The sequence below is a fragment of the Pseudomonas sp. PA27(2017) genome (assembly GCF_001945445.1).
GTDB lineage: Bacteria > Pseudomonadota > Gammaproteobacteria > Pseudomonadales > Pseudomonadaceae > Aquipseudomonas.
In genome coordinates, this window is the sequence record NZ_MSXW01000008.1 from 1 (window position 1) to 113,461 (window position 113,461).

The following is a 113,461-nucleotide window of genomic DNA, read 5'->3' on the forward strand; positions in this document are numbered from 1 at the left end:
AAAGTGCTGAGGTCGGAGAAGTTGAAGAGATCGCCGAGGTCGAGCAGTTGCTGCTGAATGGGCATAAAAAATCCGATACCAGGAGGCTGGTATCGGATTTTCTAGAAACCCCGGCTTGGACTCAAATGCTTAAGTGAACAGCATTACGCCTCTCGGCGGGTTTTTTATGGGCGCTTTTCCGGCCTCAGTCGAGCCTGACCAGCACCCGCCCCGCCTGTTCGCCCTGCAGGATGCGCTCGATGGCTGCCGGCAACTCGTCAAGTCCGACCTCAGTGGCCAGGGCTTCCAGATTCGGCAGCTTCCACTGTAACGACAGTTTGTCCCACATCGAGGCCTTGACGACCAGGGGCAACTCGACCGAGTCGACCCCCAGCAGATTTACGCCACGCAGGATGAACGGCAGCACGCTGGCCTGGAATTCGACGCCGGCGGTCAACCCGCAACAGGCCACGCTGCCGCCATAGCGGGTAGCCTTGAGCACGTTGAACAGGATGTCGCCACCCACGGTGTCGACAGCCCCGCTCCATTGCTCGCGCAGTAGTGGCCGATCGGTTCCGCTTTGCAGCTCCAGCCGCGGCACCACCTGGGACGCACCCAGGCGCGTGAGCATGTCGGCCTGCTGGGCCTTGCCCGTGGCTGCGCTCACCTGATAGCCCAGCGTGCTGAGCAGCAGCACCGCGATGCTGCCGACCCCACCACTGGCACCGGTAACCAGTACCGGGCCGTTCTGCGGCTCGACGCCGGCCTGCTCCAGTTTGTCGACGCACAGCGCCGCAGTCAGGCCTGCGGTGCCGAGAATCATCGCCTCGCGCAGTGACAGCCCTTGCGGGCGTTTGATCGCCCAACTGGCAGGCACCCGGATGTACTGACCAAAGCCACCTGCCGTGTTCATGCCGAGGTCGTAGCCGGTAACGATCACCTCATCACCTTCGGCGAATTCGGCGGCGCTGGAATGCTCCACCACGCCAGCCGCATCGATACCCGGCGTATGCGGGTAATGCTTGCTGACCCCACGCTGCCCGGTAGCGGACAGCGCATCCTTGAAATTCAGCGAGGAATAGCGAACGCGGATCAACAGCTCACCAGCGGGCAAATCGGCCACGTCGCGCTCGACCACTTGCAGGCCGAAATGGCCATTGGTATCGGGCGCAGCTTGCAGGGCAGTGAAATTCGTCATCCAGACCTCCTTGATCCGCTCACGCGGAGAGTGCGGGTTACCAGAAGCGCTGCTGGGTCAGACGGCCCAACCAGGTCAGGGCAAAGCGATCCAGCGCTACGCTGGCAGCCAGGCCGACACGCTCCTGCAGGGATTTCTTCTGCACGTAGTGCAGCTGGTAAAGGTCGGCCTCACGCGCACGCTCGGCCAGGTACTCGTCGCTGGTTTTCAACTCATCGACCAGTTGCTTCTCCATGGCCGCCATGCCGAGCCAGACTTCACCGGTGGCGATCTCGTCGATCTCCAGCTGCGGACGGTAGCGGGCCACGAAGTTCTTGAACAGCTCGTGGGTGGTTTCCAGGTCTTCCTGGAATTTCTCGCGGCCCTTTTCGGTGTTCTCGCCGAACACCGTCAGGGTGCGCTTGTACTCACCGGCGGTCAGCACCTCGAAATCGATGTCGTGCTTTTTCAGCAGGCGGTTGACGTTGGGCAACTGGGCAACCACGCCGATGGAGCCGAGAATGGCGAACGGAGCGGAAATGATCTTCTCGCCGATGCAGGCCATCATGTAACCGCCACTGGCGGCGACCTTGTCGATGCACACCGTCAGCGGCACGCCAGACTGGCGAATCCGCGCCAGCTGCGACGAGGCCAGGCCGTAGCTGTGCACCATGCCGCCGCCGCTTTCCAGGCGCAGCACAACTTCATCCTGGGGCGTGGCGAGGCTCAGCAGTGCGGTGATCTCGTGGCGCAGGCCCTCGGTGGCCGAAGCCTTGATGTCGCCATCGAAATCGAGCACGTAGACCCGCGACCTGGTTTGCGGCTGTTTCTTGGCAGCCTTGGCGGCCTTCGCTTCCTCTTTGCCCAATGCCTTGAGCTGTTCCTTGTCGAGAATCGATTGTTCGAGGCGCTGGCGCAGCGCCTTGTAGAAATCGTTGAGTTTGGTGACCTGCAACTGGCCGCCGCTGCGACGCCCCCGGCTGCGCAGCACCGCAACCGCCACCAACACGACCAGAATGGCCACCACGAGTGTCACCGTTTTGGCCAGAAACCCTGCGTAATCAGCAAGAAACTCCACACACTTCCCCTTTATTCAATCGTCAGCCTCGCCTGGAGGCCCGCATCGTTCAGCATACCGGCGCTACCGCACAGCGAACAGCCAGCGCGCGGGGTTTCGAACCTGCAACGAGCAATTCAAACAAACGTATGAATTTTCGTTGACAGCTTCCGCCCATCCCTCCTACCCTCGCCTCACATTCAAGGTTCCCGGGTTGCAGCGCACGTGGGCAGCATCTACCTGATTCGACATGGCCAGGCCTCATTCGGTGCAGAGGATTACGATGTCCTCTCGTCGCTGGGCGAGCGCCAGTCGACTTTGCTCGGCAGCCACCTGGCCCGGACCGGCCTGCAACTCGATCGCGCAGTCAGCGGCAGCCTGACCCGCCAGGTCCATACCGGCCGTCTGGTGCTCGAACAGCTTGGCGAGTCGCCGGCGCTGGAAACCGATGCCGCCTTCAACGAATTCGACGCCGAAGGCGTGATCCGCGCCCTGCTCCCCGCGCTGTTGCCGCATGAGCCCCAGGCGCTGGACGTGATGCGCAACGCCGCGCACAACCGTGCCGAGTTCCAGCGCCTGTTCGTGAGCCTTATCGATACCTGGGTCGGTGGCGACTATGACGCGCCCGCGCTGCAGAGCTGGCAGGCCTTTCTGGATCAGGTCAACAGCGGCCTGCAACGCCTGCTCGAACAGGCCCACGGCCGCGAGCGCATCGCCGTGTTCACCTCCGGCGGCACCATCACCGCCCTGATCCACCTGCTGACCGGCATGCCGGTCGCCAGCGCGTTCGCCATGAACTGGCAAATCGTCAACACCTCGCTAAGCTGCCTGAAGTTCCAAAGCGAGCGGGTGACCCTAGCTTCCTTCAACAGCCACGCTCATTTGCAGCTGTTGAACACCCCATCGCTCATTACCTATCGCTGAGCGACGGTCAACGTGCCCGCGAGGGCGCAGAACAATCGAAAATCACAAGGAAACCACCATGAGCGTCGCAGACATCGTCCAAACCATGAAAGCCAAGTTCAACCCAAGCGCCGCCGAAGGCCTGGACCTGGTTTTCCAGTTCAACATCGAAGATGCCGACAACCACTACCTGATCGTCAAGGACGGCACCTGCGACGTGAAACAGGGCGACAGCCCGGACGCCAATGTCACCCTGATCATGGACAAGGAAACCTTCAAGGGCATCACCACCGGTGAAACCGACGGCATGCAGGCGTTCATGGCCGGCAAGCTGCGCGCTGAAGGCGACATGATGCTGGCGCTCAAGCTGAGCGAACTGTTCCCGGTCTGAGTACGGGCGAACGGCTCGAATCGCGAAACCGGAATCCCAGGATTCCGGTTTTTTTTGGCCTGCCGACCGGCGCATCAGCAGGTTTGATTCGCCACCAACAGCCGTATCGATAAGCCTGCGCCGCGCTTGTGACCCGATGCCGGGCTGATTAGATTGACCCCATCATCACCGCCAATGAAAACGAGAAGGGATAGGGATGACACTCACCGACCGGCCCAGCGCCATCCGTCAGGGCGAAGAACTCGACGCCCGCGCCATCGATGCTTACCTCAAGGCTCACATCAGCGACCTGCGCGGTGAGCCGCAGATCAGCCAGTTCCCGGGCGGCGCCTCCAACCTGACTTACCTGCTGCGCTATGACGATCGCGAACTGGTGCTGCGCCGCCCGCCTTTCGGCCGCAAGGCCAAGTCCGCCCACGACATGGGCCGCGAGTTTCGCATTCTCAACCAGCTCAGAGACGCCTTCCCGTACTGCCCGCAGGCTTTCGTGCACTGCACCGACGAATCGGTGATCGGCGCCGAGTTCTACGTCATGCAGCGTGTGGACGGCATCATCCTGCGTGCCGACCTGCCGGCAGAGCTGCAGCTCACGGCCGATCAAACCACTTCCCTGTGCAAGAGCTTCATCGACCGCCTGGTCGAGCTGCACCAGGTCGATTACCAACGCTGTGGCCTGGCCGACCTGGGCAAGCCCGATGGGTACGTGGCGCGGCAGATCAGCGGCTGGAGCGAGCGCTACGACAACGCGCGCACCCCCGATGCGCCCGGCTGGCAGGCGGTTCGCAGCTGGTTGCAGGAGAAGATGCCGGCCGACCACCCGCGGCCGGCCATCGTGCACAACGACTACCGCTTCGACAACGTGATCCTCGATGCCAACGACCCGCTGCGCATCATCGGCGTGCTCGACTGGGAGTTGACCACCCTGGGCGACCCGCTGATGGACCTGGGCAACACCCTGGCCTACTGGATCGAAGCGGACGACCCCGCGCCCGTACAACTGATGCGCCGCCAGCCGAGCAACGCGCCCGGCATGCTGACCCGCCAGGCCTTCGTGGATTACTACGCCGAGCGCGCTGGCGTCCGCATCGACGGCTTCGATTTCTATTACATCTACGGCCTGTTCCGCCTGGCCGGCATCGTCCAGCAGATCTACTACCGCTACTACCACGGGCAAACCGCCGACAAGCGCTTCGCCTCCTTCGTGCAGATGAACGCCTTGCTCGAACAGATGGCCCTCGGGGTCATCGCGCGCTCATCGCTCTGACGCCCTTCCTTATCGAGACTCACGCCATGTCCAAGACCCAGTTGTTCGACCTCGACGGCAAGATCGCCTTCGTTTCCGGTGCCAGCCGCGGCATCGGTGAAGCCATCGCCCACCTGCTGGCTCAGCAAGGCGCCGAGGTGATCGTCTCCAGCCGCAAGCTGGACGACTGCCAGACCGTGGCCGACGCCATCGTCGCCAAGGGCGGCAAGGCCGTGGCGATGGCCTGCCATATCGGCGAGATGGAACAGATCCAGACGGTGTTCGCCGAGATTCGCCAGCGCTTCGGCCGGCTCGACATCCTGGTCAACAACGCGGCGACCAACCCGCAGTTCTGCAACGTGCTCGATACCGACCTGGGCGCCTTCCAGAAGACCGTCGACGTGAACATCCGCGGCTACTACTTCATGTCCATCGAAGGCGGCAAGCTGATGAAGGAGAACGGCGGCGGTAGCATCATCAACGTGGCGTCGATCAACGGCGTGTCGCCAGGTGAATTCCAGGGCATCTACTCGGTGACCAAGGCGGCTGTAATCAGCATGACCAAGGTGTTCGCCAAGGAATGCGCACAGTTCGGCATCCGCTGCAATGCCCTGCTGCCGGGGCTGACCGACACACGCTTCGCGTCGGCGCTGACCAAGAACGAGGCGATCCTCAACTTCGCCCTGCAGCGCATTCCGCTCAAGCGCGTCGCCGAACCGAGCGAAATGGCCGGTGCGGTGCTGTACCTGGCCAGCGAGGCGTCGAGCTACACCACTGGCGTGGCGTTGAATGTCGATGGCGGGTTCCTGTCCTGAAAACTGGCTGCGAGCCTTGAGGCTGTGATCGTGTGGTTGTGTGGGCGGTAAAAACAGAAGCAACCACTCAAACCAACCTGTGGGAGCCCCGACCTCGGGGCGAAACGATTGCAGCCTGACTGCCTATTTCGGCGGTGCCTGAGCGAATCGCCGCGAGGTCGCGACTCCCACAGCGGATCGGCTAATGACCGCACCCACCGCACTCCGCTCATTGCAAATGGGCCACATCCGAACTGCAGCAACTCATTGCCAATCCTTGAGCGCTTGATGAGCCGCCTCGTTCATCGGCTCGGCCAGCAACCCGGTAGGCGTCAGGCTGACGTTGAACACCGCCTTGTCGGCCATCGGCAGGTAGGTCACGCGGCGCGCCTGGGCGTCGAACATTAACAGATCGTGCTGGCCCAGGCGCAGCCAGCGCCAAAGGTCCACACCATACAGGCTGTGGGTCAGCTCGGCCTGGGTGTAACGCGCCTGGCTCTGCTGTTCGATGGACAGGAATCGACTGTTGAGTTTCTCCAGCCGGTAGCCCGGCTCCAGGCCAATCAGCGCGGCCAGCCCCTTCCATTGCAGCAGACGCACGTCGAGCTGCCACAGATCGCCCTCCAGATTGGCGCTGCGCTGCACGCCATCTTCGAGAATGTCGACCTGGTAGACGCTGGCCGTACGATGAAAGCTCAGGGTCAGCAGCGGCTTGTTGGCGGGCAACGGCTCGTAGCGACTCAGGTCGTAGGCCACCAGCCCCACCAGCACCGCGGCGGCGAAAAATACCAGGCCGCTGCTGCCACGCAACCAGGCGAGAAACCAGCGCCCGCCGAACAGAATGCGCAGGGCGATGAACAACACCAGCAATGCCAGCAGAGCCGTTGCCCAGGCGAGCGCGTTGTACTGCATCGAATCGATTCCTTGTAAGTGAAAATGTCGGCATTATGCGCAGCGCATTCGCCTGCGAATAGCGCCGTTGCCGCACAATCGGATACAGGTCGCCTTTTATGTCCCTCCCGCTCGAAATGGCCGTCGATCCCACGACGCTGCTGTTGCTCGCCCTGGTCGCCTTCATCGCCGGGTTCATCGATGCCATCGCCGGCGGCGGCGGTCTGCTGACCATCCCCGCCCTGCTCACCACCGGCCTGCCGCCGCACCTGGTGCTGGGTACCAGCAAGCTGTGCGCGACCTTCGGCTCGGGCACCGCGAGCTACACCTTCTACCGGCGCAAGCTATTCAGCCCCGGCAAGTGGAAGAACGCGATGGCAGCCACTGCCATCGGCGCGATTGGTGGTGCGGTACTGGTGCACTGGATGCCGGCCGAGTGGATCAACAAGATGCTGCCGGTGGTGGTGTTCGCCTGCGGCATTTACCTGCTGTTCGGCAAGACGCCCGACGCGCCGCTGGACGCCGACCTGCCCATCGCCAAACGGCGGCAATGGCCACAAGGCATCGGCCTGGGGCTCTATGACGGCGTGGCGGGCCCGGGAACCGGCGCATTCTGGACGGTCAGCACCCTGCTCATGTACCCACTGGACCTGGTACGGGCCAGCGGCGTGGCGCGTTCGATGAATTTCATCAGCAACGCCTGCGCCCTGGCGGTGTTCATCGTTGCCGGTCAGGTAGCCTGGGTGCTGGGGCTGTGCATGGGTTTCTCGCTGATGGCAGGCGCCTTTCTCGGCGCGCGTACGGCGATTGGCGGTGGCTCGAAGTTCATCCGCCCGGTGTTCATTCTGGTGGTGCTGGGGCTGACGACGCGGCTAGTCTGGCAGCACTGGTTCAGCGGTGCCTAACAGGCCTTTGAAAAACGTAGGCGAGGAAGTCAGTGCAAGGCCTGGGCGGCCCCACAAAAACAGCCGAAACGTAGCGCAGCGGAGTAACAGCCGAAGGCTGGCCCGCAGGGCGAACGAAGTGAGTCAAAAAGCACTGGGCCCGCACTTGGGTTTACGTGCTGTAAATGAGCATTTTTAGGCTGTTTTTAACGCAGCAATGGCAACGTAGGTAGTTTTCAAGGGCCTGCCAGGCGGCTGGCCACGTAGGAATCGATCAGGTAACGGGCGATCGAGCGCGAAGCCGGCAGGGGCGGCAGCGCATGGATCGAGAACCAGCGGGCATCCTCGATCTCCTCTTCCTGCATGACGATCTCGCCACCGGCATAGTCGGCATGAAAGCCGAGCATCAGCGAGTGCGGAAACGGCCAGTTCTGGCTGCCCTGGTAGCGAATGTTGCAGACTTCGACGCCCACCTCTTCGCGCACCTCGCGGGCGACGCACTGCTCTACCGATTCGCCCGCTTCGACGAAACCGGCCAAGGTGCTGTACACCCCGCTGACGAAGCGCGGTGACCGCGCCAGCAGCACGTCGTCACCGCGGGTGACCAACACGATCATGCTCGGCGACAGGCGCGGATAGTGGCGCAAGCTACACGCCGGGCACTGCATAGCACGCTCGCCAGGTACCTGCAGCATCGCCGCGGCACAACTGCCGCAGAAGCGGTTGTCGCTGGCCCAGGTGCCGATCTGCGCGGCAAAACCGAGCATCTGGAACAGCTCGGCGTCGCCTTCGAGCATCGCCTGGCGCAATGATTGCCAATGGCAGCCCGGCAGCTCGGCCTTGCCCTGCAACTCGAGCAGGTAGACCGGCTCCCCGCGAAAATGCCCGAGGCCATGCTCGGCGATTACCGGCAGCTCCTGCTTCTTCAACCATTCGCGGGGAAACAACAGGCCATTGGCGTCACCCAGAAAATGCTGGCGATGGTGGGCCAGCGCCAGGCCACCAGGCTGCTCGCGGTCGAGCAGTTCGGGTTGCCAGTGCGCGACCATCAGGCGGCCACCTCTTGGCCCAAAGCGCGCACACTTTCTTCAGCCAGATCCAGCACGCTCGGCTGGGCGAGGCCAGCGTCGGCTTCCAGGTAGTATTCCAGGCTGCTCAGGGCATCGGCGAGCACTTCCAGGCGCGCTTCGGCGGGCATCTGGTCGGTGTCGAGCATCTGCGTCTGGATGTAGTCGGCGCAGGCGCCCACCAGCGTTGCCGCGCGCTCTTGCCCGAGAAACCACAGGCCACCGCGCACGGCCTGCAGGCTGAACGGCACGTTGGACAGGTGCATGCGGTCGCCGGACGACTCCAGGTACGCGGTAATCGCCCGCTTGGCCAGCGCCAGGCCAGCACGGGCTTCGTCGAGCACCACGATGCGCGCTTCGAACAGCTGGTGCTGGGCGAAAGTGCAGACCTCCGGCTCGACCCGCGGCGTGGTCACGCGCTCACCGCGCTCGAGAGTCGCCACCATGCCTTCGACATACAGCACGGCGTCGGCCAGGGCGATCAGTTGCTCGGACTCCACCGGTGCGCCTTCGCACCAGGCACTGACGACCGGCAACTGATTGGCCAGCGAATTGCCTGCAGAGCTCAGGCCGACCATGGCCAACGTCTTGCTCAGCTTGCCGAGCAGCGCATGCAGGCTGGTCAGGCCGTCGTCCTGAAGAGTGCCGCGCTCGCTCAGGTCGAGCAGGTCCTTGACGCTGGCCAGCTCCTCGCGAATCGCCGAGCTCAGCGAACGCATCACCGCCTTGCCGGGGCCGGAGAGTCGTTGGTATTCCTCTTCGAGCAGGTGATCGGTAAAGGGCAGCGCGGTGATACCGAACAGTTCGCGCACCTCGCCGGCCAGCGGGCCGCGGCCGGCGGACAGCGCGACCAGATACAACAACTCCTTGAGCAGGCTGCGCGGCGGCTCGTAGGAGCCGTTGACCAGCATCTGCCGCAGCTCGCGGTCGATGCGCGAGAACAGCTGCTTGCGAGACTTGCGCGGCAGCAGCTGGCCATCGTTCAGCGCCTCCACGGCCGCCGCGCCGAGCCAGCACAGGCGCCCGCGAGGCTCGTTGGCGAACAGGCCGTCGAGGCGGCTCATGGCCCGCCCCATCAGTTTCATGCTGGCCGCCGGGTTCTGCTCGCGGATGTAACCCAGCAGGCCGACCTGATACATCTGCCGCAAACGGCGGCCTTCGCTTTCCTTGGCGGCGGCGTCCAGTGCCGGCGGCACCATGCGCGGGCGGGCCTGGTCGAGGCGCACACTGAAGAAGAAGCTCTCGGGCAACGGCGGCTGCTTGCACGCCTGGCGCAGGTCGTTGATCGCCGGCAGCAGCAGTTCGGGCATTTCCTGGCGATGGGCATCCAGCCCTTCGAGGTAGCGGCGCAGCACGTGCAGCGCATTGCTGAGCGCCGCCAGCTGCGCATCGCGTTCGTTGCCGACGCCAGCAGGGATATCGGTGGCCTGGTCGAGCACTTCCTGGGCGAGCAATTCGGCGCCGGTCAGTTCGATCAGGTTGAGCGTGCCGCGCACCTGCTGCAGGTTATCGACGGCCTGCTGCAGCAGGCTGCCGTTATTGCGCTCGACGATGAACTGCTCCAGGCTCGCCTCGGCCTCTTCGATCGTGGCGAACAGTTCGTCGCGAACCAGCCCCAGTGACGATGCTCCAGAAACCATTCGCTAGTGTGCCTCCCGCACAGGTGATGAAACCGCGCTCAATCAGCGAACTCGGGATTCTGCTTGTTCATATGGGCCATCATCGCGACACGCAGGTCGGCCGACTGCAGCATGGCGGCGTTCCAGGTGGCGACGTATTCGAGGCCGTCGTCGACCCGATGATCGCGCATGTAGCGGATCATTTCCTTAGTGCCACGCACGGCAACCGGCGATTTTGCGGCGATCGCTCGCGCAATGTCCATCACACCGGCCAGCAATGTGTCGTAAGTCTCGAATACGCGGTTCACCAGGCCGATTTCTCTTGCTTCGGCCGCCTCCACGACGCGGCCCGTATAGGCCAGCTCGCGCAGCATGCCGTCGCCGATCAGGCGCGGCAGCCGCTGCAGGGTGCCAACGTCGGCGGCCATGCCAATGTCGATTTCCTTGATGGCGAACTGCACGTCTGCACTGCAGTAACGCATGTCGCAGGCGCTGATCAGGTCGATGGCGCCGCCCAGGCAGTAACCCTGGATAGCGGCCAGCACTGGCTTGCTGCAGTGATCCACGGCGTTGAACGAGGCCTGCAGCTCGAGAATCTTGCGGCGCAGCGTTTGCGCATTGCGGCCGACATCCTTGCCCAGCTGGGTGCTGACCTGAGCCAGCAGGTTGAGGTCGATACCGGAAGAAAAGTGCTTGCCGGCGCCCGAGAGCACCACGACGCGCACTTCATCGGTCTCGTCGGCCCAGCGGAAGATATCGATGATTTCCGTCCAGAAGGCGGCGTTCATCGCATTGATCTTGTCGGGCCGGTCAATCACCACATGGGCGATTTTTTCCTGCAGTTCAACGCGAAAAGCCTGATATTGCCCCATGAAAGTCATCCTTTTTGAGGGAGGCCGGACGGCCTTCGACACATGCCGAAAAATAACCGCGCCACTATAGCAAGCGGCGCTGGAAAGTCGATCATGGCCGGCGTGACGCGCCGCAGGTCACGCCGACGGTGGCTTATCTCTCGACGATGCAATCCACCGTGTAGTAGCTGCCCTGCTCGCCTTCATGGCGTTGCAGGCCGTGCACGTCGGCGTCGAAACCCGGGAAGCGCTGCTCGAAGGCCTGGGCGAAACGCAGGTAATCGATGATCGAGCGCGTCGCGGCGGTGAAACGCTCGCCCGGCATGATCAGCGGAATGCCCGGCGGATACGGCACCAGCATCACCGCGGCGATGCGCCCCTCGACCTCATCGACCAAAACCTCCTCCACTTCACCGCGCACCAACTGATCGTAGGCATCGGCTGGCTTCAGGGCGATTTCCGGCAGTACCGTGTACATGCGCTTGAGGGACTTGGCCGTGGCGTTCTCGCGGTAGCAGTCGTGCAGCGCATCGCACAGATCGCGCAGGCCCATGCCCTGGTAACGCAATGCGCCTTCACGGGCCACCGAGGGCAACACCGAACTGAGTGGCAAGTTGGCGTCGTAGCTGCGCTTGAATTCCAGAAGCTCGGTAAGCAGCGTGCTCCACTTGCCCTTGGTGATGCCCATGGAGAAAAGCACCAGGAACGAATACAGGCCGGTCTTCTCGACCACCAGGCCGCGCTCCCAGAGAAACTTGCTGACCACCGCAGCGGGAATGCCGCGCTCGTCGAGTCGGCCGCCGGCGGTCAGGCCGGGCATCACCAGGGTCACTTTGATCGGGTCGAGCAGCACGTAGTCTTCAGCGACGTCACCGAAACCGTGCCAGTCGGCCTCCGGCTGCAGCAGCCAGTCCGGCGTGGCCACGTCGTCGGCGCCCTCGGTCTGTGGCGGCTGCCAGATGCTGAACCACCAGTCCTCGCTGCTCAGGCTCTGCCCCAGGTTAGCCAGAGCGCGGCGGAAACTCAGCGCTTCGTCGAAGGTTTCCTGAATCAGCGAGCGCCCGGCCGGGCCCTCCATCATCGCCGAGGCCACGTCCAGCGAGGCGATGATGCCGTACTGCGGCGAGGTGGAGATGTGCATCATGAAGGCTTCGTTGAAGCGGTCGCGATCGAGCTGACGCCCGCCGTTGCCCCCATCCTGCACGTGGATCATCGAAGCCTGGCTGAAGGCGGCGAGCAGCTTGTGGGTCGAATGGGTGGTAAACACCATCGGGCCGCCGGCCTCGCGGCTGGTGCCCATGCCGTAGCGGCCGGCGTAGAACTCGTGGAACGCGGCGTAGGCGTACCAGGCTTCGTCGAAGTGCAGCACCTCGACCGAATCACCGAGGGTGCGTTTGATCAGCTCGGCGTTGTAGCACAGCCCGTCGTAGGTGGAGTTGGTCACCACCGCCAGCTTGACCTTGGGCTCGCGGCCACGGGCCAGCGGGCTGGCGTCGATCTTGGCCTGGATCGACTCGCGGGTGAATTCGCTCAGCGGAATCGGCCCGATGATGCCCAGCTCGTTGCGCTCCGGCGACAGGTACAGGGGAATCGCGCCGGTCATGATGATGGCGTGGAGGATCGACTTGTGGCAGTTGCGATCGACCAGCACCAGGTCGTCACGGGCGACCATCGAATGCCAGACGATCTTGTTGGCGGTCGAGGTGCCGTTGATCACGAAGTAGGTATGGTCGGCGCCGAAATTGCGCGCGGCGCGCTCCTCGGCAGCGGCCAGTGGGCCGGTGTGGTCGAGCAGCGAGCCGAGTTCCGGTACCGAGACCGACAGGTCGGAGCGCAGCGTGTTCTCACCGAAGAATTGGTGGAACGCCTGGCCCACGGGGCTTTTGCGGTAAGCCACGCCGCCGCCGTGGCCCGGTGTGTGCCAGGAGTAGTTGGATTGCGCGGTGTGCTGCACCAGCGCCTTGAAGAACGGCGGCAGCAGGCCATCGAGATAATTACGTGCAGCGCGGGCCACCTGGCGGGCCAGGAACGGCACGGTATCTTCGAACAGATAGAGAATGCCGCGCAGCTGATTGAGGTCGGCCATGGCCTCGGCTGGGGCATTCTCGATGGTGACCTGCTCGCCGAGGGCGAAGATCGGCAGCTGCGGCGCGCGGCGTCGGGCAATGCGGATCAGCTCGACCATGTCTTGCAGCAGGTGGCGGTTTTCACCGGCGCCCTCGGCAGCGACCAGGATGCAGGCCAGCCCGTGATGGGTCGAGGCGACGATATGGCCCTCCGCAGAACTCGCGGTGGACAGAATGGTGAAGCCATCCTGCTCCAGCTCGGCGGCGATGGCCCGCACCCGCTCGCCGGCCACGGTATCGGCCTTGATGTCACGATGAACGATGAGAACCGGGAACTTGAGGTCTTTGTACATCAGCTACACCTGAGGTCATGCGGGATGAACCCGCTATGCCCTCAGGGTAGAGACTCGCCGCAGAGGACGGAACCCCTCACGCAGAGCGCTATACGAAAAGGTCGCAATTGACCGATCAGGAGGCGGATGTGCCCTGCTCGGCCGCGTCCATCTGCACCCACAGGGCCGGCCCACCGGCGGCCTTTTCGATCACCGCCAGACGCGCGGCATGGGCGGCCAGCTCCTCGGCGCTGGCGGCGATCACCGCGCCACGCGGCCGCTCGCCGGGCAGGCGGCGAATCGGCGTAGCCTGCTGGCGACCGCTGCCATCGCCATCGGCGCCTTCACCGGCCAGCGACAGGTTGGTCTGCCCACCGGTCATCGCCAGGTAAACGTCGGCGAGGATCTCCGAGTCGAGCAAGGCGCCGTGCAGCTCACGGCCGGAGTTGTCGACACCGTAGCGTTTGCACAGGGCATCGAGGCTGTTGCGCTGGCCCGGGTGACGCTCGCGCGCCATCTGCAGGGTGTCGAGTACGTCGCAATAGGCCGCGATGTCCGCACGCTCGTGCTGGCCGATCAGGGCGAATTCGTTGTTCAGGAAGCCGATGTCGAACGGCGCGTTGTGGATGATCAGCTGCGCGCCCTTGACGAACTCGTAGAACTCGTCGGCGACGTCCTTGAAGCGCGGCTTGTCCTTGAGATCCTCGTTGGTGATGCCGTGCACCGCGATGGCGCCTTCATCGATCTCACGATCCGGCTGCAGGTAGATGTGGAAATGCCGCCCGGTCAGGCGCCGCCCCTCGACCTCTACGCAACCGATCTCGATGACCCGGTGGCCATCGTTTACCGGCATACCGGTCGTTTCAGTATCGAGTACGACTCTACGCACGCTTCATGCTCCTGATATCTTCGACGCCACGGTTGGCCAACTGGTCGGCCCGTTCGTTGCCGGGGTGGCCGATATGGCCGCGCACCCATTGCCAGGTCACGTTGTGGCGGTTGACCTGCTCGTCCAGCTGCTGCCAGAGGTCGGCATTCTTCACCGGCTCCTTCGCGGCGGTCTTCCAGCCGCGCTTCTTCCAGTTAGGCATCCATTCCTTGATGCCCTTCATGACGTATTGCGAATCGGTGACCAGACGCACGTTGCACGGACGCTTGAGCTCGGCCAGGCCGCGAATCGCGCCCATCAGCTCCATGCGGTTGTTGGTGGTCACGGCTTCGCCGCCCCACAATTCCTTCTCGACACCCTGGAACACCAGCAATGCACCCCAGCCACCGACGCCCGGATTGCCCTTGCAGGCACCGTCGGTGTAAAGCTCAACTTGATCGGACATGCAGCGCCTTTATCTATGGTCTGATTTCGATGTGCGGGGCCAGCTCAGGCGCCGCCGCGGTCGCGGCGACTGATCTTGGCAACCGGCATGGGCACCAACTTGCCCATCGGCTCGCGACGGGACTGGCGCAGCGGGCGCAGGCCGACCACCAGCTTGCGCGCCACCAATACGTAGAACCCGCCACCCGGCGACTGCCAGGCGCCGCCCCAGCGTTCCAGCGCAGCCAACCGAGCCTGCCAGGCCGCCGAAGCAAGCGGCGGACGATAACATCCGAAGCGCCGTTTCTCCAGCGCGAAGCCCAGCAGGTTGAGCCAATCACCGAGGCGCCCCGGGGCGATGCAACGAGCATCGTGCAACACGTCGTGGGCGAACAGGTGGCGCACGCCCCAGGCGCTCATCGGGTTGATACCGACGATCAACAGGTGCCCGCCCGGGCGCACGCTGCGCGCCGCCTCCCGCAGCAATCCGTGGGGCGACTGGCTGAAGTCCAGGCCATGCTGCAGCACCACCACGTCGGCCGCGTGCTCGACCAACGGCCAGGACTGCTCCTCGCAGACGATCTCTACGCCTGCGAACGGCGCGCCCAGGCGCACGCTGCGCTGGATCTGCTGGGTTTCGAGCGAGGTTTCGGCGCAAGGGCCGTAATGCACCAGGTAGCCGCCGAAGAACCGCGCCAATTCCTCATCGAGCAGGCGCTGCTCCTGCTCGAGCAACAGGCGGCCCAGGGGGCTGGTGAACCACTGGCGGGCTGCACCGATCAGTTGCAACCAGTCGGCATCGGCCTGGGCAAAGGGATTGTCGGTCATGGACGCGTGCTCATGGAAAGTACCTGCATAGCCATCTCTTACAATGACACCTGGGGTCCGTTGACGTTGCAAAGACGGGAACACGGCTCGCGCTACAGCGTCAACAGACCCTAAGATGCACTTTTGTCCCCAGCTTGGCGACCACCTGATGATCAAGATCGAAGCCCTCAGCGCATTCTCCGACAATTACATCTGGCTGCTGCAGGACGCGCAGCACAAACGCGTCGCGGTGGTCGACCCCGGCGACGCCGCGCCAGTGCAGGCCTGGCTGCAGGAGCATGGCGACTGGACGCTGAGCGACATTCTGATCACCCATCACCACAACGACCACGTCGGCGGCGTCGAGCAGCTGCGTCACGACACCGGCGCACGGGTTTATGGCCCGGCCAACGAAAAGATTCCAGGCCGTGACCAGGCGCTGGTCGATGGTGATCGTATAAACGTACTGGGCCTGGCCCTGCAGGTCTTCGAGGTGCCCGGCCATACCCTGGGGCATATCGCCTTCTATCAACCCGATCAACACTGGCTGTTCTGCGGCGACACCCTGTTCGCCGCTGGCTGCGGTCGCCTGTTCGAAGGCACTCCCCTGCAGATGCACCAGTCGCTGCAACGCCTGGCGGCCCTGCCGGACGACACGCTGATCTATTGCGCCCACGAATACACCCTGAGCAACCTGCGCTTCGCCAAGGCCGTCGAGCCGGGCAACGCGGACATCGCCAGACGTTTCGAGCAGGTCGAGACATGGCGGCAGAATGGGCAGATCAGCCTGCCATCCAACCTGAAACTCGAGCGGGCTACCAACCCGTTTCTGCGCGCCGCTGAAACATCGGTTAAAGAAATGATCGCCAACCGTGAGGGTCGCACCCTGGCCAGCGAGAGCGAGATTTTTGCCGCACTGCGCGCCTGGAAAGATCGCTTCTGAAGCGCCGACTGGCCCGCAAAATTCTGGTCAAAACTTGACCACCCCTGGATCGGTTTCTAGAATCGCCCGACTTTCGATCCAGGATACCCCCCATCACCAATGCCTTCCTCCCTACCTAACTCATTGAATTCAAAGGCATTGGCTCTGCGCTATCCAGCGCTTGCCCTGGCTGTTTGTGCCGTGCTCAGCGGCTGCCAGAGCCTCGATCAACAGCAGGTGGGGAACGGCCCGACGGTGGACTTGAGCGGCAGAACGCCGCATCAGCCGTTGTGGATCGAGAGCACGACCAAGGCCGAGCATCCCAAGGACATCTGGGAGCGCGTGCGCGCTGGCTACAAACTGCAGGACGCCATCGGCGTCAACCCGCGCATCGAGCAGCAGCGCCTGTGGTTCTCCAGCAACCCGTCGTTCGTCGAGAAGGCCGGGGAACGCAGCAACCCCTACATTCATTACATCGTCGAGCGTCTCGAAGAGCGCAACATGCCGATGGAGCTGGCGCTCCTGCCGATGATCGAGAGTGCCTACAATCCCTTCGCCTACTCGCCGGCCGATGCCGTAGGCCTGTGGCAGTTCATCCCGTCCACGGGGCGCAACTTCAACCTGCGCCAGACCCGCTGGTACGACGGCCGCCGCGATGTCACGGCATCCACTCAGGCGGCAATGGATTACCTGGCGCGCCTGCATGAGATGTTCAACGGCGACTGGCTGCTGGCCCTGGCGGCCTACAACGCCGGCGAAGGTCGGGTCAGCCGCGCCATCGAACGCAACCAGAAGCTCGGCCTGCCGACCGACTACTGGAACCTGTCGCTGCCCCAGGAAACCCAGAACTATGTGCCCAAGCTGCTGGCCTTGTCCCAGGTGGTCATGGCCCCGGACGCCTACGGCGTGAGCCTGGCACCGATCGCCAACGAGCCCTACTTCGAGGAAGTGGAGCTCAAGCAGCGCATGGATCTGGCCCGCGTTGCCGCCCTGGCCGAGGTCGACGAAGACGAGCTGTACCTGCTCAACCCCGCATTCAAGAAGCGCGTGACCATGGACGGCCCCCAGCATCTGCTGGTACCGACCCAGAAAGTGGAGCTGCTGACAGCCAACCTGTCGACGCTCAAGCCCGAAGATCGCGGCATGCAGGAATACGTGGTGCGTGCCGGTGACAACCTGCACGGCATCGCCAATCGCTACGAACTAAGCGTTGCCAGCATCAAGGAGCTCAACCAGCTCACCGGCAACACCCTGGCCGTGGGCCAGCACCTGAGCCTGCCGACCAGCCTGCAAGCGGTGCCCGACGAGACGCCGCAGCGCGCCGTCAACACCGCCGTAGCCTCGCGCAATTACACCATTCGCAATGGCGACAACCTCTGGCAGATCGCCAAGGCACACAATGTGTCGGTCAACGATATCCAGCGCTGGAACGCCCTGAAGGGCAACTCGTTGCGCGTTGGGCAGACCATCAAGCTGCAAGGCAGCAACGCCAGCGCGAAAGCCGTCGCCGACGTCACCTACTACAAGGTGCGCAAGGGTGATTCCCTGCACCTGATCGCCAAGCGGTTCAACGTGCAGATGAAGAACCTGCAGAGCTGGAACCCGCGTACCGGCAAGGCGCTGAAACCGGGCCAGGTACTGACACTGCGCCTGCCCAACTGACGCGCACTGCAACACTCTTGACGCGAGCCGCCGGGGCCGCTCTTTTTCCTGTACAGACAAGCTGTTACTGTACGGAAACCTTGCTGCCCCGGATCGGATATTGCTCTTGAGACGCCCCCTCCTCTCGCTGTTTTTTGGCCTGGCCACCAGCTCCCCGGCCTTGGCAACGCTCAGCGAAAGCCACGGCTATGCGCAGTTCGGCGCGCTCAAGTATCCCGCCAGCTTCACCCACTTCGACTGGGTCAACCCCGAAGCCCCCAAGGGCGGCACTCTGCGCATCATGGCCGCCGGCAGCTTCGACACGCTCAATCCCTATACCTTGAAGGGCACCAGCCCGGTGGCCACCGCCAACTTCATGCAATATGGCGTGACCGAGCTGAACGAGCCATTGATGGTCGGCACCGGCCAGTACGACCCCTCCGGCGACGAGCCGGCGTCCAGCTACGGGCTGATCGCCAGCTCCGTGGAATACAGCGAAGACCGCAGCTGGGTGGTGTTCAACCTGCGCCCCGAGGCGCGCTTCCACGATGGCAAGCCCATCACCGCCTACGACGTGGCGTTCTCCTACCGGCTGCTGCTCAAGGAAGGCCACCCGCAGTACCGCACCAGCCTGCAGGAAGTGAAACGGGTCGATATTCTCAACAGGCACCGCGTGCGTTTCGTCCTCAAGCGCGCCGACAACCCGTTGCTGATCCTGCGCCTGGGTGAGCTGCCGGTATTGCCGCAGCATTACTGGAAAGGTCGTGATTTCAAGGCCACCACCTTCGAGCCGCCGCTGGGCAGCGGCCCCTATCGCATCACCCAGGTCAACCCGGGGCGCAGCCTGAGCTTCGAGCGGGTCAAGGACTGGTGGGGCGCATCCCTGCCGGCCAACCGCGGCAAGTACAACTTCGACCGGGTCGAGGTGGACTTCTACCGCGACAGCCATGTCGCCTTCGAGGCTTTCAAGGCCGGCGAATTCGATTTCTATATCGAGCAGCAGGCCAAGAACTGGGCCAATAACTACCGCTTTCCGGCGGCTACACGCGGTGAGGTGGTGCGGGCGGAAATCCCTCATCAGATTCCCACCCAGACCCAGGCGCTGTTCATGAACACCCGCCGCGCCACCTTCGAAGATGCACGCGTGCGCGAAGCGCTGGGCCTGATGTTCGACTTCGAGTGGACCAACCGCACCCTGTTCAACAGCTCCTACACTCGCGCCGCCAGCTACTATCCGAACAGCGAGTTCTCTGCCAAGGGTAAACCCGAAGGCGCCGAGTGGCTGCTGCTGTCGCCGTTTCGTGGGCAATTGCCGGCAAAGCTGTTTACCGAACCGTTCAAGATGCCGGTGACCGACGGGCGCGGCATTCCGCGCGAAACCATGCGCCGTGCACTCGGTCTACTCGCCGAGGCCGGCTGGAAACCCTCGGGCCAGCGCCTTACCAACGGCAAAGGCCAGCCGCTGAGTTTCGAAATCCTGCTGGTCAACCCCAATCTGGAGCGCATTCTCCAGCCATTCACCGAGAACCTGGCCAGCATCGGCATCCAGGCCAACCTGAGAACCGTGGATCGCGCCCAATACAAGCAACGTCTGGATCGCTTCGAGTTCGATATGATCCTGCTGACCCTGCCGCAAACCCTCAGTCCGGGCCTGGAGCAATCGCTGTACTTTCACTCCAGCCAAGCCAGCGTGAAGGGCGGCAAGAATTACGCCGGCATCAACGACCCGGTCGTCGATGCCCTGCTCGAAAAGCTGCTCTCTGCCCGCACCCGTGATGAACAAGTGGCCGCGACCCGCGCCCTGGACCGCGTGATGCTCTGGCAGTACTACACCATTCCCAACTGGTACATCGACTATCACCGCCTGGCGTACCGCAACCGCTTTGCCTTCGTCGCCACGCCGCCCTACACGCTGGGGCTGCGCAGTTGGTGGCTGAAACCCACGGAGACCGCACGATGACGCACCCACTGCGTGCATTTCTCATGCACGGCAGCGCCTTGCTGCTGCTTGGCCTCGCCAGCCTCGCCCAGGCCGCGCCGCAACACGCCCTGACGCTGTACGGCGAAGCGCCCAAATACCCGGCCAACTTCAAGCACTTCGATTACGTGAACCCGGACGCGCCCAAGGGCGGCGTGCTGCGCCTGCCAGGGCTCAACGGTTTCGACAGCTTCAACCCGTTCATTCCCAAGGGCAACGCGGCCGACCGCATCGGGCTGATTTACGACACCCTCACCTATCATTCGCCGGATGAACCCTTCACCGAATACGGCTTGCTCGCCGAAAAGGTCGAGAAAGGCTCCGACGACAGTTACGTACGCTTTTACCTCAACCCCAAGGCGCGCTTTCACGACGGCGAACCGGTTACCGCCGAGGACGTGATCTTCACCTTCAATACCTTGCTCGAGCACGGCGACCCGCTGTACCGCCACTACTACGCCGACGTCGCCGAGGTGGTCGCCGAAAACGAGCGCACCGTGCGTTTCAACTTCAAGCATGCCGGCAACCGCGAACTGCCGTTGATTCTCGGCCAATTGCAGGTGCTGCCCAAGCACTGGTGGCAAGGCCGCGATTTCTCCCGCGGCAGCCTGGAGCCGCCTCTGGGTAGCGGCCCCTACCGGATCGCCGACTTCTCGCCGAACAGCTCGATCCGTTTCGAGCGCGTCAAGGACTGGTGGGCCAAGGACCTGCCGGTGGCACGCGGCATGTACAACTTCGACCAGATCCGCATCGAGTACTTTCGCGACATGGCCGTCGCCCTGGAGGCCTTCAAGGCCGGCCAGTTCGACGTCAACCTCGAGTACTCGGCCAAGGACTGGGCAACTGGTTATAACTCGCCGGCGCTGCGCGCTGGCCGATTCGTCCAGGAGGCGTTCCCCAACCGCAACCCGGCCGGCATGCAGGGCTTCGTGTTCAACACCCGCAAGCCGATGTTCCAGGACCCACGGGTACGTGAGGCGATCGCCCAGCTGTTCGATTTCGAGTGGGCCAACAAGCAGTTGTTCTACGGCGCCTACAAGCGCACCCACAGCTACTTCGAGAACTCGGAAATGGCCGCCAAGGGCCTGCCCAGCCCAGCCGAGCTGAAGCTGTTGGAGCCGCTGCGCGGGCAGATTCCCGACCGTGTGTTCATCGAAGCCTTCGCACCACCAGTCAGCGACGGCAGCGGTATCATCCGCGACCAGGCCCGCCGCGCTTACCAGTTGCTCACCGAGGCCGGCTACCGGATCGAGAACGACAAGATGGTCGACGCGAACGGCAATCAACTGGCCTTCGAATTCCTCAACACCCAGGCCAATCTGGAGCGGGTGATCCTGCCGTTCAAACGCAACCTGGCCGAGTTGGGCATCGACCTGCAGATCCGCCGTGTCGACGTTTCCCAGTACATCAACCGCGTGCGTTCGCGGGACTTCGACATGACGTCGTCGATCTGGCCGCAATCGAGTTCACCCGGCAACGAACAGCGCGAGTTCTGGCACTCCAGCAGCGCCGACAACCCGGGCAGCCGCAACCTCATCGGCCTGCGCGATCCGGCGATCGACAAGCTGGTCGAGGGGTTGATCCAGGCCGATTCCCGAGAATCGCTGATCACCCACACCCGCGCCCTGGATCGTGTGCTGTTGTGGGGCAACTACGTGGTGCCCAATTACTACGTGGATGCCTACCGCGTCGCTTACTGGAAGCGCTTCGGCCATCCCGAGAAGTCGCCGCTGTACGACTACGGCCTGATGACCTGGTGGCAGGAAAAGCCGGTTGGCGAAGTAGTCAGCAGCGAAGACGCCCAATCCGCCGATCAGGAAGAACGCTAGATGCTGGCCTATATCCTGCGGCGCTTGCTGCTGATCATTCCGACCGTATTCGGCATTCTGGTCATCAACTTCGCGATCATCCAGGCCGCGCCCGGCGGCCCGGTCGAACAGATGATCGCCAAGCTCGAAGGCTTCGACGCGGCGGCCGGTGGCGCCACCGGGCGCATCTCCGGTGGCGGCGGCGAAGTGTCCACTGCCGGCTCCAATTACCGCGGCGCCCAGGGCCTGGATCCGGAGCTGATCGCCGAGATCGAGAAGATGTACGGTTTCGACAAATCGGCCCCCGAACGCTTCTGGATCATGGTCAAGAACTACGCCCAGCTGGACTTCGGCGAAAGCTTCTTTCGCGATGCCAAGGTCATCGACCTGATCATGGAAAAGATGCCTGTGTCCATCTCCCTCGGGCTGTGGAGCACGCTGATCATGTACCTGGTGTCCATTCCGCTGGGGATCGCCAAGGCCACCCGGCACGGCAGCGCCTTCGACGTATGGACCAGCTCGGCGATCATCGTCGGCTACGCCATTCCCGCGTTCCTGTTCGCCATCCTGCTGATCGTGCTGTTCGCCGGTGGCAGCTATTGGGACTTCTTCCCACTACGCGGCCTGACGTCCAGCAACTTCGACGAGTTGAGCCTGGGCGGCAAGATTCTCGACTACTTCTGGCACCTGGCCCTGCCGGTTACCGCCCTGGTGATCGGCAACTTCGCCACCCTCACCTTGCTGACCAAGAACAGCTTTCTCGACGAGATCAACAAGCAGTACGTGACCACCGCCCGTGCCAAGGGCCTGAGCAACGCCCGCGTGCTCTACGGCCACGTGTTCCGCAACGCCATGCTGCTGATCATCGCCGGCTTCCCGGCGGCCTTCATCGGCATCTTCTTCACCGGTTCCTTGCTCATCGAAGTGATCTTCTCCCTCGACGGCCTGGGCCTGTTGAGTTTCGAGGCGGCGATCAACCGCGATTACCCGGTGGTCTTCGGCACCCTGTTCATCTTCACCTTGCTGGGGCTGGTCGTGAAACTGATCGGTGACATCACCTACACCCTGGTCGATCCGCGCATCGACTTCGAAAGCAGGGAGGCCTGAACCATGGCACTTTCCCCGCTCAATCAACGCCGTTTCGAACGCTTCAAGGCCCACAAGCGCGGCTGGTGGTCGCTGTGGATTTTTCTCGCTCTGTTCTTCGTGACCCTGGGCGCCGAGTTGATCGCCAACGACAAGCCGCTGGTGGTCAGCTATGACGGCGAGCTTTACTACCCCGTACTCAAGCGCTACCCGGAAACCACCTTTGGCGGTGAATTTCCCCTGCAAGCCAACTACAAGAGCCCGTATATCCGCGAGCTGATCGAACAGAAGGACGGCTGGATGGTCTGGCCGCCGATCCCGTTCAGCTATTCGAGCATCAACTACGACCTCAAGGTGCCCGCCCCCGCACCGCCCTCGGCGGCCAACTGGCTGGGCACCGACGATCAGGGCCGCGACGTACTGGCGCGGGTCATCTACGGCTTCCGGATTTCCGTACTGTTCGCCCTGGCGCTGACCCTGGCCAGCTCGGTGATCGGCGTTGCCGCCGGCGCGCTGCAGGGCTTCTACGGCGGCTGGGTGGATCTCGCCGGGCAGCGTTTCCTGGAGATCTGGTCGGGTTTGCCGGTGCTCTACCTGCTGATCATCCTGGCCAGTTTCGTGCAGCCCAATTTCTGGTGGTTGCTCGGCCTGATGCTGCTGTTTTCCTGGATGAGCCTGGTCGACGTGGTGCGCGCCGAGTTCCTGCGTGGCCGCAACCTCGAATACGTGCGTGCAGCCCGAGCCCTGGGAATGCGTAACGGCGCGATCATGTTTCGCCACATCCTGCCCAACGCCATGGTCTCGACCATGACCTTCCTGCCGTTCATCGTCACTGGCGCCATCGGCACTCTCACCGCCCTGGATTTCCTGGGTTTTGGCCTACCGGCAGGTTCACCGTCGCTCGGCGAGCTGGTAGCCCAGGGCAAGTCCAACCTGCAGGCGCCATGGCTGGGTATCAGCGCTTTTGCCGTACTGGCCATCATGCTGAGCCTGCTGGTGTTCATCGGCGAAGCGGCCCGCGATGCCTTCGACCCGAGGAAGTAAGATGAGCCATCCTGATAACCTCGTCGAAATCCGCGACCTCTCCGTCGCCTTCGTCAACGGCGACAGCAGCCGAAGTGTGGTCAACCACATCAGCTTTGACATTCGCCGTGGCGAGACCCTGGCCCTGGTCGGCGAAAGCGGCTCCGGCAAATCGGTCACCGCCCACTCGATCCTGCGCCTGTTGCCCTACCCGCTCGCCCAGCATCCCAGCGGCAGCATCAACTATGCAGGCGAAGACCTGCTCAAGCTGCCCGAACGCAAGTTGCGCGGCATCCGTGGCAACCGTATCGCCATGGTGTTCCAGGAGCCGATGACTTCGCTGAACCCGCTGCACAGCATCGAAAAACAGATCAACGAGGTGCTTGCCCTGCACAAGGGGCTGCGCGGCAAGGCCGCCACCCAGCGCACTCTGGAGCTGCTGGAACTGGTCGGCATTCCCGAGCCGCACAAGCGCCTCAAGGCCCTGCCCCACGAGCTGTCGGGTGGCCAACGCCAGCGCGTGATGATCGCCATGGCCCTGGCCAACGAGCCTGAGCTGCTGATCGCCGACGAGCCGACCACGGCCCTGGACGTAACTGTACAGCTGAAGATCCTCGAGCTGCTCAAGGACCTGCAGGCGCGCCTGGGCATGGCCATGCTGATCATCACCCACGACCTCAAGCTGGTGCGGCGCATCGCCCAGCGCGTATGCGTGATGCAGAACGGTGAGCTGGTCGAGCAGGCGGATTGCGAAACGCTGTTCACCACGCCGCAGCATCCCTACACCTGTGAATTGCTGGCGGCCGAGCCGGACGGCGACCCTGTCGCCAGCGAAGATGCCGACACCTTGCTGCAGGTGGAAGATCTGCGGGTCTGGTTCCCGATCAAGAAGGGCCTGCTGCGCCGCACGGTCGATCACGTCAAGGCCGTTGACGGCATCAACTTCAGCCTGCAGCGCGGCCAGACCCTGGGCATCGTCGGCGAGAGCGGCTCGGGCAAATCGACCCTGGGCCTGGCGATCCTGCGCCTGATCGGCAGCCAGGGCGGCATTCGTTTCGGCGAGCATCACCTGGGCGGTTTGTCGCAGCGCGAGGTACGGCCGCTGCGCCGGGAAATGCAGGTGGTGTTCCAGGACCCGTTCGGCAGCCTCAGCCCGCGTATGACGGTGGGTATGATCATCGGTGAAGGGCTGCGCATCCATCGCATCGGCACGCCAGCCGAACAGGAACAGGCAATCATCGATGCCCTGCTGGAGGTCGGCCTGGATCCCGAAAGCCGGCACCGCTACCCCCACGAGTTTTCCGGTGGGCAACGTCAGCGCATCGCCATCGCCCGCGCCCTGGTGCTCAAACCGGCATTGATTCTGCTCGACGAGCCGACATCGGCGTTGGATCGCACCGTGCAACGCCAGGTGATCGACCTGCTGCGCTCGCTGCAGGCCAAGTACAACCTGAGCTACCTGTTCATCAGCCATGACCTGGCGGTGGTACGCGCGATCAGCCATCAACTGATGGTGGTGAAACAGGGCCAGGTCGTCGAGCAAGGCGACGCCAGGCAAGTCTTCCAGGCGCCTCAGCATCCCTATACCCAGCAGCTCCTGGAAGCGGCGTTCCTGACCAAGGTCAAACCCGAGACAGCTTGAGCCTGTCCTGAATCTGCAGTGCCTGTCGCTGCAGACTCGCCATGACGCTGCCGCACCAAAGCCTGCAAAACCTGCAGATACACAAAGGCCCCGAAATCGGGGCCTTTGTCTTTGTGGCGGCAAGCCTTAGAAGCGCTCGATATCCGCCTTGCTTTCCAGCAGCTTGCGATACGCCGCGAAGTCTTCCTGGCCACTGCGCGAAGCGAGGAAGCGGCGGTACATGGCCTTCTCCTCGTCACTCAGCGCCTGCTCGGGCTCGCTGACGCCCTTCAGGCGGATCACCACGAAGTCGCCGTTGCCCAGGGCAATACCACTGAACTCGGACTTCTCACCGGCCGGCTTGGGCATACGGAACAGCGCCTGCAGCACGGCCGGATCGACGCCATCCTGATTGCGGGTGGCCGCCTCGACGACTTGCCACTCGGCACCTTCAGGCTTGACCTTGCCATCATGCAGGTCGGTAACCATCTGCTCACCAGCAGCCTTGGCCGCCTCACTGGCGCGGGTTTTGGTCAGCTGAGCACGAATGCCGTCGCTTACCTGATCGAGCTCCAGTTGCTGTGGCTTGCGGTGCTCCTTGACGCGGATGACCACCAGGGTATTCGGGTCGAGTTCAATGGCACTGCTGTTGCTGCCATCTTCCATCACTTCCTGGCTGAAAGCGGCCTGCAGAACCTGACGGTTCGCGGCGATGCCTTCACCGCCCTGGCGACCGAACGGCTCGCTGGTCTGCACCTTCAGGCCCAGTTCCTGGGCAGGCTGCGCCAGGTCCGAGGATTCGAAGGCCGCGTCTTCGAGCTGCTTGGTGGCCTCGACGAAACGCTGCTCGACACGCTGGGTCTTCAGGTCGGTCTCGAGCTTTTCCTTCAGGCTGGCGAACGTCGGCACTTCAGGTGCCTGGACACCCAGCAGCTTGATCAGATGCCAGCCGAACTCGGTGCGCACCGGAGCCGATACTTCATCCTGCTTCAGGGCGTAGAGCGCGTCCTCGAAGGCCGGGTCGTAAACGCCCTTGCCCGCATAGCCCAGGTCACCGCCCTCGCTGGCAGAACCTGGATCCTGGGAGAACTCCTTGGCCAGCGCGGCGAAGTCTTCGCCGGCCTGCAGACGCTTCTGAACCTCGTCGATCTTGGCCTTGGCCTGCTCGTCACTGACGTCGCCGCCTACTTCGATCAGGATGTGAGCAGCCTGACGCTGCTCGGCCAGATTGGCGATTTCCGACTCGTAGGCGACTTTCATTTCATCGTCGCTGACGGAAACCTGCGAGAAGAATGCGTCCTTCTTCAGCTCGACGTATTCGATGACCACCTGTTCGGGGCTCATGAACTGGGACTGCTGAGCGTCGTAATAGGCCTTCACGTCGTCATCGCTGACCTTAACCGCGGCGCTGTCAGCCTTGATGGTGCGGGTCGCGAAATCGCGGGTCTGCTTTTCGAGGCGCGCGAAGGCGGCCACTTCTTCATCGGTGACGAAACCGCTACCGGAGAGACCTGCGCGTAGCTGGCCGATCAGCATTTCCTGCTCGAGCATCTGACGGAACTGCATACGGGTGTAGCCGAGCTGACGAATCACCTGGTCGAAGCGGTCGGCATTGAAGCGACCTTCCACCTGGAACTCGGGCGTCTGCACGATCACTTGGTCGAGAGCGGCTTGAGAAAAGGCGAAATTGGAATCCTTGGCGCCCTGCAGCAGCAGCGAGCGCTCGATCAGCCCTTTGAGAGAGGCTTCGCGCAGCAGGCGCTCATCGAGCATGGAAGCGTCGAAATCCTTGCCCAGTTGCTGCAGCAACTGGCGGCGCTGCATCTCCACAGCCTGGTTGAGCTCGTTCTGGCTGATTTTCTCGCCATTCACGTCGGCAGCGTTCTGGCTGTTGCCCGTACCGGTAATGATCGCGTCAACGCCCGTCAGCGCCATGAGAACGACGATCAGGCCGATGATGGTTTTGGCAATCCAACCCTGTGAATTGTCCCTGATATTTTGCAGCATGCTTCCCCCAGAACGGCCACATACAAAGAATGGCCGCGCAGCGTGGGTAAAATCCGGATAGAAGAAAGGCGCATCCTGGGATGCGCCTTCTCGTAACGTGCGAAGCGGATCGGGATCAGAACTCTACAATCCCCGGCGTGACAGACCGCTTGGTCTTATTGCCGCCCCACAACCGAGCCGGGATTAGCCGACCCGGCGGGCAAAGGCCCGAAGACGCTTAGTTGACGGCGTCTTTCAGCGCTTTACCAGCTTTGAAACCTGGGATCTTGGCAGCAGCGATGCTGATCGGCTTGCCAGTCTGCGGGTTGCGGCCAGTGCGAGCAGCGCGCTCTTTGACAGCGAAAGTACCGAAACCAACCAGTACAACGGAATCACCAGCCTTCAGAGCGCCAGTAACGGATTCAATCACTGCGTCCAGCGCACGGCCAGCAACAGCTTTCGGGATATCAGCAGATGCGGCGATGGCATCGATCAGTTCCGACTTGTTCACTCTAAGTCCCCTTAATTTCGGTTTAGGTTGTTTCTTGATTTTAATGGAAGCGAATCGGGTGCTGGATGGCCTACCGACACGGTAAGAGCCGCTTTATATCAAGGGCTCCAAAAAAGTGTCAAGGAAGGCATCCGGCTAATGCGTGCTGATTCGCTCCTTGGAATCAGACTCGCGTTTTTCATCCTTTGCAACCAACTCCGGAGCCGCGTCTGGCAAGGGCTCCGGCGCGTATTGCAGCGCAATTTGCAGGACCTCGTCAATCCATTTAACCGGTTTAATCTGCAGGTCCTGCTTGATGTTCTCGGGAATTTCCTTGAGATCGCGAACATTCTCCTGGGGAATGATCACTGTTTTGATTCCACCACGATGCGCCGCCAGCAGTTTTTCCTTTAGACCGCCAATGGCCAGCACCTGACCACGCAGGGTGATTTCCCCGGTCATGGCAACATCGGCACGCACCGGAATCTGCGTCAGCGCCGACACCAGCGCGGTGCACATACCGACGCCAGCACTCGGGCCATCCTTGGGCGTAGCGCCCTCTGGCATATGGATGTGGATATCGCGTTTTTCATAGAAATCCGGGGCCACGCCAAGGCTCTGGGCACGGCTGCGGACCACGGTTTGCGCGGCGGTGATCGATTCGACCATGACATCGCCCAGCGAGCCGGTCTTGATCAGATTGCCCTTGCCAGGCACTACGGCCGCCTCGATGGTAAGCAATTCGCCGCCCACCTGGGTCCAGGCCAAACCGGTCACCTGACCGATCTGATCCTGCTGTTCGGCAAGGCCATAACGGTGCTTGCGTACGCCCAGGAAATCTTCGAGCGAATCGGCGGTGACAACGACATGGAAGCGTTTGTCCTTGGCGTGCTTCTTCACCGCGCGCCGGCAGACCTTGGCGATTTGCCGCTCGAGACTACGTACACCCGCCTCCCGCGTGTAGTAACGAATGATGTCACGGATCGCCGCTTCCTCGAATTCCAGCTCGGTTTTCTTCAAACCGTTGGCCTGAATCTGCTTCGGCGCGAGGTATTTGGTGGCGATATTGACCTTTTCGTCCTCGGTGTAGCCCGGCAGGCGAATCACCTCCATGCGATCCAGCAGCGCGGCCGGGATATTCATGGAGTTGGCGGTGCACAGGAACATCACGTCGGACAGGTCGTAGTCGACTTCCAGGTAGTGATCGTTGAAGTTGTGATTCTGCTCCGGGTCGAGCACCTCGAGCAGCGCCGAGGCGGGATCACCGCGCATGTCCTGGCCCATCTTGTCGATTTCATCGAGCAGGAACAGCGGGTTGCGCACGCCGACCTTGGTCATCTTCTGGATCAGGCGACCGGGCATGGAACCGATATAGGTACGACGGTGACCGCGGATCTCCGCTTCGTCACGCACGCCGCCGAGCGCCATGCGCACGAACTTGCGATTGGTCGCGCTGGCGATCGACTCTGCCAGCGAGGTCTTGCCCACGCCAGGCGGGCCGACCAGGCACAGTACCGGGCCCTTGAGCTTCTTCACGCGCTTCTGCACGGCAAGGTACTCGAGGATGCGCTCCTTGACCTCCTCGAGGCCGTAGTGATCGGCATCGAGGATGTTCTCGGCACGCGCCAGGTCCAGGCGCACCTTGCTCTGGGCCTTCCACGGCACGTTCACCAGCCAGTCGATATAGGAGCGCACCACGGTGGCCTCGGCGGACATCGGCGACATCTGCTTGAGCTTGTTCAGCTCGGCCTGGGCCTTGCCGTAGGCTTCCTTGGTCAGCCCGGCGTTCTCGATGCGACGCTTGAGCTCGTCGAGCTCGTTATGGCCCTCCTCGCTGTCGCCGAGTTCTTTCTGAATAGCCTTCATCTGCTCATTCAGGTAGTACTCACGCTGGCTGCGCTCCATCTGCTTCTTGACGCGGCCACGAATGCGTTTCTCGACCTGCAGCAGGTCGATCTCCGCGTCCAGCAGGGCAAGCACGTGCTCGACCCGGGTCGGCAGATCGACGATTTCAAGAATTTCCTGCTTCTGCTCGATCTTGAGCACCATGTGTGCGGCCATGGTATCGACCAGGCGGCTAGGCTCATCGATGCTGTTCAGCGAGGACAGCACCTCGGCCGGCACTTTCTTGCCCAACTGCACGTACTGCTCGAACTGGCTGAGCAGGCTGCGAGTGAACACTTCGCTCTCGCGCTCGGGCGCTTCGATTTCGTCGAGCAGCTGCACTTCAGCAGCGCTGTAGCCGTCGGCTTCGATGAACTGCTCGATCTCGCCGCGTTGCTCGCCCTCGACCAGCACCTTGACAGTGCCATCGGGCAACTTGAGCAGTTGCAGCACCGTGGCGACGGTGCCGACGCGGTAGAGCCCTTCTTCACTCGGTTCATCGTCCGCAGGGTCTTTCTGGGCGAGCAGCAGAATCTGCTTCTCACCATTCATCGCTGCTTCGAGCGCTTCGATGGATTTCTCCCGACCCACGAAAAGCGGGATGACCATGTGCGGATAGACCACGACATCGCGCAAAGGCAGGAGAGGCAATTCGATGGTTGTCTTCATGATTTTGAGCTCTACGGCGGCCTTGCGGCCGTAAACGGTGGGATTACCCTTGGCCCTAAGATGGGGGCAGCCCCACGAAAAAACAAGCTTTGCCGGCTGTAAAAGCAAAGGGGCCCGCAGGCCCCTTGCTTACAACAGATGACAACGCGTTACGCGTCTGGCGCCGCCTTGGCAGGCGGTTCGCTGTTTTCGTAGATCAGTAGCGGCTTGGAGCTGCCATCGATCACGCTTTCATCGATGACCACCTTGCTGACGTCCGATTGCGACGGTATGTCGTACATGGTGTCGAGCAGCACGCCCTCGAGAATCGAACGCAGGCCGCGTGCACCGGTTTTGCGCTCCAACGCCTTCTGGGCAACCGCCTTGAGCGCGTCGGGGCGGAACTCGAGGTCCACGCCTTCCATCTCGAACAGCTTGCCGTACTGCTTGGTCAGCGCGTTCTTCGGCTCGGTGAGGATCTGTACCAGCGCAGCCTCGTCGAGCTCCTCCAGGGTCGCGATGACCGGCAGGCGGCCCACGAACTCCGGAATCAGGCCGAATTTGACCAGATCATCCGGCTCAATTTCACGCAGCGACTCGCCGATCTTCTTCTCGACGTCCTTGGTGCGTACCTCGGCGCTGAAGCCGATGCCGCCCTTGGTAGAACGGCCCTGAATCACCTTCTCGATGCCCGCGAACGCGCCACCGCAGATGAACAGAATGTTGCGCGTATCGACCTGCAGAAATTCCTGCTGCGGGTGCTTGCGACCACCTTGAGGCGGAACGGAGGCAACGGTGCCTTCGATCAGTTTCAGCAGCGCCTGCTGAACACCCTCGCCCGACACGTCACGGGTGATCGACGGGTTGTCGGACTTGCGGGAGATCTTGTCGATCTCGTCGATGTAGACGATGCCCATCTGGGCTTTCTCGACATCGTAATCGCACTTCTGCAGCAGCTTCTGGATGATGTTCTCGACGTCTTCACCCACGTAGCCAGCCTCGGTAAGGGTGGTCGCATCGGCGATGGTGAACGGGACGTTGAGCAGGCGCGCCAGAGTTTCGGCCAAAAGCGTCTTACCCGAACCCGTCGGCCCGAGCAGCAGGATGTTGCTCTTGCCGAGCTCGACGTCATCCTTCTTCTCGCGCTGGTTAAGGCGCTTGTAGTGGTTATAGACCGCGACCGCCAGGATCTTCTTGGCGCGTTCCTGCCCGATCACGTACTGATCGAGGATCGCGCTGATCTCCCGGGGAGCCGGCAGCTTGTGCGCGCTGCTCTCGGCCTGGGCTTCCTGCACCTCCTCACGGATGATGTCGTTGCACAGGTCGACGCACTCGTCGCAGATAAATACCGAGGGGCCAGCAATCAATTTGCGTACTTCATGCTGGCTTTTGCCGCAGAAGGAGCAATAGAGCAGCTTGCCGTTGTCCTCGCCGTTGCGGGTGTCAGTCATTCGATCAATCCAATACCGTAGGCTTAAAACACAAGATGGAGCCAAACCGGGGCATTTTCAAGCCCGATGTGCCGCTGACCGACTATCGTCGGCCAGCGAGCGTGATGCTTCAGCCGATTTGCTCGCGACGGCTGTGTACCTTGTCGATCAGGCCGTAGTTGACCGCCTCTTCACCGCTCATGAAACGGTCACGGTCGGTATCACGGGCGATCACTTCGATCGGCTGGCCAGTGTGGTTGGCCAGAACCTGATTCAGACGCTCGCGAATGAACAGGATTTCCTTGGCATGGATCTCGATGTCCGAAGCCTGACCCTGGAAACCGCCCAGCGGCTGGTGGATCATCATGCGCGAATGCGGCAGGCAGTAACGCTTGCCCGCAGCGCCGCCAGCCAGCAGCAATGCACCCATGCTGCACGCCTGACCTATACAGGTGGTCGACACGTCCGGCTTGATGAACTGCATGGTGTCGTAGATCGACATGCCGGCAGTTACCGAACCACCTGGCGAGTTGATGTACAGGTGGATGTCCTTGTCCGGGTTCTCGGCCTCGAGGAACAGGAGCTGCGCGGCAACCAGATTGGCCATGTAGTCTTCGACCGGGCCGATCAGGAAGATCACGCGCTCTTTGAGCAGACGCGAATAGATATCGTAGGCGCGCTCGCCACGAGCGGACTGCTCGACGACCATGGGAACCAGACCGCCAGCGGCCTGGATATCGGACATTTGCTGCATGAAAGGATTGTGCGACATTTCCAGCATTCGCTCCCTAATAAAAGTCATGTCTCGAATACGCATAAGCCAGCACTGAGGCTGGCTTATGGTGTTCTCGAACGAGGCGAAGAAATCAGGCGGCTTGTGGAGCTTCTGCCGGCTTGACTGCTTCTTCGTAAGAGACCGATTTGTCAGTCACATTGGCCTTCTGCAAAACAGTATCTACAACTTGCTCTTCCAGTACAACCGAACGAACTTCGTTCAGCTGCTGGTCGTTCTTGTAGTACCACGCCACGACCTGCTCAGGCTCCTGGTAGGCCGAGGCCATTTCCTGGATCAGCTCGCGCACGCGGGCGTCTTCTGGCTTGAGCTCGAACTGCTTGACCACTTCGGCGACGATCAGGCCCAGGGACACACGGCGCTTGGCCTGCTCTTCGAACAGTTCGGCCGGCAGTTGATCCGGCTTGATGTTGCCGCCGAACTGCTGAACGGCCTGCACACGCAGGTTGTTCACTTCGCTGGCGATCAGGGCCTTGGGCACTTCGACCGGGTTGGCGGCCAGCAGACCTTCCATGACCTGGTTCTTGATCTTGGATTTGATGGCCTGACGCAGTTCGCGCTCCATGTTCTTGCGAACTTCGGCGCGGAAACCTTCCAGACCACCTTCCTTGATGCCGAACAGGGCGAAGAACTCGTCGTTCAGCTCAGGCAGCTGCGGAGCGGAAACACTGTTGACCTTGACGGTGAACTCGGCGGTTTTGCCAGCCAGGTCGAGGTTCTGGTAGTCCTCGGGGAAGGTCGGGTTGATCACGCGCTCTTCGCCGGCCTTGGCGCCGATCAGGGCATCTTCGAAGCCCGGGATCATGCGGCCGGAGCCCAGTACCAGTTGAGTGCCGGTGGCCGAACCGCCCGCGAAGGCTTCGCCGTCGATCTTGCCGACGAAGTCGATGTTCAGCTGGTCGTCTTTCTCGGCAGCACGCTCTACGGCTTCGAAACGGGTGTTCTGCTTGCGCAGGATGTCCAGCATGTTGTCGACGTCGGAGTCGGCCACTTCAGCCTGCTGACGCTCGATGGCGATGCCCTCGAGGCCGCTGACCTTGATTTCCGGGAACACTTCGAAGGTCGCGACGAACTCCAGGTCCTTGCCCTTCTCCAGTACTTTCGGCTCGACCGAAGGCTGACCGGCAGGGGCGAGTTTCTGTTCGGCCACCGCCTCATAGAAGGAAGACTGAATGACGTCGCCTACCGCTTCCTGGCGTGCGTCGGCTTCGAAACGCTGGCGAATCACGCTCATCGGCACCTTGCCGGGACGGAAACCAGGGATCTTGGCTTTCTGGGCAGTCTGCTGCAGACGCTTGTTGACCTGGGTCTCGATGCGCTCGGCCGGCACAGTGATGCTCATGCGGCGCTCGAGAGCGGAAGTGCTTTCAACAGAAACTTGCATGGATATTCCTCGTTGCACAGACGTATGCCGGCCGCTTACCGGCCCCATTCAAGGGCATGCATTCTAGAGGGAGGTGTTGCAGAAGTCACCCTAGATGCAGGTGGCAAACGGGAGGGGCGTAAAGATGGTGCGGACGGAGAGACTCGAACTCTCACGCCTTGCGGCGCTGGAACCTAAATCCAGTGTGTCTACCAATTCCACCACGTCCGCGTGGTAATACTTTTTACAAACAAAAACGCCAGGCTTTTAAGGGCCTGGCGCTTTCAGAATATGGGGTGGACGAAGGGGATCGAACCCTCGACACCAGGAGCCACAATCCTGTGCTCTACCAACTGAGCTACGCCCACCATATTGCTTTGCTGCTATTCACTTGTGCCGACACACCTAGTGGCGCACCCGGCAGGACTCGAACCTGCGACCATCCGCTTAGAAGGCGGATGCTCTATCCAGCTGAGCTACGGGCACTTATCCATCCACCAGAGCAGACTTCAAGCTTCGGCTAGAGCGGCTACTTTCGTTGCTGCCGTTGCCGCTTTACCCTGTCACTTGCTGTGCTCGCCAAGTGGTGCGCATCTTATAGAGGCGCCCTTGGGGCGTCAACACCCAAATCGAAAAAAATTCAGTTAGATAAAGGAGTTACACCAAATCTGCGTTCTGCCGCCTTTGCCCTTCCTTAATGCCATGCGAGAATGCGCGTCCTTTTTTCTCCCTTTCGATGGTTAACCAAGCGCAATGACCGCACAACTGATAGATGGCAAAGCGATTGCCGCCAATATCCGCCAGCAGATCGCCCAGCGCGTCGCCGAACGACGCGAGCAGGGGCTGCGCGCCCCCGGCCTGGCAGTGATCCTGGTCGGCAGCGACCCCGCCTCTCAGGTTTACGTCGCGCACAAGCGCAAGGACTGCGAAGAAGTCGGTTTCATTTCCCGTGCTTATGACCTGGGCGCCGAAACCAGTCAGGACGAGCTGCGCGACCTGATCGACACGCTCAACGAAGACGCCGGCATCGATGGCATCTTGCTGCAACTGCCACTGCCAGCTCACCTGGACGCGTCGCTGCTGCTCGAGCGCATTCGCCCGGACAAGGACGTGGACGGCTTCCACCCTTACAACATCGGTCGCCTGGCGCAGCGCATGCCACTGCTGCGCCCCTGCACGCCAAAGGGCATCATGACCCTGTTGGCCAGCACCGGCCAGGATCTGTACGGCATGCACGCCGTGGTGGTCGGCGCCTCGAACATCGTCGGCCGGCCGATGGCACTGGAACTGCTGCTCGGCGGCTGTACCGTGACCATCACCCACCGTTTCACCAAGGATCTGGCTGGCCATGTGGCGCAAGCCGATATCGTCGTGGTCGCCGCCGGCAAGCCGGGCCTGGTCAAGGGCGAGTGGGTCAAGGAAGGCGCGATCGTCATCGACGTCGGCATCAACCGTCAGGCCGATGGCAAGCTGATCGGCGACGTGGTCTATGAAACCGCCCTGCCCCGCGCCGGCTGGATCACCCCGGTGCCCGGCGGCGTTGGCCCGATGACCCGCGCCTGCCTGCTGGAGAACACCCTGCACGCCGCAGAGCACCTGCACGCCTGATGCTCTGCCAGCGGCAGGAACGGCGCCGGGTCAGGCCGTGTGAAAACTACTGCGCTCGGTCATGCGGCGTTAAAAACCGGCTCAAAACGCTCATTTACAGCTCGTAAACTGCGCTTTTTCGCCGGTTTTTGCCTTGCCTGACCTTCGCTCGCTACGTTTTCACACGGCCTGAGGTGGCGCCGTTTTTCGTTTCAGCCCAGCGAACGCGTGGCACCCTGGGGTTTGCGCACGAACCACAGCACCCGACTGACGCCTCGGGTGACGGCCACATAGCCCAGGCGCAGGCTTTCGTCCGCCATCGCCTGGTCGTAGCTGTTGGCGAAGAAGCCACAGTAGGCGTACAGCGCATTACGCAGTGGATGAGGCGTAGGCGGCAGGCAGTCGTCGACGATGATCGCCACCTCGGCCTGCAACCCCTTGGCGCGGTGAATGGTATAGGCCTTTACCGGCAACGTGCGGTCCAGCCCGGCCTGAACGTCCTTCAGGGTGTCGTTGCGGCGCCCCAGCAGCAGCACCGCGGTGCGCTCCCTGGAACCGATGTCACGCGCATAGTCGCACTGCGCTGCGATGGCCTGCTGCAGCTCACCCATGTCACGGGCCAGGTCGAACGGCGTCATCAACTTCACGCCATGGCCGCCCGCCGGCGTGGGGCGAATCGGCGTGGTCATCTTGTCCTGCTTGAAGGCCACGGCGTCGAGTATGGACTCGGCGTCGCGAATCACCGGCTCGATGGAGCGATAGTTGGCTTGCAGCATCAGCACCGCGCTCTTGCCCTTGCCTTTGCTCGGAAAGTGCCGATCGAAGGCCATGAACAGCTCCGGAGAACTGCCCCGCCAACCATAGATCGACTGCCAGTCATCGCCGATGGCCATCAGGCTGACAGCCGTGGCCGTGCCGGCCAGGCGCCGGTGCAGTGCCTGCAGCCATTGCACGATCTGCGGCGAGATGTCCTGGAACTCATCGATCAGCAGATGGGAAAAACCCTGCAGCGCATCCGCACTCAAACGCCCATCAGCCTTATCGAGCATGTGCGTCAGTTGCTGGAAGGCGCCATTGAAGGTCATCAGGCCTTGCTGGCTCAGTTGCTCGGCAAAGACCTTCCAGAATGCCTGCAAGGCCAGAAGGAAGGTTCGCTCGGCTGGCGAGCAGGCCAATGCCGCCACCGTCATCCGCTCGATGGGAATGCCGATGCTCTCGATGAAACCGGCCTGGGCGTAGAACACCTCGAACAGCGGCGCGGCATGCAGCTCACCCCCCAGCCGGAACGGCTGCATGGGCGCCTTCGGCAACGCCTTTTGCGGATCGGGAAGCGGGGAGCCGAGCAGCTCGTGAACCCAGCCGCGGAAAGCTGGGTCATCGGCATAACAGGCCTGATAAGCATCCTTGAGCAGGCGTGTTTGTGCAGACCCCAGACGCCCTCCCCCCAATGGGTTGTCCGGCTCGCTCGCCGACGCGCGTTTATCACCCAACTGCTCGAACCAGGCTGGATTGCCCAGAACCTGGCGCGCCAGCACGCCCATCGCGGAATGAAAGGTACGCACGCACGGACCAACATCCGCCGAGAACTGCCAGAAGCCGAGCACGCTCGCCAGTCGTTCACGCAGCTCGGCGCAGGAAGCATTGGTAAAGGAAATCACCGTCAATCGTTCAGGCTCGACGTTCAGGTGACAGAGCATGAACACCACGCGCAGCACCAGGGTGGTCGACTTGCCTGAGCCCGCTCCAGCGAAGATGCGGGCCAACGGTTGGCGACAGAGAATCATCGCCCACTGCTCGTCGGAAGGCGCGCCGATGACGCCAGCCGCGACGGCCCGCGCCACGGTTTCGCGCATCGCCTGCTCCTGGGCTGCGGTTACCTTGGTTGCCGCTGACGAGTAGATGCCGGCGCTAGCGCGCCTTACCGGCTTTTTTGTGGCCGGCTCTCCTTTGCCTTTGCCGGCATTCGGGCCCTTGGCAGCGCGCTTTGTGGCGGCGGTCTTGTTCTGCGCCAGCGGTTTCTTCGCCGCGACCTTTGCGCGCTCGGCAGCAGCCTGCTTCTCGGCTTCGAGGTAGGCGGCGGTACGCGGGAAGTAGCGAGTCAGGGCATTGGAGAGCAGCAGCTTGTAGCGGGTCAGCATGGGGTTTCCGTAGCGAGTGTCTAGAAATGAAAAGGCCGCGTTAGCGGCCTTTTGGGTACATCGGGCGATTACTCGGCGAGGCGCCAGGTGGTGCCGCCCTTGCCATCTTCGAGCACTACGCCAAGCGCAGTGATCTGGTCACGGATGCGATCACTCTCCGCCCAGTTCTTGTCGGCACGGGCCTGCAGGCGCGCGGCGATCAGCGCCTCGACCTCGGCGGCGTCGACCTTGCCTTCGGCGCCGGCCTTGAGGAAAGCATCCGGCTCCAGTTGCAACACACCGAGCAGACCAGCCAGCGCCTTGAGCTGCGCCGCCAAGCCAGCAGCGGCCTGCACATCCGATTCGCGTAGGCGATTGACCTCGCGAATCATCTCGAACAGCACGGCGCAGGCTTCGGGCGAGTTGAAATCATCGTCCATTGCCGCGACAAAGCGCTCGACGAAGGCCTCGCCACCGGCAGGCTGAGCCTGCGGCAGACCCTTGAGGCCATTGTAGAAACGCTCCAGGGCGCCCTTGGCTTCGCGCAGGCTCTCTTCCGAATAGTTGATCGGGCTGCGGTAGTGGCTGGATACCAGCAGGTAGCGCACCACTTCGGGGTGGTACTTCTCCAGCACCTCGCGGATGGTGAAGAAGTTGCCCAGACTCTTGGACATCTTCTCGCCGTCCACGCGCACCGCACCGGCGTGCATCCAGGCATTGGCGTATTGCTTGCCGGTGGCCGCCTCGCTCTGGGCGATTTCGTTCTCATGGTGCGGGAACACCAGGTCAGGGCCGCCGCCGTGAATGTCGAAGGTGTCACCCAGGCAGCAGGTGGACATCACCGAGCACTCGATGTGCCAACCCGGCCGGCCCTTGCCCCACGGCGACTCCCAACTCGGCTCGCCCGGTTTGGCGGCTTTCCACAGCACGAAGTCCAGCGGGTCTTCCTTGACTTCGTCGACCTCGATGCGCGCACCGATCTTCAGTTCGTCGATCTTGCGACGCGACAGTTTGCCGTAGGTTTCGAACTTGGTGACGCGGTAATACACGTCGCCATTGCCCGGCGCGTAGGCGTAGCCCTTGTCGATCAGGGTCTGGATCATCTGGTGCATGCCGGCGATATGCCCGGTGGCGCGCGGCTCGATGTCCGGGCGCAGCACGTTCAGACGACCTTCGTCCTCGTGCATCGCCGCGATCATGCGTTCAACCAGCGCCTCGAACGGTTCACCGTTCTCATTGGCGCGTTTGATGATCTTGTCGTCGATGTCGGTGATGTTGCGCACGTAGGTCACGTCATAGCCGCGATGGCGCAGCCAGCGAGTGACCACGTCAAAGGCGACCATCACCCGGGCGTGGCCGATGTGGCAGAAGTCGTACACGGTCATGCCGCACACGTACATGCGCACGCTGTTGCCGATCAGCGGTTTGAAGGGCTCTTTGACCTTGCTCAGGGTGTTGTAAATGCTCAGTGCCATTTACTGCCCCCAGGAATCGCGCAGGGTAACGGTGCGGTTGAAGACCAGTGCATCAGGCCTGGAGTCCCTGGCGTCCAGGCAGAAATAGCCCTCACGCTCGAACTGGAAACGGTCGTCAGCGGCGGCCTTGGCCAGCGACGGCTCGGCGCGGCAGCCGCTGAGCACCACCAGCGAATCCGGGTTGATGTTGTCGAGGAAGCTACCGCCCTCTTCGGCCTTCTCAGGGTTGGCCGAGCGGAACAGACGATCGTAAAGGCGCACTTCGCACTCGACGCTCTCGGCAGCCGGCACCCAGTGGATCACACCCTTGACCTTGCGGCCTTCCGGGTTCTTGCCCAGGGTGTTCTCGTCATAGGAGCAACGCAGCTCGATGATATTGCCGGCTGCGTCCTTGATGGCTTCGTCGGCGCGAATCACGTAGCTGCCGCGCAGGCGCACTTCCCCACCGGGAATCAGGCGCTTGTAGCCATCCGGCGGAGTTTCTTCGAAGTCGCTGGCGTCGATGTAGATCTCGCGGGAGAACGGCAGCACGCGGGTGCCCATGTCCTGCTTGGGATGACGCGGCAGCTCCAGGTTCTCGACCTGGCCCTGCGGATAGTTGGTGATCACCACCTTGAGCGGCTTGAGCACGCACATGGCGCGCGAGGCGTTGGCATCCAGGTCTTCGCGTATGGCGAACTCCAGCATGCCGATGTCCACCAGGCCGCCGGCGCGGTTGACGCCGATCATGTCGCAGAAGGTGCGGATCGATGCCGGCGTATAGCCGCGGCGGCGGTAGCCCGAGAGCGTCGACATGCGCGGGTCGTCCCAGCCGTTGACGTGCTTCTCGTCGACCAGCTGCTTGAGCTTGCGCTTGCTGGTGATGGTGTAGTTCAGGTTCAGCCGGGCGAATTCGTACTGACGCGGCTGCGCCGGCACCGGCAGGTTGGCCAGGAACCATTCGTACAGCGGGCGGTGATCCTCGAATTCCAGGGTGCAGATCGAGTGGGTCACGCCTTCGATGGCATCGGACTGGCCATGGGTGAAGTCGTAGCTCGGGTATATGCACCACTTGTCACCGGTCTGGTGATGATGGGCATGGCGAATGCGATAGAGGATCGGGTCGCGCAGATTCATGTTGCGCGAGGCCATGTCGATCTTGGCGCGCAGCGAACGGGCGCCGTCTGGGAACTCGCCGGCCTTCATACGGGCGAACAGCTCGAGGTTCTCTTCCACACTGCGATCGCGGTACGGGCTGTCCTTGCCGGGGGTGTTCAGGGTGCCGCGGTACTCGCGCGCCTCGTCCGGGGTCAGGTCGTCGACATAGGCCTTGCCGGCCTTGATCAGCTCGACGGCCCAGTCGTGCAACTGGTCGAAGTAGTTGGAAGCGTAGCGCTCCTCTCCGGCCCACTCGAAGCCCAGCCAGCGGACGTCGTCCTTGATGGCGTCGATGTATTCCTGGTCTTCCTTGGCCGGGTTGGTGTCGTCGAAGCGCAGGTTGCACGCGCCACCGAATTCCTGGGCCAGGCCGAAGTTCAGACAGATCGACTTGGCGTGGCCGATGTGCAGGTAGCCGTTGGGCTCCGGCGGGAAACGGGTGATGATCTTGGCGTGCTTGCCGGCGTCCAGGTCGGCCTGAACGATGGGCAGCAGGAAGTTGGCGGCTTTTTCGACGGTGGGCTTGCTCATGGTGTCCTTAGCGCGTGGATTGCGGCACAGGGTAGGCCGACTAAAACAAAGCGCTTATCATAGCCCAAGCTGTCAACCCCCTGACAGGCCTTGGTGCCTGCTCACTGACCTTCGGGCAGCTTTAAAGCCCCGGTCAGCCTGAAGCGGCCCGCGTTTTTCTCGACAGAGCGATTAAGCACATGATCAAGCTGCACACCAACCACGGCGTCATCACCCTCAAACTGTTCGAAGACAAGGCGCCGGAAACCGTCGCCAACTTCAAGGAATACGTGAAGAGCGGCCACTACGACGGCACCGTGTTCCATCGCGTGATCGGCAACTTCATGATCCAGGGCGGCGGTTTCGAGCCAGGCATGAAGCAGAAGCCGACTCGCTCGCCGATCAAGAACGAAGCCAACAACGGCCTCTCCAACAAGACCGGCACCGTGGCCATGGCCCGCACCATGGAACCGCACTCGGCCAGCGCGCAGTTCTTCATCAACGTTGCCGACAACACCTTCCTCGACCACAGCGCACCGACCGTACAGGGCTGGGGCTATGCCGTATTCGGTGAAGTGGTCGAAGGCCTGGACGTGGTCGAAGCCATCAAGGGCGTGTCCACCACCATGAAGTCCGGCCACCAGGACGTTCCGGCAGACGACGTGATCATCGAGAAGGCCGAGATCGTCGAGTGATCCTGCTGATCTCCGACCTGCATCTTGAAGAGGAGCGCCCGGACATCAGCCGGGCGTTCTTGCATTTTCTCGACACCCGGGCGCGCCAGGCCGAGGCGCTGTACATCCTCGGTGATTTTTTCGAAGTGTGGATCGGCGACGACGCCATGACGCCGTTCCAGCGAAGCATCGCCGAAGCCCTGAGGCGCCTGAGCGACAGCGGCACGCGCATCTACCTGATGCACGGCAATCGCGACTTTCTGCTCGGCAAGGGATTCTGCCGCGAAGCGGGCTGCACCTTGCTCGGCGATCCCCATGTGGTGAACCTGAATGGCGAAAAGGCCCTGCTGATGCATGGCGACAGCCTGTGCACCCTGGATGTGGGCTACCAGAAGATGCGCCGCCTGCTGCGCAACCCGCTGAGCTTGTTCATCCTGCGCAACCTGCCGCTCAACACCCGCCACAAGCTGGCGCGCAAACTGCGTTCGGAAAGCCGCTCGCAGACACGCATGAAAGCCAGCGACATCGTCGACGTCACGCCCGAGGAAGTACAGCGGGTGATGGCGCAATACGGCGTGAAGACGCTGATCCACGGTCATACCCACCGCCCTGCCGTGCATGACCTACAGGTCGATGGTCAGCCGGCCAGGCGCATCGTGCTCGGCGACTGGGACAAACAGGGCTGGGCGCTGCAGATCGACGAGAACGGTTTCGACCAGCGCCCTTTCGCCCTGGACTGAACACCGGAGCAGTGCGGCGCATGGAAAGCCCCGCGCCGAACCTCGCCTACGCCTGCGGCACGCCGCTGTGGAAGCGAAACTCGCTGTCGGGCGACTCGATCAGTTCCTGCTCCACCGCCCTCACCCGCTCGATCACCTGTTCAACGTCGGCGGCATCGCCATACTGGTACGCCAGCTTCAGGTAGCCCTGAAAATGCCGGGCCTCGCTTTTAAGCAGGCCGTAGTAGAACTTGCCCAGTTCTTCGTCCAGATGCGGCACGATCGCCTCGAAGCGCTCGCAGCTACGCGCCTCGATGAAGGCGCCGACCACCAAGGTGTCGACCAGCTTCTGCGGCTCATGATTACGCGTCACCTTGCGCAGCCCCGAAGCGTAGCGTGCCGCGGATACCGGACGCAGGCCGATCTTGCGGCGCTTCATGATGCGCAGCACCTGCTCGTGATGTACCAGTTCCTCACGGGCCAGGCGCGACATCATGTTGATCAGATCGACATGGCAGCTGTACTTGGCCATCAGGCTCAGCGCCGTACTAGCCGCCTTGAATTCACTATAGTCGGCAATATGACTATATAAAGAACACGACCGATGTTTAACGAGCTGCTCCGCGATGGTACATTAACCTCATGAAAGAACTAGCTCATCAGATTTTCATCATTCTGCAGTGAACTCAGGGCAGTGAAGTTATTTGGCTCAATGTTTAACGAGCCGATTTCTCGTGATAGCCTTTAAAGAATTAACGCTCACCACCTCCACTAACACAAACAATAGGACAATTAATGCCCTACGCGGTTGGCTATACTCGTTTCTCGAGTATTAAACAAAGAAAAGGCTCCAGCCTAGATAGGCAGCAAGAGCTGATTGCAGAATGGTTCAAAGAAAACCCTGACTATATTCCGTACCCTAGAAGCTTCAACGACTTAGGCAAGTCAGGCTTTACAGGCGCGCACCTAAAAGAACACGGCGCACTCGGCCAGCTTATTGCCGCAATCAACGGAGGCTTAATTAACAAAGGTGATGTAATTCTGGTCGAATCCGTTGACAGGCTTGGTAGGCTGTCAGAACTCGTCATGCTGAACCTAATTACGGAAATTCTTAAGTGCGGGATCAAGATAATTATCCTAGACGACCAAAAAGAGTACGTGTATGAGACCACCGGCTCAGAAATTCAAATTTTGATCGGCCAGATCACGCAAGCACACAAATATAGCACCCAACTCTCTTCTCGAATTGCCAAATCTTATAAAAATCGAGAGAGCCAAGCCCGCCTGGGAGTTCCAATCAAGCGGAGAACACCTATCTGGCTAAATAGCGATGGCACGCTGATCGAGAATATTGCCAAAGCGATGAAAAGTGCCTTCGAGGACTCCGCCGCAGGCATGGGTGAAAGGCGGATATTACGTCGACTTTTTCAACGCGAACCAATATTTAAGAAATACAATCCATCAACTGTAACCAGATGGCTCACTAACGAAACAGCCATTGGATATTGGCGCGGAACAAAAATTTATCCACCAATTGTATCAGAAGAGTTGTTTTATCAAGTTCAAAAATCAATAAAGGCGCGCCATCGCCCAGGAAACGCACCTACAAAGCATTCTATTTCCGGCCTAGTAAAGTGCGGGCATTGCGGTGCCAACTACCAAGTAAAAATCAACAAAAACAGCCCAAACCAAATGGTTTGCAGTGGCTACCAAAAGGCTAAGCCAGACGGTGGATGCACCAACGGAAAACACCTGCCACTACATGTACTGCAGCACATCATAAACGACACGTGCACTTCTGCAGTTCAACAAGGCATCAGAAAGAACCAGCTTTCACAAGCGGAAAAAGAAAAAATAAAGATAGAAATTGAAATAGAGAAAGCAACTCGCGAGATAGTATCAATCACCGGCATATCCGAATTCGCTACCATCCCAGAATGCAGGGAAAAATTATCAGAGCTGGCAAACACAAGAGCCAAACTTAAAAACAAGTTAAACCTTATAGAACTACAAAACCCTATTGATCCGTCTCAAAGCCCATACGAAGATGCTTGGGACGAGCAGTACTTAATGCTCGAAAAAGATCCAATGCTTTTAAATAGCAAGCTCCAGGAAATCAATTATTACATCTCATGCTTCAATGATGGAAGGATACAATCGACTACAACCGGAAATGAACTTTCCAGCTGTAGGTATGTAAAATATCAAAGAAGCACAGAGACGTACCTATTAGAAACCTCATATGGCGACCTTCGAATTGCACACCCCAAAAACCAGCTAAACGCTACGAAAACACTAGCCGCAAAACTGGACCGTATCAGGGCAGATGGTTGCGAAGTGCAAACACAGCAGAAAGAAAACCATGCACCGAATCAATTTTCAAAAAATACCGAAAATTTAGCACCTTACATCAACATTGGCACACCGATGAAAGCTAGCGACACCCCCTGCGGGCATACTCTCCAGCATCGTTCGGAAGGCTGAAACACTGGTGGACTGTTATGTCTCTTTAGGAACCTTACCAATACTGATTCAATAGTCGACACAGGCAATTGAATCGTTTATCAGAACCACTAATCAAAGCCAAAGGAGGTGATATGTACAAACAGCCAAATAGGAAAAAATAGATTGAAAAAGAATGACATCACTACGTCCAAAACCTTTATGGGTTTGGCCATCAACTGTAACCACAACTTGCCATGCTACATCAGCATCTTATCTGATCTGCATAATCTTGCCTTTACCGCCCCTCAGGTTTACATCAAACCAATTGGACTTCACGTGAGGGTTAGGTTCAACTCAAAGAAGATGAGCCCAGCAAACTTCTCGTCGAGATTGAATAATAGGCTTAAAAAACGAGGCGGCCACTCAAAGGTATCCGTCAAGGAGCTTGATGAGTCAGGCGCCCACTATCACTATGCATTGGTAATTGAAGGCAAGCACTGCACACGTGCAACCATTCACCACCTTCTTGCTACACTGCAGAAATCTGGCTATGTCCGTGACTATCACGTTGCCTCGCATGCATTTGATTACCATGGCATTGATTTACGATACCCTCGCGCATGCGCTGTATACTTTCACTGGATTTCATATCTCGCCAAAGTTAGAACAAAGCCTGAGAGCGGCCAAAAGCGAAGCTCTAGTAGACCGCGAAAATTGAAAAGAAAACCTACCTGCGCTCTGAAGCCAGAGTCGCTAGACAGCCTGAAGCGACCTCGTACAGCAACAATTCAATATAAAAGCAAACCCCTTGTTCTCATCAGCCCCAGCAGTGCACACAATACCGTCGGACAGAATCCAGTTATCTCTGCCGTCGATCTAACTGAGTTCATGACATAAGCTGAGTGGGTCACCGCCCATTTGAACTGGCGCTCAAAACAGCCTGTAAGCACCCTAGAAAGCACGAAATAAGCCCCACCAACACCACCCCAAAGGGTCAAGCCGAAAGCCTCGCCAGACGCGCACTAAGACGCATAAAAAACCCCATTGCCGTGGGGTTTCTACTTTTGCATTGAGATACTTTATTTCCTCGACCATCTGTAGACTTTTGGTGCAAACGCTAAACAATCATTCAAGTAGAACCGGCCACTCAATGGCAGCGCGTTCTTACATTGAAAATAAAATTTTCCCCAGAATTCAAATCAGACGCGAACTCCATTGCAGTCCCTACATCAGAAGCAACCCAACCTTCCTGGGTTTGCTCATATGAAATTATTTGATAGGGATACAAAACAACTACAATCTCAGCTTTCTCCCCTGAGTCAACAATCAAGTCCGCATCCCCAGAGCTAGTGACCTCCACACTCTTCACGATACCTGAGTACACCGCAGGCTTTCCGAATTTCAGCACAGCTCTGGCTTGGTTTTGCCTCACCAGCGCGCCAATACTCTTCACATCGATTGGGTTTTCCAATACTGCCTTGTCAAGCTCTAACAACTTTGAAACTCGCGCACTGTATGCCTCCTGCACAAATTCGCTAGCGCCATTGGAAGCGGCTGTATAGGCTAGACAGGCAAGACCGACTATCGTCGCTCGGTTCACTGAGCCACCTCCTCACCGCAGAAACGGCATTTTTTTGCTTCAGCCCTGATCAGTTCAGCGCATGAACGACATTGCATAGAATCCGAATCACGTGCCCTCCTCCTGTCTCTGCTATTAAGCAGCAACATATCGATAGCCATCAGTACATTGACGGCGACCCAGACGACCAAAGTGTTTTGGGCGATATTGCTAGCGGCAATAGCAATGACCAAGCCCCCCCCCAGAAAACCGACAATCCACTTCCCGTAATAGATGTAACCCAATCCCGGTAGAAGCATGTTCAGGCCAACTGCCAAAGCCAAGTTTTTGCGTTTTTCGGCTGCCATGGCTTCCCCCTTAGATAGGTGAGCTGGAGAGGGACTTCAGGCGTTTCTTAGTCGAAGGAATCGACCAAAGAAGCAGTAGAAATGCGAGGATCAATGTCGCCGACACAACCACAGCAGCGCTTCCAAGCAAGGTCGGGAGGTTCGGGTTGTAGCCAGATTTGAGCGTTGCGAATGCAGCTAGGAAGCCAAGCGGTAGGCTGGATGCAGCAAGGAAAATGGACAGGTACAGCTTCATTTGAGATCTCCTTTCAAGGTTAGGTCGACGGAAATGCCTGTTCAGGCATTTTGACCAGTATATTGTGAAGACCAAGACCAATCCATCCCAGACAGTTGCCCGTCACGCAATCAACGGGAAGCTGGGTTTTGGATATCAGTCAGACCTTTGGAAAAATCCTGCGCCTCCGCCGCAAAGAGGCTGGACTGAGCCAGGAACAGCTCGCCCTTGAGGCTGGCATTCAGAGAAATTACGTCAGCCTGATCGAGCGTGGAATTAATCAGCCCACGATTGGAATGCTTTACAAGCTTGCCAATGCTCTTCAGCTATCACCTATGGAGCTGGTAGCCGATATCGAAGCTCAGCTGGTCAGCGAAGCTGACTTTCGTGAAAGGATTCACCGCGCAGAGCTCAGCGGAATTCGCTCATATGAATCGCCGCTGAAGCGGACCTAACGGAATCATTTCGCCCATAGTGATGCTTTGCCTCACGCACCATTTGACTGGGTAAGCCCTATTCCTACCTTCTACGTCATCATCTAGCCAAGCTCAAAGGCTCAGCAGCCTCCTTTGACTGGTCAGCGAATTTGTGATCGTGCCTGCCACTAATTTCTAAATCTACCGAAGTTAAAAACGGTCGTATCTGACACCATCCTGAAGAATCCAAGTAACCGGTATCAGAAATTAGGGTTTACAAATTATGAGACCAGAGACATAATGATCCCACGTTTTTGACACCAGAGCATCCAGCCATGAGCCGCACCTTCGCCTACTGCCGCGTTAGCACCACTGGCCAGACCACAGAGAATCAGATTCAGGAGATCAAGGCTGCTGGCTTCGATATCCAGACTCAGCGTGCAATCGCCGAAACCATCAGCGGTTCGACCAGTGCGAGCGAGCGCCCTGGCTTTAACAAGCTGCTTGAGCGCATGGAGAGTGGTGATGTGTTGGTGGTCACCAAGCTAGACCGTCTTGGCCGTAATGCCATTGATGTGCAAACGACCGTCCAGTTACTGGAGTCTCAGGGCATCCGTGTGCACTGCTTGGCCCTTGGTGGCGTCGACCTAACATCTGCAGCTGGGAAGATGACGATGGGTGTTCTCGCTGCTGTAGCTCAGTTTGAACGTGATCTTCTGATCGAACGTACACAGGCAGGATTGATTAGGGCTAAATTGCAAGGAAAATTGCTTGGGCGCCCTGCCGTCACCTCGCCAGAACAGGTACGCGACCTCAAGCTAGCTGGATTCTCGCAGTCTGCTGTCGCAACTCGACTCAACTGCAGCCTGAGCACTGTCAAACGTCTTTGGAATGCTGCCTGATAGCTCACGCGAGGCGTTTACGTCGACTATGCGAGCTGTGCTAACGCACGTCACAACGCCTGATAGAGGCCATCCTGGCTACCCTCTGGATATTTCTGGATTCCTGGCGTTCAGCATGCCCCTAGGCGAGCTGAGTTAAACACCTTGGGAAGAGAGATATTTCTGGTGCAGGGGGCCAGAGAACGGGGTAAGCAGCACCCCGTTTTGACGGGGGAACACGTCATCTTTTATCTGTGATCGCGTTTATGGCCTTGATCTGAAAGCGGTCGGGGTACAGAGGCGATTCGTAGTAACGCCCCACCTTTACTGCTGATTCTATCAGTGCGTCCATAGCCTCCTCCAAACCATGATCCAAGTACGCTGTGGAGTGCTCGTTAGAGCTGAACGGCAGATCAGGATTAGAGGTCACACATGGCACAGACGGATGGCCGATATTCGTCAGATACTTGTAGAACGCCTCCTTAGCGATCACAAGCCCATAGCGGCGCCAAGCATATTTCTTGCCCCAGTAGTACCCACCATCCGTAGCGCGATGACTAACACGCTCGTCGTTTTTTGCCCGATTCTCCGCGTAGATATCCGCTGATAGCTGCTTGGACACTTGATAGCTCAGTACCTTGTCTGCTGTATCCACCTTGCCCAGTGCAGAGGTGTCCACCAGACAGCGACCGTCAGGCGTAGGGGTAAACCCAACGTTGTACCGCTCGCCGTTCACCAGCACCCTCGTGCTATTTGCCTCAAACTCATACACCCGATCAGAGCTCTGAGGATTGAACTGGTGCAGGAACTTGCCTGAGGGCAACTGGGTAACCCGATAATTGGTCACGATTAGATCGTGGATTGTGTGCAGCTTTCTGGACTTCATTCCCTGACTCCCTGGATTGGTTGGCAAACCAATCATATGGCCAGTGGCCATGTTTTCAAGGTAGGCCAAGAATTTTCCAGAGGTGGCCACCAGACCACGCAGCAGTCTGGCGACCCCAGGGACAGCGGTTAAAAATCCCAGCGCATCTGCTCTCGCAGCGTGTCGCGGTTACTCTCTCCCGTGCCACGCCCCGGAATCGGAGGTGCGACAGGGATCAGGTGGGTTTCAGGGTTTTGCGTTGGTGTGTCATGGTACATTGGCAATCTCCTGCCCACCGCCCAGCACCAGCCCTCTTCAAACGCAATAATCGTCAGTCGATCCAAAAAATATCAATTATCTCTTGGTAACTGATTTAGCATTTGCTACCTTCTCGGTACGAGGCATTGCCTAACAGCGAGCGTCGATGTCTTTCAGGTCTCTTTGGTCGGATGCCCTGATTGACGATGGTTTATAAAATTGCTCCACCAGCTATGCTGGCGGGGCTTTTTTGTGCCTGTAATTTCTAAGCACATCGCCATGATAGCTCGCCACTTTCGAAAGACAAGCCCCTGAGCCTGTGGATAACTCTGCGGGTTACGGAAGATGTGTGGCACAAACTCCCGTGGTATCTGGGCTGACACTGGCCAGAGCATTTATCCCGCAGGCATATTTTTAGCGCCCCACCTAGTGACTGCATAAATCACCAGCGCCCCAAACACTGGTAGCATTCGGCCATCGTACATTACTGACAGGGTTTGGCTCGATGGAATGGCTACAGAAGCACTGGATGGGAGCAGCCATTGGGCTAGCTGGTGTCGTCGGCACTACCATCGCCGGGAAGATCGCCGACCACTACCTGGATGCGAGCATCTTTACTGCTCTGGGTGGTCTGCTGCATTCCAGCTGGATGCTGATGAATACCTCCTTGCCCGTGCCAGCGTGGCTAGCAATTGTGGCCCTACTAGGAACTGCTTTACTGGGCTTCAAGCTCCGCGATCTGAAGAAAGGCAAAGGTCTAAACGAGCATCAGCGCTCTGTCTTACAGTGCGTCGCTTGGTATTACCAACAATTTAGGAGCGAGCCGGCCTTTCACAACCTTCAGAACGGCACAAATCTTTCACCTCTGGAACTACAAGTGGCGATAGATGAACTGTGCAAAAGAGAACTGATCACCTGGGAAATCGATATGGCCTTGTCCATCGAGCATCAGGAAACCATTACGGTGGCCTCTCTCACTCCCAAAGGACGAGCTTACGCAATGGAAGCTCAAAGGCAGGCCGCATAAACGCTTGCACAATCCAGCAATGTCAAAAGAAATTAGCGAAAGGTCTGGACTGACCAACAGAACATCCCCAGGACGCTCCAGCAGCCGGAACGCTTCAGAGCGCTCCTTTCTCTCAATTGACGCACAGATTCACCTGTAGATTTCTCCAGACCAGCACACAGAAGCCAGCTGAGAGAGGTTTCACGGCTCGAAAATAGGTTGTGTGCTACTAGCCAGTAACGCTATCTTCAGAGAGTTCCAATCTAGCGAGAATCCTTATGGATGATCACCCACCAATAGCAAGACAAGACATTCCGGCTGACCGCACCGAGCACGTTCTCGACAGTGTTACAGCTGAGCTGAAGGCTGAGTTTGCCAAGCTTGAGCGCGAAAGACGCACTCAGCTTGAGGCAGAGCCGACTGCGTTCAGAATAATCCGCGACAAGTTGTGTGAACCCCTCAATGCTGTTTCGCAAAATGATAGCCAAGCTCTCAGGGTGCACAAACGGAACGGCGTCATTCGAGCCATCCTTGGCTGCATAGATACCTTAGAAAGCATCTATGGCCACACTCCTTACTTAGAACGCCAAAGACAATTTTGGACTGCTGCTTTCAAATTCATTAAAGCTGAGTTAGCTAAACTTCATTCCCTCTTTGCTTCTTCTGTACACGCGGTCTTGCGTACGCCTCTCCTCCTAGATGGCCCAGAGCTAAGCGGCTACAAACACCGTCTCCGCTAAATCCCTTTCGAAAAATTTTTCTTTTCCTTTTCGATTGGGAGCATTGATCATGCCCGCAAAAAAACCTCATACTCGTTCAAGCCGCCGTACGCGGCGTGGATTCAGCAAAACTAAAGAAAAACATGTAAATGCTGAATCAGAGCCGCAGAGTAACCATGTCAACGTCAAAAGTTGGATGGATCGATTCCTCGATGTGCTAAAAATCGGAGTTGGGTTAGCCAACTTGGTAGTCAGCTTTATAAAGCATTGATATAGCCGATGCTGGAGCAAAGGGGGCCAATAGGTTCCCTGCCCTTCATCGTATTTATACCCAATAAAAGGATGATTTAGATGTTCTGGACGAAGGATAAGACCATCCGCGTTGAACTGGTTAGTCCACCAATTGTATTACCTGCCTCTGCAGAACCTTCCAAACATCATGAATCTGTCAAGCCCGCTGGCGGGTTCATGATCAGCCTCGACCAATTTCTAAAGATCGCAGCTGTGATGGTTGCGGTAGTGAATGCGGCCTTGGTTGTATTGGGCTATATGCGCTACGTCGGCATGCTGCAGCAATTTGGCATCAGCAGAACAGAAGTCAGTTTTTCGCTATCCGATTTACTCTCATTTGGCTACATCGGATTTTTAAACATGACGTTTTCGGGCCAAGTAGCTGTTGCTGCAGTGTGCTCAGTCATCACGCTACCCGTCATGGCGTTAGTGATCCGCCTTAAACGTGATATGAATTCTTTTCTTCAATATATACTTGTTTGGGCTATTTCCATGGGCCTATTCATTCTTATGACTGGCCCTTTCTGGTTTGCCTACAACCCTGGAAAACAGGCTGCCTTAAAATTGGCTGCGGAATCGTTAAGTATCGAAGAGAATCAAATAATTGGGTTAGACAATCAACAAGAAGTTAGTACAGAGAACGGTTTTTTAAGTGGAAGCATCGTCTTAGCTTCTCCTGATTTCACCTTCCTCCTCAAAGAAGCTGTGCTCTATAAAATCCGTGCTTCCGATGGCAAGATACTGCGTAAGACTCAATTCACAGCCAAGAAACGACCTATTGACCGCACCAAGTAAGAGCAGGCGATAAAAGTCATTTGGCAATAATGAAGACTTGAAATAAGCACGCCTTTTAAACATTAATAGCACCTAACAAATCAAAGCATTTTTACAATCCTCTCAACAATTACTTTGCTTGCATGGTATCGTCCAGCCGACGTGAGCAGTGTGAGTATTTGGAGACCTTCATTGAAGTTAAATCCAACATCCAATGACGTATGGGCTGCGATAGTCTGCTAAACATAGATTTCTTGCTTAGGCTTTGACAGTACTTTTGCGGCTAAAGCCTCCTGAATCGCGATTTTGACCTAATTAATTTAACTCAAAAAAGGCTCCCTTGCGGAGGATCAACGTAAAGTAAATGCTCTGGCACTCCTTCCACTCCACCAATTAAAAATGGGCTCATTGGATCATGCTGCTTACGCTGAGCCAATGTCTTGTCATGATCGAAAGTTGCATAACAATATGAACACCCATGCAGACAGGTATTGTACATTCCAATATCGATACTTTTGACGCACCCGCATGCTAACCGCTGACCAGGATCCTTAATTTGCCTAGATGCGATGTTAAAGAGCTTCCGCAATCGCTGATCATCTATACACTTTCCATGAGGTATGCCTAACGCTGACATATCAATTTCTTCCGCACAGCTTTCTATTTTCATTCCATTATCGCTAGCAGTCCGAACCATAAAGTCTACAAGATCGAGAAGCTCATTTTGCTGAGCCAAGACATCTGAAAAAATCAACCCCGGAACCTTTGCAAGATTCTTATTAGTCTTCTCATAAAAATCGGCAAAGCTAACCACCACTAAGTCTGTGTAACCAGCTAACATCCCAGCAATTTTGGAAAACAAACGTTTATGTTCATGAATAGAAACTAAATTCGATAGTAAAATGGGATCGTAACGCCAAATTACCCTTCCCGCACCCAGCCGCACACTCAGTTCGATAAATGTTCTTATGGCTTCCCTGGGCTGAGGTACTGAGCGCTCAATTAATCGAGGATAGCCGGTAACCGTATACTGGAAATAGTATTGCATTCCTTTAGAATCCAATACGTTTAAACTAGGCATAATTCTTCTAGCATTTCTTGTCCAAAATACAATGGCATCCACATCGCTAGGTTTCAGAGATACACGCGAAATCTGATTGTAGTTGAATGGATTTCGGGTCAATAAAAAACCTTGCTCGACACGATTCATAAACCAATCTGAATAGAAAGCAGGAATGTCTGTACGTCGACTTGCGCTAATAATCATTCTCGGACGTACTCCAAGATTTGATATTCCATAAATCTATTAGTCATTACAGGGCGTTTAACTACTCCACAATGGCCACATAATGTCTTGGTCCCTTGATTATCGCATGTTATTAAAAACTTCTCTGGATAACAAAAATTATATTCAATGCTTCTCAATCCAGCGCCAAACTTTCCTTTATACTGCGCCGTACTCACCTTATCGCTTGTAATAAAACCTTCAGATTCTAGTGCGTTATGTACAACGTTGAAATATCCAGCGTTACTCGACATATTCTCAGAGCCATTTGAAACATACGAATTCAAGAAAAATATTTTTTCTTTTTTCGTAGATGCGATCACATTGGCAAGATGTTCAAGACCATCGCCAGCTGCAATATCTCCAATAGACTTAGGAAATACAAACACATCCACATCGTCCAAGTCACCTAACTCAAAACTATCTGTAGTAAAAAATTCAAAAGAGAAATTATTGGAACTTATTTCAGGTAAATATTTTTGAGATGACCATTCACAACGATCATATCCAACATACTGGAACTTAACGCCCGCCAAATTATCCTTCAAGGCATAATAATCAGGGCAAATACCACAACCAAAAGATGCAACATTTAGGTTATTATATTTACCGCTTACTCGTTGACGCAGCGCGTCTGCAAGCACGCAATACTCCAGATAATAAGCCGGAAAATATCTTAATGTATAAAGCAACTGATAAAGCTTTTTCTTATAATTACTGCCTTCCGGCTCTATACTTGCAATATCACACCAACGGCGCTTCTTCGCCATAAATGAATTATGAAAATTTTCTAAAACTTCATTTACAAACTGGGCGTTATAAATCATAGATATCGCGCTCCTTGCGTTATAGAGAGGATCAAAGAGCTTACGGTACCAAAAGGCACAACGCCATCACAAGTTTTCAGGCTACCAACGCTATCTACAGCCGACAGTCCAAAGCTGATCTAACCGAGTCGTGTAGCTCTGACTCAGCATCTCTCTCAGCATGCGCCATTCAGGCTGAAGCTCTACTCGACCAGGGCGTAGTGTTCCCCTACCCCATTTGGCGTTGATTTCATCGAGGACGGCCATCACCTTTGTAGACTCAACTGATTGCTGTGGAGCGAACAAGTCGCCTGAAATCTCATTACGCTGACAAAGGTCTAGCAGCATCACTTCCGCTTTGCTGTACGAATACCCCACCCGGTAAGCCTGCTGCAGAGCCGTCAACGCATATTGAGTGATCATCCGTGTATCGTCAGTTGCCCAAGGCAGCTGCATGGTTATGCCCTTGGCGTATTTCGCTTCATCCGGGTTGTGCATCCCCGTTCGTACACCAACGCGAATCTGGCGGCATACCGAGTGCTGTGATCGCAGCTTTTCACATGCTGTCGCTGTGTAGGTGGCCACGGCCTCGCGTATAGGTCCGATGTCCTGCAGGCGTTTGCCGAACATCCGGCTAGAGCAGATTTCCTGCTTAGGTGGTGCCGCCTCTTCCAGACTCAGGCAAGCCACGCCACGAAGCTCCCTTGCAGTCTTCTCGATCACAACGCTGAACTGCTTACGCAACGTCCAAGCATCGGCCTGTGCGAGCTGCCACGCTGTCTGGATGCCTTGGGCGTTCAAATGTGCCGTCATGCGACGGCCAACGCCCCATACAGCGCTAACAGGTAACGCCTTGAGCACTTTATCCCGCCGCTCAGGATCACGTAGGTCTACAACCCCACCTGTTTGCTTCTGCCACTTCTTGGCCGAGTGATTAGCAAGCTTGGCGAGCGTTTTAGTGGTGGCAATTCCTACCCCGGTCGGGATGCCCGTGTACTTCAGCACACGAGCACGGATCAGGCGCCCCAGATGCTCCAGATCACCCTGGACGCCGGTCAGGTCGGCGAATGCCTCATCGATGCTGTACACCTCAACAGCTGGCACCATGGATTCAATTACGGTCATCACCCGTTCGCTCATGTCTCCGTACAACGCGTAGTTACTGCTGAACGGAACAATACCGTGCCGCTTCAGCAAGCCTCTCACCTGATGAAACGGCGCCCCCATCTCTACGAATGGCTTTGCATCCGCAGATCGTGCAATCACACACCCGTCGTTATTACTCAGCACCACCAAGGGCACCTGCTGCAGCTCAGGACGGAACACACGTTCGCAGCTGCAGTAGAAGCTGTTGCAGTCGATCAGAGCGATTGCCGTATTAGCCATAGCAGCGATGCTTCCGAATGCTACTGATCACAACGCCCCAAATCATCAGCTCATCACCCTCCAGAACGTAACGCGGTGGATATTTCGGATTCGCTGATCGGAGCACCAACTGATCGCCTTCACGAGCAAAAGTCTTTACCAACGGCTCCCCGTTGATGGCGGCAATCACCACCTCCCCAGGAGCTGGATCAAGTGCTCGATTCACGACCAATAGGTCTCCGTCGAATATGCCAACTCCCGTCATGCTCTCTCCATCAGCACGCACGAGATAGGTTTGCGGGGCATCAATGTCCAGTAGTTCATCAAGCGAGATTCGACTTTCTAGGTGATCGTTGGCAGGGCTTTCGAAGCCCGCAGGCACACGGAAAGAAAAAAAAGGCAGCTCAACGCCGGAGCTGCCCACTGGGCCGAGGAAGGTTGCATTGCCCATGAGAGAGACCTGAGAATAATACTGTATGGATATACAGATACCAAATCAGTCGAGATGCGGTCAAAGGATGATGATGGCCACCTGACGACCGGAGAGTTCCATGTGTGGACGATTCACGCAGTACCGAACCGTTGATGAGTACGCAAAGGCTCTACAGCTGGGCCTGCTTGATGGAGATTGGGCAAACCAACCCTTGGAGCGCTACAACGTGGCTCCACAAAGCCGGGTGACGCTGCTTCATCAAGACGAATTGGGTATCTATGCCCTGCCCGTTCGCTGGGGCTACGCGCCACATTGGGCAGACGGTAAGCGTCCACCGGCTATCAACGCACGAATCGAGACGGCCAGCACAAGCAGATTTTGGGGTGCGATCTGGAAGAAAGGCCGGGTGCTGGTTCCGTCGGATGGCTGGTATGAATGGAAGAAACACCCAACCGACAAGAAATTGAAGCAGCCCTACATTATCCGGCTGAAAAGCCGCGAACCTATGTTCTTCGCAGCCATAGCAGAACTGCCGTCGCCAGAGCATGAGGGTGGTGGATTTGCCCTGATCACAGCAGCGAGTGAGGAAGGAATGGTGGACATTCACGACCGCCGCCCGGTTGTCCTTCGACCCGATGTTGCTAGGGAATGGTTGCAGCCTGGACTACTGCCAGAGCATGCCGAGGATTTGCTGAGACATCACGACACGCCGGCAGATGAATTTGAGTGGTTCCCGGTATCGAGAGCAGTGGGGAACGTTAAAAACCAAGGCTCTGAGCTGGTCAAGGCGGTCAGCGACCCAATGTTATAGCTCGTCCCGCCCTTACGATAACTTCAGAGGAAAGCGAGTTGCGTTGCACAAAAAAGCCCGCTCTCTAAGAGACGCCAATATGCGTCATACTAGGCCGGTACCCCACTGTGGAATCTAAATTCACTATCTGGGCTGGTGATCAACTCGGATTCGACCACCTGCACCCTCTCGATCGCTTTGACCACATCTGCCGCCTCTCCGTACTGGTATGCGAACTTGAGATACCCCTGGAAATGCCTGGCTTCGGACTTCAGCAACCCAAAATAGAATTTTCCCAGTTCCTCGTCGAGGCGCGGCACCAAAGCCTCAAAACGTTCGCAAGAGCGAGCCTCGATGAATGCCCCTACGACCAGGGTATCTACCAGCTTGTGCGGCTCATGCGTGCGCACAGTGGCTCTCAGGCTAGACGCATACCGGCTGGCAGAGATTGGGCGTAGAGAGATTTTCCTCTTTTTCATAATCCGCAAGACCTGTTCGTGATGAACAAGCTCCTCACGGGCCAAACGCGACATGAAGTTGATTAGCTCGACATGCTGACTGTACTTGGCTATCAGACTGAGGGCCGTGGCAGCAGCCTTGAATTCGCAGTTCCGATGATCCAGCAGCATCACATCCTGCTGGTGCAAGGCCTCATGCACCCATGCGTCAGGGGTACGACACCCTAGAAAATCGTGGATTTCAGGCAGATTCACTGGTTCACCCCAACTCGTTGTTGCAATGCCGACAAAAGATCGCAGTTCTTGTGGTCGATCAGCATGATGTCCTGATTGGCCAGCGCTGCTTCGACCCAGGCCTGGGGCGTGCGGCAGCCGAGGAATTCATGGATTTCCGGCAAGCTCGGCGTGGCGCTGCGGCGGCTGGTAGCGGGTGACTGATCTGAAACTGTGACGGGAGATGACACGTGCATGGCCCATGAGCAACGAAAAGAGAAAAGCCCGAAATGCCTGCCCACCAGAAGGCGGTACAGGCAGCGCCAGGCATCAAGCCGGCCATTATAAGGCTGCCGACGGCAACCACCAGCCGCCGGGTTTGATACCGATCAAGAACTTGCTGTGAAAGCACCTTCTATATTGATAACCACCGCCGCACGCAGAGGAACACGCCATGCAAGCCATCCGCAGCATTCTCGTGGTCATCGAGCCGGAACACGCCGACACCCTGGCGCTCAAACGCGCCAAACTGATCGCCGGGGTTACGCAATCCCACTTGCACCTGTTGATCTGCGACGAGTCGGTGGATCACAGCGGCCATCTTCGTCAGCTATGCAGCGCGCTGCAGCAGGATGGCTATAGCGTGAGCGCCCAGCAGGCCTGGCACGGCAGCCTGCACGACACCATCGCCCATGCCCAGCAGGCCGAAGGTTGCGGCCTGGTGATCAAGCAGCATCGCCCTGACAATCCCCTCAAGAAAGCGCTGCTGACGCCCGATGACTGGAAGCTGCTGCGCTATTGCCCCTGCCCGGTGCTACTGGTGAAAACCCTAACGCCCTGGAGCGGCGGCACTGTGCTGGCGGCGGTCGACGTGGGCAACATCGACGGCGAGCACCGCGCGCTGCACACCCTGATCATCGAGCATGGCTACGACATCGCCAAGCTGGCCAAGGCCGAGCTGCACGTGCTCAGCGCCCATCCATCGCCCATGCTGACCGCCGCGGATCCGACCTTCCAGTTGCGCGATACCGTGGAGGAGCGCTATCGCCAGGAATGCCAGGCGTTTCAGAACACCTACGATATCGATGACGAGCACCTGCATATCGCCGAAGGCCCGGCCGATGTGCTGATCCCCAAACTCGCCCACGAGCTGCACGCAGCGGTGACGGTGATCGGCACGGTGGCGCGCACCGGTTTCAGCGGCGCGCTGATCGGCAATACCGCCGAGGTGATTCTCGACACACTGGAGAGCGACGTGCTGGTGCTAAAGCCCGACAGCATCGTCGAGCATCTCGAGCAGCGCCTCGTCGAAGGCTGATCAGCCGCGCGGTGGCTGGCGCGGTTTGCTGCGCAGGGGGTCGAGCAGTGCCGACAAGCCGTTGTGGTCGATCTCCTGCATCAAGGCCAACAACTGGCCGATCTCGCCTTTCGGAAAGCCTTCCCGGGCGAACCAGTTGAGGTAGTGGCCCGGCAGGTCGGCAATCAGCCGCCCCTTGTACTTGCCGAAGGGCATCTCGCGGCTTACCAACAATTTCAGGTCTTCGGGTTTCATCGCATCGGCCGTGAGGATCAACTGGGCGCAACATTATGCCGCAAGCGCTAGGGTCTGTTACCGCTTCACGCACGGCCGCGCTGAAACGGCAACAGGCCCTTGCCGGTTGGGCCGATGGCTCAACTCGGGTAAGCTGCGCGCCGTTCACTTCTGCAGGTACTCATCATGATTATCAAGGCACTGCGCCTGGGCCTCGGCCAACTGATCGTCCTCGGCGACATCGCCACCCGCCCGGCCAAGATGAAGCGCGCGCCCGAGGCGCAGGCTGCGGTCGAACAGGCCGCCGGCAACCTGGCGCTGTATCAGTTCAAGGCCTGCCCATTCTGCGTGAAGATTCGCCGCAAGCTGCATGCCCTCAACGTGCCCGTAGCGCTGCGCGATGCCAAGAACGATGCCGCAGCCCGCAGCGATCTGGAGAGCCAGGGTGGCAAGATCCAGGTGCCTTGCTTGCGCATCGAAGAAAACGGCCAGAGCACCTGGCTGTACGAATCCAAGGCCATTGCAGCCTATCTGGAACAGCGCTTCGCGGCGTAACGCCGGTAGCCCGGCGTAGAGCGAAGCGAAAGCCGGGGAAGCCCCGCAAGCGTCGCGGCAACCTTGATCGGAAAGACGAAGGCGCAGCCGGAAACCACTCCAGCCGCGCCTTGCTCTTACTGCATTACCGCAACCTTGCCGACCATGCCGGCCTGGTAATGCCCGGCGATCAGGCAAGCGAAGTCGAAGGTGCCCGCCCGGTCGAACGTCCAGGTCACCTCGCCCTCCTCACCTGGCTGCACGTGCAGCATGTCCATGCCGGTATGCGCCATGTTCGGCTGCCGCAACATCATGGCAGCGTGCTCGTCCAGTTGCGCCTTGTCGCCCAGCACGAACTCGTGCAGCAGTTGCCCGTCGTTGTGCAGCACCAGCCGCACCGTCTCCCCGGCCTTGACCTCCAGCCGATCTGGTACGAAACGCATGTGATCGTTCATGCGGATATGCACGGTGCGCGTCGCTTCGGCGGCATCACCAGGAATGCCCCAGGGTTTCTGTTCGATACTTTGCGTGGCGTGTCCGGCGCCATGGCCGGCGCCATGTTCATGCTCGGCGGCATCGAGTATTGACGCTTGGAGCAGCGCGGCAAGCGCCAGGGTGCTGACTAGGGTTGTGTTGATTCGCATGTTGTTTGCCTCGTTGACTCATCATCGGCGTGCACGAAAGCACGCGGGTCACCTGGCGGGCCTTTACTGCCGCCAGGTGTCGTTTCGCGGACATGATTCAGCCGATGAAAGCGCGAGGGGGCCGATCCGGGGTGTCGGCAATGTGCTCGAGGAAATGTTGATGCCAGAAAGCCTGCGGTCGATCCAGCGGCAACTGCGTGGCCGAGAGCAATCCAGGGCTCAAGGCGACCACGCCTACGCAGAACACGCAGAGGCTGCAGGCCGCATGCCCGGGCGCCTTCTGCTTGGCGGGGTATTGATGATGAGCACAGTCCGCCTCGCACGAATGCGTAACACCCGAGAGATGCATGGCATGACCGTGACCGCCGATCGAAAGCGCCATGCCCGCCTGCATGCCGACCGCGGCGATGCCCTGGGCGGGCAAGGCCAGCGCCAGCAGGCAGAGCAACAGGACGCGAAGCGGACGGCAAGACATCGGATACCGGGCAGGCAATGACAGACAGAGCCCGATTATGCCCAACTTGCAGCCGCGCGACTAACAGGTCGTTGAAAAACGTAGGCGAGGCAAGTTTTCCAACAGCCTGCTAGTGCCGATGAGCCCGGCCGACATGGGACACATCCTTCTCGGCGTGCAGCGTGTCACTGGTACTGAGTTGCCGGATGATCTCGCAAGGCGACGATTGCTGGTCCGCCAGGCAGCTGTTGCGCAGCTCGACCAGTTGCTCCTGCAGCGACTGCAAGCTGGCGATCCGCGCGTTGACGTGCTCGATATGCTCGTCGATCAGGCTGTTGATGGCCTCGCAGTTTTCCGCTGGCCGGCCGCGCAGGCTGAGCAGCTCACGAATTTCGTCGAGCGTCATGTCCAGGGTGCGGCAATTGCGGATGAAGGTCAGCCGCTCGACGTGCTCCGGCAGGTAAAGACGGTAGTTGCCTTCGCTACGCTGGGGCGCGGGCAGCAATCCTTCACGCTCGTAATAGCGGATGGTTTCCACCTGACAACCGGTAACCGTCGCCAATTCGCCAATTTTCATGATCACTTTCCTCCGATGCTTGACCCTATAGTGGCTACAGGGTGTTCACTCTGCAACAGGATAGTTGGGAGAGCCCCCATGTCGAATTGCTGTGATCATGACCATGCTCCAAAACCCGTACACCCTCAGGCAGGCTGCTGCGCGAGCGATACGAAGCCTGCGTGCTGCACGCCGGGCAGCCAATTGGTCGCGGGAATCAGTGAGCCTGCAGGCAGCCAGGCAGATCTCGCCACGGAGAGCAGTGCACTGCGCATCGAACAGATGTGCTGCCCGACCGAGGAGAGCCTGATCCGCGGCAAGCTGCAGCCCATGCCCGAGGTGCACGACCTGCAGTTCAACCTGCTCAACCGCAGCCTTGTCGTCGAGCATCAGGCCGGCGCCGCGCCGCAGGTGATCGCGGCGATCGCCAGCCTGGGCATGCAGGCGCTACCCCTGGCCACCGAGACCCGCGTGCGTATCGAGCAGATGGACTGCCCGACCGAGGAACGCCTGATCAGCGACAAGCTGGCCCGTCAGCCCGGCATCGAGGCGCTGCAGTTCAATCTGATGCAGCGGGTGCTGACCATTCGCCACCGCCCGGACGCCCTGGAGCCCGCCCTGCTGGCGATCCGCGGGCTCGGCTTCACCCCGCAACTCGAAAGCGAAGCCCAGGCCGCGCCCGCCGAGCCTGTGGCCAGCGGCTTGCCGTGGCGGCTGATCGGTGCCGGCGTGGCCGCCTTCATCGCCGAACTGGTGCACTTCACCGACAGCGCGCCGGAGTGGGTGGTCGCACTGATCGCCCTGGGCGCCATCCTCACGGCTGGGCTCGACGTCTACAAGAAGGGCTGGATCGCCCTGAAAAACTTCAACCTGAACATCAATGCGCTGATGAGCATCGCCGTGACCGGCGCCGTGCTGATCGGGCAGTGGCCCGAGGCGGCCATGGTCATGGTGCTGTTCGCCATCGCCGAGCGGATCGAGGCGAAATCCCTGGATCGCGCCCGCAACGCTATTCGCGGCCTGATGGCCCTGACCCCGGAACAGGCGACGGTACGCCAGGCCGACGGCAGCTGGCAGGCGCTCGACGTCGCCCAGGTGGCCATCGGCAGCGTGGTGAGGGTGCGACCGGGTGAGCGCATCGGCCTCGACGGCCAGGTGCTCGACGGGCACTCGACGGTGGACCAGTCGCCAATCACCGGGGAAAGCCTGCCCATCGAGAAAACCGTGGGCGATACCCTGTTCGCCGGCACCATCAACCAGGGCGGCGCACTGGAATACCAGGTCAGCGCCGCAGCCAGCAACAGCGCGTTGTCACGCATCATCAAGGCCGTCGAGGAGGCTCAAGGCGCACGCGCACCGACGCAGCGCTTCGTCGACCGTTTCGCGCGCATCTACACGCCGCTGGTGTTCCTGCTCTCCCTGGCGGTGGCCGTGGTGCCGCCATTGTTGCTGGGTGGCAGCTGGTTCGACTGGGTGTATCGCGCCCTGGTCCTGCTGGTGGTCGCCTGCCCTTGTGCGCTGGTGATTTCCACGCCGGTAAGCATCGTCAGCGGCCTCGCCGCAGCGGCGCGCAAGGGCATTCTGGTCAAAGGCGGCGTGTACCTGGAAAACGGCCGACACATCACTCACCTGGCGCTGGACAAGACCGGCACCCTCACCCACGGCAAGCCGGTGCAGACCGACTACCAGGCGCTGGGCGAGGATGCCGCCCGTTACCACATACTCGCCGCCAGCCTGGCTGCCCGTTCCGACCACCCGGTTTCCCTGGCGGTGGCCAGTGCAGCCCGGCAACAGGGTATCGAGCTGGCCGAGGTACAGGCATTCGAAGCCCTGGCCGGGCGCGGCGTGCGCGGCGTGATCGATGGCCAGCGCTACCAATTGGGCAACCATCGCCTGCTCGAGGAGCTGGGCCTGTGTTCGGCGGCGCTCGAAACCCGACTCGATGAACTCGAGCGCCAGGGCAAGACGGTGATCGTGCTCAGCGACGAAACCCGCCCCCTGGCCCTGTTCGCCGTCGCCGACACCTTGAAGGACAGCAGCCGCGAGGCCATCGCCAGCCTCCACGCCATGGGCATCAAGACCATCATGCTGACCGGCGACAACCAGCACACCGCCCAGGCCATCGCCGCCCAGGTTGGCATCGACGAGGCCCGCGGCGACCTGCTGCCCACCGACAAACTGGCAACCGTCGAAACCCTGCTCGCACAGAAAGGCGTGGTGGCCATGGTCGGTGACGGCATCAACGACGCCCCAGCCCTAGCACGCGCCGATGTCGGTTTCGCCATGGCTGCGATCGGCACCGACACGGCCATCGAAACCGCCGACGTGGCGATCATGGACGACGACCTGCGCAAGATCCCGGCGTTCATCCGCCTGTCTCAGCAGACCGCGGCGATCCTCAAGCAGAACATCGTGCTGGCCCTGGGCATCAAGGCAGTCTTCCTGGCCATGACCGTCACCGGCCACGCCACCATGTGGATGGCGGTGTTCGCCGATGTCGGCGTGAGCCTGCTGGTGGTGTTCAATGGGTTGAGGTTGTTGCGAAAGTAGTCATTTGCGTCTGTAGCCCGTCACTGAGCGAAGCGATGTGCGGGAGCGGTTTCGCTATCGGCATGTGTAAGCAGCGAAAACCGATCCCTGGGTTTCGCTGCGCTCTACGCCAGGCTACAAGAGCGGACGCTGCTATCAGCCCAGCATGGTCACGTGTTTCGGGTGGCTGGCGATGCGATCCAGCCAGGCATTGATGGCCGGGTAAGCGCTGAGGTCGAAGCCGCCCTCGTGAGCCACATGGGTGTAGGCGTACAGGGCGATGTCGGCGATGGTGTAGCGATCGCCAACCAGATACGGCGTCTGCTGCAGTTGCCGCTCCATCACCCGCAGCGCCTTGTGGCCGCGAACCTGGCAGACCTTGTATTCCTCCTGACGGTCAGCCGGCATGCCCTGGTACAGCTGAATGAACCGCGCCACCGCCACATAGGGCTCATGGCTGTACTGCTCGAAGAACTGCCACTGCAACACCTGGGTACGCAGGCGTGGCTCGGTCTCGAGGAATTCGCTGCCATCGGCCAGGAAGTTGAGGATGGCGTTGGACTCCCACAGACAGGTGCCGTCTTCCAGTTCGAGCACCGGAATCTTGCCGTTGGGGTTCTTGGCCAGGAACTCGGGCCGCTGGGTATCGCCATTGAGAATATCGATAGGCACCCACTCGAACGGTTTGCCCAACAGGCTGAGCATCAGCTTGACCTTGTAGCAGTTGCCCGAGCGGTAATCGCCATACACCTTGTACATGTTCATCCCCCCTTTGCCGATAATCACGCCGCGTCCGCGGCCAATCCCTGACGTACCACGCCAGCCAACCGGCGTAGCCCTTCACCCAGGCGTTCCGGTGCCACGTGGCTGAAGTTCAACCGCAGGTAACCGGGCTCACGATCCGGGTCGATGAAGAACGGCTCACCCGGCATGAACGCCACGTTCTGCGCCAGCGCCGCATCGAGCAGCAGGCGCGTGTCCTGGGGCTGCTTGAGCTTCAACCAGAAGAACAGCCCACCCTGGGGAACCTGCCACTCGGCCAGCTCACTGAAGTGTTCGACGAGCGCCGCCTGCATCGCATCACGGCGCAGGCGATAAAAATCTCGCAGCTCGGCCAGGTGCTCGCGGTATTGCTCGGTACCCAGCCATTGCAGCGCCTGCCATTGACCGACACGGTTGGTGTGCAGATCCGCCGACTGCTTGAGGCGCAGCAGATGGGGAAACAGATCCGGCGTCGCGATCAGGTAACCGACACGTAGCCCGGGCAGTAGCGTCTTGGAAACGGTACCGGTATAGATCCAGCTGGCCTTGCGCAGGCGGCTGACGATGGGCGTGGCACTGCCGGCGTCGAACACCAGCTCGCGGTATGGCTCATCCTCGATCAGCGTGACCTGATAACGATCCAGCAGGGCCGCCACGGCGTCGCGCTTGGCTTCGCTGTAGCGCACCGCACTGGGATTCTGGAAGGTTGGAATCAGGTAAGCGAACGCCGGGCGCTGGCGCTCCAGCTGCGCTTCGAGCGCTTGCAGCTGCGGGCCGTCGGCCTCCTGGGGCACGGCCACGCAATCGGCACCGAACAGCTGAAACGCCTGCAAGGCCGCCAGGTAGGTTGGCGCTTCGAGCAGCACCTTGGTGCCTGGATCGATGAACAGCTTGCTGGCCAGGTCCAGGGTCTGCTGCGAGCCACTGACGATCAGCACCTGGCTGGCCTCGCAGGGCACGCCCAGCAGGCGGGCCTCTGCGGCGATGGCTTCACGCAATGCCGGCTCGCCCTCGCTCATGCCGTATTGCCCCATGCCGGTGGGCATCTGCGACCAATCGAGCACCGGCAGCATCTCCTCGGCCGGCAGGCCACCGGCGAACGACATCACTTCCGGGCGCTGGGCGGCAGCGAGGATTTCGCGAATCAGGGAGCTTTTAAGGCGGGAGATGCGTTCGGAGAAGGCCATGAGGTCACCAGGTGATAAGTCATGAAACGAGGGTCTGTTGACGTTTCACGCACGGCCGCGCCGGAGCCCGTTTTGCCGCGAGGCAAGGCACGAGCCGCGAAGTTTAGCGGGCTAAATGAGCCGGCGAGAAACGCAGCATCGCGGCAAAACGTGCCCGGCCCTACGGGTTGCGCGAGAAATCTCGCCATGCGTCGTTGGAGGACTTGAAAAGGGAACGCCATTCCCTGCGTCCTCCGCCTCGCCTGGCGAGATTTCTCGCGGCAACGCGGCTCGCGTTGAAATGTCAACAGACCCTAGGTCAAACTGCTTGACCGAAAGTACGACGCCCGGGACATATACGTCAACATGATTGACCTTAAAAATTCAACCGATCAGCAAACCGCGATGGAAGCCTTTTTCTTCGGCTATCAGGCGTTCACCGCCAAGGCGGACGAGATGCTCGCGCGCCGCGGCCTGTCGCGGGTGCATCAGCGCATCCTGTTTTTCGTCGCCAAGTACCCTGGCCTGAGCGTGAAGGAACTGCTCGGTTACCTGAAGGTGAGCAAGCAGGCGTTGAACACGCCGCTGCGACAATTGCAGGAGATGCAGCTGGTGCAGAGCGAGACGGCCACGGATGACAGGCGCAAACGCTTGCTGGTGTTCACCACAGAAGGTGCCAAGCTGGAAGCTGGCCTGCGCCGTGAGCAGGCCAAGCTGCTGCGTAAAGCATTCGCCGAGGCGGGAGAAGCTGCAGTGACTGGCTGGCTGACCGTCAACCAGACACTGGGCAAGGGGCTGGAGGAGCGCGCCTGAGCACTCTCGCAGAATCAGGCAGAAGCCTTTAGCTCCCTGGCAGCCTTGAAGAATACGAAGGCCATGGCCACAGCGGTTCCCAGCAAGGGAACGATGGCCAGCACGATCAGGATTACCGTGGCTACCATCAGGCCGCCGACGATGTTCATCCAGGCCAGCATGGTGAAGGCTGGGTAGGCGTTCTGTACCTTGCGCATGCGTATGCCCATCCAGACCAGCAACCCGCCGTAGACCCACATCAAGCCAAAATAGATGAACATCGGCGTACCGGGCTCACTGGTGGCCTCTCCCAGTACCAGCTCCATGCAGCTGAGCAGCATCCCAAGCACCACCACCGCCGTTACTGGGCTGGTGAGATTTTCGGCCTGGAACCGCTGCTCCGCGAATCGCTTCAGACGCAACAGCAGGTAGACGCCCAGCAGTTCGAGCGCTGGGCTGAGCCACTGGCTAACCTGCGCCAGCCAAAGGTCAGCGAAATACCCGCTGGCACCAGCGACGCCAATGGATACCAGTGCGCCTACTGCCGACAGCAGGCTCAACCAGCCGAGCAGGCGCAACTGGGTGACGCTCCAACCATCCTGTGGTCGAACGGGCGCCTCTTCGACGAGCGTGACTTGAGGGGCAGCGTAGGGATTGATTTCGCTGGGCATCGCAAATTCCTTATGCGCGGATTGATCAAGGCGCCGAAACTACTCGTTGGCGCCGGGTTCGCCAATCGACTGTATCGTGTTTTACGCAAGTCTCTGTACGGCGACGTGTTGCGGCCCACGACATAGTCTTGCTGGCACTTCTGCCGATATCGCTCCCGAGTGCCTGATAATGACCCTGGAACTGCTACTCGCCTTCGTCGCCTTCGCTTTCGTCACCTCGATCACGCCAGGCCCCAACAACATGATGCTGCTCGCCTCCGGGGTAAACTTCGGGTTGCGCCGCAGTCTGCCGCACATGCTGGGCATCAGCCTTGGTTTCATGGTGCTGATCATCTGCGTGGGACTGGGCCTGGGTCAGCTGTTCGAGCAGCTTCCGGCGCTGTACACCTTGCTGCGTTACCTGGGCGCCGCTTACCTGCTCTACCTGGCCTGGAAAATTGCCCGCTCCGGCGCGCCGGACAGCACCGGTGGCGAGCGTGGCAAGCCTTTCACGTTTCTGCAGGCAGCGGCGTTCCAGTGGGTCAATCCCAAGGCCTGGGTCATGGCCATCGGCGCCATCGCCACCTACACCCCGCAGGAAAACTTCCTGGTCAACGTGCTGCTGATCGCCGCCCTGTTCGCTGTGGTCGGCGGGCCCTGCGTGGGCCTGTGGACGGTGGCCGGCAGCCTGCTGCGCAACTGGCTGCGCAATGCCACGGTGCTGCGCGTTTTCAATGTCGGCATGGCCGTGCTACTGGTGATCTCGCTGTATCCGATCCTCGCCGACATCAAAGGAGTGCTGTAATGCTCGAGAGCAGCCAACCACGCCTGCGCCCGCTAGCCGACACCTCCACCGCTGCCGTGGTGGCCGGCTTCATCGGTATGCTGACCGGCTATACCAGTTCCCTGGTGCTGATGTTCCAGGCGGGCCAGGCAGCCGGGCTGAGCAGCGGGCAGATTTCCTCGTGGATCTGGGCGCTGTCGATCGGCATGGCGGTGACCTGCATCGGCCTGTCGCTGCGCTACCGCGCCCCGGTGATGGTCGCCTGGTCGACGCCTGGAGCGGCACTGCTGATCACCAGCCTGCCCGGCGTGCCGTACAGCGAGGCAATCGGCGCCTACATCGTTTGCTCGGCGCTGATTCTGGTCTGCGGTCTGACCGGCAGTTTCGACCGCATCATGCGCCGTATCCCCGGTTCCATCGCTGCGGCGCTGCTGGCCGGCGTGCTGTTCAAGATCGCCCTGGAAATCTGCGTGGCCGCCGAGCAACAACCGCTGCTGGTGATCGCCATGCTGTTCACCTATCTGCTGGGCAAGCGCCTGCAGCCGCGTTACGCCGTGCTGGGTGCGCTGGTGGTCGGCTGCGTGCTGGCCGGCGCGCTGGGGCTGCTGAACTTCTCCCAGTTCGAGCTGCAACTGGCGACCCCGGAGTGGACCACGCCGAGCTTCTCCATCGCCGCGGCGATCAGCATCGGCATTCCGCTGTTCATCGTCGCCATGGCCTCGCAGAACCTGCCGGGCATGGCCGTACTGCGCGCCAACGGCTACGACGTACCGGCCTCGCCGCTGCTCAACACCACCAGCCTGGTATCGATCCTGATGGCGCCTTTCGGCTCCCACGGCATCCACATGGCGGCCATCAGTGCAGCGATCTGCGCCGGCCCGGAAGCTCACGAAGATCCGCGCAAGCGTTATACCGCCGCGGTCTGGTGCGGGATTTTCTACGGAATCGCCGGGCTGTTCGGCGCCACCCTCGCCGCCCTGTTCGCCGCCCTGCCCAAGGCGCTGATCCTCTCGGTAGCGGCGCTGGCGCTGTTCGCCTCGATCATCGGCGGGCTGACTCAGGCCATGGGCGAGCCAAAAGAACGCGAAGCAGCGCTGATCACCTTTCTGGTCACCGCTTCGGGCATGACGCTGTTCGGCGTCGGCTCGGCGTTCTGGGGCATCGTCGCCGGGTTGCTGACGCTGGTGCTGCTCAATGCAGGGAAGCGTACCTGAATTGCGCTTTCACAAAATGCATGCCAACGGAGACGACTTCGTATTGGTCGACTCAAGAGACAAGCACAACCCCGTGACGAGCGATCTGGTTCGATACCTCGCTGACCGAAACCGTGGAATTGGCTTCAATCAGTTGGCAGTGCTGCTCGGATGCGATGACGCCGATGCGCACCTGCTGTTCTGGAACGCAGATGGCAGCGTACTCAATGCCTGCGGCAGCGCGACGCGTGGGGCGGCTGACCTGCTTATGAACGAATCGAATGCCACTCGGGTTACGGTTCGCACCGCGCGCGGCTTGCTGACCTGCAACCGGACCAGCAGCGCTGCCATTACCGTGGATATGGGCGAACCACTGCTTGGATGGGCGGACGTACCCCTGGCACAGGCTCAAGACACGCTCGCTCTGTCACTTGCGGGTAACCCCGTGGCTTGCAGCATGGGCAATCCGCATTGCACCTATTTCGTCGATGATCTGGCCCACCTCGATGTTGCAGCCCGAGGACCGGTGATCGAGACTCACCCGTTGTTTCCCCGCAAGACCAACGTCCACTTTGTCCAGATCATCAACCGGCGGCATATTCGGTTGCGCATCTGGGAGCGCGGTGGCGGCGTCCCTCTCGGCTCAGGCTCCTGCTCATGCGCAGCGGCAGTCAATGGAATCAGGCGCGGCCTGCTGGACAGCACCGTCGAGGTCGAATGCGATGGGGGAATCGTGACGGTTCAATGGGACGGCATCGGCCCAGTCTTTCTCACCGGGCCGGTAACGCGCAGCTTTTCAGGCATCCTTACAGGCGGCAACTGAAACGCCGCAGGCGATTTCAACAACGCTGCGAAATCAGGCGGGAGGCTGGGCCTCGGCCTTCAGCTGCTTGCCATGCGCCGCATTCACCCACCAGCCGAAGGCCGCGGCGGTGAAGAACATGATGATGCTGTACAGCGCCGCCGGAATCGCCATGGTGCTGTTGTTGAGCAGCACCGGGCTGAGCGCCAGGGCGATGGCCAGGGTGCCGTTGTGGATGCCGATTTCCATGCCGATGGCGATGGCCTGGCGCAGGCTCAGCTTGAGCAGGCGCGGCACGAAGTAGCCGACCGCCAGGCTCAGCAGGTTGAAGGCCAGGGCCGCTGCGCCGACTACCGGCGCGTAGTCGAGTACCGTCTGCCAGTCCTTGACCAGCGCCAGCACGATGATCAGCAGCAGAAACAGCGCCGAGATGATCTTCACCGGGTTTTCCATGCGCATCGCGAAACCGGGGAAGCGGCTGCGCAGGAACATGCCGATGGCCACCGGCCCCAGCACGATGGCGAACACCTGCACCACCTTGGCGAACTGCAACGGAATGGCCTGGTCGCCTTCCATGAAGTAGGCCAGCGACAGGTTGACGATAAAAGGCATGGTCAGCACCGCGACCACTGAATTCACCGCCGTGAGGGTGATGTTCAGCGCTACGTCACCATGGGCCAGGTGGCTATACAAGTTGGCGGAAGTGCCCCCAGGCGAGGCGGCAAGCAGCATCATGCCGACGGCCAGTGCAGGCGCCAGGCCAAACGCCTGAACCATGAAGAAGCAGGCCACCGGCAACAGCAGCAGCTGGCAGAACAGCCCGACCAGCACCGGCTTCGGGTACTTCACCACGCGGGTGAAATCCGCCACGGTCAACGACAGGCCAAGGCCGAGCATGATGATGCCCAGCGCCAGGGGGAGAAACACACTCAGCAAGGGACTTGCAGTCATCGCTACCTCGGCGTGGTATGACTTCCGTGATCGTGATCCACACTGTAGCGGGCAATCGTCAGCGTGCGCGCGGGCGACGGCCCCATCAGCTCGATGGATCGGCATACATTCGGCCACTGCGACATGCTTGTCCAATCATGGTCCGAGGATTATCACCACAGCTTATTTCAACGGAGGCTCTCCATGTCCACTCAACTCAACCGTCAGTTTCTGCTCGCCAAACGCCCCAGCGGCATGGTCAGCCGCGATACGTTCGATTACGTGGAAAAACCGGTCGGCGAACCGAGCAATGGGCAGATTCTGGTCAAGAACCTCTACCTGTCGCTGGATCCGGCCATGCGCGGCTGGATGAACGAAGGCAAGTCCTATATCGCGCCAGTGGGCCTGGGCGATGTGATGCGCGCCCTGGGCGTTGGTGAAGTGGTGGCGTCCAATCACCCGGACTACGCCGTAGGCGATTACGTCAATGGCGCCCTTGGCGTACAGGACTATTTCCTCGGTGAGCCACGCGGTTTCTACAAGGTCGACCCCAAGCGCGCGCCACTGCCGGTGTATCTGTCGGCCCTCGGCATGACCGGCATGACCGCCTATTTCGCGCTGCTCGACGTCGGCGCGCCGAAGAGCGGCGATACCGTTGTGCTGTCCGGCGCGGCGGGCGCCGTGGGCAGCATTGCCGGGCAGATCGCCAAGCTCAAGGGCTGCCGGGTCATCGGCATCGCCGGTGGCAAGGAGAAATGCACCTACCTGACCGATGAACTGGGCTTCGATGGGGCCATCGACTACAAGAGCGAAGACCTGCACGAAGCGCTCAAGCGTGAATGCCCGAAGGGCGTCGACGTGTACTTCGACAACGTAGGCGGCGAAACCCTCGATGCCGTGCTGGGCCGCTTGGCGCCCAAGGCACGCATCGTCATCTGCGGCGCGATCAGCCAGTACAACAACAAGGACGCGGTAAAAGGCCCGGCCAACTACCTGTCGCTGCTGGTCAATCGTGCGCGCATGGAAGGCTTCGTGGTCATGGATCACGCGGCCAATTTCGCCAGCGCGGCGGCAGAAATCGGTGGCTGGCTGGCCGAAGGCAAGATCAAGTCCAAGGAGCATATCGTCGAGGGGCTGGAAACCTTCCCGGAAACCCTGCTGAAGCTGTTCAAGGGCGAGAATTTCGGCAAGCTGGTACTCAAGGTCTGATGCCCGGCCGGGCGACCGGCAGGTCGCCCGGCCTCCAATCATCGCCCCTCCCCCTCTCCGTTCAATTCTTGCAACGCAAAGATGGCCACTAGCCATTAAATTGCTTGAGCCGGCATGACCGTTCGGTTAGTTTCGCCGCCACGCAGCCCACCGGGCTGACCGTTGCCACGCGCCGGAGCCAGGATGGAACTGTTTTTCACTGCCACAACCCTCGTGCTGGTCGTCGCGGCCTACTTTCTGGTGCAACGCGTGCGTAGCCCGGCAGCGCACTGCCGAAAGCAGATGAGTGACTGGCTGTCGCGCTTCGACGCGGCCACACCGGTCGAGCAGCACGAGATGGCCGAAGTGCTGCTGCAGCAATCGGCCGAACTGGCGGCGCAGATGGGCGTCGAGGTCTATCTCGACGAACTGCTGCCAGAAGGTGCCGATCCCATCGAGCTGATCCGCACCTGGCAAGCGCAGCTTCCCATCGCCATTCCCGCCCACGCCCTGCCCAATACGCCCGCACGCACGGTGGGCGCCCTGTTGCTGATTCGCGACGTGGAGCCGGAAAGCTTCCGCGCATTACTGGGGCAAGCCGTTGCCGGTTGAGGGGCTAGGGTCTGTTGACGTTTCAGCGCAACCCAGGGGCCGGGCCAGTTTTAGCGCGATGCTGCGTTTCTCGGTGGCTCATTTGGCCGGCCAAACTTCGTACCTCGTGCCTTGCCTCGCGCTAAAACTGGCTCCGGCGCGGTCGTGCTGAAACGTCAACAGACCCTATAGGCTGCGCATCAGGATGATCGGCAAGGCCGTGAACAACAATGTAACCAGGAAAAGAATCAGCAGCAGATCAAGGCTATAGAAGGTCACGTCACTCTCCAGGCGGACAGGCGTAGTGCCCGCATCAGGGTTACCCACGCCGCATCGGTTGCGGCGACAGAGGCCTGTGATCACTGCCCGGCGGTGCGTTACAACATCTGAGCACAAGCCTTCAGATCACCCATCCACCATAGCTCAGCTATTGGCAACTGACATGCCGGCATGCGACAGCCTGCCGCATGCAAACGACTCCCTCGCCCTACCCCCGACGGGCCATTGACCTGAACTTCTTCGTCCTGAGGCCTACAGAAAACTGTATTGGCTTTTTCGGGAGATTTACCTATGGAACAGTGGAACATCTGGCTCGACCGCGACCTGTGGATCGGCGTGGCCATCGTGCTGGTCGCAACGGCGGTGATCTATACCATCCTGCGCGCCGTGGTCGGCATCCTGCACAAGCGCCTCACCGCCTGGTCCAAGGGCCAGGACGGCAACTGGCCGCATTTTCTCGCCGTGGTCATCGGCCGTACCAGCCGCTTGCTGCTGCTGGCCTTTTCCCTGCTGCTGGCGCTGCGCCTGCCGGATTTGCCCGGAAGCTGGCAGGCCGCGCTCAGCCATACCTGGTTCGTGGCGCTGGCTCTGCAGATCGCCCTCTGGGTGGATACCGGCGTGCGCCTGTGGTCGCGCAGCCTGGTGGTCGGCAAGCACGGCGGCAGCGGCTACAACCCGGTGATGACCACCATCATCAGCATCATGGTGCTGATCGTCGTCTGGTCGGTGATGCTGCTGTCGATCCTCGCCAACCTGGGCGTGGACATCACCGCACTGGTGGCCAGCCTCGGGGTCGGCGGTATCGCCGTGGCACTGGCGGTGCAAACGGTGCTGGGCGATGTGTTCGCCTCGCTGTCGATCGGCGTCGACAAGCCCTTCGAAATCGGCGATTTCGTGGTGTTCGGCGAGGTGGCCGGCAGCATCGAGCATATCGGCCTGAAGACCACGCGAATCCGCAGCCTCAGTGGCGAACAGGTGGTCTGCGCCAACGCCGACTTGCTGCGCCAGATCGTGCACAACTACAAGCGCATGGACACCCGGCGCATCGTGTTCAAGTTCGGCATCAGTTACGACACGCCGAGCGACAAGGTGCGCCAGGTTTCGGAGCGGGTCGGCGAGATCATTCGCGCCACGCCGAAAACCAAGTTCGACCGCGCCCATTTCCTGGGTTTCGACGAGAGCCAGCTGACCTTCGAAGTGGTGTATATCGTGCAGAGCTCGGACTACAACCAGTACATGGACATCCAGCAGGAGATCAACCTGCAACTGCTCGATGCACTACGCGAGCTGGATGTGCGCTTCGCCCTGCCGCGCCGCGACTTGCGCCTGGTCGGCGAGCGCATGCCGACGCTGAAGGTTGCGGGTTTGCCTCAGCAGGCCGAGCCTGAAGCGGACGATCATGGGCAGCGCCTGCCGCGCTTCAGCTGACCGTGCTCACGCGACGAGTCAGCGGCAACCGCTCAAGCGATTGCAGTTGACTCGGTCGCGCTCCCCCTTGGAGCTGGACAGCCGGCTCACCACGTTCCAGCCGATTCGCCGACTGGAACCGAACCACACCTGCCCGTCCGCACTCACACCGGTGAACAGTTGCAACCGACCATAGGTGGTGCTGGTCTGCGACCAGCTCAGGCCGCTGATCACGTCATAGCCGCGCATCAAGGTGTCATTGCCCTGCTGAACGATGCCGTAGTGGTTGCCGAAACGGTCCGTACAGTTGAGCAGCGTCGCGCTGCGGGTGCAGCGCATGGCGTCACCCGGCAACGTGAACGCCGCTTGAGCCGGCAAAGCCAGCGCTACGAACAGCAAGCTGATCGCTGAGGCAATGCCAGGCGTGGCGCGAAGCCGTCGTAGCGAAATCATGTACGCACCTCGGGTTCGCTCAAACGAGCCATATGCCGGGTGAGCCCGATTCCGGCGCCCACACCGATGGCACACAACGCCCACCACAAGAGTTGCGGCGGTGCCTGATCGGCCGGCAGGAAGCGGCCGATCAGCACGTTACTGACCAGCGCGACCAAACCGCCTACCCCGGCGAAGAAGCCGTAATAGGCGGCCAGCTGACCACGCCTGGCGTAATGGGGCACGTGGGCCGACAGCAGCGGCAGCACCAGCAGGCTGCCAAGGCTGAACACCACGGCCATCACCTGCACCGCCAACTGGGCGCCGAGCAGGCTGACCAGCGGCTCGGCCAACAGGCCGTAGCTGGCTGCCATCAGCGCCAAACCCATGCCCATGCTCTGCCCTTCGCTCATCCAGCGCTGGCGCAGGGTACTGACCGGCATTTGCAGCAGCACGCCGACCAGTGCGGTGATCACGAACACCTGGGTGATCCATTCCTGGCCACCGCCATAGGCGTGGCTATAGGCCGGCACCGCCAGGTACAACGGGTGAAACAGCAAGGGATAGGCGGCCGCCAGCAAGGCGAAGCGCAGGAACGGCCATTGCTGGAGCATGTCCAGGCACTGGCGCAGCATGGTCACCGGCTCCTCGCCCGATACCAGATCCTTGAGCGGCAGGAAGCGCCATTGCACCAGCGTCATCACCAGGAACAGTGCCGCCGATACGCTACCGGTCACCGAGAAGTCGACGCTGATGAACAGCAGGCCGGCCAACGGGCCAAGCAGCATGCCGGCGGTGCTCGCCATGTTGTGCAGGGCGAACGCCTGCTTGCGCAGCTGGGCGTCCTGGCATTCGTCCGCCAGGTAGGCCTGGGCGCAGGGCGTGAACAGTGCGCCGGCGAAGCCGCTCAGGCAGGCGGCCAGCAGCAGCACCGTGAGGCTCTCGGAAAACCCGAATACAGCAAAGCCAACGCAGCGCACCCCGCAGCCGATCAGAATGGCACGGCGGTAGCCGATGCGATCTCCCAGCAGGCCGCCGAGCAGGAACAAACCCTGCTGGCTGAACACACGGATGCCGAGCACCAGGCCCACGACCCAGCCGGCCAGGCCGAGATTCTCGCTCAGATGCCCGGCCAGGTACGGCATCAACATGTAGAAGCCGAAGTTGAAGCTCAGCCCATTGAGGATCAGCACACGCGCCGCAGGCGAAAGTGACGTCAGGGTGGTGAGGACACGGCGCATCAGGGCACGACACTCATCGCAGGAAATGGCCCTCAGTATGCCTAATTCGCCCGCTCGACGATCTGCTCGAAACGCTGTTTGGCACGCGCAGGCAGGGATGCGGGAATCTGCACGTCGCTGAGCGGGGTTTCGCCGACCTGAATCAGCATCACCATGCCCATGGCCAGGTGCGGAATGCACTGGATGCCATAGAAGCCCGGCACGTCGAATTTCACTTCGACTTCTTCGTTGATCCTGCCCTTGAACGGTTCGGCGCCATCGGGCAGGAAACCTGGCAGGCTCGCGGCATTGTGGCTCGGTTGGGTGGCGATGAACTTCACCGTGTCACCTGGCGCGATGGCCAGGTAATCCGGCTCGTAGACCATTGGCCCGCTAGCGCCACGGTTGAGCATTTTCACTTCGTGCACCTCGGCCAGGGCCGCGGTGCAGAACAGGGTCGCCAGCAAGGCGATTGCGTAACGAATGGGCATGGGAACCGTCCGTGTCAGGCAGGATGAAAGCGCAGGACCCGGGCGCCGTCTTCCGGGTCGGTCAGGTAGCGAGCGCGCACGCCGAAGGTGTCGCGCAGGCGTTCGGTGGTCAGCACCTCATCGGGCTCGCCCAGTGCCACCAGCCGGCCACGTTCCATGACCCCGAGGCGGTCGCATTCCAGCGCCTGGTTGAGGTCATGCAGGGCGATCAGCGTGGTGACCGGCAGCGCCCGCACCAGGTTGAGAATCGACAGTTGGTGCTGGATGTCCAGATGGTTGGTCGGCTCGTCGAGCAGCAGGATTTGCGGCTGCTGGGCCAGCGCCCGGGCGATGTGTACGCGCTGGCGCTCGCCCCCGGACAGAGTGCTCCAGGCATGCTCGCGCATGTGGGCCATGTCCACGTCGGCCAGGGCCTGCATGACGATGCGCTCGTCACTGACGGACCAGGGCTGCAGCGCCGACAACCACGGCGTACGTCCCAGTTCGACGGCATCGCGCACCGTCACCGCGTCACTGGTATCGGCCTGCTGCTCGACGAAAGCCAGTTGCCGGGCCACGTCGCGGCGGCTCAGGCTCGTCAATGGCTTGCCATGCAACTGCACCTGGCCACTGCCTGGCGCACGAATGCCGGAAAGCAGCTTGAGCAGGGTCGATTTGCCCGAACCGTTGGGCCCGATCAGCCCCAGGGTTTCGCCCTGGCGAATCTGCAGATCGACGCCGGCCACGATCGCCCGGCCCTTCACCGACCAGCCAAGGTCGCTGCATTGCAACACGGTGCTCATCGTACCCGCCTCCCGCGCACCAGAATCACCGCGAATGCCGGTGCACCGACCAGCGCGGTGACCACCCCAATGGGCAGCACCTGGCCCTTGATCGCCGTGCGCGACAGCACATCGGCGGCGATCAGGAACACCGCGCCGATCAGCGCCGAAACCGGCACCAGCCGGCCATGCCGCGCGCCCACCAGCAACCGCGCAGCGTGGGGAATCACCAGGCCGACGAAGCCGATGGAGCCGACGATCGACACCATCACCGCGGTAACCAGTGCGGTACAGGCGATCAAGGTGGCCTGCACACGACGCACCGGCACGCCCAGCGAAGCCGCCGACTCGGCACCAAAGGTGAAGGCATCCAACGCTCGCGTGTGCCAGGCGACCAGCAAGACCCCGGCCAGGGCCATCGGGACAGCCAGCAGCACATCTTGCCAGTCGACTCCGCTCAGGTTGCCGAGCAGCCAGAACATGATGCCGCGAGCCTGCTCGGCGCTGGCCGACTTGGTGATCAGAAACGAGGTCAGTGCGTTGAATAACTGGGAGCCGGCAATACCGGCAAGAATGATCTGCGCACTGCCGCTGATCGCACCACCGCCCGCCGCCCGGGCCAGCAGCGCGACCAGGGCGAACGCGGCGACCGCGCCGAGAAAGGCGCCCATGGACAACGACAGCATGCCGGCGCCCAAGCCGAGCAAAGCCACGGAGACCGCGCCGGTGGAAGCGCCCGCAGAGATTCCCAATAGATAGGGGTCGGCCAGCGGGTTGCGCAGCAGCGCTTGCAGCACCACTCCGGACACCGCCAACCCGGCCCCGCAGCTGGCAGCGACCAGGGCGCGGGTCAGGCGGTAATTCCAGACGATGCCTTCATCGATCGGGTCGAGCACGAAGCCCGCCGCGAACAGTTTGTTGGCCAGCACCTGAAACACCACCGAGGGCGCAATGCGGGTTTCGCCCAGGGCGACTCCGGCGATCACCGCCACACCCAGGAGCAGCAGGCAGGCGATGGTCAGCAGGAACAGGCGAGAACTGCGTGCAATCATTGGAATTCGTCAACGGCCTTGGCGAGAGTTTCGATGCCTGTGATCATACGCAGCGAGGCCTGCATGCCATCGGCGTCGATGATCACGATACGCCCGTTCTTGACGGCATCCATGTGCTTGGCGACCGGGTCGTTACGCAGGAATTCGAGCTTCTTTTCCACGTCGTCGGCGGGAAAGCGACGACGGTCCATGCGCGCCAACACCAGCACCGAGGGGTTGGCCTTGGCCAGGGTTTCCCAGCCGACGCTCGGCCACTCCTCGCTGGACTCGACCACGTTGCGCAGCCCCAAGGACTTCATCATGTAGTCGGCCACGCCCTTCTGGCCGGCCACGTACGGGTCCAGATCCATGTCCGGGCTGGAGAACCAGAACAGCGCGGAAATATCCTTGGCCTGGCGCTGCTCGGCACCGGCCACCGCCGCGGCCAGGCGCTTCTGCAGGTCGGCGACCAGAGCGTCGCCCTTGTCCTGCACGTCGAAGATCTGCGCCAACTGGTTGATGCTCTTGTACAGGCTGTCGATCTGGAACGGCTGCAGACGGGTACCGTCGGCGCCGACCAGGTTGTCCTTGCCTTCGCAGTCGGTCGGCATGATGTAGGTGGGGATGTTCAGGTCGTGAAACTGCTTGCGCGTACCCACCACGCCCTGCTCGCCCACCATCCACTCGAACTGCACCGCAACCAGGCCCGGGCGCTTGTTGATCACCGATTCGAAGCTTGGGTCGTTGTCGGCCAGGCGCGGCACCTTGGCATTCTGCGCCTCGAACTCGGGCAGCACGTGGCTGAACCACAGCGAGGTACCGGCCAGGCGTTCGCCCAGGCCCAGGGAATAAAGGATTTCGGTACCCGCCTGGCCGATGGTCACGGCGTTGCCGGGGCTTTTCGCGAACGTCAGCGACTGGCCGCAGTTTTCCAGGGTGAGTGGGTACTGGGTCGGGTCGGCGGCATGGGCCATGGAGGACAGCGCCAGGGTGGCGCTGATGACGGCAAGGCGTGATACGAACATGCGGGTGATCTCCTAATCAACAAATACGCATAACGGCAGTGCGTAGGCTGGAGAACACATCACGCTGCGCGGCCATGGCCGCACCTGTCCCTTGCGGGAAGTGATCACGGATGCCCCCTCCCGGACACCCCGCCGGCGGTTCGATTACTGGCGCCTGCCCGCCAGAAGCGGATCAGACCCATGCCGGCAGGTCTCCTGACTGGTACGTCGATGCAACGCGGCGGCCTTCCCGGAAGCGATTCCAGTGACACGAATGCAGCGCTGCTCGGTACCTACAGTTGCGGGGGCAGTTCCGTTTGGCCACCAGAAGCGGCGACGGATTCCCTATTAATTCCTCGCGGAAACCGGCGGCGGCATCTTAAACGATTAAGTGATGCGCCTGCAGTGCTTTGCCACAGTTTGTTCAGGCCATGGCGGGCACGCTCGGGCCTGAACTTGCTGGCGCACTCAAATATCTTGCCAATACAATTGTTACGTTATAACAATTCACAAGGCACGTCCATCATATTAGGATCCTCTCACAATGCGGTTCACCGACATATCCCGCCGCCCCACGCACTATGTTTTCACCGGTTTCATCGCCCTGCTGGCTCCCATGGCCGACGCACAGGCACGCCGCACGGAACCGTTGGAGCTGGAACGGACCGAAATCCTCGGCACACGGGAACAAGCTTATCGATCGACCATCGCGCCCACGGCTAACAAGAGCGACACGTCAGTCAAGGAAACACCTTTTTCGATCCAGACGGTAACCCGCGAGCTGATCGAGGATCGTGGCGTCACTACCTTCGGCGAAGCCATCCGTACTGTGCCCGGCGTTACCAATCAGGTGGGCTGGGGTGGCATGAATGATCGTTTTCGACTGCGCGGCTTCGCCACTGAAAGCAACTTGAAGAACGGCATCCGTCGCAGTAGCTTCGCCGCCCTCGACGAGCTGGCCAATATCGAGCAGATAGAAGTACTCAAAGGTCCAGCCTCCGCGCTGTATGGCCGCTTCGAACCCGGCGGCGTCGTCAATCTGGTCACCCGCAAGCCCCAGGCCGAGCAGCGCACTCGAATCGATGTGAGTGCCGGGCGGTATGACTTCTATCGCAGCACCCTGGACAGCACCGGCGCGCTCACTGACGACCTCGACTATCGCCTGACCAGCGCCTGGCAGGACAACGGCAGCTTCCGCGATTTTGTCGACAACTCGAGCCAGTTCATTTCACCTGTGCTCGGTTGGAAACTGGCGCCGCTGACCACCCTGACCATCGAGTTCGAGTACGCCCGCAAGGTTGCCGACATGGATCGTGGCTTCGGCAACAACCCGCTCTACCTGCAGGCGCCGCGCTCACGCAATTTTGCAGAACCCGATACGCGGGTCAGTGCCACCAGCAAACTCGCCTCGGTCACCCTGGATCATGCGCTGGATGACGACTGGGACCTGCACGCCGCCTTGCAGGCATCTGATGCCCGGCAGTCGAGCCACTGGTATGCCTATGGTTTTCTCAACGGTGGTATCGGTGGTACGCCGAGCGCCCCTACCGTCAGCCGTCGACCGCAGTGGAACCAGGACCGACAGATCGACGCAACCGCCCTGGCCGAGATCAGTCGCCGCCTGACGACCGGCTCAATAGGCCATCGCGTCCTGCTGGGCGCCGAGTACAGCCGAGACTGGTGGGACTACGATGCAGCTGCAGGTGCCAGCTCCTCCATCGACTTCAATGCCCCGATCTACGGTAGCCCGCCTGGGCCACTAAGCCCGGCAGGTTCGGGCCGCTTCATCAATGACTCCTGGGCCCTCTATGCCCAGGATGAACTGAGCTTCGGCGCCGAAGAGCGCTGGCGCCTGCTACTGGGTGGGCGTTTCGACCAAATGAGAGCCTCCACCTTCGATCAATGGTACGGCTTAGACGAGGCATCGCAGAAAAGCTTCAACGCGTTCTCGCCGCGCGTGGGCCTGACCTGGACGCCGGTCGATGCAGTTTCCCTCTATGCCAGCTGGTCGCGGTCGATGCGTACCGAGCTGAACAACGGCATCCTGCGCGATGGCCAGGTACCCAAACCGGTGTCGGGCGAACAGGTCGAGATCGGCAGCAAACTCAGCCTGCTGGAGGGTCGCTTCGCGCCGACGCTGGCCATTTTTGACATCCGCCGCCGTGATGGCCTCGTCTCGGACCCCAATGACCCGACCTTCACCTACAGCATTCAGGTTGGCGAGCAACGCAGCAAGGGTTGGGAAATCGACCTGCCCTTCATGATCACTCCGCGCTGGCGCCTGCTGGCGAGCTACACACGCCTCGACACGACCATCAGCAAGGACACCGACAACGGCATGCAAGGTAATCGTCTGGCCAATGCACCGTGTAGCAATGCCAGCCTGTGGAGCACCTATGACCTGGCGACCCTTCCCGGCCTGAGCATCGGCATAGGCGCCAACCGGGTGGGTGAACGCGAGGCCAACAACGCCAACAGTTTCAGCCTGCCCGCTTACACGCGATGGGACGCCAACCTCACGTACCGTTTCGGCCAGGCCCAGCGCTACCGCACCCAACTCAACGTTCAGAACCTGTTCGACAAGCGCTATTACGACTCCGGCGGCAGCTTCGTACCCACGTACCCCGGCGCACCGCGCATGGCGATAGTGAGTATGGGCGTGACGTTCTGAGCATCGACTGACTCCGGTAGGCGCACCGCTCCTACCGAACAGATCTCACTGATTATGCAGCGTTACAGACGGCTCAAGAATTTCAAAGACAGGCTTGTAATGAGAATCAAAATCGATAAAATCAATTTAGATACATTATAACCTACCAATACGGAGTTCCCATGAAACCTGGTATCCACCCTGACTACCGCCTCGTGCTGTTCCACGACGTGGCCGCTGACGCCTACTGGCTGATCGGCTCGACGGTCGACACCGACAAGACCCGCCAGCACAGCGATGGCAACACCTATCCCTATGTAACCCTGGACGTATCCAGCGCTTCGCATCCCATCTATACCGGTCAGCAGCGCCAGGTCACCAGCGAAGGCCGTGTGGCCGGCTTCAACAAGCGCTTCGCCGGATTTGCAGGAGCCAAGGCATGAAAGTCGTCGCCTCGCTGAAACAGGCCAAGTTGCGTCATCGCGACTGCCAGATCGTCAAACGTCGCGGCCGCATCTACGTGATCTGCAAGACCGAACCGCGCTTCAAGTGCGTGCAGGGCCGGCCCAAGCCACAACGCAAGAACAAGGGATAAGTGGCTGCATCGACATCGCGGCGCGATTGCAGCCATCTTTCCAAGGCCGCGTCGCAACAACCACTCGCCGCAGGGCGCGGCTACAGTATCGAGGCGTGTGCAAAATCGACGGTTCGACACCATGCTGGTAGGAGCGTCGCCCTCGGCGCGAATGCGATGGTGGCCGTTCTCAACATCTGCGGCGCGACAACCATTCGCCCGCAAGCAGGCTCCTACAGTATCGAGGAGCCTGCAATATCGACGGTTCGACGCCATGTCGGTAGGAGCATCGCCCTCGGCGCGAAGCGATTTTCGGTCATCCCGCAGATGGCACCGCGACGACCAGGCCATGCGACAAGCATGGCCAACTCAACCTGCCACCTCCCCCAGCTCACGCAAATAACGCCAGGGATAGATACCGCGGTCGTGACCATCGTCGAACATCAGTTGCACACCATAGCCCTGGGCATGGATCGCCGTGATGCGTATGCCATCCGGCACCACATCGATACGCTGCGCCAACCGCGCCGCCCGGCATTTCGAGCATGGGCACGCAGCACGCAGGCGGCCATGGCCGAGCACCTGAACCTGCCCTGCTCCCCAATCGACGCTTAGCGTCCCCTGCGCGGCGCTGTTGCGTACTGCGACGGGCGCCTGGTTCATGGGGTGAGCGAACGCAACTGGCCGATGGCGATCCGCACGGCCTTGCGCACTTCCGGGTCGGCATCGTTCTCGGCGGCTTGCAGGGCTGGCAGCGCGGCGCCATCGCCCAGCTCGCCCAGTGCCAGCGCCGATTCCTTGCGCAGGTTGCTGATGGCGTGCCCGAGCAATTCCACAAGCCCGTCATGCGCCGCTGCGAAGCGCAAGCGACCGAGCGAGCGCACCGCGCGCAGGCGCACCTGCCAGTAGCTGTCGCTCAGCGCCTCCAGCAGCGCGGGGCCGGCCGTCGCCTGGCCGACCTTACCCAGCGTGGTGGCTGCTTCTTCGCGCACCTGCCATTCACGATCCTTGAGCGCCGCCTTTAGGGCCGGCAGCACGCTGTCGTCGCTGGCCAGGCCCAAAGCGCCGGTTGCCGCACGGCGTACTTCGGTATCGCTATCGTCACTGGCCAGGCGCGCCAACAAGGGCAAGGCATCGCTTTGCTTGAGCCAGCCAAGAATGCCCACCGCCTCGCGACGCACGAAGGCATCGCTATCCTGCAGCGCCGCAACAGCGGTGGGTACGCTGTCGATCAGGCGCAACTCACGCAAGGCACGCAACGCGCTGGCGCGTACGAAGGCGTCGGCATGAACGGCCCAGGGCAATACCACACGGCCCGCCTCGGCGCTCTTCAGTTCGCTGAGGCTCTGCGCCGCCGCGCCGCGTACCCGGGCGTCGGCATCGGTCAGCGCCGCACAGAGCGCGTCGACCACCTCGGGCTCCTCCCAGGCTTCCAGCAGCCGCGCCGCTTCGGCCCGCACATCGGCAGAGCTGTCCCGGGTCAGCGCCTGGGTCAACCAGGGCAACGCCTCTGGTTCTTCCAGGTCGGCCAGTTCGATCAGGGCGATGCGCCGCACCCCGGCGTCGCCATCCTGCAGGCGCGGCAGCAGGTCGAGAATGTCGGGGTTGTCGGTGCTTATATCGTTGTTCGGGTTGGTCATAGCGCTACTCGCAATGGCGGGTGTTCGGTAGGCAGGCCGAGCGGCGTCAGGCGCGGCAGCTCGCGGCCTTCTTCATGGCGCAGCAGTTCCAGGCAGTGGCGCTTGAGCTGCACGAAGTCGGGACTGGTCAACAGGCCGGCGTGGCGTGGGCGACGGAAGTCCAGGCACAAGTCTTCGATAAAGCGGCCCGGTCGCGGGCTCATCACCAGAATGCGATCGGCCAGGAACAGGGCTTCGTCGATGTCATGGGTGACGAACACCACCGTGGTGCGAACCCGGCCCCAGATATCCAACAACAACTCCTGCATCTTGCTGCGCGTCTGGGCGTCCAGGGCACCGAAAGGCTCGTCCATCAACAGCAGGCGTGGCCGGTTGATCAGCACCCGGGCGATCTCGGCGCGCTGCTGCATGCCGCCGGAGAGCTGATTGGGCCAGCGCGAGGCGAAATCCTGCAGGCCAACCAGGCCAAGGAATTCCCGCGCCCGCTGGCGCCGTTCCACTTTGCCGATGCCCTGCATCTTCAGGCCGAAGGCAACGTTGTCGAGCACGCTGCGCCAGGGCAACAGGGTGTGGTGCTGGAACACCATGCCGCGCTGCGGCGACGGGCCACCCACCGCCTGGCCATCGACCCGCAAGGCGCCAGCGCTAGGCGTCAGGTGCCCGGCCAGGGCGCCAAGCAAGGTTGATTTGCCACAACCGGACGGGCCGAGAATGCACACGAACTCGCCCGCCGCGATGGAGAAGTCCAGCGCCTGCACGGCTTCGAATGCCTGGGCGCCTTCGCCGAGGCGGATGGTCAGTTTTTCGATGTCGATCCGTCCGGCCGACAGCGCCGTTTCATGGATGCTCATCAGTGACGCCCTCCCGCGCAGTACCAGGGCGTCAGCAGACTGCCGAGGCGCTTGACCAACAGGCTGCTGCCCATGCCGAGCACACCGATCAGCAGCATGCCGACGATGATGTCCGGGTAGTTCTGGATGGTGTAGGACTCCCAGGTGTAATAGCCGATGCCGAACTGCCCGGAGATCATTTCCGCAGTGACCAGGCAGAACCACGAAGTACCCATGCCGATCGCCAGGCCGGTGACGATGCTCGGCGCAGCGCCCGGCAGGATCACCTCACGGAGGACCGCCAGGCGCCCTGCCCCGAGGCTGCGCGCCGAGGCGACCAGGCGGGCGTCGACGCCTTCCACGCCATGGATGGTGTTGAGCAGCACCGGGAACAGCGCGCCGGTGAAGGTGATGAAGATCATCGACAATTCAGAGGAAGGAAACATCAGGATCGCCAGAGGAATCCAGGCCACGGCAGGAATCGGCCGCAGCACTTCAAGCGGCGGTAGCAGGCTGTCTTCGGCCCAGCGAGAACGGCCAATAGCGATGCCCAGAGCGACGCCCAGCACGGCGGCGATCAGGTAACCGGAAAACACCCGGCCGAGGCTACTGCCGACGTGATCCCAGAGCCTGCTGGATTCGACCAGCGCCACGGCAGCGTTCACCACCGAGGCTGGCGTGGGCACGTAGGTAAAGGTCAGCAAACCGAAATCCAGGCGCGATTGCGTCGCCACCTGCCAGAAAACCAGACACAGGGCGAGCGAAGCCAGACGCAAGGGCCAGCGGTGTAGAGAAGTCATCATCAGGCTCCAGTGAAATGCTGCACCACATGGGGCATGGCGCAGCAGGCCGATCAGCGGGCGGCTATCTGGCGCTGGTTGGCGCTGCCGAAGTCCAGCGCTTCACCGCCGTGAGCCTTGGCATAGGCCTGGGCCTGATCCTTGAGCAGGAAGGCGCTGAGTTCACCTTTGCCGTTACGCACGAACCAGGCCTGGTTGGCCAGCAGCTTGATGCCGCTGTCGGTGGCCTGGGCGTAGATGGCGCGGATGTCCTTGCCCTCTTCCTCAAGTTGCGCCAGGGCTTTGAAGGCAGCCTCCGGCGAGGCGTAGTGGCGCACTTTGCTCTCGCCACGCACCCAGATCTGCGCCACACGCTTGAAGTCGGTGATCGGCTGGCCGGTCACTGCATCGTTGGCCTCTAACGGCAGTTGCGCGTAGTTGGCCAGCGCCTGGTCATAATCTCGCCCCTCGGCCTCGAAGGCGGCCTTGATGTACTGGTCATCGATGAATTGCTCGACGTTCAGGCCGCGGTCGGTCTTCTTCAGCAACTTGAGGGTGTCGATGGAGGTGGCCACCGCCTGACGGTATTCAGGCTTCCAGGTGAAATCGCGGGTCTGCAAACCCAGCGGACCGTGAAACAGGTAGTTCACCTCTGCCTCGATGCCGGTGACCTTTTCGATCAGCTCACTGTACTTCTCCGGCTCGGCAGCGAACAGGCGGTCGGCTTCCAAGCCAGCGCGCAGATAGGCCGTGACGATCTCCGGGTACTTCTTGGCATAGTCGGCGTCTACTAGCGCGCCGTGCAGGGTCGGCGCGTCGGCCTGGGAGCCGTCGTAGATCTTGCGAGCGAAGCCTCGGTTGGGGAACAGTTCGGCGAACGGCACGAAGTCCGCATGGGCCTCGATACGGTTGCTGCGCAGCGCCGAGCCGGCGATTTCCGGGGCCTGGGCGATGATGCGCACGTCCTTCTGCGGGTCCCAGCCCTGGGCAGCGACGGCGCGCAGCAGCATGCCGTGGGCAGTAGACGCGAACGGCACGGAAATGGTCTTGCCCTTCAGCTCGGCCAGCGATTGCACGCTGGAGGATGCCGGCACCACGATGCCGTTGCCACTGCCCTTGGTGCTGCCCGACAACACGGTGATGAACAGGCTCTGCTTGCCGGCGTCACGATGAGCCACACCGTTGAACGAACCGGGGAAATCGGCCATGGCGCCGAAGTCCAGTTTGCCGGCGACCATTTCATTGGTCAGCGGCGCGCCGCTGGTGAAGTTCTTCCACTCTACTTCGTACTTGGCGTCCTTGTACTTGCCGTCGCGCGGCAGGTATTTGTCGAGCAGGCCGAGCTCGCGGATCAGCAAACCGCCGGTGGCGCAGTTGATGGTGGTGTCCTGGGTGCCGATGGCGATACGGATGGTCTCGGCCTGAGCAGTGATGCTGCCGATGGCCAGCGCAAGGCCGACCAGAGTGGTACGCAAGTGCATGGGTGTCTCCCCTCGAATCAATGGTATTCGTCTCCGCCAGCCGGTCGGTGGTGGGAAACGAGGGGTGTGTCGATCAGGCGTCCGGTGGTTGGCCGGATGGCGTGTTGCTTTTTCTTATGTTTGGTTGTGCATCCGTAGCCTGGGTTGAACGCAGCGATACCCAGGTGAATGGCAACTCAGCGCAGCAGATAGGGAATCTCGACGCGCACCGCGTCGGTCGGACAATCCTTCTCGCACGGCATGCAGTACCAACACTCGTCGAACGCCATGTAGGCCTTCTGGGTCGCCGGATTGATCGCCAGCAGGTCCATTGGGCAGACGTCGACGCACACGGTGCAGCCCTTGTGGGCGATGCACTTGTCTTCGTCGATGGTCACGGGGGCATTGCTGCGGAACAGGATGTCCTGAGGCTGGAAGCTCATATCACGGTGTCCTCGGAGCCTGCGGCTCTCGTATTTTTCTGCGTCTGATCAGCGACTCATCACGCCGCTTCGATCTTCACCCGCAGGCGGTTGTAGGCCTGCTGTTCGTCATCATCCAGCGGAATCAGGTAAGGCTCGACCGGCTTCTTGAAGCTGATCATCTGACCGTGCTCGTCCTTTTTCAGGTGGCAATGCACGAACCACTCGGCGTCGTTGCGCTGCGGGTGATCGACCCGGTGGTGGTACAAACCCCAGCGGCTTTCCTTGCGAAACAGCGAAGCACGGGCGGCCATCTCGGCGCAGTCGCGGATCACGCTGACTTCCATGGCGCGCATCAGCTCGTGGGCGTTGTTGGCCTTCAGCTCGCTCAGATCCGCTTCGATGGCAGCGAAGCGCTGCAGGCCGATCTCCATCTTTCTGGTCACCTTGGGCGGCTGCAGGTAGTCATTCACGAAACGGCGCAGCTTGTACTCCACCTGGGCCGGCGGCAGGCCGTACTCGCGGTTCAGCGGCGCGTAGACCCGCGCCCGCTCGGCGTCGATCTGCGCCTGATCCAGTGCGCTGTAGTCGCGCTCGGCGACGAAGTCGGCAGCGTTGTTGCCGGCGAACCAGCCGTAGGTGAAGGCGCCGAGCATGTAGTTGTGCGGCACCGCCGCCATGTCTCCGGCAGAATAGAGGCCCTTGACCGAGGTTTCCGCCCGCTCGTTGACCCATACGCCGGAAGCGCTGTGGCCACTGCAAAAGCCGATCTCGGAGATGTGCATCTCGACCATGCTGGAGCGGTAGTCGGTGCCCCGCCCGGCATGGAACTGGCCGCGGCTGGGGCGCTCGTTGCTGTGTAGAATTTCCTCGATGTTCTGGATGGTTTCCTCGGCCAGGTGATCGAGTTTGAGGAACACCGGACCGTTACCACCTTCGAGTTCCTGATGGAACTCCCACATCATCTGGCCGCTCCAGTAATCGCACTCGATGAAGCGCTCGCCCTTGTTGTTGGCGGTATAGCCACCCAGCGGGCCGGTCACGTAGGCGCAGGCCGGGCCGTTGTAATCCTTGATCAGCGGGTTGATCTGGAAGCACTCCAGATTGGCCAGCTCGGCACCGGCGTGATACGCCATGGCGTAGCCGTCGCCGGCGTTGGTCGGGTTCTCGTAGGTGCCCATCAGGTACCCAGAAGACGGCAGCCCGAGACGTCCGGCCGCGCCGCAGCAGAGAATCACCGCCTTGGCCTTGATCACGTGAAAATCGGCGGTGCGGCAGTCGAAACCCATCAGGCCGTTGACCGAGCCGTCGGCAGCGGTCAGCAGGCGTGTGGCCACCAGGCGATTGGTGATGTCCACCCGGGCGCGCTTGAGCTGGCGATACAGCACCTTCTTGATGTCGTGCCCTTCAGGCATCGGCAGCACGTAGGCGCCCATGTGGTGAACCTTCTTCACCGCATAGTCGCCGGTTTCATCTTTCTCGAACTTCACGCCCCAGCGGTCGAGCTGCTCGATGGTTTCGAAACTGTGGGTGGCATAGGCGTACACGGCTGCCTGGTTGACGATGCCGTCGTTGGCTACGGTGATTTCCTTGGTGTACTGCTCCGGCGTGGCGTGGCCGGGGATCACCGCGTTATTGAGGCCGTCCATGCCCATACTGATGGCACCGCTGCGCTTGACGTTGGCCTTGTCGACCAGCAGCACGCGCAGGTTCTTGTTGCGCTCTTTGGCTTTGATCGCCGCCATCGGGCCAGCCGTGCCGCCGCCGATGACGACGATGTCGTATTCCTGCTCCCGGGTCTCGATGCTCATGATTGGGCGCTCTTCTGTCGGTCGATGCGCAGGCGATACTGGAAGGCATCGCCGCGGTAATAGAGGTGTTCGAAATCCAGCGGTGTGCCGTCAGCAGTGTGAGTCAGGCGCTCGATACGCATGATCGGCGAGCCTTCTTCCACGTTCAGCGCCTGGGTCAGGTCGCTGTCGGAGAGCACGGCGTCGATGGCCAGGTCGGCATGGCCGAGGGCGATGCCGCAATCGTTTTCCAGGATGAGGAAAATGTCGCGGGTCACCAGATCGGTCTTTTCCAGCTTCTCGCCAATGGCATGGGGTAACCAGGTGATCTCCAAGGAGATAGGTTCGCGGTTGATCAACCGCACCCGGCGGATTTCCGTGACAGTGCTGCCCTCTGCCACCTGCAGGCGCTCGGCAACCAATGCCGGCGCCGGAACGTGGCGCAGGCTGCGCAGCTTGTTGAGCACTTCGTAACCCATCTGCTTCATCGACTCGCCCAGCCCCTGCAGGGTGCTGACGTTCTGGAACGCCTTGGGCTTGGCCACGAAGGTGCCCTTGCCGTGGATCTTGAAGATCAACCCTTCCTTCTGCAGGTCGCCCAATGCCTGGCGTACGGTGATGCGGCTGACGCCGTAGGTCTGGCCCAGTTCGTTCTCCGAGGGCATGCGGCTGTGCGGCGCATAGGTGCCATCGAGAATGCGCGAGCGCAGCAGCTCCTTGAGCTGGCTGTACAGGGGAACGGGCGATAAGGGAATGAGCTGAGACATCTGCATCCTTTTCGATCAACTTGTCATAACAAGTAGTGACGAGAAAATAACGAAGAAGATCAGACACGGGAAATATTGATATCGAATAAGCATATGGCGACCACGATGGCCGTCAGAGGTGAATACAGGCACGCCCTGTACTTCGGAGCGCGTCTGCAAATCAGGCCGTCGAGCGACGCCTGGAAAAGAAAAAGCCCCCGCAGCATGGTCTCTGCAGGGGCTTGCGGACTCAGTCCGGCAATGCGTAAGCGATGACGTAATCGCCACGATCTGGAGAGTTACGGGCTCCACCAGCCGAGATCACGATGTACTGCTTGCCAGTGGCCGGATCCTTGTAGCTGATCGGCGTACCCTGGCTGCCGACCGGCAAGCGGCCCTTCCAGACTTCCTGCCCGGTGCTGCTGTCGTAAGCGCGCAGGTAGTAATCCTGTGTAGCGGCAATGAACAGCAGGCCGCTCTGGGTGGACAACGTGCCACCGATGGTCGGCATGCCGACCGGAATCGGCAGATGCATCTTGATACCCATCGGGCCGGTGTCCTGCACAGTGCCGACCGGCACTTGCCAGGCGATCTGCCGGGTGTTCAGGTCGACGGCGGTCAGGGTGCCGAACGGCGGCTTCTGGCATGGGATATCCAGCGGCGAGGTGAAGCGCAGCTTGGCGTTGATCGCGTACGGCGTGCCTTCCAGCGGCACCGCGGCGTTGGCGATATTGGCTGCCTCGCCGCCGTCGTTCTTCGGCGCACTGCCCTCGGCAGGCTGGGGAATCAGCTGTACTTCCAGGCCGACGCGCATGTCGTTGACGAACAGGTAGTTGCGCGTCGGGTCGACCGACAGGCCACCCCAGTTCATGCCGCCCAGCGAGCCTGGCAGGTTCAGCGACGGGTCGGTGCCGGGCGCGGTGAACAGGCCGTCATAACGCACCGATTTGAACTTGATGCGGCACATCAGCTGGTCGAATGGCGTCGCGCCCCACATGTCGGACTCGGTCAGCGTGTCGGCACCGATCTGCGGCATGCCGACGGAAACCGGCTGGGTTGGCGAGTAGCTCTCGCCCTTGATCTGCCCCGGCTGCACCGGACGCTCCTGCACCTCGGTCAGCGGCTTGCCAGTCAGGCGATCGAGCACGAACAGCTGGCCGGCCTTGGTACCGAATACCAGCGCTGGTACCTTGCTGCCATCGGCCTGGGTAAAGTCGATCAGGCTGGGCTGCATCGGCACGTCGAAGTCCCAGAGGTCGTTGTGCACGACTTGGTAAACCCATTTCTCGTTGCCGGTGGTGGCGTCCAGCGCCAGCATCGAAGCGCCGTACTTGCGATCCAGCGCGGTGTGCTTGACGCCCCACAGGTCGATGGCAGCGCTGCCGACCGGCATGAACACCGTGTTGGAGTCCGCGTCGTAGGACATCGGCGCCCACACGTTGGGCGTGGAACGGGTGTAGGTGTCACCCGCCGCAGGCGCTTCGCGCTCGTCCGGGTTGCCCGGGTCGAAGGCCCAGCGCAGTTCGCCGGTGATCACGTCGAAGCCGCGCATCACCCCGCCCGGCATGTCGGTGCTGACGTTATCGGCCACCCGCCCACCCACTACTACTGTGGTGCCGGCCAGGGTCGGCGCAGAGGTCAGCGAGTACTGCCCCGCGTCGGCGCCCTTGCCGATACCGGCCTTGAGGTCGACACGACCCTGCACGCCGAAATCCGCGCAGAATTCACCGGTATTGGCGTCCAGAGCGATCAGTTCGGACTCGATGCTGTTCATCAGGATGCGCTGCTGGCAAGCAGCACCCGCTGGCACGCTGGGCACCTTGATAGGCGTGGAGTTCGGCTGAGTGGGCTGGGCGATGGGCCGCGTGGCATCGAAATACGCCAGGCCGCGGCAACGCATCCACTTCTTCTGCTGGGCGTTGATCTGCCGGTTCCAGATTTCCTTGCCGGTGGCCGCTTCCAGGGCGATCACGTTGTTGTGCGGGGTGCACAGGAATACCCGGTCGCCGACCTGCAGCGGTGTCTGCTGGTCTTCGGCGCCATTGCCCGTCGGGCTCTCCGGCACGTCACCGGTGCGGTAGGTCCAGGCGACCCGCAACTCCTTGACGTTCTCGGGCGTGATCTGGTCCAGCGCGACGAACCGCGAGCCGCCAGGCGTGTTGCCGTAGTGCTCCCAGTTCTGCTGCGCCTCGCTCGCCGATGTTGCCACCGGCGCCTTACCAGTGGCGGCCACTACCGGATGGGGCTGGAACATACCCCACACCGCGGCACCGAAGCCCAGCGTCAATACACCAGCGGCGATGAAGGCCGGTGCCGGTGTTGCGACACGGCGGCTGCCGCGTTGCAGCAGCGGAAAGGACAGCGCCACGCAGATCATGAAGCCGGTGGGTACCATGAGACGGGAGATCAGTGGCCAGAAATCCAGCCCAGCGTCCCATAATGACCAGGCCAGCGAGCCGACGAACACCAGTGCGAACAGCACACCACCGGAAATCCGCGCGCGCATGATCTGCACGGCAGCCGCCAGCATCATCACCCCAGCGATCAGGAAATACACGCTGCCGCCAAGCGCGACCAGGCGGTAACCATGGACGCCGAAGAATAGCCCAGTCGCCAGGATGACCAAGCCGAGCGCAGCGAGCCAGAGCCGCGCGACAGCCGAAGGTGGTGATGAATCGTTTGCCATCGAAGAATCCACGAAGTCGTTGCAAAAGAGCCCAACGGGCGGTTAACCGGAAATTATACAAGCGCAGCGGCTGCCGAAACATTCGGAAACACGAAGTGATTCATCTATATGTATCGTGTTTGCCGATATAGATCGGGTTTGATTTTCGACGCTGGAATGGCGGCTTGAACTCAGCCGCCTTCCTTACAGGGTGTGCTCGTAGAGAATTGCAGCGCCCACGCCGATCAATACCAGGCCGCCGAGAATCTCCGCCTTGCGGCCGATGGCGGTGCCAATCAGGCGGCCGAGCATCACGCCGATGGTGACCATGGTCATGGTCGCCAGGCCGATGGCCAGTGCGGCAAACCAGATATTCACGTCGACGAACGCCAGGCCGACGCCAACGGCCAGCGCGTCGATGCTGGTGGCGAACGCCGTGGCGGCCAGCAGCCAGAAGGAATGGGACTTGGGTTTGTCTTCTTCGCCATCGTCGCTTTCAGGCTGCAGACCGGCGTAGATCATGTGGCCGCCGAGCAGCAGTAACAGCGTGAAGGCGATCCAGTGATCCCACTCCTCCACGTACCCCGCCGCCGCCTGGCCAATGAACCAGCCGACCACCGGGGTGATGGCTTCGATCACGCCGAAGATCAGGCCGGTGCGCAGTGCATCGAGAAACCTGGGTTTATGCAGCGAGGCACCCTTGCCGACAGCGGCAGCAAAGGCATCGGTGGACATGGCGAAGGCCAGGAAGACAAGAGAAAGGAGGCTCACGGTTACGTCTCGGTCGGGCTATGAGTCAATGACGGATACACGCGCCCGACCTTAGGCACGTATCTGTCATTGGTCTCACCAACCGAAAGGTGTTCGTACCACGGCTGCTGCCGAGAATGTTGATACGAACGCTGCCGAGCGAACCCGGAAGCAGGCTACTCCCCAAAGAGGCCCGCACTTTACTCAAAAGCGCCGCGCGAAAAAACCATTTTTTCTGCCGGGAAATCGCTTGCCAGGACGGGCAAGGCTTGGCCGGGACAGTCGTGCACGCTGTCGACGGGCCGGCGCAGGATAAACCAGGGGCCGCACGGCCCCAAAGGGCGGCTCGGCGAGCCGCCATCCGCAAGAGTCAGCCGGTGACGGTGCCGTTCGGCTTGCGCCCGGCGAACACGTCGACCAGGCTGGCGACGACCATCTGCCCCATGCGCGTGCGGGTCTGCACCGTGGCGCTGGCGCGGTGCGGCTGCAGCACCACTTGCTCGAGCTCGAACAGCTCGCCTGGCACCCGAGGCTCGTCGGCGAACACGTCCAACCCGGCACCGGCGATCTGCCCGCTCTGCAACGCGGCGACCAGGGCGGGCTCGTCGACCAGCTTGCCGCGGGCGATATTGATCAGGTAGCTGTCGCGCCCCAGGGCATGCAGCACCTCGGCATTGACGATGGCCTCGCCCTTGTCCGCGGCCGCCGCCAGGATCAGCGCATCGCTGCCATCGGCCAGGCTCAGCAGATCGGCCACGAAGGTGTGCGGCACGTCGTTCATCGGCTGCAGATCGGTGTAGCTGATCGGGCAACCGAAGGCCGCGGCACGGGCGGCTACCGCACGCCCTACCCGGCCCATGCCGACGATGCCGATGCGCATGCCGGAGAACTGCCGGGCCAGCGGTAACGGCACCAGTGGCGTGGCGCTTTTCGCCCATTGGCCGCTGCGCACGTAACGATCACCGGTGCTGATGCCTCGGCACAGGTCGATCAGCAGGCCAATGGCCAGGTCGGCGACGTCTTCGGTCAGCGCGCCGATGGTGGTGGTGACCTGGATGCCGCGGTCACGCGCATAGGCCAGATCGATCGCATCGGTACCCACGCCGTTGACCGCCACCACTTCGAGATTCGGCAACTGCGCCATCACCGCCTGGCTGATGCCGGTGTGCCCGCCGGTGATCACCCCGCGGATGTTGGCGCCGTGCTGCGCAAGATGGGCGGCTTTGTCGGCCTGCTCGTAGTAACGGCGAATGGTGAACAGCTCGTCGAGCTGATCGCGGATCTCTGGAATCAGGATGGGGCTGAGCTGCAGGACTTCTGGTTTCATGGGTACCTCGATTGTTGTCTTGGGCAGGTCGCGTCGACGAACTGCCGATCAGCCACGCCCGACGAAGGGCATGTTGGTGGCCATCACGGTCATGTTCAGCACGTTGGCCGACAACGGCAGCGCGGCGATGTAGCGCACTGCGTCGGCAACGTGGCTGACGTCGACCATCGGTTCGACGGCGATCTCGCCATTGGCCTGGCGCACGCCCTTGGTCATGCGCACCGACAGCTCGGTCAGGGCGTTGCCGATGTCGATCTGGCTGCAGGCGATGCCGAACTCGCGGCCGTCGAGCGCCAGGGACTTGGTCAGCCCCAGCACCGCGTGCTTGCTGGTGGTGTAGGCGCTGCTGTAGGGCCGCGGCGTGTGCGCCGAGATCGAGCCGTTGTTGATGATCCGCCCGCCCTGGGGCGACTGCTTGCGCATCAGCCGGAACGCGCCACGCGCGCAGAGGAAAACGCCGTTGAGGTTGGTGTCGATGACGTTGCGCCACTGCTCGACATCCAGCTCGTCCAGCGTCACGGCTGGCGTGTTGACGCCGGCGTTGTTGAAGATCACGTCGAGCCGCCCATAGACCTCCTCGACGCTGGCGAACAGGGCATCGACGCTGGCCGGATCGCGGACATCGGTCGGTACCGCGATGGCGTCCTGACCACGGCTGCGGGCAGCCTCGACCATCGCCAGCAGCGGCTCGGGCCGGCGCCCGGCCAGCACCAGAGAAAAGCCGTCGGCCATCAGCGCTTCAGCCACGGCCTTGCCGATGCCGCTGCCGGCGCCAGTGACCAGGGCCACCTTGTTCAGGGATTGTTGGGACATACGTGGGTCTCCTCAGTGAGCGGTTCACGGCCTGTCGTCATGCCGATACGAAATGATGAGAACTCATGTGGGACCGGGCCACGCCGGTGATTTCGCGCATGGCGCGCTCCCACAGGTAACGGTTGAGCGAACTCTAGGGGCGGCTGCCGACGCGCATTTCCAGCTCGGCCACGCCGTCGATGCCGGCGTTGATCACATCGCCCGGGTTCAAGGCGGCGACGCCGTGGGGCGTGCCGGTCATGATCAGGTCGCCGGGGCGCAGCGGCACCAGGTGCGACAGCAGGCTGACCACCTCGCTGACCGCGAAGATCTGCTCGTCGAGCGCGCTGCGCTGGCGTTCCTGGCCATTCACGCTCAGCCACACCGCGCCCCGCTCCGGGTGCCCGGCCTCTGCGACCGGCACCACCGCCGTGATCGGTGCGGCGCCGTCGAACACCTTGGCCATTTCCCAGGCCATGCCGGCGCTCTTTACGCGCATCTGAATATCGCGGCGGGTCAGGTCGAGGCCGGCAGCGTAGCCCCACACGTGCTGCAGGGCATCGGCCTGGTCGATGGCGGCGCCGGCCTTGCCGATCGCCACCACGAATTCGATCTCATGGCAGAACTCGTCCGTCATCGGTGGGTAGATCACTTCGCCCACCGCCTCGACCACGGCGCTGGCCGGTTTCATGAAGAACACCGGCGCATCGGGCTTTACGTCGCTGGCGCCCGGCCACGGGTAGTTGCGCCCCACGCAGAACACGCGGCCCACCGGAAAGCGCTCGTCGCTGCCGGCGACCGGCAGGCTCACCTGGGGTTCGGGGGTAAACACATAGGAAGTGGAAGTCATTGTTGTTGGACTCCTGTCTGGAGCGCTCAGCCTAAAGCCGGCTGAGCGCAAAAAGTTGGACGAAAGACGCTTGCTCTTGGAGAAAACCGGCCAATTACCGCTCAGCGCGCCTGCAACTGGATGCGATAAAGCCGCCCCAGCAGCAGCGAGTACGACAGCGTGCCCATCAGCGCCACGCCGCCGATGAACCAGAAGGCCATGGCGAACGAGCCGGTAGCCTGCACGATGGCGCCGATCACGATGGGCGTGACGATGCCGCCGATGTTGGCCGCCAGGCTGGTGACGCCGCCGGTCAGGCCGATCAGCTCCTTGGGTGCGACTTCCGAGACCGCCGCCCAGGACGACGACGCGATGCCCTGGGCAAAGAACGCCAGGGTGAGGATGGCGATGCACAGCACGTTGGAGTCGGTGAAGTTGACCAGCACGATCGACATGCCGAGCATCGAGCCCACCACCAACGGCAGCTTGCGTGCAAAGGACAGCGAGTAGCCGCGGCGGATCAGCAGGTCGGAGACGATCCCCGCCAGCAGGATGCCCACCGTGGCGCCTATGAATGGCATCACCGCGAAGATGCCGACCTTGATGATGGTCAGGTTGCGCTCTTCGATCAGGTAGGTCGGGAACCATGTCAGGAAGAAATACAGCGCCGAGGTGCTGGCGAACTTGCCGATGCAGATCGCCCACACCTGGCGGTAGCGGAACAGCTCGGCGACCTGGCGCCAGTTGAACCTGGTGCGCTGCTGGCTGCTCTTGGCCAGTGCCCCGCCCTCCTCGATGTACTGCAATTCTTCCTTGCTGACCTTCTTGCAATTCATCGGGTCGCGGTACAGGTACAGCCAGATCACCCCGAACACGATCCCCGCCGCACCCGTGGTATAGAAGATGTGCCGCCAGTCGTAAGTCGTCGCCAACCACAGCAGCGCGCCGGTGAACAGTGCCGTCCCCAGGTACTGGCCGCACACGTAGATGCTGCTGGCCATGCCGCGCTCGCGGGCCGGAAACCACACCGTTACCGCCCGGCTGTTAGCGGGAAAGGCCGGCGCTTCCATGGCGCCGACTGCCAGGCGCAAGCCGAACAACGCACCGAAGCTGCTGACCAGGCCCTGGCATACGGTGACCGCCGACCAGCTGATCAGTGATACGCCGTAGGTGAGTCGCGAGCCGAAGCGGTCGGCCACGAACCCCGCCGGCACCAGGGCCAGGGCGTAGGTCCAGGCGAACGCCGAGAAGATCAGGCCCATCTGGATCTTGTCCAGGCCGAGATCCTCGGCCATGAACGGCGCGGCGATGGAGATGTTCACCCGATCGACGTAGTTGATGATGGTCGCGATCAGCAGCAGCGACAGCATGAACCAGCGCCGACGGGTCGGCAGGCTGCGCGGTACGGCGGCCTCGGTGGCACCGGGGTGCTCGGCAGCAGCGGCCTGGGAAGTGGGAATGCTCGACATGGGTGACCTCTTATAATTGGAATATCGAGTTTTTTCGGGCGAACGCGCCCTGCACCCGCGGTAATCGGGGTGAGCGTGTTCATGGGCGTTGGGGCTAGAAAATGGCGGTGCGCAACATCAGCTCGCGCGGCCGGGGCACGACGTTGGATGTGGGGGCGAATGGGCGGAGGGCCGTGAAACGGGGCGAAAAACCATCGAGCTGCACCTGTGATTGTTTTTGGATGAGATGTCGCTGTGCATGGCCCTTAAGGTGATCGTACAACCTTTGTAAATCAATATTTCCGTTAGATCGTTTTCTCCGGTGCCTTTCAGGTCGATTGAACCAGTCCAAAAAATCCTGCTGCACCGGGCTCCCCAGAGAATCTGTAAAAATCGGCTGAAAGTACTGCCCTAGAGCAGCCGAAGGCAAAAATACGCCCCGCCCATATTTTGGACAGACCCTCATGAGCAGCACGAAGAATTATCGTCGTGGCCAAGGCAGATCATCGTACAACCCGCTTGCCAGAGCGCTTCGTGAGCAGCCAATATGTTGCGAAACATTCTTGATAGAGAGCGGGTGGATGTCGTCACTGAGTCAGATTCCTACCTATTTCATGCAACAGCGTAGCGAGCTGACGGACTTCTATATCCGCGACAAGAGAGGCCGTCGCGCCGAAACCGCGCCCCACCGCCATGAATACTTCCAGGTGCAGATCAACCTGGGCGGCGACACCGTGCAGCATATCGGCAACGTCGAGCGCCCCTTCCCGCGCAATACCCTGGCGTTCATCCTGCCCCACCGGGTGCACGTGATTCCCCATCCGCCGGAAAGCAATTTCATCGTCATCAATTTCTCCCAGACCTTTCTGTTGCCGCACCTGCAGTGCGACCCGATGGATCTCGAAGACGTGTCCATTCTGCTGGCCCCGGAGCTGTCGCCCTTCCGCTTCCAGCAGTACCTGGACTTCACCCTGGACGATACCCATTTCGCCCAGGTGTGCGCATTGATCGAGCAGATGCGCGAGCTGGATGTCAGCCGTCAGTTCGGCGTACGGGAAATCCTCAAGGGTCTGATGCTGCAGCTGATCGGCCTGGTGTGCATGCTCTACGCCGAGCCGCTCAAGCAACTGGCGGAAAGCAACGCCGCCCAGGCGAGCCGGCGCGATGCGCTGGGGCGGATGTCCGAGTATCTGCGGCGCAATATCGCCGACCCGGACCTGAACCTGAAGAAGGTAGCGGCGGCCACTTACCTGTCGCCGAGCTACCTGACCCACTGGCTGCGCAAGGAGGTCGGCAAGACCTTCAGTGACATGGTGCTGGAACGGCGCATGCACGCCGCCCGCAACCATCTGCTCAACGGCAGCAAGCCGGTGGGCGAAGTGGCGCGGTTATGCGGCTTCGCCGACGAAGCTTACTTTTCCCGGCGCTTCCGGCAAATCCACGGCCTGCCGCCTGGTCAGTTTCGCCGCCAGCAGTTGAACCCGGACACACCGCAAATTCCCTTTACCGATTAGCTGCGCTGGCAACTTGAGCCGCACGCAGGCGACGTACGTAAAGCACGCCCCAGGTCAGCCCCACCAACGCCGAAGCCAGCGAGCCCAGCAGCACGCCGAGCTTGGCAGCAGCCAGCAGGTTGGCATCGGTGAAGGCCAGATTGGCGATGAAGATCGACATGGTGAAGCCGATGCCGGCCAGCAGACCGATCAAGGCGACGCCGCGCCAGGACACGTCGGCTGGCAAGCGGCACAGGCCGAGCCTGACCATCAGCCAACTGACGCTGATCACACCGACCGGCTTGCCGACCAGCAGCGCGACGGCCACGCCGATCATCACCCAGTGCGAGGTGGCCGACGACAGATCGGTACCACCCAGGCTCACGCCGGCGTTGGCCAGGGCGAACAGGGGCATCAGGCCAAAGGTCACCCAGGGGTGCAGGGCCAGCTGTACGCGCACCACCGGCGGCAGCAGCTCACGCTGGGCCAGGCGCAACTGACGCAACGTCTGGGCGGCCTCGTTGGACGCCACGGCAGTGCCGCTGTCGTCCTCCAGCTCACGGGCGATACGGCCCACGGCGTCACGCGGCACCTCACGGGTCGGCAGGCACATCACCGGGGTCATCAGGCCGAGGATCACCCCAGCCAGGGTCGGGTGCGCGCCGGTCATCAGCAAACCACCCCACATCAGCGCGCCCGGCAGTACATAGGCGAAAGCCGAGCCAATGCCGATACGCTGCAAACCGAGTACCGCCAGCGCACCGACGCCGGCCAGGGCAAAGCCGCTGTAGTTGAGCCCGTCCGAATAGAACAGCGCGATGAGGATCACCGCGATCACGTCGTCGATCACCGCCAGGGTCAGCAGAAAGATGCGCACGCCCGAGGGAATGCCCTTGCCCAGCAGCGCCAGTAGGCCGACGGCGAAGGCGATGTCGGTCGCCGCGGGGATCGCCCAACCGTGCAAACCGGCCCCCTGTAGATTGAGGCTGGCGTAGATCAGCGCCGGCATGATCACGCCACCGCAAGCGGCCGCGATCGGCAGCGACGCCTGACGCAAGTCGGCCAGGGCGCCATCGTGCATCTCCCGGCGGATCTCCATGCCGACCACCAGGAAGAACAGGGTCATCAGGCCATCGTTGATCCAGAAATGCAGGGACTGGGAAAAGCCGAAGCTGCCGAAACCGAACGACACGGGCGCATGCCAGAGCGCGTGGTAGCTGTCGGCGTAGGGCGAATTGGCCCAGATCAGCGCCGCGGCGGTGGCCAGGAGCAACACCACGCCACTGAAGGCTTCGCGATGCAAAAGGCTGCGGATGAAGTCGAAAGTGCGCTCGGCAAGATGCTGGGCACGGGGAAGATTCTGATGGGACGGGCGCGTTTTCATGGACGAGCGGACTCCGCGCGGCGGCCCGACCAACGCAACAGACCTGTCTCACCGCACCATGCGGCTAACACCCGGCCGCCATCCTACACAGATGGTCGGCCCAGGCACCAGCCCTGCTGGCCACGGAACGGTGGGTCAGCAAGCGCTATGGCAGCGCCTGGCGATAAGCACCAGGCACCGTGAGCCTCAATCAGCGCCCGGTTTTGATCCGCGTCCACTCACGGGTGATGATCCGCTGGATCGGCGCGGGAAGGTCAGCGGACACGTAGAGCTTGGCGATCACCTCGTCTGCCGGATAGATGCCCGGGTTGTCGCGCACGCTCGGCTCCAGCAACGCTGTGGCGTCCTTGTTGGGGTTGGCATAGCCCACGTAATCGCTCACCGGGGCGATGACCTCCGGGCGCAGCAGGTAATCGATCAGCGCATGAGCGCCATCGGCATTACGTGCATCGCGTGGAATGGCGAGCATATCGAACCAGAGGTTGGCGCCCTCCTTGGGGATCACGTAGCGAATGTCCATCGACTTGCCGGCATCCTTGGCGCGGCTCTGGGCCTGCATCACGTCACCGGAATAGCCGACCGCCACGCAGACGTCGCCGTTGGCCAGGTCGGCGATATAGCGCGACGAGTGAAAATAGGTCACCGATGGCGCCAGCTTCTGCAGCAGTGCCGAGGCCTTGGCATAGTCATCCGGCTCGTGGCTGTTGGGGTCCAGACCCAGGTAATGCAGCGCCTGGGGGATGATTTTCACCGGCGCATCGAGAAAGGCCACACCGCAGCTCTTGAGCTTGGCGAGGTTGGCTGGGCTGAACACCAGTTCCCAGGAATCCACCGGCGCGCCATCGCCCAGCACCGCCTTGACCTTCTCGGCGTTGTAGCCAATGCCTACGGTGCCCCACATGTACGGCACCGCGTACTTGTTGCCGGGATCCGCTGCCTCCAGGCGCTGCATCAGGCGGGGATCGAGGTGCGACCAGTTGGGCAGCTTGCTGCGCTCGAGGGGCTGATAGACCTGGGCGCGAATCTGCTTGGACAGGAACTGGCTGGACGGCACCACCAGGTCATAACCCGAGTGCCCGGACAGCAGCTTGGCTTCGAGCATCTCGTTGGTCTCGAAGACGTCGTAGGCCACGGCGATCCCCGTTTCCTTTTCGAAGTTCTTCAGAGTGTCCGGCCCCATGTAGTCGGACCAGTTGTAGAAGTGCACCTGTTTGTCGTTGGCTTGGGCGAACGAGCAGGCGACGAGGCCGAGACTGGCGAACAGCAGCTTGTTCATGGTTGATCCTTGTTCAATGGGAGACGCTGACGTGCAACACGCCAGGCGTTTACGCGTTCTGCACGGCGACAGAGCGCGGCCCACCTGGCCAAGCAGAAGCTGTGCCAGGAGACTCAAGGTATGGGTCTAGCTAAAGAAATGAAAAATACAACGCGTGCCATGCGGATCAGCTGCACCCAATCGTGAACGAACCACCCAGCGCTGCTGCTCGATGAGCCATCCGTAACACCGCGGTGTTGGCGACAAACCGAAAGCGCTCAGTCGCCGCCCCCGCCTCCTCCATCACCACCACCATCCCCGCCGCCGACACCGTAATCGTCGGAGTAGCGGTTGTTATCGACGATGGTGCTGGTCGAGCCGCCGGAGTCGGAAGCCTGGCTTTTTCTGACTCGCTTGCGCCGCTTGGCGGTGAAGAACTGGTAGAGCACGCGCAGCGCGAGCGCTCCCAACACGAGCGCGTAGATCCACACGGTTATACCGTCATTCCAATAGCTCTGAATGATCATCGTCGCCTCCTGCCAAGCATGCCGCCCGATCCTACGCCATGTCCCGCTCCCACGCGCAACGGTAACGTCGCTAGCTACGACCCGGCGTCACGGCGGTCGTTCCACGCCGCTCGCCAGGCTGGCTTGCTGATAAACTGCGAGGCCTACACGCAGGACTCCAACTGCGTACTCCAACCCGTACTGCCACACCTGGCGGCCACGCTCCGACACCTCTGCCCTGAGCCCGGCATCACAGATACCATGAGCCGACTGGAGCCGCTATGACGAGCGCAATCAGAAAGCCCGAAATGCCCCTGAAAACTGCCGTGCCCCTAGCATCACGCCTTTTGCCCTATCCCGCCGCTTCTCCGTAACGCCGATGATGGATTAGACCGCTTTTTATTAGAAGGCCCGCAAGAATAAGGCTAGAGACAAAGCCAAAACACCTGTACCACTTTTGTACCGCCGAAGACCCTCGAATCAAGTTGAAGGATACCTGTGGTCACTAGGCTTGGCTGGTCAAGCATCCATGGGGACCAAAGGTGCCGCCTACGGAACTAACGAAAGATACGCACCAACTGCGGATCGTCGCTAATTGGCCCGCCTGATCTGTGCTCGCGAACCACCGGCGGGGCCCCTGGTGTTAAGGCCCGGCCGACGTTAGCCTCACACACTGATTCAGCCACTCGCCACGTGGCTCCACCGCGCATACAGCGAGCGCGCCGCAGCATCGAGGCAAAAACCCAATACTCCAATCAGTAAAACCATTGCCATCAGCTCGGAATAGGCCAGGCGGTCGCGCGTATCGAGAATGTAGTAACCAAGGCCGGCGCTTACCCCGAGCATCTCGCAGGGCACCAGCACGATCCACAGAATACCGATTGCCAGGCGCACTCCAGTCAGTACGTGACCAAGCACGCCGGGCACGATTACCCGACGCAGGGTTTCCCAGCGTGTCGCACTGAGGCTACGCGCTAGCTGCAGCCATCGGCCGTCGAGTTGCTTCACGCCAGCGGCAGTGTTGAGCAGGATTGGCCACACCGCAGCGAAGGCCAGCAGGAAGTAGATCGGCTGGTCGCCAACGCCCATCACCATTACAGCAATCGGCATCCACGACAGCGGCGAGATCATCCGCAGGAATTGGAATGCCGGAGTAGTCGCCCACTCCAGGTTACGCCAGCTGCCCACCAGCAGGCCCAGCGGCACACCAATCAGCAACGCCAGACCAAGGCCTATGAAGATGCGCTTGAGGCTCACCAGCACATGCTCGAACAGCTCCGGCCGTTGCAGCAGCTCGACTAGGCTGGCCAGTGTGGCCTGGGGCGTGAATAGCGCCACCAGGCCTTCGCCGCTGCTGAACAGCGCCAGCAGCAACCACCAGAGAACGAACAGACCGAACAGACCGGCCAGACCGAGCCCCCAGCTCTTCAGCGAAGTGCTCACACCGCGATCTCCTCGACGCGCTCGAAGCTTTCCGGCGCACCGAAGGCCTTGAGCCCACCGACCGCTTCGATGGCCGTGCGCACGAAGCGATCATCCACCAGATCGCGCGCCGTGGCAGCCGGGTCGAGATCGGCAAGGAAACTGCTGTTGCCTTCGATCAAGGTGCTCTTCAGGCGCTTGACCAGTTCCTCGGTGTAGCTGGGGAAGGGATACGGCTGGAAGTCGATACGCTTGTCGGCCCAGTCGCCGTGCTGGATCGCGCCGCTGGCCAGATAAGCGTCGCGTTCGCTGGCCACCGGTGCCAACACGCGGCTGAGCACGTCCGGCGCATGGGGTGTGTAGCGATTGGCACCGTCCTTGGACAGCAACTGTGCCGCCTCCGCGCGGTTGTCGCGCGTCCACAGTTGCGCCTTGACGATGGCGTTGACCACCTTCTGCGACCACTCGGGGCGGTTGTTCAGGTCATGCTCGTGCATGAACACCACGCAGCAGGCATGGTTGCGCCACACATCGCCGGTGAAGCGCTGGATGCGCCCGACCTTGAGGTTCTCGGCCAGGGCATTGAACGGTTCGGCCACGATGTAGCCGGCAATGCGTTTGCTGGCCAGGGCCGGCGGCATGTCCGAGGGCGGCAGCACCACCAGATTGACCTCGTTGGCGGCGACGCTGGCGTTGGCCGCCTTGCTCACCGGGGTCAGGCCACTGTCACGCAGCAACTGCTGCACCACCACGTTGTGGATCGAGTACCAGAACGGAATGGCGATGGACTGCCCGCCGAGCTGCTTCACATCCTCGATGCCAGGGGCCACGGTCAACCCCGAACCGCCGACGTGGTTCCACGCCACCACCTTGGCCGGCACCTGGCTGCCGTAGCGTGCCCACACGGTCATCGGCGACAGCAGGTGGATGACGTTGACCTGGCCGGAGATGAACGCCTCGATCACCTGTGCCCAGCTGCGCAGCAACACCGGGCGCTCGGACTGGATGCCCTCGGCCTCGAACAGGCCGTTGTTGTGCGCCACCAGCAAGGGAGTGGCGTCGGTGATCGGCAGATAGCCGATGCGGACCGGCGCGTCGGGCTCGCCGGCGGCACGCGCCTGCAGGCTGGTCAGCAGCGGGAAGGCACCGGCTGCGGTGAGCAGGCCAGTCAGTTTGATGAAATCACGACGCGTATGGGTGGGATCGTCCAGGCACATGGCAGGGCTCCAGCGGTTCGAGTGAAGGTCCGTTGTTGCGGCTCGCCCGCCGTAGGGTTTTGAGGATGTCGACGCGCAAGGCGCCCAGCTCATCGACCAGGTCAGCGCGAGGCTGCGGCAGGTCGATGCGCCACTGATCGAGCGTGTGCGCCGGGGTGCCACCCAGTAGCAGGATACGGTCGGACAGCAGCAGCGCTTCATCGATGTCATGGGTGATCAGCACGGCGGCGGTATGCCGCTCGCGGATCAGGTTCAGCAGCAGCTGTTGCATGTCGGCGCGGGTCACTTCGTCCAGTGCGCCGAAGGGCTCGTCGAGCAGCAGTACGTGCGGCTCGCGGGCCAGACAGCGGGCTAGCGCGGTGCGCTGGGCCATGCCACCGGAGAGTTCACTGGGGTAGCGCTCGCGGGCGTGGGCAAGATCCACGGCGGTAATCGCCTGGTCGATCAGCGCCTGACGCTGCGCCCCTGTGCGACTCGGCTGACGGGCGAAGCCCAGGCCGAAGCCGACGTTCTGCTCCAGGCTCAGCCAGGGCAGCAGCGACGGATCCTGAAAAGCCACCGCCACCCGTGGGTGCGGCCCGTTCAGTTGCTCGCCAAATAGCTCCACCCTGCCCTGCTGCGCCGCCTGCAAGCCGGCCAGGACGCGCAGCAGGCTGGACTTACCCACCCCGCTGGGGCCGAGAATGCTGACCAGCTCGCCGGCACGCAGCTCCAGCTGGAAGCCTTCCAGCACGCTGCGTTGGGCGTAGCCCAAACTGATGTCACGCGCATGCAGGACGGTCATGCGGCCAACTCACCGTGCTTGCGCAGCTCGCTACGCAGTTGCACCAGGCTCGGCGTAACTACGGGCACGAAGGCCGACTCGCGCAGGCGCCGGGCAAAACCGCTGCCGTAAGCTTGCAGGTAGGCCTTGCCGCCGCTGGCCTGCAACTCCAGCTGTACCGCCTCGGCCGCCATCTGGGCCAGGCCGATACGAATCTTGAACAGCGGCACCGGGCCGGCGGCGAAATGGCCGTGCTGCAAACCATCGTGCAGCGCGCGCTCGAGCCCCTTTAGCTCAGCTTCGAGCACCTGCCATTCGCCTTCCAGCACCGAGCGACCATCGCCCATCCGCGCCTTGGCTTCCACCAGGGCGCGCCGCGCCAGGCCAATCGCCAGGCCACACTGCAAGCCAAGGAAGGCTGGGCGCACGCGCGGCAGGTAACTGCGCGCATCGGCGGCGATCAACCAATCTCGGCTGAGTGCTGCGCCTTCGATACGGATCGCCGCGGTATTGCTCGACTGCAGGCCCAGCAGCTGCAGGTCTTCGCTGCGCACCAGCCCCGGCAAGTCATCCGGCAGCGCCGCCACGAAGGGCTGCGCGCCCGGCAGGTCGATGGCGGCGGCCACGGTGAAGCCGCTCTTGCGCAGGTTGGTGACCCACGGCAGTTGGCCGTCCAGTCGCCAGCCATCGCCCTGCGCCTGGGCCGCCACGCCCAGCTTTTCGATACCGGAAAGAAACTTCATGGCGTTGGACAGGCCGGTGGCACCCGCCTTGCTCCCGCGGAGCAGGTCTCCCAGCAGGCGTTCGCGCAGCCCCGCGTTGTCGCTCTGCAGCAGGTACTCGATAAAGGCGCGCTGGCCCCATAAGACGAACGCGGCGGTGAGTGAATGGCTGGCGACCTGGGCGATGGCTTCGACAGCATCGGTCACGTCCCCACCCACGCCGCCCAGCTCGGGCGCAACGCCGTGGCGCAACACATCGGCGGCGGCCAGTTGGCCAAGCAGGCCTTCACCGTCTAGCAGGCCACGGTCGAGTGCATCGGCCTGAGCGTCCAGCCATTGGCGCAACGAGTGATCGAGCATGCGGTCGGTCTCCTTCAGGGCAGGTACTCAGGCCTCGGCCTGTTCCCAGCGGTAGCGCGCAAGCTCAGGGTTGAGCGGCGTATGGGCAAAGCTGTTGGCGAAATTGCACAAGGTCGCCAGGCTCACGCCGAGGATCACCTCCAGCGCCTGGCCCTCTTCGAAACCGGCATCTTTGAAAGCCTGGTACTCGGCATCACTGACGTTGCCACGGGCGGCGATCACCGCTCGGGTGAAGGCGGCCAGGGCCTCGTAACGGGCATTGGGTAACTCGCCACGGGCACGCAATGCCTCGATCACCTCGGCCGGCAACTTGGCCTTGTTCTGGGCGACCGCCGTATGGCCAGCTACACAGAAGCTGCAGCCATGAGTGGTGGCGGCGATCAACTGGATCACCTCGCGCTCGGCCAGGCCGAGGCTGGTCTTGCCGTTGAGCGCTGAGACGGTGATATAGGTTTCCAGGGCGGCCGGTGCATTGGCCAAAACAGCCAGCAGATTGGGGATGAAACCCGAGTTGCTAAGGGCGTTCTGCAGGAAAGTACGGGCTTCTTGCGGGGCTGATTCGAGTGTCTGTAGGGTGACGCGAGACATGGTTCATCTCCTAACCAAGAGGTGTGACACTATTGTCTTGGTTATAAAAATCATGAGCCATATTCTAAAGTCGCATTCACTTGCTCTTGAGTCTTTCCATTAGATGAATTCTTCCACTGCCCCTTTTGTATGGTTATTAGACAGCCTGGAACTGGATGCCAGCCTGTTCCATGTCGGCCGTTACTGTGGCAGTTGGCAGGCCAGTACCCACGGCCTGGCACGGGCCAGTTTCCACCTCCTGGTACAGGGCAAGTGCTGGCTGCACCTGGCCGAACGCGAACAAAGCATCGCCCTGTACAGCGGCGACGCCGTGTTCCTGCTGCGCGACCTGCCCTATCGGCTATCCGACGCGGCCTCGCCTGGACAGGCGCAGTGCAACCCGCGCATCGCCATGCTGCCATTGGACGCCAGCACGCAGGATGGCGTGAGCCTGGTCTGTGGCTTCTTTCATTTCCGTCCGGGGCTGAGCAGCCTGATCATCGATGCCTTGCCGGATCACTTGGTCCTGCGCGCCGGTGATCCAGGCTCCAGCGCCGCACGGCGGCTGTTCGAATTGATCATGGAGGAGTGCTCACGTAGCGATGGCCCGGCCGTCGCCCTGCTCGAGCGCCTTAGCCACTTGCTGTTTCTCTACGTGCTGCGCGAGCAGGGCCAGGCCGTGGCAGACCTCGGCGGCCTGCTGGGCCTGGCCCGCCACCCACAGTTCGCTGCCCTGCTCGAACGCCTGATCGCAGAGCCCCAGCAAGCCTGGCCACTGGAGCAGATGGCCGAGCTGACCGGCCTGTCGCGCTCGGCCTTCTGCAAACGCTTTCAGGAACTGGCCGGCACCTCGCCAGGCCACGTGCTGCTGACCCTGCGCATGCGCCAGGCGTGTCGCCTGCTGCAACAAGGACAACCGGTCGCCGAAACAGCCGATGCCTGCGGCTACCAGTCGGTAGCCGCTTTTACACGGGCATTCAGCAAGGTGACTGGGGCGTTGCCTGGGGCGTATCGAAAGCAGTTTGGATGAGCGACAGCTAATCGTAATTCACCGTCGCAGCTGTCGGCGCAGAAACAAGGGGCTGTAGTTAGCTTCCAGACTGTGCTTGGTGAGGCACCGCCTGTTATCTCTAAAAATAATATAAATATTTATTTATATTATTTTTAGAGATAACCCTCCAGCCTTTATAAGACAAGGTATTACGGCTGCGAAAAGGCTCTACCGCCAATGCTCGAACACCCGAAAAAGCTCAGGCTCGAACCATTACCTGCATCCGATCACGCCCTACAAGCTGCTGCCATAGCAACAGCAGACCAACTGCTGCCACAACAACAGCGATTCAACAATCCGCGTGCCAGATCAACAGACGCCAAGCTACCTGGTGCCGGCCAAGCCAGTTTTTCCGGGGGAACCGCTGCTGGTATGGCGATTGCTCCAAGTGCCTCGCCTCGAGCAACAGCCCTACAGGAATATCTCGGATGAGCACTCCCTTTAAAATAGTCGCCGTTTCCGGCGGCACCTCCCGTCCCTCACGCACATTGGCACTGACCGAAGCCATCGTCTGCGAAATCGGCAAGCATCTGGCTATCGACACCCACCTGATCGAACTGGGCAACATCGCCCGCCCGCTCGGTGGTGCGCTGTGGCGCAAGGAATTGCCGGAAACCGTCGAACATGAGCTGCGCCAGATCGAGTCAGCCGATTTACTGGTGGTCGCCGCACCGGTCTATCGCGGCACCTACCCAGGGCTGTTCAAGCACCTGTTCGACCTCATCGATCAGGGTGCGCTGATCGACACCCCGGTACTGCTCGCCGCCACTGGTGGTAGTGAACGGCATGCCTTGGTGCTCGATCACCAGTTGCGTCCGCTCTTCAGCTTCTTCCAGTCGCTGACCCTGCCCATCGGCGTGTACGCCAGTGAGGCCGACTTCGCCGATTACCGCGTCGCTAGCGATGCCCTTCAGGCGCGCATAGAACTGGCTGCCGAGCGAACTGCCGCTCTAGTGCGTGGCCAGACACCCGCCCTGAGCAAGATCGCCTGAGGAGCTTCCATGAGCCAGCACCCCATTTGCCTGGAAGACCAAACAGCGAGGGATATCGCGTGAGAACCAATCAACAACCCACCGTGCTCAGTCCCTTGCAGGCCGCTCGCCGACTGGCTGCGAATTTCGCCGAGACAGCCGTCGAGCGCGACGAGGCCGGCGGCACACCCAAGCTACAGCGCGATGCGATCCGTCAGAGCGGCCTGTTGTCGATGAGCATTGCGACCCAGTTCGGCGGCCTTGGCGCCAGCTGGAGCGAAACCCTGGGAGTCGTGCGCGAATTCGCCAAGGTCGACAGTTCCATCGCCCATGTTTTTGGCTTTCAGCACCTGATGCTGGCTACCGTGCGCCTGTTCTCTCGCCCCGATCAGTGGCAGCCCTGGTTCGAGCAGACCGCGCGCAAGAACTGGTTCTGGGGCAATGCGCTCAATCCGCTGGATACCCGCACCGTGGTCAAGACCTTCGATGGCTGGCGTGAGTTTTCCGGCAAAAAGAGCTTCTGTTCCGGCGCCAGCGACTCGGAAATGCTGATTGCCTCTGCGGTCGACGAAAGCGCCGGCGGCAAACTGCTGATCGCCGCCATTCCCAGTGGCCGCACCGGCATCACGCTACATGGTGACTGGAACAACATGGGCCAGCGCCAGACCGATAGTGGCAGCGCCACTTTCGAGCGCGTGCGCGTGGAAGAGAACGAACTGCTGCTCGACCCCGGCCCGCTGAGCACGCCCTTTGCCTGCCTGCGCCCGCTGATCGCTCAGTTGCACTTCGCCCATATCTTCCTCGGCATCGCCGAAGGCGCCTTGGAGGAAGCCCGTCAGTACACCCTCAAGGAAGGTCGGCCCTGGTTTCGCTCCAAGGCCCAGCACGTCAGCGAAGACCCTTACGTACTGCGCCACTACGGCGAGTTCTGGGTGGGCCTGGAAGGCGTGCGACTGCTGGTGGAACGCGCCGCCGCGCAACTCGACGAAGCGTGGCACAAGGAACACGCCCTCGGTGCCGAGGAGCGCGCGCAACTGGCGCTGTCCATTGCCACGGCCAAGGTGGCGGCTGCCCGCACCGGGCTGGATATCTGCAACCGTCTGTTCGAGGTGACCGGCGCCCGCGCCACCCACGCCTCGCTACGCCTCGACCGCTATTGGCGCAACCTGCGTACCCAGAGCCTGCACGACCCGGTGGACTACAAGCTCCACGAACTGGGTGAGTGGGCACTGAACCAGACGCGTCCCACCCCGTCTTTCTATTCGTAGGGATCCCCATGCAACTGCTGACCCTCCCCCCCTCGCCGACACTGGCTACCTCGATCCGGGCGACCGCACAGGTCTTCGAAGACCCTAGATCGCAGGCGCTTCTCGCCCACTTGCAACAGGTCGCACCCAGCGAGGCCAGCGTCCTGATCATCGGCGAAACCGGCACGGGCAAGGAGCTGGTCGCGCGCCACATCCATAACCTAAGCGGCCGTCGCGACGGCCCCTTCATGGCGGTCAACTGCGGCGCCTTCTCCGAGTCGCTGGTGGAGGCGGAACTGTTCGGCCATGAGAAAGGCGCCTTCACCGGCGCCCTGGCGGCCAAGGCTGGCTGGTTCGAGGAAGCCAACGGCGGCACGCTGTTCCTCGACGAGATCGGCGATCTGCCCATGGCCATCCAGGTCAAGCTGCTGCGCGTATTACAGGAGCGCGAGGTGGTGCGCCTGGGCTCGCGCAAGAGCATCCCGATCAACGTGCGCGTGGTCGCCGCCACCAACGTGCAGCTGGACAAGGCCATCGGCGCCGGCAACTTCCGCGAGGATCTGTACTACCGCCTCAACGTCGTCAGCCTGCAGCTCTACCCGCTGCGTGAGCGCCCGGGCGACATCCTGCCGCTGACCCGGCACTTCATCAAAACCTACTGCAGCCGCCTGGGCTACGGCGAAGTGCGCCTGTCCGCCGAGGCCGAACGCAAACTGGTGAGCTACGACTGGCCGGGCAACATCCGCGAGCTGGAGAACGTCATCCACCATACCTTGCTGGTGTGCCGTAACGGCCTGGTGCAGGACGACGATCTGCGCCTGTCGCACCTGCGCATAGAACGCCAGGATCAGCCGCAGGCAGCCGCCCTCGAAAGTGCCGACGAACAATTGTTGCGCGCCTTCCACCGGCTGTTCGAGGAACAGGCGGGTGGCCTGCACGAGAAGGTCGAGGACAGTCTGCTACGCACTGCCTACCGCTTCTGCCATTGCAATCAGGTACACACCGCCAGCCTGCTCGGGCTGAGCCGCAACATCACCCGCGCCCGGCTGATCGCCATTGGCGAACTGGTGGTCAATCGACGTCGGCCGCAGAGCCAGGCACGTCCTGATAGGACGGTACAACTATCGATATAAGAAGCCGGCACGCAAGCCGCCTGCACATGCGGCACACGTCACCGGCTCCATACCCACCTTGCGTTGCCTCAACCACAGCAACGAGGAAAACATGATGAGTCTCGACATATTCTGGTTCCTGCCCACCTCTGGCGACACCCGCTACCTGGGTCACTCCGGCAGCGGCCGTCCGGCCACCAACGCCTACATGCGGCAGATCGCGGTAGCTGCCGACCAGCTCGGCTACGACGGCTTGCTGATTCCCACCGGCGCCAGTTGCCTCGATCCCTGGGTCACCGCTGCCAGCCTGGTACCGGTCACCCAGCGCATCAAACTGCTGGTGGCGCTGCGCACGTCGCTGGGCAACCCCACTGCTTCAGCCCGCCAGGCCGCCAGCCTGGATCAGGCCAGCGGCGGTCGTCTGCTGCTCAACGTGGTGCCCGGCGGCGATGCCACCGAACTGGAAGCCGACGGCGTGTTTCTCGCCCACGACGAGCGCTATGAAGCCTCCGATGAGTTCCTGAGCATCTGGCGTCGCCTGCTGCAGGGCGAGAAAGTCGACTTCGACGGCAAGCACCTCAAGGTACGCGGCGCACAGAACTTCTTCGAGCCGGTACAGAAACCCTACCCGCCGCTGTACTTCGGCGGCTCTTCACCTGCCGCCCATGAACTGGCGGCCAAGCACGTCGACGCCTACCTGACCTGGGGCGAACCACCGGCCGCCGTGGCCGAGAAGATTACCGACGTTCGCGCCCGCGCCGCCAAACAGAACCGTACCGTGCGCTTCGGCGTGCGCCTGCACGTGATCGTGCGCGAAACCGTTGATGCGGCCTGGGCCGCCGCCGACGAGCTGATCAGCCATCTGGACGAAGCCACCATCGCCGCAGCCCAGGCCAACTACGCCAAGATGGACTCCGAAGGCCAGCGGCGCATGGCCGCGCTGCACGGCGGCGACCGCAACAAGCTGGAGGTCGCACCCAACCTCTGGGCCGGCGTCGGCCTGGTGCGCGGCGGCGCCGGTACTGCCCTGGTGGGCGATCCGGAAACGGTCGCTGCACGCCTGCTGGAATATGCGGGCCTGGGCGTCGACAGCTTCGTGCTGTCCGGCTACCCGCACCTGGAGGAAGCCTACCGCTTCGCCGAACTGGTATTCCCGCTGCTGCCCGGCAAGGGCAAGGTCACCGTCGAGGGTGCCTTCACCGGCGGTGCCTTCGACGTGCGTGCCGGCAAGGAGAAAGTCGCATGAAGGTCATCGACCTACGCTGTCGCCCAGCCTACCTGCACCCCTTCTTCGGTGGCGTACCGGGTTCGCCCGAACATGACGTCGCCCGGTGGCTCAACCGCCGCGTCGGTACCCGTGGCGCGGACGATCACTTCGAGCGCTCGCTGACACCCGAAGGATTTCTCACCGAAGTACGCGAGGCCGGCCTGCACAAGGCCGTGGTGGTTGGCCGGCATACGCCGAGCCAGCACCTGCCCAACGATACGATCCACGGCATCGTCCATGGTCACGACGAACTGCTCGGTATCGGCGCGGTGGAGGCGGCA

Annotated in this window: 108 protein-coding genes, 3 tRNA genes, 1 pseudogene and 2 riboswitches (1 of these 114 cut by a window edge); of the genes and pseudogenes, 43 read left to right on the plus strand and 69 right to left on the minus strand. The window is 61.2% G+C overall.

Going from position 1 to position 113,461, the window contains the following annotated elements; translation table 11 throughout:
- Positions 1-184: 184 nt before the first annotated feature.
- A complete protein-coding gene (locus tag BVH06_RS02795) occupies positions 185-1,177 on the minus strand; it encodes a YhdH/YhfP family quinone oxidoreductase (protein ID WP_075930339.1) in 993 nt (330 codons plus the stop codon).
- 37 nt (positions 1,178-1,214) lie between these two features.
- Positions 1,215-2,234, minus strand: coding sequence for a protease SohB (gene sohB, locus BVH06_RS02800; RefSeq protein ID WP_075930340.1), 1,020 nt, complete (start codon positions 2,232-2,234; stop codon positions 1,215-1,217).
- A 204-nt stretch (positions 2,235-2,438) separates the two neighbouring features.
- Here sohB and BVH06_RS02805 point away from each other — a divergent pair, with 204 nt between their 5' ends.
- From BVH06_RS02805 to BVH06_RS02820, 4 genes are all read left to right on the plus strand, one after another.
- Positions 2,439-3,137 carry a histidine phosphatase family protein gene (locus BVH06_RS02805; RefSeq protein WP_075933112.1) on the plus strand — a complete coding sequence of 233 codons (699 nt, stop codon included), beginning with the start codon at positions 2,439-2,441 and terminating at the stop codon, positions 3,135-3,137.
- 58 nt (positions 3,138-3,195) lie between these two features.
- Positions 3,196-3,507, plus strand: coding sequence for an SCP2 sterol-binding domain-containing protein (locus BVH06_RS02810; protein WP_075930342.1), 312 nt, complete (start codon positions 3,196-3,198; stop codon positions 3,505-3,507).
- 196 nt (positions 3,508-3,703) lie between these two features.
- Positions 3,704-4,771 (plus strand): phosphotransferase family protein, encoded by a 1,068-nt coding sequence (locus tag BVH06_RS02815; RefSeq protein WP_075933113.1) that lies wholly within the window; start codon positions 3,704-3,706, stop codon positions 4,769-4,771.
- Positions 4,772-4,797: 26 nt separating this feature from the next.
- On the plus strand, positions 4,798-5,565 hold the full coding sequence (locus BVH06_RS02820; RefSeq protein WP_075933114.1) for an SDR family oxidoreductase: 768 nt from the start codon (positions 4,798-4,800) through the stop codon (positions 5,563-5,565).
- A 243-nt stretch (positions 5,566-5,808) separates the two neighbouring features.
- Here the strand turns inward: BVH06_RS02820 and BVH06_RS02825 are convergent, their stop codons facing one another.
- Positions 5,809-6,456: a hypothetical protein gene (locus BVH06_RS02825; RefSeq protein WP_075933115.1), complete on the minus strand. Its 648-nt coding sequence runs from the start codon at positions 6,454-6,456 to the stop codon at positions 5,809-5,811.
- A gap of 98 nt (positions 6,457-6,554) precedes the next feature.
- Here BVH06_RS02825 and BVH06_RS02830 point away from each other — a divergent pair, with 98 nt between their 5' ends.
- The gene (locus tag BVH06_RS02830; protein WP_075933116.1) at positions 6,555-7,340 is read left to right on the plus strand and encodes a TSUP family transporter; all 786 of its coding nucleotides are present in this window, start codon (positions 6,555-6,557) and stop codon (positions 7,338-7,340) included.
- 215 nt (positions 7,341-7,555) lie between these two features.
- On the opposite strand, the gene nudC is transcribed toward BVH06_RS02830, so the two are convergent.
- The 7 genes from nudC to BVH06_RS02865 all read right to left on the minus strand — a co-directional run bounded on the left by nudC (position 7,556) and on the right by BVH06_RS02865 (position 15,394).
- Positions 7,556-8,368 carry an NAD(+) diphosphatase gene (gene nudC / locus BVH06_RS02835; protein WP_075933117.1) on the minus strand — a complete coding sequence of 271 codons (813 nt, stop codon included), beginning with the start codon at positions 8,366-8,368 and terminating at the stop codon, positions 7,556-7,558.
- Positions 8,368-10,026, minus strand: a complete 1,659-nt coding sequence (locus tag BVH06_RS02840; RefSeq protein WP_075933118.1) for a ferrous iron transporter B — start codon at positions 10,024-10,026, stop codon at positions 8,368-8,370. Before BVH06_RS02840 ends, nudC begins: the two co-directional genes overlap by 1 nt.
- A 38-nt stretch (positions 10,027-10,064) precedes the next feature.
- On the minus strand, positions 10,065-10,877 hold the full coding sequence (locus BVH06_RS02845; protein ID WP_075930349.1) for a crotonase/enoyl-CoA hydratase family protein: 813 nt from the start codon (positions 10,875-10,877) through the stop codon (positions 10,065-10,067).
- Positions 10,878-11,010: 133 nt separating this feature from the next.
- Positions 11,011-13,275, minus strand: coding sequence for an arginine/lysine/ornithine decarboxylase (locus tag BVH06_RS02850; protein ID WP_075930350.1), 2,265 nt, complete (start codon positions 13,273-13,275; stop codon positions 11,011-11,013).
- A 115-nt stretch (positions 13,276-13,390) separates the two neighbouring features.
- Positions 13,391-14,143 carry a DNA polymerase III subunit epsilon gene (gene dnaQ / locus BVH06_RS02855; protein WP_075933119.1) on the minus strand — a complete coding sequence of 251 codons (753 nt, stop codon included), beginning with the start codon at positions 14,141-14,143 and terminating at the stop codon, positions 13,391-13,393.
- On the minus strand, positions 14,136-14,588 hold the full coding sequence (gene rnhA / locus BVH06_RS02860) for a ribonuclease HI (protein ID WP_075933120.1): 453 nt from the start codon (positions 14,586-14,588) through the stop codon (positions 14,136-14,138). Before rnhA ends, dnaQ begins: the two co-directional genes overlap by 8 nt.
- 44 nt (positions 14,589-14,632) lie before the next feature.
- Positions 14,633-15,394: a class I SAM-dependent methyltransferase gene (locus BVH06_RS02865; protein WP_075933121.1), complete on the minus strand. Its 762-nt coding sequence runs from the start codon at positions 15,392-15,394 to the stop codon at positions 14,633-14,635.
- Positions 15,395-15,542: 148 nt separating this feature from the next.
- Between BVH06_RS02865 and gloB the strand changes: the two genes are divergently transcribed.
- From gloB to BVH06_RS02900, 7 genes are all read left to right on the plus strand, one after another.
- Entirely contained in the window at positions 15,543-16,316 is a 774-nt protein-coding gene (gene gloB / locus BVH06_RS02870; protein ID WP_075933122.1) for a hydroxyacylglutathione hydrolase, read from the plus strand.
- A gap of 99 nt (positions 16,317-16,415) precedes the next feature.
- On the plus strand, positions 16,416-17,957 hold the full coding sequence (locus BVH06_RS02875) for a LysM peptidoglycan-binding domain-containing protein (RefSeq protein WP_075933123.1): 1,542 nt from the start codon (positions 16,416-16,418) through the stop codon (positions 17,955-17,957).
- Between the two features lie 106 nt (positions 17,958-18,063).
- Positions 18,064-19,896 (plus strand): extracellular solute-binding protein, encoded by a 1,833-nt coding sequence (locus BVH06_RS02880; protein WP_075933124.1) that lies wholly within the window; start codon positions 18,064-18,066, stop codon positions 19,894-19,896.
- Entirely contained in the window at positions 19,893-21,743 is a 1,851-nt protein-coding gene (locus BVH06_RS02885; RefSeq protein WP_075933125.1) for an extracellular solute-binding protein, read from the plus strand. The genes BVH06_RS02880 and BVH06_RS02885 overlap by 4 nt, the downstream gene beginning before the upstream one ends.
- On the plus strand, positions 21,744-22,829 hold the full coding sequence (locus BVH06_RS02890) for a microcin C ABC transporter permease YejB (RefSeq protein ID WP_075930358.1): 1,086 nt from the start codon (positions 21,744-21,746) through the stop codon (positions 22,827-22,829). It begins immediately after the preceding gene.
- Between the two features lie 3 nt (positions 22,830-22,832).
- Positions 22,833-23,852 carry an ABC transporter permease gene (locus BVH06_RS02895; RefSeq protein ID WP_075930359.1) on the plus strand — a complete coding sequence of 340 codons (1,020 nt, stop codon included), beginning with the start codon at positions 22,833-22,835 and terminating at the stop codon, positions 23,850-23,852.
- 1 nt (position 23,853) lies between these two features.
- Complete coding sequence (locus tag BVH06_RS02900) at positions 23,854-25,473, plus strand: ABC transporter ATP-binding protein (RefSeq protein WP_075933126.1); 1,620 nt, start codon at positions 23,854-23,856, stop codon at positions 25,471-25,473.
- A gap of 126 nt (positions 25,474-25,599) precedes the next feature.
- On the opposite strand, the gene BVH06_RS02905 is transcribed toward BVH06_RS02900, so the two are convergent.
- The 9 genes from BVH06_RS02905 to BVH06_RS02945 form a co-directional block, all read right to left on the minus strand.
- Positions 25,600-27,459 carry a SurA N-terminal domain-containing protein gene (locus BVH06_RS02905; protein ID WP_075933127.1) on the minus strand — a complete coding sequence of 620 codons (1,860 nt, stop codon included), beginning with the start codon at positions 27,457-27,459 and terminating at the stop codon, positions 25,600-25,602.
- A gap of 217 nt (positions 27,460-27,676) precedes the next feature.
- Positions 27,677-27,949, minus strand: coding sequence for a nucleoid-associated protein HU-beta (gene hupB, locus BVH06_RS02910; protein WP_003239952.1), 273 nt, complete (start codon positions 27,947-27,949; stop codon positions 27,677-27,679).
- A gap of 135 nt (positions 27,950-28,084) precedes the next feature.
- The gene (gene lon, locus BVH06_RS02915) at positions 28,085-30,481 is read right to left on the minus strand and encodes an endopeptidase La (RefSeq protein WP_075930362.1); all 2,397 of its coding nucleotides are present in this window, start codon (positions 30,479-30,481) and stop codon (positions 28,085-28,087) included.
- Positions 30,482-30,630: 149 nt separating this feature from the next.
- Positions 30,631-31,911 (minus strand): ATP-dependent Clp protease ATP-binding subunit ClpX, encoded by a 1,281-nt coding sequence (clpX, locus tag BVH06_RS02920; protein WP_075930363.1) that lies wholly within the window; start codon positions 31,909-31,911, stop codon positions 30,631-30,633.
- 109 nt (positions 31,912-32,020) lie between these two features.
- Entirely contained in the window at positions 32,021-32,662 is a 642-nt protein-coding gene (gene clpP / locus BVH06_RS02925; RefSeq protein WP_070887516.1) for an ATP-dependent Clp endopeptidase proteolytic subunit ClpP, read from the minus strand.
- A gap of 94 nt (positions 32,663-32,756) precedes the next feature.
- Entirely contained in the window at positions 32,757-34,067 is a 1,311-nt protein-coding gene (gene tig / locus BVH06_RS02930) for a trigger factor (RefSeq protein ID WP_075933128.1), read from the minus strand.
- Between the two features lie 125 nt (positions 34,068-34,192).
- Positions 34,193-34,277: transfer RNA gene (locus tag BVH06_RS02935), tRNA-Leu, on the minus strand.
- 61 nt (positions 34,278-34,338) lie between these two features.
- A tRNA-His gene (locus tag BVH06_RS02940) sits at positions 34,339-34,414 on the minus strand.
- A gap of 41 nt (positions 34,415-34,455) precedes the next feature.
- Positions 34,456-34,532: transfer RNA gene (locus tag BVH06_RS02945), tRNA-Arg, on the minus strand.
- A 267-nt stretch (positions 34,533-34,799) separates the two neighbouring features.
- Between BVH06_RS02945 and folD the strand changes: the two genes are divergently transcribed.
- Positions 34,800-35,654 (plus strand): bifunctional methylenetetrahydrofolate dehydrogenase/methenyltetrahydrofolate cyclohydrolase FolD, encoded by an 855-nt coding sequence (gene folD, locus BVH06_RS02950; RefSeq protein ID WP_075933129.1) that lies wholly within the window; start codon positions 34,800-34,802, stop codon positions 35,652-35,654.
- A 191-nt stretch (positions 35,655-35,845) separates the two neighbouring features.
- On the opposite strand, the gene BVH06_RS02955 is transcribed toward folD, so the two are convergent.
- From BVH06_RS02955 to BVH06_RS02965, 3 genes are all read right to left on the minus strand, one after another.
- A complete protein-coding gene (locus tag BVH06_RS02955) occupies positions 35,846-37,771 on the minus strand; it encodes a UvrD-helicase domain-containing protein (protein ID WP_075933130.1) in 1,926 nt (641 codons plus the stop codon).
- A 68-nt stretch (positions 37,772-37,839) separates the two neighbouring features.
- A complete protein-coding gene (cysS, locus tag BVH06_RS02960; protein ID WP_075933131.1) occupies positions 37,840-39,225 on the minus strand; it encodes a cysteine--tRNA ligase in 1,386 nt (461 codons plus the stop codon).
- Entirely contained in the window at positions 39,226-40,893 is a 1,668-nt protein-coding gene (locus BVH06_RS02965; RefSeq protein WP_075933132.1) for a glutamine--tRNA ligase/YqeY domain fusion protein, read from the minus strand.
- A gap of 179 nt (positions 40,894-41,072) precedes the next feature.
- On the opposite strand from BVH06_RS02965, the gene BVH06_RS02970 reads away from it, so the two are divergent.
- Positions 41,073-41,567 carry a peptidylprolyl isomerase gene (locus tag BVH06_RS02970; protein WP_075930369.1) on the plus strand — a complete coding sequence of 165 codons (495 nt, stop codon included), beginning with the start codon at positions 41,073-41,075 and terminating at the stop codon, positions 41,565-41,567.
- Positions 41,564-42,286 (plus strand): UDP-2,3-diacylglucosamine diphosphatase, encoded by a 723-nt coding sequence (gene lpxH / locus BVH06_RS02975; protein WP_075930370.1) that lies wholly within the window; start codon positions 41,564-41,566, stop codon positions 42,284-42,286. Before BVH06_RS02970 ends, lpxH begins: the two co-directional genes overlap by 4 nt.
- A gap of 46 nt (positions 42,287-42,332) precedes the next feature.
- Here lpxH and BVH06_RS02980 read toward each other — a convergent pair.
- Positions 42,333-42,830, minus strand: a pseudogene (locus tag BVH06_RS02980) (tRNA-(ms[2]io[6]A)-hydroxylase); the annotation flags it as partial.
- Between the two features lie 230 nt (positions 42,831-43,060).
- Here BVH06_RS02980 and BVH06_RS02985 point away from each other — a divergent pair.
- A complete protein-coding gene (locus BVH06_RS02985; protein WP_075933133.1) occupies positions 43,061-44,749 on the plus strand; it encodes a recombinase family protein in 1,689 nt (562 codons plus the stop codon).
- Positions 44,750-45,857: 1,108 nt separating this feature from the next.
- Here the strand turns inward: BVH06_RS02985 and BVH06_RS02990 are convergent.
- The 3 genes from BVH06_RS02990 to BVH06_RS03000 are packed head-to-tail and all read right to left on the minus strand — an operon-like array spanning position 45,858 to position 46,871.
- Positions 45,858-46,310 carry a hypothetical protein gene (locus tag BVH06_RS02990; RefSeq protein WP_075933134.1) on the minus strand — a complete coding sequence of 151 codons (453 nt, stop codon included), beginning with the start codon at positions 46,308-46,310 and terminating at the stop codon, positions 45,858-45,860.
- Positions 46,307-46,636: a hypothetical protein gene (locus tag BVH06_RS02995; protein WP_075933135.1), complete on the minus strand. Its 330-nt coding sequence runs from the start codon at positions 46,634-46,636 to the stop codon at positions 46,307-46,309. The genes BVH06_RS02990 and BVH06_RS02995 overlap by 4 nt, the downstream gene beginning before the upstream one ends.
- Positions 46,637-46,646: 10 nt before the next feature.
- Positions 46,647-46,871, minus strand: a complete 225-nt coding sequence (locus tag BVH06_RS03000) for a hypothetical protein (RefSeq protein ID WP_075933136.1) — start codon at positions 46,869-46,871, stop codon at positions 46,647-46,649.
- A gap of 128 nt (positions 46,872-46,999) precedes the next feature.
- Between BVH06_RS03000 and BVH06_RS03005 the strand changes: the two genes are divergently transcribed.
- Both BVH06_RS03005 and BVH06_RS03010 read left to right on the plus strand, forming a co-directional pair.
- Positions 47,000-47,305: a helix-turn-helix domain-containing protein gene (locus tag BVH06_RS03005; protein WP_075933137.1), complete on the plus strand. Its 306-nt coding sequence runs from the start codon at positions 47,000-47,002 to the stop codon at positions 47,303-47,305.
- A gap of 296 nt (positions 47,306-47,601) precedes the next feature.
- Positions 47,602-48,168 (plus strand): recombinase family protein, encoded by a 567-nt coding sequence (locus BVH06_RS03010; protein ID WP_075933138.1) that lies wholly within the window; start codon positions 47,602-47,604, stop codon positions 48,166-48,168.
- 220 nt (positions 48,169-48,388) lie between these two features.
- Here BVH06_RS03010 and BVH06_RS03015 read toward each other — a convergent pair whose 3' ends face one another.
- Complete coding sequence (locus BVH06_RS03015) at positions 48,389-49,102, minus strand: hypothetical protein (RefSeq protein WP_218189487.1); 714 nt, start codon at positions 49,100-49,102, stop codon at positions 48,389-48,391.
- A gap of 673 nt (positions 49,103-49,775) precedes the next feature.
- On the opposite strand from BVH06_RS03015, the gene BVH06_RS03020 reads away from it, so the two are divergent.
- The 3 genes from BVH06_RS03020 (at position 49,776) to BVH06_RS03030 (ending at position 52,081) form a co-directional block, all read left to right on the plus strand.
- Complete coding sequence (locus BVH06_RS03020) at positions 49,776-50,297, plus strand: MFS transporter (RefSeq protein ID WP_139315554.1); 522 nt, start codon at positions 49,776-49,778, stop codon at positions 50,295-50,297.
- 257 nt (positions 50,298-50,554) lie between these two features.
- Positions 50,555-51,016, plus strand: coding sequence for a hypothetical protein (locus tag BVH06_RS25220; protein ID WP_139315555.1), 462 nt, complete (start codon positions 50,555-50,557; stop codon positions 51,014-51,016).
- 330 nt (positions 51,017-51,346) lie between these two features.
- A complete protein-coding gene (locus BVH06_RS03030; protein ID WP_075933142.1) occupies positions 51,347-52,081 on the plus strand; it encodes a hypothetical protein in 735 nt (244 codons plus the stop codon).
- 304 nt (positions 52,082-52,385) lie between these two features.
- Here the strand turns inward: BVH06_RS03030 and BVH06_RS03035 are convergent, their stop codons facing one another.
- The 4 genes from BVH06_RS03035 to BVH06_RS03045 form a co-directional block, all read right to left on the minus strand.
- On the minus strand, positions 52,386-53,327 hold the full coding sequence (locus tag BVH06_RS03035) for a DUF1848 domain-containing protein (protein WP_075933143.1): 942 nt from the start codon (positions 53,325-53,327) through the stop codon (positions 52,386-52,388).
- A complete protein-coding gene (locus BVH06_RS25225) occupies positions 53,324-54,172 on the minus strand; it encodes a hypothetical protein (protein WP_139315556.1) in 849 nt (282 codons plus the stop codon). The genes BVH06_RS03035 and BVH06_RS25225 overlap by 4 nt, the downstream gene beginning before the upstream one ends.
- A 90-nt stretch (positions 54,173-54,262) precedes the next feature.
- Entirely contained in the window at positions 54,263-55,537 is a 1,275-nt protein-coding gene (locus tag BVH06_RS03040) for a Y-family DNA polymerase (protein WP_075933144.1), read from the minus strand.
- Positions 55,530-55,967: a LexA family transcriptional regulator gene (locus BVH06_RS03045; protein ID WP_075933145.1), complete on the minus strand. Its 438-nt coding sequence runs from the start codon at positions 55,965-55,967 to the stop codon at positions 55,530-55,532. Before BVH06_RS03045 ends, BVH06_RS03040 begins: the two co-directional genes overlap by 8 nt.
- 100 nt (positions 55,968-56,067) lie before the next feature.
- On the opposite strand from BVH06_RS03045, the gene BVH06_RS03050 reads away from it, so the two are divergent.
- On the plus strand, positions 56,068-56,760 hold the full coding sequence (locus tag BVH06_RS03050; protein ID WP_075933146.1) for an SOS response-associated peptidase family protein: 693 nt from the start codon (positions 56,068-56,070) through the stop codon (positions 56,758-56,760).
- Between the two features lie 89 nt (positions 56,761-56,849).
- Here BVH06_RS03050 and BVH06_RS03055 read toward each other — a convergent pair whose 3' ends face one another.
- Positions 56,850-57,452, minus strand: a complete 603-nt coding sequence (locus tag BVH06_RS03055; protein ID WP_075933147.1) for a tRNA-(ms[2]io[6]A)-hydroxylase — start codon at positions 57,450-57,452, stop codon at positions 56,850-56,852.
- Complete coding sequence (gene miaE / locus BVH06_RS25970) at positions 57,449-57,661, minus strand: tRNA isopentenyl-2-thiomethyl-A-37 hydroxylase MiaE (RefSeq protein ID WP_371915262.1); 213 nt, start codon at positions 57,659-57,661, stop codon at positions 57,449-57,451. The genes BVH06_RS03055 and miaE overlap by 4 nt, the downstream gene beginning before the upstream one ends.
- 11 nt (positions 57,662-57,672) lie before the next feature.
- Between miaE and BVH06_RS25675 the strand changes: the two genes are divergently transcribed.
- A complete protein-coding gene (locus tag BVH06_RS25675; RefSeq protein WP_168172879.1) occupies positions 57,673-57,816 on the plus strand; it encodes a hypothetical protein in 144 nt (47 codons plus the stop codon).
- Positions 57,817-57,864: 48 nt separating this feature from the next.
- Complete coding sequence (locus tag BVH06_RS03065; protein WP_075933148.1) at positions 57,865-58,728, plus strand: universal stress protein; 864 nt, start codon at positions 57,865-57,867, stop codon at positions 58,726-58,728.
- Here the strand turns inward: BVH06_RS03065 and BVH06_RS03070 are convergent, their stop codons facing one another.
- Positions 58,729-58,962, minus strand: coding sequence for a DUF3820 family protein (locus BVH06_RS03070; protein WP_013791334.1), 234 nt, complete (start codon positions 58,960-58,962; stop codon positions 58,729-58,731).
- A 165-nt stretch (positions 58,963-59,127) separates the two neighbouring features.
- Between BVH06_RS03070 and BVH06_RS03075 the strand changes: the two genes are divergently transcribed.
- Positions 59,128-59,496 carry a glutaredoxin gene (locus BVH06_RS03075; protein WP_013791333.1) on the plus strand — a complete coding sequence of 123 codons (369 nt, stop codon included), beginning with the start codon at positions 59,128-59,130 and terminating at the stop codon, positions 59,494-59,496.
- 116 nt (positions 59,497-59,612) lie between these two features.
- Here BVH06_RS03075 and BVH06_RS03080 read toward each other — a convergent pair whose 3' ends face one another.
- From BVH06_RS03080 to cadR, 3 genes are all read right to left on the minus strand, one after another.
- Complete coding sequence (locus tag BVH06_RS03080; RefSeq protein ID WP_075933149.1) at positions 59,613-60,119, minus strand: cupredoxin domain-containing protein; 507 nt, start codon at positions 60,117-60,119, stop codon at positions 59,613-59,615.
- Between the two features lie 97 nt (positions 60,120-60,216).
- On the minus strand, positions 60,217-60,567 hold the full coding sequence (locus BVH06_RS25235; RefSeq protein ID WP_139315557.1) for a hypothetical protein: 351 nt from the start codon (positions 60,565-60,567) through the stop codon (positions 60,217-60,219).
- A gap of 136 nt (positions 60,568-60,703) precedes the next feature.
- Positions 60,704-61,150: a Cd(II)/Pb(II)-responsive transcriptional regulator gene (gene cadR, locus BVH06_RS03090; RefSeq protein WP_075930373.1), complete on the minus strand. Its 447-nt coding sequence runs from the start codon at positions 61,148-61,150 to the stop codon at positions 60,704-60,706.
- Positions 61,151-61,567: 417 nt separating this feature from the next.
- Here cadR and BVH06_RS03095 point away from each other — a divergent pair, with 417 nt between their 5' ends.
- The gene (locus tag BVH06_RS03095) at positions 61,568-63,679 is read left to right on the plus strand and encodes a heavy metal translocating P-type ATPase (protein WP_256575121.1); all 2,112 of its coding nucleotides are present in this window, start codon (positions 61,568-61,570) and stop codon (positions 63,677-63,679) included.
- 135 nt (positions 63,680-63,814) lie between these two features.
- Here BVH06_RS03095 and BVH06_RS03100 read toward each other — a convergent pair whose 3' ends face one another.
- Both BVH06_RS03100 and BVH06_RS03105 read right to left on the minus strand, forming a co-directional pair.
- Entirely contained in the window at positions 63,815-64,417 is a 603-nt protein-coding gene (locus tag BVH06_RS03100) for a glutathione S-transferase family protein (RefSeq protein ID WP_075930374.1), read from the minus strand.
- Between the two features lie 23 nt (positions 64,418-64,440).
- Entirely contained in the window at positions 64,441-65,607 is a 1,167-nt protein-coding gene (locus BVH06_RS03105) for a PLP-dependent aminotransferase family protein (protein WP_075933151.1), read from the minus strand.
- 345 nt (positions 65,608-65,952) lie between these two features.
- Between BVH06_RS03105 and BVH06_RS03110 the strand changes: the two genes are divergently transcribed.
- A complete protein-coding gene (locus tag BVH06_RS03110; protein ID WP_075930376.1) occupies positions 65,953-66,399 on the plus strand; it encodes a MarR family winged helix-turn-helix transcriptional regulator in 447 nt (148 codons plus the stop codon).
- 14 nt (positions 66,400-66,413) lie between these two features.
- Here BVH06_RS03110 and BVH06_RS03115 read toward each other — a convergent pair whose 3' ends face one another.
- Positions 66,414-67,049, minus strand: coding sequence for a hypothetical protein (locus tag BVH06_RS03115; RefSeq protein WP_083651847.1), 636 nt, complete (start codon positions 67,047-67,049; stop codon positions 66,414-66,416).
- Between the two features lie 169 nt (positions 67,050-67,218).
- Between BVH06_RS03115 and BVH06_RS03120 the strand changes: the two genes are divergently transcribed.
- Genes BVH06_RS03120 through dapF form a run of 3 tightly spaced genes read left to right on the plus strand, consistent with a single transcriptional unit; the run spans position 67,219 to position 69,828 of the window.
- Positions 67,219-67,833, plus strand: coding sequence for a LysE family translocator (locus BVH06_RS03120; RefSeq protein ID WP_075933152.1), 615 nt, complete (start codon positions 67,219-67,221; stop codon positions 67,831-67,833).
- Complete coding sequence (locus tag BVH06_RS03125; RefSeq protein ID WP_075930378.1) at positions 67,833-69,026, plus strand: benzoate/H(+) symporter BenE family transporter; 1,194 nt, start codon at positions 67,833-67,835, stop codon at positions 69,024-69,026. The genes BVH06_RS03120 and BVH06_RS03125 overlap by 1 nt, the downstream gene beginning before the upstream one ends.
- A complete protein-coding gene (gene dapF / locus BVH06_RS03130; RefSeq protein ID WP_075933153.1) occupies positions 69,007-69,828 on the plus strand; it encodes a diaminopimelate epimerase in 822 nt (273 codons plus the stop codon). Before BVH06_RS03125 ends, dapF begins: the two co-directional genes overlap by 20 nt.
- 33 nt (positions 69,829-69,861) lie before the next feature.
- Here the strand turns inward: dapF and BVH06_RS03135 are convergent, their stop codons facing one another.
- Positions 69,862-70,758 carry a bile acid:sodium symporter family protein gene (locus BVH06_RS03135; protein ID WP_075930379.1) on the minus strand — a complete coding sequence of 299 codons (897 nt, stop codon included), beginning with the start codon at positions 70,756-70,758 and terminating at the stop codon, positions 69,862-69,864.
- A 183-nt stretch (positions 70,759-70,941) separates the two neighbouring features.
- On the opposite strand from BVH06_RS03135, the gene BVH06_RS03140 reads away from it, so the two are divergent.
- The 3 genes from BVH06_RS03140 (at position 70,942) to BVH06_RS03150 (ending at position 74,223) form a co-directional block, all read left to right on the plus strand.
- Entirely contained in the window at positions 70,942-71,946 is a 1,005-nt protein-coding gene (locus BVH06_RS03140; protein ID WP_075933154.1) for an NADP-dependent oxidoreductase, read from the plus strand.
- A 183-nt stretch (positions 71,947-72,129) separates the two neighbouring features.
- Positions 72,130-72,537 carry a hypothetical protein gene (locus tag BVH06_RS03145; protein ID WP_075933155.1) on the plus strand — a complete coding sequence of 136 codons (408 nt, stop codon included), beginning with the start codon at positions 72,130-72,132 and terminating at the stop codon, positions 72,535-72,537.
- Between the two features lie 549 nt (positions 72,538-73,086).
- Complete coding sequence (locus BVH06_RS03150) at positions 73,087-74,223, plus strand: mechanosensitive ion channel family protein (RefSeq protein ID WP_075930382.1); 1,137 nt, start codon at positions 73,087-73,089, stop codon at positions 74,221-74,223.
- An 18-nt stretch (positions 74,224-74,241) separates the two neighbouring features.
- On the opposite strand, the gene BVH06_RS03155 is transcribed toward BVH06_RS03150, so the two are convergent.
- The 6 genes from BVH06_RS03155 to BVH06_RS03180 are packed head-to-tail and all read right to left on the minus strand — an operon-like array spanning position 74,242 to position 79,162.
- The gene (locus BVH06_RS03155) at positions 74,242-74,655 is read right to left on the minus strand and encodes a hypothetical protein (RefSeq protein ID WP_075933156.1); all 414 of its coding nucleotides are present in this window, start codon (positions 74,653-74,655) and stop codon (positions 74,242-74,244) included.
- Positions 74,652-75,875 carry an MFS transporter gene (locus tag BVH06_RS03160; RefSeq protein WP_075933157.1) on the minus strand — a complete coding sequence of 408 codons (1,224 nt, stop codon included), beginning with the start codon at positions 75,873-75,875 and terminating at the stop codon, positions 74,652-74,654. Before BVH06_RS03160 ends, BVH06_RS03155 begins: the two co-directional genes overlap by 4 nt.
- Before the next feature lie 41 nt (positions 75,876-75,916).
- Entirely contained in the window at positions 75,917-76,345 is a 429-nt protein-coding gene (locus BVH06_RS03165) for a pseudoazurin (protein ID WP_075933158.1), read from the minus strand.
- 14 nt (positions 76,346-76,359) lie between these two features.
- Positions 76,360-77,127, minus strand: a complete 768-nt coding sequence (locus BVH06_RS03170) for an ABC transporter ATP-binding protein (protein ID WP_075933159.1) — start codon at positions 77,125-77,127, stop codon at positions 76,360-76,362.
- The gene (locus tag BVH06_RS03175) at positions 77,124-78,158 is read right to left on the minus strand and encodes an iron ABC transporter permease (protein WP_075930387.1); all 1,035 of its coding nucleotides are present in this window, start codon (positions 78,156-78,158) and stop codon (positions 77,124-77,126) included. Before BVH06_RS03175 ends, BVH06_RS03170 begins: the two co-directional genes overlap by 4 nt.
- Positions 78,155-79,162, minus strand: a complete 1,008-nt coding sequence (locus BVH06_RS03180; protein WP_075933160.1) for an ABC transporter substrate-binding protein — start codon at positions 79,160-79,162, stop codon at positions 78,155-78,157. Before BVH06_RS03180 ends, BVH06_RS03175 begins: the two co-directional genes overlap by 4 nt.
- Before the next feature lie 167 nt (positions 79,163-79,329).
- Positions 79,330-79,526, minus strand: a riboswitch (cobalamin riboswitch).
- Positions 79,527-79,685: 159 nt separating this feature from the next.
- Between BVH06_RS03180 and BVH06_RS03185 the strand changes: the two genes are divergently transcribed.
- From BVH06_RS03185 to ykgO, 3 genes are all read left to right on the plus strand, one after another.
- Entirely contained in the window at positions 79,686-81,812 is a 2,127-nt protein-coding gene (locus tag BVH06_RS03185) for a TonB-dependent siderophore receptor (RefSeq protein WP_075933161.1), read from the plus strand.
- 161 nt (positions 81,813-81,973) lie between these two features.
- Positions 81,974-82,234, plus strand: coding sequence for a type B 50S ribosomal protein L31 (locus BVH06_RS03190; protein WP_075930390.1), 261 nt, complete (start codon positions 81,974-81,976; stop codon positions 82,232-82,234).
- Positions 82,231-82,386, plus strand: a complete 156-nt coding sequence (ykgO, locus tag BVH06_RS03195; RefSeq protein ID WP_042552546.1) for a type B 50S ribosomal protein L36 — start codon at positions 82,231-82,233, stop codon at positions 82,384-82,386. Before BVH06_RS03190 ends, ykgO begins: the two co-directional genes overlap by 4 nt.
- A 348-nt stretch (positions 82,387-82,734) precedes the next feature.
- On the opposite strand, the gene BVH06_RS03200 is transcribed toward ykgO, so the two are convergent.
- From BVH06_RS03200 to BVH06_RS03265, 14 genes are all read right to left on the minus strand, one after another.
- Positions 82,735-83,028, minus strand: a complete 294-nt coding sequence (locus BVH06_RS03200; protein ID WP_075933162.1) for a gamma-butyrobetaine hydroxylase-like domain-containing protein — start codon at positions 83,026-83,028, stop codon at positions 82,735-82,737.
- The gene (locus tag BVH06_RS03205) at positions 83,025-84,005 is read right to left on the minus strand and encodes a HEAT repeat domain-containing protein (RefSeq protein WP_075933163.1); all 981 of its coding nucleotides are present in this window, start codon (positions 84,003-84,005) and stop codon (positions 83,025-83,027) included. Before BVH06_RS03205 ends, BVH06_RS03200 begins: the two co-directional genes overlap by 4 nt.
- Positions 84,002-84,856 (minus strand): ABC transporter ATP-binding protein, encoded by an 855-nt coding sequence (locus BVH06_RS03210; RefSeq protein WP_075933164.1) that lies wholly within the window; start codon positions 84,854-84,856, stop codon positions 84,002-84,004. Before BVH06_RS03210 ends, BVH06_RS03205 begins: the two co-directional genes overlap by 4 nt.
- Positions 84,856-85,638, minus strand: a complete 783-nt coding sequence (locus BVH06_RS03215) for an ABC transporter permease (protein WP_075933165.1) — start codon at positions 85,636-85,638, stop codon at positions 84,856-84,858. Before BVH06_RS03215 ends, BVH06_RS03210 begins: the two co-directional genes overlap by 1 nt.
- A gap of 50 nt (positions 85,639-85,688) precedes the next feature.
- Positions 85,689-87,095, minus strand: a complete 1,407-nt coding sequence (locus BVH06_RS03220; protein WP_075933166.1) for an ABC transporter substrate-binding protein — start codon at positions 87,093-87,095, stop codon at positions 85,689-85,691.
- Positions 87,096-87,271: 176 nt separating this feature from the next.
- Positions 87,272-87,517: a ferredoxin family protein gene (locus BVH06_RS03225; RefSeq protein WP_075933167.1), complete on the minus strand. Its 246-nt coding sequence runs from the start codon at positions 87,515-87,517 to the stop codon at positions 87,272-87,274.
- A 59-nt stretch (positions 87,518-87,576) separates the two neighbouring features.
- The gene (locus BVH06_RS03230) at positions 87,577-89,301 is read right to left on the minus strand and encodes a fumarate reductase/succinate dehydrogenase flavoprotein subunit (RefSeq protein ID WP_168172880.1); all 1,725 of its coding nucleotides are present in this window, start codon (positions 89,299-89,301) and stop codon (positions 87,577-87,579) included.
- 2 nt (positions 89,302-89,303) lie between these two features.
- Positions 89,304-90,053 carry a GntR family transcriptional regulator gene (locus BVH06_RS03235; protein WP_075933254.1) on the minus strand — a complete coding sequence of 250 codons (750 nt, stop codon included), beginning with the start codon at positions 90,051-90,053 and terminating at the stop codon, positions 89,304-89,306.
- A 229-nt stretch (positions 90,054-90,282) separates the two neighbouring features.
- On the minus strand, positions 90,283-92,718 hold the full coding sequence (locus BVH06_RS03240) for a membrane-bound PQQ-dependent dehydrogenase, glucose/quinate/shikimate family (RefSeq protein WP_075933169.1): 2,436 nt from the start codon (positions 92,716-92,718) through the stop codon (positions 90,283-90,285).
- 183 nt (positions 92,719-92,901) lie between these two features.
- Positions 92,902-93,468, minus strand: a complete 567-nt coding sequence (gene mntP, locus BVH06_RS03245) for a manganese efflux pump MntP (protein ID WP_075930400.1) — start codon at positions 93,466-93,468, stop codon at positions 92,902-92,904.
- 4 nt (positions 93,469-93,472) lie between these two features.
- Positions 93,473-93,639: riboswitch (yybP-ykoY riboswitch) on the minus strand.
- A 178-nt stretch (positions 93,640-93,817) separates the two neighbouring features.
- Positions 93,818-94,774, minus strand: a complete 957-nt coding sequence (locus BVH06_RS03250; protein ID WP_075933170.1) for a 2-hydroxyacid dehydrogenase — start codon at positions 94,772-94,774, stop codon at positions 93,818-93,820.
- A 48-nt stretch (positions 94,775-94,822) separates the two neighbouring features.
- On the minus strand, positions 94,823-95,587 hold the full coding sequence (locus BVH06_RS03255) for an SDR family oxidoreductase (RefSeq protein ID WP_027910692.1): 765 nt from the start codon (positions 95,585-95,587) through the stop codon (positions 94,823-94,825).
- Positions 95,588-95,720: 133 nt separating this feature from the next.
- Positions 95,721-96,416 (minus strand): fumarylacetoacetate hydrolase family protein, encoded by a 696-nt coding sequence (locus BVH06_RS03260; RefSeq protein ID WP_075933171.1) that lies wholly within the window; start codon positions 96,414-96,416, stop codon positions 95,721-95,723.
- A 101-nt stretch (positions 96,417-96,517) separates the two neighbouring features.
- A complete protein-coding gene (locus BVH06_RS03265; RefSeq protein WP_075930403.1) occupies positions 96,518-97,864 on the minus strand; it encodes an MFS transporter in 1,347 nt (448 codons plus the stop codon).
- A gap of 560 nt (positions 97,865-98,424) precedes the next feature.
- Here BVH06_RS03265 and BVH06_RS03270 point away from each other — a divergent pair.
- A complete protein-coding gene (locus BVH06_RS03270) occupies positions 98,425-99,357 on the plus strand; it encodes an AraC family transcriptional regulator (RefSeq protein WP_075930404.1) in 933 nt (310 codons plus the stop codon).
- On the opposite strand, the gene nhaA is transcribed toward BVH06_RS03270, so the two are convergent.
- The 8 genes from nhaA to BVH06_RS03310 form a co-directional block, all read right to left on the minus strand.
- Positions 99,347-100,720, minus strand: a complete 1,374-nt coding sequence (gene nhaA / locus BVH06_RS03275; protein WP_075933172.1) for a Na+/H+ antiporter NhaA — start codon at positions 100,718-100,720, stop codon at positions 99,347-99,349. The genes BVH06_RS03270 and nhaA overlap by 11 nt on opposite strands.
- Before the next feature lie 190 nt (positions 100,721-100,910).
- A complete protein-coding gene (locus tag BVH06_RS03280) occupies positions 100,911-101,996 on the minus strand; it encodes a polyamine ABC transporter substrate-binding protein (protein ID WP_075933173.1) in 1,086 nt (361 codons plus the stop codon).
- 257 nt (positions 101,997-102,253) lie between these two features.
- Positions 102,254-102,502, minus strand: coding sequence for a hypothetical protein (locus BVH06_RS03285; RefSeq protein ID WP_075930407.1), 249 nt, complete (start codon positions 102,500-102,502; stop codon positions 102,254-102,256).
- 657 nt (positions 102,503-103,159) lie between these two features.
- Positions 103,160-103,924 (minus strand): ABC transporter permease, encoded by a 765-nt coding sequence (locus tag BVH06_RS03290; protein WP_075933174.1) that lies wholly within the window; start codon positions 103,922-103,924, stop codon positions 103,160-103,162.
- The gene (locus BVH06_RS03295) at positions 103,921-105,120 is read right to left on the minus strand and encodes an ABC transporter substrate-binding protein (RefSeq protein WP_075933175.1); all 1,200 of its coding nucleotides are present in this window, start codon (positions 105,118-105,120) and stop codon (positions 103,921-103,923) included. Before BVH06_RS03295 ends, BVH06_RS03290 begins: the two co-directional genes overlap by 4 nt.
- Entirely contained in the window at positions 105,086-105,904 is an 819-nt protein-coding gene (locus BVH06_RS03300) for an ABC transporter ATP-binding protein (RefSeq protein WP_075933176.1), read from the minus strand. The genes BVH06_RS03295 and BVH06_RS03300 overlap by 35 nt, the downstream gene beginning before the upstream one ends.
- Entirely contained in the window at positions 105,901-106,965 is a 1,065-nt protein-coding gene (locus BVH06_RS03305) for an acyl-CoA dehydrogenase family protein (protein ID WP_075933177.1), read from the minus strand. Before BVH06_RS03305 ends, BVH06_RS03300 begins: the two co-directional genes overlap by 4 nt.
- A gap of 27 nt (positions 106,966-106,992) precedes the next feature.
- Positions 106,993-107,553 (minus strand): carboxymuconolactone decarboxylase family protein, encoded by a 561-nt coding sequence (locus tag BVH06_RS03310; protein WP_075933178.1) that lies wholly within the window; start codon positions 107,551-107,553, stop codon positions 106,993-106,995.
- A gap of 103 nt (positions 107,554-107,656) precedes the next feature.
- On the opposite strand from BVH06_RS03310, the gene BVH06_RS03315 reads away from it, so the two are divergent.
- From BVH06_RS03315 to BVH06_RS03340, 6 genes are all read left to right on the plus strand, one after another.
- Positions 107,657-108,562 carry an AraC family transcriptional regulator gene (locus tag BVH06_RS03315; protein WP_075933179.1) on the plus strand — a complete coding sequence of 302 codons (906 nt, stop codon included), beginning with the start codon at positions 107,657-107,659 and terminating at the stop codon, positions 108,560-108,562.
- A gap of 449 nt (positions 108,563-109,011) precedes the next feature.
- A complete protein-coding gene (gene msuE / locus BVH06_RS03320) occupies positions 109,012-109,575 on the plus strand; it encodes an FMN reductase (RefSeq protein ID WP_075933180.1) in 564 nt (187 codons plus the stop codon).
- 59 nt (positions 109,576-109,634) lie between these two features.
- Positions 109,635-110,822: an acyl-CoA dehydrogenase family protein gene (locus BVH06_RS03325; protein WP_075933182.1), complete on the plus strand. Its 1,188-nt coding sequence runs from the start codon at positions 109,635-109,637 to the stop codon at positions 110,820-110,822.
- Positions 110,823-110,830: 8 nt separating this feature from the next.
- On the plus strand, positions 110,831-111,934 hold the full coding sequence (locus BVH06_RS03330; protein ID WP_075930437.1) for a sigma-54-dependent Fis family transcriptional regulator: 1,104 nt from the start codon (positions 110,831-110,833) through the stop codon (positions 111,932-111,934).
- A 94-nt stretch (positions 111,935-112,028) separates the two neighbouring features.
- Positions 112,029-113,159 (plus strand): FMNH2-dependent alkanesulfonate monooxygenase, encoded by a 1,131-nt coding sequence (ssuD, locus tag BVH06_RS03335; protein WP_075933255.1) that lies wholly within the window; start codon positions 112,029-112,031, stop codon positions 113,157-113,159.
- Positions 113,156-113,461, plus strand: the beginning of a protein-coding gene (locus tag BVH06_RS03340) for an amidohydrolase family protein (RefSeq protein ID WP_075933183.1). Its footprint extends 543 nt past the window's final position; the window shows 306 of its 849 coding nt (coding positions 1-306); its start codon is at positions 113,156-113,158; its stop codon lies off the right edge, out of view. Before ssuD ends, BVH06_RS03340 begins: the two co-directional genes overlap by 4 nt.

Bases quoted from the DNA above. Each gene is read 5' to 3' on its own strand.
- BVH06_RS02795 (WP_075930339.1), bottom strand. From the start codon at position 1,177: ATGACGAATTTCACTGCCCTGCAAGCTGCGCCCGATACCAATGGCCAT.
- BVH06_RS02810 (WP_075930342.1), top strand. From the start codon at position 3,196: ATGAGCGTCGCAGACATCGTCCAAACCATGAAAGCCAAGTTCAACCCA.
- BVH06_RS02815 (WP_075933113.1), top strand. From the start codon at position 3,704: ATGACACTCACCGACCGGCCCAGCGCCATCCGTCAGGGCGAAGAACTC.
- BVH06_RS02820 (WP_075933114.1), top strand. From the start codon at position 4,798: ATGTCCAAGACCCAGTTGTTCGACCTCGACGGCAAGATCGCCTTCGTT.
- BVH06_RS02825 (WP_075933115.1), bottom strand. From the start codon at position 6,456: ATGCAGTACAACGCGCTCGCCTGGGCAACGGCTCTGCTGGCATTGCTG.
- BVH06_RS02830 (WP_075933116.1), top strand. From the start codon at position 6,555: ATGTCCCTCCCGCTCGAAATGGCCGTCGATCCCACGACGCTGCTGTTG.
- nudC (WP_075933117.1), bottom strand. From the start codon at position 8,368: ATGGTCGCGCACTGGCAACCCGAACTGCTCGACCGCGAGCAGCCTGGT.
- BVH06_RS02840 (WP_075933118.1), bottom strand. From the start codon at position 10,026: ATGGTTTCTGGAGCATCGTCACTGGGGCTGGTTCGCGACGAACTGTTC.
- BVH06_RS02845 (WP_075930349.1), bottom strand. From the start codon at position 10,877: ATGGGGCAATATCAGGCTTTTCGCGTTGAACTGCAGGAAAAAATCGCC.
- BVH06_RS02850 (WP_075930350.1), bottom strand. From the start codon at position 13,275: ATGTACAAAGACCTCAAGTTCCCGGTTCTCATCGTTCATCGTGACATC.
- rnhA (WP_075933120.1), bottom strand. From the start codon at position 14,588: ATGTCCGATCAAGTTGAGCTTTACACCGACGGTGCCTGCAAGGGCAAT.
- BVH06_RS02865 (WP_075933121.1), bottom strand. From the start codon at position 15,394: ATGACCGACAATCCCTTTGCCCAGGCCGATGCCGACTGGTTGCAACTG.
- gloB (WP_075933122.1), top strand. From the start codon at position 15,543: ATGATCAAGATCGAAGCCCTCAGCGCATTCTCCGACAATTACATCTGG.
- BVH06_RS02875 (WP_075933123.1), top strand. From the start codon at position 16,416: ATGCCTTCCTCCCTACCTAACTCATTGAATTCAAAGGCATTGGCTCTG.
- BVH06_RS02885 (WP_075933125.1), top strand. From the start codon at position 19,893: ATGACGCACCCACTGCGTGCATTTCTCATGCACGGCAGCGCCTTGCTG.
- BVH06_RS02890 (WP_075930358.1), top strand. From the start codon at position 21,744: ATGCTGGCCTATATCCTGCGGCGCTTGCTGCTGATCATTCCGACCGTA.
- BVH06_RS02895 (WP_075930359.1), top strand. From the start codon at position 22,833: ATGGCACTTTCCCCGCTCAATCAACGCCGTTTCGAACGCTTCAAGGCC.
- BVH06_RS02900 (WP_075933126.1), top strand. From the start codon at position 23,854: ATGAGCCATCCTGATAACCTCGTCGAAATCCGCGACCTCTCCGTCGCC.
- BVH06_RS02905 (WP_075933127.1), bottom strand. From the start codon at position 27,459: ATGCTGCAAAATATCAGGGACAATTCACAGGGTTGGATTGCCAAAACC.
- lon (WP_075930362.1), bottom strand. From the start codon at position 30,481: ATGAAGACAACCATCGAATTGCCTCTCCTGCCTTTGCGCGATGTCGTG.
- clpX (WP_075930363.1), bottom strand. From the start codon at position 31,911: ATGACTGACACCCGCAACGGCGAGGACAACGGCAAGCTGCTCTATTGC.
- clpP (WP_070887516.1), bottom strand. From the start codon at position 32,662: ATGTCGCACAATCCTTTCATGCAGCAAATGTCCGATATCCAGGCCGCT.
- tig (WP_075933128.1), bottom strand. From the start codon at position 34,067: ATGCAAGTTTCTGTTGAAAGCACTTCCGCTCTCGAGCGCCGCATGAGC.
- folD (WP_075933129.1), top strand. From the start codon at position 34,800: ATGACCGCACAACTGATAGATGGCAAAGCGATTGCCGCCAATATCCGC.
- BVH06_RS02955 (WP_075933130.1), bottom strand. From the start codon at position 37,771: ATGCTGACCCGCTACAAGCTGCTGCTCTCCAATGCCCTGACTCGCTAC.
- cysS (WP_075933131.1), bottom strand. From the start codon at position 39,225: ATGGCACTGAGCATTTACAACACCCTGAGCAAGGTCAAAGAGCCCTTC.
- BVH06_RS02965 (WP_075933132.1), bottom strand. From the start codon at position 40,893: ATGAGCAAGCCCACCGTCGAAAAAGCCGCCAACTTCCTGCTGCCCATC.
- BVH06_RS02970 (WP_075930369.1), top strand. From the start codon at position 41,073: ATGATCAAGCTGCACACCAACCACGGCGTCATCACCCTCAAACTGTTC.
- BVH06_RS02985 (WP_075933133.1), top strand. From the start codon at position 43,061: ATGCCCTACGCGGTTGGCTATACTCGTTTCTCGAGTATTAAACAAAGA.
- BVH06_RS02995 (WP_075933135.1), bottom strand. From the start codon at position 46,636: ATGGCAGCCGAAAAACGCAAAAACTTGGCTTTGGCAGTTGGCCTGAAC.
- BVH06_RS03000 (WP_075933136.1), bottom strand. From the start codon at position 46,871: ATGAAGCTGTACCTGTCCATTTTCCTTGCTGCATCCAGCCTACCGCTT.
- BVH06_RS03010 (WP_075933138.1), top strand. From the start codon at position 47,602: ATGAGCCGCACCTTCGCCTACTGCCGCGTTAGCACCACTGGCCAGACC.
- BVH06_RS03020 (WP_139315554.1), top strand. From the start codon at position 49,776: ATGGAATGGCTACAGAAGCACTGGATGGGAGCAGCCATTGGGCTAGCT.
- BVH06_RS25220 (WP_139315555.1), top strand. From the start codon at position 50,555: ATGGATGATCACCCACCAATAGCAAGACAAGACATTCCGGCTGACCGC.
- BVH06_RS03030 (WP_075933142.1), top strand. From the start codon at position 51,347: ATGTTCTGGACGAAGGATAAGACCATCCGCGTTGAACTGGTTAGTCCA.
- BVH06_RS03035 (WP_075933143.1), bottom strand. From the start codon at position 53,327: ATGATTATTAGCGCAAGTCGACGTACAGACATTCCTGCTTTCTATTCA.
- BVH06_RS25225 (WP_139315556.1), bottom strand. From the start codon at position 54,172: ATGATTTATAACGCCCAGTTTGTAAATGAAGTTTTAGAAAATTTTCAT.
- BVH06_RS03040 (WP_075933144.1), bottom strand. From the start codon at position 55,537: ATGGCTAATACGGCAATCGCTCTGATCGACTGCAACAGCTTCTACTGC.
- BVH06_RS03045 (WP_075933145.1), bottom strand. From the start codon at position 55,967: ATGGGCAATGCAACCTTCCTCGGCCCAGTGGGCAGCTCCGGCGTTGAG.
- BVH06_RS03050 (WP_075933146.1), top strand. From the start codon at position 56,068: ATGTGTGGACGATTCACGCAGTACCGAACCGTTGATGAGTACGCAAAG.
- BVH06_RS25675 (WP_168172879.1), top strand. From the start codon at position 57,673: ATGAGCAACGAAAAGAGAAAAGCCCGAAATGCCTGCCCACCAGAAGGC.
- BVH06_RS03065 (WP_075933148.1), top strand. From the start codon at position 57,865: ATGCAAGCCATCCGCAGCATTCTCGTGGTCATCGAGCCGGAACACGCC.
- BVH06_RS03070 (WP_013791334.1), bottom strand. From the start codon at position 58,962: ATGAAACCCGAAGACCTGAAATTGTTGGTAAGCCGCGAGATGCCCTTC.
- BVH06_RS03075 (WP_013791333.1), top strand. From the start codon at position 59,128: ATGATTATCAAGGCACTGCGCCTGGGCCTCGGCCAACTGATCGTCCTC.
- BVH06_RS03080 (WP_075933149.1), bottom strand. From the start codon at position 60,119: ATGCGAATCAACACAACCCTAGTCAGCACCCTGGCGCTTGCCGCGCTG.
- cadR (WP_075930373.1), bottom strand. From the start codon at position 61,150: ATGAAAATTGGCGAATTGGCGACGGTTACCGGTTGTCAGGTGGAAACC.
- BVH06_RS03095 (WP_256575121.1), top strand. From the start codon at position 61,568: ATGCAGGCGCTACCCCTGGCCACCGAGACCCGCGTGCGTATCGAGCAG.
- BVH06_RS03100 (WP_075930374.1), bottom strand. From the start codon at position 64,417: ATGTACAAGGTGTATGGCGATTACCGCTCGGGCAACTGCTACAAGGTC.
- BVH06_RS03105 (WP_075933151.1), bottom strand. From the start codon at position 65,607: ATGGCCTTCTCCGAACGCATCTCCCGCCTTAAAAGCTCCCTGATTCGC.
- BVH06_RS03110 (WP_075930376.1), top strand. From the start codon at position 65,953: ATGATTGACCTTAAAAATTCAACCGATCAGCAAACCGCGATGGAAGCC.
- BVH06_RS03115 (WP_083651847.1), bottom strand. From the start codon at position 67,049: ATGCCCAGCGAAATCAATCCCTACGCTGCCCCTCAAGTCACGCTCGTC.
- BVH06_RS03120 (WP_075933152.1), top strand. From the start codon at position 67,219: ATGACCCTGGAACTGCTACTCGCCTTCGTCGCCTTCGCTTTCGTCACC.
- BVH06_RS03125 (WP_075930378.1), top strand. From the start codon at position 67,833: ATGCTCGAGAGCAGCCAACCACGCCTGCGCCCGCTAGCCGACACCTCC.
- dapF (WP_075933153.1), top strand. From the start codon at position 69,007: ATGCAGGGAAGCGTACCTGAATTGCGCTTTCACAAAATGCATGCCAAC.
- BVH06_RS03135 (WP_075930379.1), bottom strand. From the start codon at position 70,758: ATGACTGCAAGTCCCTTGCTGAGTGTGTTTCTCCCCCTGGCGCTGGGC.
- BVH06_RS03140 (WP_075933154.1), top strand. From the start codon at position 70,942: ATGTCCACTCAACTCAACCGTCAGTTTCTGCTCGCCAAACGCCCCAGC.
- BVH06_RS03145 (WP_075933155.1), top strand. From the start codon at position 72,130: ATGGAACTGTTTTTCACTGCCACAACCCTCGTGCTGGTCGTCGCGGCC.
- BVH06_RS03150 (WP_075930382.1), top strand. From the start codon at position 73,087: ATGGAACAGTGGAACATCTGGCTCGACCGCGACCTGTGGATCGGCGTG.
- BVH06_RS03155 (WP_075933156.1), bottom strand. From the start codon at position 74,655: ATGATTTCGCTACGACGGCTTCGCGCCACGCCTGGCATTGCCTCAGCG.
- BVH06_RS03160 (WP_075933157.1), bottom strand. From the start codon at position 75,875: ATGCGCCGTGTCCTCACCACCCTGACGTCACTTTCGCCTGCGGCGCGT.
- BVH06_RS03165 (WP_075933158.1), bottom strand. From the start codon at position 76,345: ATGCCCATTCGTTACGCAATCGCCTTGCTGGCGACCCTGTTCTGCACC.
- BVH06_RS03170 (WP_075933159.1), bottom strand. From the start codon at position 77,127: ATGAGCACCGTGTTGCAATGCAGCGACCTTGGCTGGTCGGTGAAGGGC.
- BVH06_RS03175 (WP_075930387.1), bottom strand. From the start codon at position 78,158: ATGATTGCACGCAGTTCTCGCCTGTTCCTGCTGACCATCGCCTGCCTG.
- BVH06_RS03180 (WP_075933160.1), bottom strand. From the start codon at position 79,162: ATGTTCGTATCACGCCTTGCCGTCATCAGCGCCACCCTGGCGCTGTCC.
- BVH06_RS03185 (WP_075933161.1), top strand. From the start codon at position 79,686: ATGCGGTTCACCGACATATCCCGCCGCCCCACGCACTATGTTTTCACC.
- BVH06_RS03190 (WP_075930390.1), top strand. From the start codon at position 81,974: ATGAAACCTGGTATCCACCCTGACTACCGCCTCGTGCTGTTCCACGAC.
- ykgO (WP_042552546.1), top strand. From the start codon at position 82,231: ATGAAAGTCGTCGCCTCGCTGAAACAGGCCAAGTTGCGTCATCGCGAC.
- BVH06_RS03200 (WP_075933162.1), bottom strand. From the start codon at position 83,028: ATGAACCAGGCGCCCGTCGCAGTACGCAACAGCGCCGCGCAGGGGACG.
- BVH06_RS03205 (WP_075933163.1), bottom strand. From the start codon at position 84,005: ATGACCAACCCGAACAACGATATAAGCACCGACAACCCCGACATTCTC.
- BVH06_RS03210 (WP_075933164.1), bottom strand. From the start codon at position 84,856: ATGAGCATCCATGAAACGGCGCTGTCGGCCGGACGGATCGACATCGAA.
- BVH06_RS03215 (WP_075933165.1), bottom strand. From the start codon at position 85,638: ATGATGACTTCTCTACACCGCTGGCCCTTGCGTCTGGCTTCGCTCGCC.
- BVH06_RS03220 (WP_075933166.1), bottom strand. From the start codon at position 87,095: ATGCACTTGCGTACCACTCTGGTCGGCCTTGCGCTGGCCATCGGCAGC.
- BVH06_RS03225 (WP_075933167.1), bottom strand. From the start codon at position 87,517: ATGAGCTTCCAGCCTCAGGACATCCTGTTCCGCAGCAATGCCCCCGTG.
- BVH06_RS03235 (WP_075933254.1), bottom strand. From the start codon at position 90,053: ATGTCTCAGCTCATTCCCTTATCGCCCGTTCCCCTGTACAGCCAGCTC.
- BVH06_RS03240 (WP_075933169.1), bottom strand. From the start codon at position 92,718: ATGGCAAACGATTCATCACCACCTTCGGCTGTCGCGCGGCTCTGGCTC.
- BVH06_RS03250 (WP_075933170.1), bottom strand. From the start codon at position 94,774: ATGAAACCAGAAGTCCTGCAGCTCAGCCCCATCCTGATTCCAGAGATC.
- BVH06_RS03255 (WP_027910692.1), bottom strand. From the start codon at position 95,587: ATGTCCCAACAATCCCTGAACAAGGTGGCCCTGGTCACTGGCGCCGGC.
- BVH06_RS03260 (WP_075933171.1), bottom strand. From the start codon at position 96,416: ATGACTTCCACTTCCTATGTGTTTACCCCCGAACCCCAGGTGAGCCTG.
- BVH06_RS03265 (WP_075930403.1), bottom strand. From the start codon at position 97,864: ATGTCGAGCATTCCCACTTCCCAGGCCGCTGCTGCCGAGCACCCCGGT.
- BVH06_RS03270 (WP_075930404.1), top strand. From the start codon at position 98,425: ATGTCGTCACTGAGTCAGATTCCTACCTATTTCATGCAACAGCGTAGC.
- nhaA (WP_075933172.1), bottom strand. From the start codon at position 100,720: ATGAAAACGCGCCCGTCCCATCAGAATCTTCCCCGTGCCCAGCATCTT.
- BVH06_RS03280 (WP_075933173.1), bottom strand. From the start codon at position 101,996: ATGAACAAGCTGCTGTTCGCCAGTCTCGGCCTCGTCGCCTGCTCGTTC.
- BVH06_RS03285 (WP_075930407.1), bottom strand. From the start codon at position 102,502: ATGATCATTCAGAGCTATTGGAATGACGGTATAACCGTGTGGATCTAC.
- BVH06_RS03295 (WP_075933175.1), bottom strand. From the start codon at position 105,120: ATGTGCCTGGACGATCCCACCCATACGCGTCGTGATTTCATCAAACTG.
- BVH06_RS03300 (WP_075933176.1), bottom strand. From the start codon at position 105,904: ATGACCGTCCTGCATGCGCGTGACATCAGTTTGGGCTACGCCCAACGC.
- BVH06_RS03305 (WP_075933177.1), bottom strand. From the start codon at position 106,965: ATGCTCGATCACTCGTTGCGCCAATGGCTGGACGCTCAGGCCGATGCA.
- BVH06_RS03310 (WP_075933178.1), bottom strand. From the start codon at position 107,553: ATGTCTCGCGTCACCCTACAGACACTCGAATCAGCCCCGCAAGAAGCC.
- BVH06_RS03315 (WP_075933179.1), top strand. From the start codon at position 107,657: ATGAATTCTTCCACTGCCCCTTTTGTATGGTTATTAGACAGCCTGGAA.
- msuE (WP_075933180.1), top strand. From the start codon at position 109,012: ATGAGCACTCCCTTTAAAATAGTCGCCGTTTCCGGCGGCACCTCCCGT.
- BVH06_RS03330 (WP_075930437.1), top strand. From the start codon at position 110,831: ATGCAACTGCTGACCCTCCCCCCCTCGCCGACACTGGCTACCTCGATC.
- ssuD (WP_075933255.1), top strand. From the start codon at position 112,029: ATGAGTCTCGACATATTCTGGTTCCTGCCCACCTCTGGCGACACCCGC.